At 67.8% G+C, this 113,303-nt stretch carries 104 protein-coding genes and 2 pseudogenes (1 of these 106 running past the window's edge); 42 read left to right on the top strand and 64 right to left on the bottom strand.

The genetic code is table 11. The features are described from left to right. The 5 genes from KVT39_RS16110 to KVT39_RS16090 all read left to right on the top strand — a co-directional run. On the top strand, positions 1–292 hold the 3' end of the coding sequence (locus tag KVT39_RS16110) for a PAS domain-containing protein (RefSeq protein WP_217589576.1). It extends 1,187 nt beyond the left edge of the window; 292 of the gene's 1,479 nt are visible here — the last part of the coding sequence; its start codon lies off the left edge, out of view; the stop codon is at positions 290–292. 475 nt (positions 293–767) lie between these two features. Next, positions 768–2,261, top strand: a complete 1,494-nt coding sequence (locus tag KVT39_RS16105) for a basic amino acid/polyamine antiporter (protein ID WP_051983825.1) — start codon at positions 768–770, stop codon at positions 2,259–2,261. Positions 2,262–2,398: 137 nt separating this feature from the next. Next, entirely contained in the window at positions 2,399–3,622 is a 1,224-nt protein-coding gene (locus tag KVT39_RS16100) for an arginine deiminase (protein ID WP_034184251.1), read from the top strand. Between the two features lie 52 nt (positions 3,623–3,674). Next, positions 3,675–4,676, top strand: coding sequence for an ornithine carbamoyltransferase (locus KVT39_RS16095; RefSeq protein ID WP_217589574.1), 1,002 nt, complete (start codon positions 3,675–3,677; stop codon positions 4,674–4,676). Between the two features lie 13 nt (positions 4,677–4,689). After that, positions 4,690–5,622, top strand: a complete 933-nt coding sequence (locus KVT39_RS16090) for a carbamate kinase (RefSeq protein WP_105390109.1) — start codon at positions 4,690–4,692, stop codon at positions 5,620–5,622. An 85-nt stretch (positions 5,623–5,707) separates the two neighbouring features. Here KVT39_RS16090 and KVT39_RS16085 read toward each other — a convergent pair whose 3' ends face one another. Further along, a complete protein-coding gene (locus KVT39_RS16085) occupies positions 5,708–5,848 on the bottom strand; it encodes a hypothetical protein (protein ID WP_165948144.1) in 141 nt (46 codons plus the stop codon). Between the two features lie 526 nt (positions 5,849–6,374). Here KVT39_RS16085 and KVT39_RS16080 point away from each other — a divergent pair. Then, entirely contained in the window at positions 6,375–6,686 is a 312-nt protein-coding gene (locus KVT39_RS16080; protein WP_034184301.1) for a hypothetical protein, read from the top strand. Between the two features lie 130 nt (positions 6,687–6,816). Here KVT39_RS16080 and KVT39_RS16075 read toward each other — a convergent pair whose 3' ends face one another. Beyond that, complete coding sequence (locus tag KVT39_RS16075; RefSeq protein ID WP_217589572.1) at positions 6,817–7,191, bottom strand: DUF3564 family protein; 375 nt, start codon at positions 7,189–7,191, stop codon at positions 6,817–6,819. 55 nt (positions 7,192–7,246) lie between these two features. After that, a pseudogene (locus tag KVT39_RS38025) lies at positions 7,247–7,363 on the bottom strand (cytochrome C); the annotation flags it as partial. A gap of 83 nt (positions 7,364–7,446) precedes the next feature. Between KVT39_RS38025 and KVT39_RS16070 the strand changes: the two are divergent. Beyond that, positions 7,447–7,596, top strand: coding sequence for a hypothetical protein (locus KVT39_RS16070; protein ID WP_217589570.1), 150 nt, complete (start codon positions 7,447–7,449; stop codon positions 7,594–7,596). 271 nt (positions 7,597–7,867) lie between these two features. Here KVT39_RS16070 and KVT39_RS16065 read toward each other — a convergent pair whose 3' ends face one another. The 5 genes from KVT39_RS16065 to KVT39_RS16045 all read right to left on the bottom strand — a co-directional run bounded on the left by KVT39_RS16065 (position 7,868) and on the right by KVT39_RS16045 (position 15,585). Then, a complete protein-coding gene (locus tag KVT39_RS16065; RefSeq protein ID WP_217589569.1) occupies positions 7,868–10,267 on the bottom strand; it encodes a phosphoketolase in 2,400 nt (799 codons plus the stop codon). A gap of 59 nt (positions 10,268–10,326) precedes the next feature. After that, on the bottom strand, positions 10,327–10,572 hold the full coding sequence (locus KVT39_RS16060) for a hypothetical protein (protein ID WP_217589567.1): 246 nt from the start codon (positions 10,570–10,572) through the stop codon (positions 10,327–10,329). Positions 10,573–10,638: 66 nt separating this feature from the next. Then, positions 10,639–12,360 (bottom strand): bifunctional aminoglycoside phosphotransferase/ATP-binding protein, encoded by a 1,722-nt coding sequence (locus tag KVT39_RS16055; RefSeq protein WP_254640535.1) that lies wholly within the window; start codon positions 12,358–12,360, stop codon positions 10,639–10,641. A gap of 142 nt (positions 12,361–12,502) precedes the next feature. Next, positions 12,503–13,753: a nitrate/sulfonate/bicarbonate ABC transporter ATP-binding protein gene (locus KVT39_RS16050; protein WP_254640534.1), complete on the bottom strand. Its 1,251-nt coding sequence runs from the start codon at positions 13,751–13,753 to the stop codon at positions 12,503–12,505. A 98-nt stretch (positions 13,754–13,851) separates the two neighbouring features. Next, positions 13,852–15,585, bottom strand: a complete 1,734-nt coding sequence (locus tag KVT39_RS16045; RefSeq protein WP_254640533.1) for an ABC transporter permease subunit — start codon at positions 15,583–15,585, stop codon at positions 13,852–13,854. 502 nt (positions 15,586–16,087) lie between these two features. Between KVT39_RS16045 and KVT39_RS16040 the strand changes: the two genes are divergently transcribed. The 3 genes from KVT39_RS16040 to KVT39_RS16030 all read left to right on the top strand — a co-directional run bounded on the left by KVT39_RS16040 (position 16,088) and on the right by KVT39_RS16030 (position 18,171). Next, positions 16,088–17,008, top strand: a complete 921-nt coding sequence (locus KVT39_RS16040; RefSeq protein ID WP_034184257.1) for a DnaJ C-terminal domain-containing protein — start codon at positions 16,088–16,090, stop codon at positions 17,006–17,008. A 3-nt stretch (positions 17,009–17,011) separates the two neighbouring features. Continuing rightward, a complete protein-coding gene (locus KVT39_RS16035; protein ID WP_306795585.1) occupies positions 17,012–17,365 on the top strand; it encodes a chaperone modulator CbpM in 354 nt (117 codons plus the stop codon). An 86-nt stretch (positions 17,366–17,451) separates the two neighbouring features. Further along, on the top strand, positions 17,452–18,171 hold the full coding sequence (locus tag KVT39_RS16030) for a Bax inhibitor-1/YccA family protein (protein ID WP_243564571.1): 720 nt from the start codon (positions 17,452–17,454) through the stop codon (positions 18,169–18,171). A gap of 147 nt (positions 18,172–18,318) precedes the next feature. On the opposite strand, the gene KVT39_RS16025 is transcribed toward KVT39_RS16030, so the two are convergent. The 4 genes from KVT39_RS16025 to KVT39_RS16010 all read right to left on the bottom strand — a co-directional run bounded on the left by KVT39_RS16025 (position 18,319) and on the right by KVT39_RS16010 (position 22,486). Next, a complete protein-coding gene (locus KVT39_RS16025) occupies positions 18,319–18,795 on the bottom strand; it encodes a papain-like cysteine protease family protein (RefSeq protein ID WP_105390103.1) in 477 nt (158 codons plus the stop codon). 287 nt (positions 18,796–19,082) lie between these two features. Further along, positions 19,083–20,573 carry an ISNCY family transposase gene (locus tag KVT39_RS16020; RefSeq protein WP_217589563.1) on the bottom strand — a complete coding sequence of 497 codons (1,491 nt, stop codon included), beginning with the start codon at positions 20,571–20,573 and terminating at the stop codon, positions 19,083–19,085. 337 nt (positions 20,574–20,910) lie between these two features. Next, a complete protein-coding gene (locus KVT39_RS16015) occupies positions 20,911–21,399 on the bottom strand; it encodes an aminoacyl-tRNA deacylase (protein WP_105392611.1) in 489 nt (162 codons plus the stop codon). A gap of 100 nt (positions 21,400–21,499) precedes the next feature. Next, a complete protein-coding gene (locus KVT39_RS16010) occupies positions 21,500–22,486 on the bottom strand; it encodes a cysteine synthase A (RefSeq protein ID WP_131948857.1) in 987 nt (328 codons plus the stop codon). A 142-nt stretch (positions 22,487–22,628) separates the two neighbouring features. Here KVT39_RS16010 and KVT39_RS16005 point away from each other — a divergent pair, with 142 nt between their 5' ends. Beyond that, positions 22,629–23,117: an adenosine-specific kinase gene (locus KVT39_RS16005; RefSeq protein WP_152863539.1), complete on the top strand. Its 489-nt coding sequence runs from the start codon at positions 22,629–22,631 to the stop codon at positions 23,115–23,117. Between the two features lie 265 nt (positions 23,118–23,382). Beyond that, positions 23,383–23,670, top strand: a complete 288-nt coding sequence (locus tag KVT39_RS16000; protein WP_034181375.1) for a YciI-like protein — start codon at positions 23,383–23,385, stop codon at positions 23,668–23,670. A 10-nt stretch (positions 23,671–23,680) separates the two neighbouring features. Here KVT39_RS16000 and corA read toward each other — a convergent pair whose 3' ends face one another. Then, complete coding sequence (gene corA / locus KVT39_RS15995; RefSeq protein ID WP_034181374.1) at positions 23,681–24,658, bottom strand: magnesium/cobalt transporter CorA; 978 nt, start codon at positions 24,656–24,658, stop codon at positions 23,681–23,683. 179 nt (positions 24,659–24,837) lie between these two features. Between corA and cydX the strand changes: the two genes are divergently transcribed. After that, positions 24,838–24,984, top strand: a complete 147-nt coding sequence (gene cydX / locus KVT39_RS15990; protein WP_034181373.1) for a cytochrome bd-I oxidase subunit CydX — start codon at positions 24,838–24,840, stop codon at positions 24,982–24,984. After that, positions 24,981–25,598 (top strand): ATP-binding protein, encoded by a 618-nt coding sequence (locus tag KVT39_RS15985; RefSeq protein ID WP_217589562.1) that lies wholly within the window; start codon positions 24,981–24,983, stop codon positions 25,596–25,598. Before cydX ends, KVT39_RS15985 begins: the two co-directional genes overlap by 4 nt. Positions 25,599–25,698: 100 nt before the next feature. Here the strand turns inward: KVT39_RS15985 and KVT39_RS15980 are convergent, their stop codons facing one another. Both KVT39_RS15980 and KVT39_RS15975 read right to left on the bottom strand, forming a co-directional pair. After that, entirely contained in the window at positions 25,699–26,799 is a 1,101-nt protein-coding gene (locus KVT39_RS15980) for a saccharopine dehydrogenase family protein (protein WP_034181371.1), read from the bottom strand. A gap of 465 nt (positions 26,800–27,264) precedes the next feature. Next, a complete protein-coding gene (locus KVT39_RS15975) occupies positions 27,265–27,729 on the bottom strand; it encodes an Lrp/AsnC family transcriptional regulator (protein WP_217589561.1) in 465 nt (154 codons plus the stop codon). Between the two features lie 376 nt (positions 27,730–28,105). Between KVT39_RS15975 and KVT39_RS15970 the strand changes: the two genes are divergently transcribed. Together KVT39_RS15970 and KVT39_RS15965 are read left to right on the top strand one after the other, a co-directional pair. Beyond that, positions 28,106–28,657: a Spy/CpxP family protein refolding chaperone gene (locus KVT39_RS15970; protein ID WP_217589560.1), complete on the top strand. Its 552-nt coding sequence runs from the start codon at positions 28,106–28,108 to the stop codon at positions 28,655–28,657. 129 nt (positions 28,658–28,786) lie between these two features. Then, positions 28,787–29,218, top strand: a complete 432-nt coding sequence (locus tag KVT39_RS15965; protein WP_021160921.1) for a PGDYG domain-containing protein — start codon at positions 28,787–28,789, stop codon at positions 29,216–29,218. Between the two features lie 33 nt (positions 29,219–29,251). On the opposite strand, the gene KVT39_RS15960 is transcribed toward KVT39_RS15965, so the two are convergent. The 8 genes from KVT39_RS15960 to KVT39_RS15925 all read right to left on the bottom strand — a co-directional run bounded on the left by KVT39_RS15960 (position 29,252) and on the right by KVT39_RS15925 (position 37,179). Then, positions 29,252–29,614: a DUF3022 domain-containing protein gene (locus KVT39_RS15960; RefSeq protein ID WP_034181369.1), complete on the bottom strand. Its 363-nt coding sequence runs from the start codon at positions 29,612–29,614 to the stop codon at positions 29,252–29,254. A gap of 13 nt (positions 29,615–29,627) precedes the next feature. Next, positions 29,628–30,416 carry a YhfC family intramembrane metalloprotease gene (locus KVT39_RS15955; protein ID WP_217589559.1) on the bottom strand — a complete coding sequence of 263 codons (789 nt, stop codon included), beginning with the start codon at positions 30,414–30,416 and terminating at the stop codon, positions 29,628–29,630. A gap of 54 nt (positions 30,417–30,470) precedes the next feature. After that, positions 30,471–31,514: a LacI family DNA-binding transcriptional regulator gene (locus tag KVT39_RS15950; protein WP_131948809.1), complete on the bottom strand. Its 1,044-nt coding sequence runs from the start codon at positions 31,512–31,514 to the stop codon at positions 30,471–30,473. Between the two features lie 415 nt (positions 31,515–31,929). After that, positions 31,930–32,895 carry a D-glycerate dehydrogenase gene (locus tag KVT39_RS15945; RefSeq protein WP_217589558.1) on the bottom strand — a complete coding sequence of 322 codons (966 nt, stop codon included), beginning with the start codon at positions 32,893–32,895 and terminating at the stop codon, positions 31,930–31,932. 5 nt (positions 32,896–32,900) lie between these two features. Continuing rightward, positions 32,901–34,181 (bottom strand): MFS transporter, encoded by a 1,281-nt coding sequence (locus tag KVT39_RS15940; RefSeq protein ID WP_034181366.1) that lies wholly within the window; start codon positions 34,179–34,181, stop codon positions 32,901–32,903. A gap of 158 nt (positions 34,182–34,339) precedes the next feature. Further along, entirely contained in the window at positions 34,340–35,332 is a 993-nt protein-coding gene (locus tag KVT39_RS15935; RefSeq protein WP_217589557.1) for a sugar kinase, read from the bottom strand. A 28-nt stretch (positions 35,333–35,360) separates the two neighbouring features. Continuing rightward, positions 35,361–36,125, bottom strand: coding sequence for a TIM barrel protein (locus KVT39_RS15930; RefSeq protein WP_105392580.1), 765 nt, complete (start codon positions 36,123–36,125; stop codon positions 35,361–35,363). A 160-nt stretch (positions 36,126–36,285) separates the two neighbouring features. Further along, positions 36,286–37,179, bottom strand: a complete 894-nt coding sequence (locus KVT39_RS15925) for a LysR family transcriptional regulator (RefSeq protein ID WP_034181363.1) — start codon at positions 37,177–37,179, stop codon at positions 36,286–36,288. A gap of 111 nt (positions 37,180–37,290) precedes the next feature. Here KVT39_RS15925 and KVT39_RS15920 point away from each other — a divergent pair, with 111 nt between their 5' ends. Further along, positions 37,291–38,358, top strand: a complete 1,068-nt coding sequence (locus tag KVT39_RS15920) for a YeiH family protein (protein ID WP_051983720.1) — start codon at positions 37,291–37,293, stop codon at positions 38,356–38,358. A 103-nt stretch (positions 38,359–38,461) separates the two neighbouring features. Beyond that, the gene (locus KVT39_RS15915; protein ID WP_217589841.1) at positions 38,462–40,195 is read left to right on the top strand and encodes a ClcB-like voltage-gated chloride channel protein; all 1,734 of its coding nucleotides are present in this window, start codon (positions 38,462–38,464) and stop codon (positions 40,193–40,195) included. A 90-nt stretch (positions 40,196–40,285) separates the two neighbouring features. Here KVT39_RS15915 and KVT39_RS15910 read toward each other — a convergent pair whose 3' ends face one another. Further along, the gene (locus tag KVT39_RS15910) at positions 40,286–40,906 is read right to left on the bottom strand and encodes a TetR/AcrR family transcriptional regulator (protein WP_034181360.1); all 621 of its coding nucleotides are present in this window, start codon (positions 40,904–40,906) and stop codon (positions 40,286–40,288) included. A 178-nt stretch (positions 40,907–41,084) separates the two neighbouring features. Between KVT39_RS15910 and KVT39_RS15905 the strand changes: the two genes are divergently transcribed. The 4 genes from KVT39_RS15905 to KVT39_RS15890 all read left to right on the top strand — a co-directional run bounded on the left by KVT39_RS15905 (position 41,085) and on the right by KVT39_RS15890 (position 48,076). Next, the gene (locus tag KVT39_RS15905; protein ID WP_034181359.1) at positions 41,085–42,194 is read left to right on the top strand and encodes an efflux RND transporter periplasmic adaptor subunit; all 1,110 of its coding nucleotides are present in this window, start codon (positions 41,085–41,087) and stop codon (positions 42,192–42,194) included. Beyond that, positions 42,191–45,355 (top strand): efflux RND transporter permease subunit, encoded by a 3,165-nt coding sequence (locus KVT39_RS15900; protein ID WP_217589556.1) that lies wholly within the window; start codon positions 42,191–42,193, stop codon positions 45,353–45,355. Before KVT39_RS15905 ends, KVT39_RS15900 begins: the two co-directional genes overlap by 4 nt. A gap of 2 nt (positions 45,356–45,357) precedes the next feature. Further along, the gene (locus KVT39_RS15895; protein ID WP_217589555.1) at positions 45,358–46,926 is read left to right on the top strand and encodes an efflux transporter outer membrane subunit; all 1,569 of its coding nucleotides are present in this window, start codon (positions 45,358–45,360) and stop codon (positions 46,924–46,926) included. Positions 46,927–47,047: 121 nt separating this feature from the next. After that, positions 47,048–48,076, top strand: a complete 1,029-nt coding sequence (locus KVT39_RS15890; protein ID WP_105392583.1) for a MerR family transcriptional regulator — start codon at positions 47,048–47,050, stop codon at positions 48,074–48,076. A gap of 67 nt (positions 48,077–48,143) precedes the next feature. Here KVT39_RS15890 and KVT39_RS15885 read toward each other — a convergent pair whose 3' ends face one another. The 4 genes from KVT39_RS15885 to KVT39_RS15870 all read right to left on the bottom strand — a co-directional run bounded on the left by KVT39_RS15885 (position 48,144) and on the right by KVT39_RS15870 (position 51,158). Beyond that, positions 48,144–48,767: a hypothetical protein gene (locus KVT39_RS15885; RefSeq protein WP_368858925.1), complete on the bottom strand. Its 624-nt coding sequence runs from the start codon at positions 48,765–48,767 to the stop codon at positions 48,144–48,146. 61 nt (positions 48,768–48,828) lie between these two features. Next, complete coding sequence (locus tag KVT39_RS15880; RefSeq protein ID WP_006488139.1) at positions 48,829–49,053, bottom strand: helix-turn-helix transcriptional regulator; 225 nt, start codon at positions 49,051–49,053, stop codon at positions 48,829–48,831. A gap of 8 nt (positions 49,054–49,061) precedes the next feature. Next, entirely contained in the window at positions 49,062–49,625 is a 564-nt protein-coding gene (locus KVT39_RS15875) for a DUF2975 domain-containing protein (protein ID WP_034181353.1), read from the bottom strand. A gap of 135 nt (positions 49,626–49,760) precedes the next feature. Further along, positions 49,761–51,158: a sigma-54-dependent Fis family transcriptional regulator gene (locus tag KVT39_RS15870; RefSeq protein WP_217589553.1), complete on the bottom strand. Its 1,398-nt coding sequence runs from the start codon at positions 51,156–51,158 to the stop codon at positions 49,761–49,763. A 249-nt stretch (positions 51,159–51,407) separates the two neighbouring features. On the opposite strand from KVT39_RS15870, the gene KVT39_RS15865 reads away from it, so the two are divergent. The 4 genes from KVT39_RS15865 (at position 51,408) to KVT39_RS15850 (ending at position 56,583) form a co-directional block, all read left to right on the top strand. Continuing rightward, a complete protein-coding gene (locus tag KVT39_RS15865; protein ID WP_034181350.1) occupies positions 51,408–52,292 on the top strand; it encodes an MBL fold metallo-hydrolase in 885 nt (294 codons plus the stop codon). A gap of 30 nt (positions 52,293–52,322) precedes the next feature. Continuing rightward, positions 52,323–53,993: a bifunctional protein tyrosine phosphatase family protein/NAD(P)/FAD-dependent oxidoreductase gene (locus KVT39_RS15860; protein ID WP_217589552.1), complete on the top strand. Its 1,671-nt coding sequence runs from the start codon at positions 52,323–52,325 to the stop codon at positions 53,991–53,993. 18 nt (positions 53,994–54,011) lie between these two features. Next, positions 54,012–54,818, top strand: coding sequence for a sulfite exporter TauE/SafE family protein (locus KVT39_RS15855; RefSeq protein ID WP_034181348.1), 807 nt, complete (start codon positions 54,012–54,014; stop codon positions 54,816–54,818). Between the two features lie 151 nt (positions 54,819–54,969). Further along, complete coding sequence (locus tag KVT39_RS15850) at positions 54,970–56,583, top strand: DUF3472 domain-containing protein (protein WP_217589550.1); 1,614 nt, start codon at positions 54,970–54,972, stop codon at positions 56,581–56,583. Between the two features lie 105 nt (positions 56,584–56,688). Here the strand turns inward: KVT39_RS15850 and KVT39_RS15845 are convergent, their stop codons facing one another. The 4 genes from KVT39_RS15845 to KVT39_RS15830 all read right to left on the bottom strand — a co-directional run bounded on the left by KVT39_RS15845 (position 56,689) and on the right by KVT39_RS15830 (position 60,771). After that, positions 56,689–57,510, bottom strand: coding sequence for an ABC transporter permease subunit (locus KVT39_RS15845; RefSeq protein WP_034181346.1), 822 nt, complete (start codon positions 57,508–57,510; stop codon positions 56,689–56,691). Then, on the bottom strand, positions 57,507–58,433 hold the full coding sequence (locus tag KVT39_RS15840) for an ABC transporter permease subunit (protein WP_217589548.1): 927 nt from the start codon (positions 58,431–58,433) through the stop codon (positions 57,507–57,509). Before KVT39_RS15840 ends, KVT39_RS15845 begins: the two co-directional genes overlap by 4 nt. Further along, entirely contained in the window at positions 58,430–59,590 is a 1,161-nt protein-coding gene (locus tag KVT39_RS15835) for an ABC transporter ATP-binding protein (RefSeq protein WP_034181344.1), read from the bottom strand. Before KVT39_RS15835 ends, KVT39_RS15840 begins: the two co-directional genes overlap by 4 nt. An 86-nt stretch (positions 59,591–59,676) precedes the next feature. After that, on the bottom strand, positions 59,677–60,771 hold the full coding sequence (locus KVT39_RS15830; protein WP_047900781.1) for a polyamine ABC transporter substrate-binding protein: 1,095 nt from the start codon (positions 60,769–60,771) through the stop codon (positions 59,677–59,679). 516 nt (positions 60,772–61,287) lie between these two features. On the opposite strand from KVT39_RS15830, the gene KVT39_RS15825 reads away from it, so the two are divergent. After that, positions 61,288–61,491 (top strand): DUF1289 domain-containing protein, encoded by a 204-nt coding sequence (locus tag KVT39_RS15825; protein ID WP_006493160.1) that lies wholly within the window; start codon positions 61,288–61,290, stop codon positions 61,489–61,491. 86 nt (positions 61,492–61,577) lie between these two features. Here the strand turns inward: KVT39_RS15825 and KVT39_RS15820 are convergent, their stop codons facing one another. The 3 genes from KVT39_RS15820 to KVT39_RS15810 form a co-directional block, all read right to left on the bottom strand. After that, positions 61,578–62,219, bottom strand: coding sequence for an OmpW family protein (locus tag KVT39_RS15820; protein ID WP_034181342.1), 642 nt, complete (start codon positions 62,217–62,219; stop codon positions 61,578–61,580). Positions 62,220–62,284: 65 nt separating this feature from the next. After that, positions 62,285–63,475 carry a nitronate monooxygenase family protein gene (locus tag KVT39_RS15815; protein ID WP_034181341.1) on the bottom strand — a complete coding sequence of 397 codons (1,191 nt, stop codon included), beginning with the start codon at positions 63,473–63,475 and terminating at the stop codon, positions 62,285–62,287. A gap of 122 nt (positions 63,476–63,597) precedes the next feature. After that, positions 63,598–65,034, bottom strand: a complete 1,437-nt coding sequence (locus KVT39_RS15810; protein WP_217589546.1) for an aldehyde dehydrogenase family protein — start codon at positions 65,032–65,034, stop codon at positions 63,598–63,600. 335 nt (positions 65,035–65,369) lie between these two features. On the opposite strand from KVT39_RS15810, the gene KVT39_RS15805 reads away from it, so the two are divergent. Beyond that, the gene (locus KVT39_RS15805) at positions 65,370–65,735 is read left to right on the top strand and encodes a hypothetical protein (RefSeq protein WP_034181339.1); all 366 of its coding nucleotides are present in this window, start codon (positions 65,370–65,372) and stop codon (positions 65,733–65,735) included. A 206-nt stretch (positions 65,736–65,941) separates the two neighbouring features. Further along, positions 65,942–66,520, top strand: coding sequence for a hypothetical protein (locus tag KVT39_RS15800; protein WP_217589544.1), 579 nt, complete (start codon positions 65,942–65,944; stop codon positions 66,518–66,520). A gap of 46 nt (positions 66,521–66,566) precedes the next feature. On the opposite strand, the gene KVT39_RS15795 is transcribed toward KVT39_RS15800, so the two are convergent. From KVT39_RS15795 to KVT39_RS15750, 10 genes are all read right to left on the bottom strand, one after another. Next, complete coding sequence (locus tag KVT39_RS15795; RefSeq protein ID WP_217589543.1) at positions 66,567–67,805, bottom strand: MFS transporter; 1,239 nt, start codon at positions 67,803–67,805, stop codon at positions 66,567–66,569. Further along, positions 67,786–67,983, bottom strand: a complete 198-nt coding sequence (locus tag KVT39_RS15790) for a hypothetical protein (protein WP_081938450.1) — start codon at positions 67,981–67,983, stop codon at positions 67,786–67,788. The genes KVT39_RS15795 and KVT39_RS15790 overlap by 20 nt, the downstream gene beginning before the upstream one ends. 34 nt (positions 67,984–68,017) lie before the next feature. Then, a complete protein-coding gene (locus tag KVT39_RS15785) occupies positions 68,018–68,812 on the bottom strand; it encodes a 2,3-dihydro-2,3-dihydroxybenzoate dehydrogenase (protein ID WP_105392593.1) in 795 nt (264 codons plus the stop codon). After that, a complete protein-coding gene (locus KVT39_RS15780) occupies positions 68,809–72,723 on the bottom strand; it encodes a non-ribosomal peptide synthetase (protein WP_217589542.1) in 3,915 nt (1,304 codons plus the stop codon). The genes KVT39_RS15785 and KVT39_RS15780 overlap by 4 nt, the downstream gene beginning before the upstream one ends. Positions 72,724–72,767: 44 nt before the next feature. Next, positions 72,768–73,094, bottom strand: a complete 327-nt coding sequence (locus KVT39_RS15775; protein ID WP_034181402.1) for a DUF2218 domain-containing protein — start codon at positions 73,092–73,094, stop codon at positions 72,768–72,770. After that, positions 73,091–73,966, bottom strand: a complete 876-nt coding sequence (locus KVT39_RS15770) for an isochorismatase family protein (protein WP_217589541.1) — start codon at positions 73,964–73,966, stop codon at positions 73,091–73,093. Before KVT39_RS15770 ends, KVT39_RS15775 begins: the two co-directional genes overlap by 4 nt. Before the next feature lie 48 nt (positions 73,967–74,014). Then, complete coding sequence (locus KVT39_RS15765) at positions 74,015–75,622, bottom strand: (2,3-dihydroxybenzoyl)adenylate synthase (protein ID WP_217589540.1); 1,608 nt, start codon at positions 75,620–75,622, stop codon at positions 74,015–74,017. Beyond that, positions 75,619–76,803, bottom strand: coding sequence for an isochorismate synthase (locus tag KVT39_RS15760; RefSeq protein ID WP_217589539.1), 1,185 nt, complete (start codon positions 76,801–76,803; stop codon positions 75,619–75,621). Before KVT39_RS15760 ends, KVT39_RS15765 begins: the two co-directional genes overlap by 4 nt. A gap of 49 nt (positions 76,804–76,852) precedes the next feature. Continuing rightward, a complete protein-coding gene (locus KVT39_RS15755; protein WP_217589538.1) occupies positions 76,853–79,060 on the bottom strand; it encodes a TonB-dependent receptor in 2,208 nt (735 codons plus the stop codon). Positions 79,061–79,177: 117 nt separating this feature from the next. Next, on the bottom strand, positions 79,178–80,149 hold the full coding sequence (locus KVT39_RS15750) for a helix-turn-helix transcriptional regulator (RefSeq protein WP_217589537.1): 972 nt from the start codon (positions 80,147–80,149) through the stop codon (positions 79,178–79,180). 161 nt (positions 80,150–80,310) lie between these two features. On the opposite strand from KVT39_RS15750, the gene KVT39_RS15745 reads away from it, so the two are divergent. The 5 genes from KVT39_RS15745 (at position 80,311) to KVT39_RS15725 (ending at position 84,953) form a co-directional block, all read left to right on the top strand. Continuing rightward, positions 80,311–81,432 carry an ABC transporter substrate-binding protein gene (locus tag KVT39_RS15745; protein WP_034181330.1) on the top strand — a complete coding sequence of 374 codons (1,122 nt, stop codon included), beginning with the start codon at positions 80,311–80,313 and terminating at the stop codon, positions 81,430–81,432. A gap of 22 nt (positions 81,433–81,454) precedes the next feature. After that, positions 81,455–82,375, top strand: coding sequence for an alpha/beta hydrolase (locus KVT39_RS15740; protein ID WP_254640515.1), 921 nt, complete (start codon positions 81,455–81,457; stop codon positions 82,373–82,375). Continuing rightward, positions 82,372–83,436: an iron ABC transporter permease gene (locus KVT39_RS15735; RefSeq protein WP_105392600.1), complete on the top strand. Its 1,065-nt coding sequence runs from the start codon at positions 82,372–82,374 to the stop codon at positions 83,434–83,436. Before KVT39_RS15740 ends, KVT39_RS15735 begins: the two co-directional genes overlap by 4 nt. Continuing rightward, positions 83,429–84,238 carry an ABC transporter ATP-binding protein gene (locus tag KVT39_RS15730; RefSeq protein WP_217589533.1) on the top strand — a complete coding sequence of 270 codons (810 nt, stop codon included), beginning with the start codon at positions 83,429–83,431 and terminating at the stop codon, positions 84,236–84,238. Before KVT39_RS15735 ends, KVT39_RS15730 begins: the two co-directional genes overlap by 8 nt. Before the next feature lie 139 nt (positions 84,239–84,377). Beyond that, positions 84,378–84,953 (top strand): polysaccharide deacetylase family protein, encoded by a 576-nt coding sequence (locus KVT39_RS15725; RefSeq protein WP_217589531.1) that lies wholly within the window; start codon positions 84,378–84,380, stop codon positions 84,951–84,953. 18 nt (positions 84,954–84,971) lie between these two features. On the opposite strand, the gene KVT39_RS15720 is transcribed toward KVT39_RS15725, so the two are convergent. Then, positions 84,972–85,958 carry a phosphotransferase gene (locus KVT39_RS15720; protein ID WP_217589530.1) on the bottom strand — a complete coding sequence of 329 codons (987 nt, stop codon included), beginning with the start codon at positions 85,956–85,958 and terminating at the stop codon, positions 84,972–84,974. Here KVT39_RS15720 and KVT39_RS15715 point away from each other — a divergent pair. After that, positions 85,957–86,646: a cephalosporin hydroxylase family protein gene (locus KVT39_RS15715; protein WP_217589529.1), complete on the top strand. Its 690-nt coding sequence runs from the start codon at positions 85,957–85,959 to the stop codon at positions 86,644–86,646. The two genes, KVT39_RS15720 and KVT39_RS15715, sit on opposite strands and share 2 nt — an antisense overlap. Here KVT39_RS15715 and KVT39_RS15710 read toward each other — a convergent pair. The 7 genes from KVT39_RS15710 to KVT39_RS15680 form a co-directional block, all read right to left on the bottom strand. Further along, the gene (locus KVT39_RS15710; RefSeq protein ID WP_217589528.1) at positions 86,603–87,808 is read right to left on the bottom strand and encodes a glycosyltransferase; all 1,206 of its coding nucleotides are present in this window, start codon (positions 87,806–87,808) and stop codon (positions 86,603–86,605) included. The genes KVT39_RS15715 and KVT39_RS15710 overlap by 44 nt on opposite strands. A gap of 7 nt (positions 87,809–87,815) precedes the next feature. Further along, entirely contained in the window at positions 87,816–88,883 is a 1,068-nt protein-coding gene (locus KVT39_RS15705) for an asparagine synthase-related protein (RefSeq protein WP_217589527.1), read from the bottom strand. Next, positions 88,880–89,758, bottom strand: a complete 879-nt coding sequence (locus KVT39_RS15700; RefSeq protein ID WP_034181321.1) for a 4Fe-4S cluster-binding domain-containing protein — start codon at positions 89,756–89,758, stop codon at positions 88,880–88,882. Before KVT39_RS15700 ends, KVT39_RS15705 begins: the two co-directional genes overlap by 4 nt. A 1-nt stretch (position 89,759) precedes the next feature. Continuing rightward, the gene (locus tag KVT39_RS15695) at positions 89,760–90,755 is read right to left on the bottom strand and encodes a phosphotransferase enzyme family protein (protein WP_131947563.1); all 996 of its coding nucleotides are present in this window, start codon (positions 90,753–90,755) and stop codon (positions 89,760–89,762) included. Further along, the gene (locus tag KVT39_RS15690; protein ID WP_105392609.1) at positions 90,756–91,505 is read right to left on the bottom strand and encodes an FkbM family methyltransferase; all 750 of its coding nucleotides are present in this window, start codon (positions 91,503–91,505) and stop codon (positions 90,756–90,758) included. It abuts the gene before it with no gap. A gap of 251 nt (positions 91,506–91,756) precedes the next feature. Then, positions 91,757–93,349 (bottom strand): ABC-F family ATPase, encoded by a 1,593-nt coding sequence (locus KVT39_RS15685; RefSeq protein WP_034181318.1) that lies wholly within the window; start codon positions 93,347–93,349, stop codon positions 91,757–91,759. A 132-nt stretch (positions 93,350–93,481) separates the two neighbouring features. Further along, the gene (locus KVT39_RS15680) at positions 93,482–95,785 is read right to left on the bottom strand and encodes an AsmA family protein (protein ID WP_217589526.1); all 2,304 of its coding nucleotides are present in this window, start codon (positions 95,783–95,785) and stop codon (positions 93,482–93,484) included. 153 nt (positions 95,786–95,938) lie between these two features. On the opposite strand from KVT39_RS15680, the gene KVT39_RS15675 reads away from it, so the two are divergent. Both KVT39_RS15675 and fetB read left to right on the top strand, forming a co-directional pair. Then, positions 95,939–96,640, top strand: coding sequence for an ATP-binding cassette domain-containing protein (locus KVT39_RS15675; protein ID WP_034181316.1), 702 nt, complete (start codon positions 95,939–95,941; stop codon positions 96,638–96,640). Further along, positions 96,637–97,440 carry an iron export ABC transporter permease subunit FetB gene (gene fetB / locus KVT39_RS15670; RefSeq protein ID WP_034181315.1) on the top strand — a complete coding sequence of 268 codons (804 nt, stop codon included), beginning with the start codon at positions 96,637–96,639 and terminating at the stop codon, positions 97,438–97,440. The genes KVT39_RS15675 and fetB overlap by 4 nt, the downstream gene beginning before the upstream one ends. A gap of 48 nt (positions 97,441–97,488) precedes the next feature. Here the strand turns inward: fetB and KVT39_RS15665 are convergent, their stop codons facing one another. The 3 genes from KVT39_RS15665 to KVT39_RS15655 all read right to left on the bottom strand — a co-directional run bounded on the left by KVT39_RS15665 (position 97,489) and on the right by KVT39_RS15655 (position 100,045). After that, positions 97,489–97,962: a PliI family lysozyme inhibitor of I-type lysozyme gene (locus KVT39_RS15665; protein WP_175749490.1), complete on the bottom strand. Its 474-nt coding sequence runs from the start codon at positions 97,960–97,962 to the stop codon at positions 97,489–97,491. A 250-nt stretch (positions 97,963–98,212) separates the two neighbouring features. Next, positions 98,213–98,764, bottom strand: coding sequence for a DUF6013 family protein (locus tag KVT39_RS15660; RefSeq protein ID WP_175749491.1), 552 nt, complete (start codon positions 98,762–98,764; stop codon positions 98,213–98,215). Between the two features lie 264 nt (positions 98,765–99,028). Further along, positions 99,029–100,045: a zinc-binding alcohol dehydrogenase family protein gene (locus tag KVT39_RS15655; protein ID WP_217589525.1), complete on the bottom strand. Its 1,017-nt coding sequence runs from the start codon at positions 100,043–100,045 to the stop codon at positions 99,029–99,031. A gap of 123 nt (positions 100,046–100,168) precedes the next feature. Between KVT39_RS15655 and KVT39_RS15650 the strand changes: the two genes are divergently transcribed. Next, on the top strand, positions 100,169–101,110 hold the full coding sequence (locus tag KVT39_RS15650; RefSeq protein WP_217589523.1) for a LysR family transcriptional regulator: 942 nt from the start codon (positions 100,169–100,171) through the stop codon (positions 101,108–101,110). A 202-nt stretch (positions 101,111–101,312) separates the two neighbouring features. Next, positions 101,313–102,158, top strand: a complete 846-nt coding sequence (gene serB / locus KVT39_RS15645) for a phosphoserine phosphatase SerB (protein ID WP_034181311.1) — start codon at positions 101,313–101,315, stop codon at positions 102,156–102,158. A gap of 88 nt (positions 102,159–102,246) precedes the next feature. On the opposite strand, the gene KVT39_RS15640 is transcribed toward serB, so the two are convergent. The 5 genes from KVT39_RS15640 to rimO all read right to left on the bottom strand — a co-directional run bounded on the left by KVT39_RS15640 (position 102,247) and on the right by rimO (position 107,654). Further along, positions 102,247–103,428 carry a cystathionine beta-lyase gene (locus tag KVT39_RS15640; RefSeq protein WP_034181310.1) on the bottom strand — a complete coding sequence of 394 codons (1,182 nt, stop codon included), beginning with the start codon at positions 103,426–103,428 and terminating at the stop codon, positions 102,247–102,249. 113 nt (positions 103,429–103,541) lie between these two features. Beyond that, a complete protein-coding gene (locus KVT39_RS15635) occupies positions 103,542–104,084 on the bottom strand; it encodes a hypothetical protein (protein ID WP_217589522.1) in 543 nt (180 codons plus the stop codon). 18 nt (positions 104,085–104,102) lie between these two features. After that, on the bottom strand, positions 104,103–105,293 hold the full coding sequence (gene bktB / locus KVT39_RS15630; RefSeq protein ID WP_217589521.1) for a beta-ketothiolase BktB: 1,191 nt from the start codon (positions 105,291–105,293) through the stop codon (positions 104,103–104,105). 69 nt (positions 105,294–105,362) lie between these two features. Next, on the bottom strand, positions 105,363–106,289 hold the full coding sequence (locus tag KVT39_RS15625; RefSeq protein ID WP_217589520.1) for a sugar kinase: 927 nt from the start codon (positions 106,287–106,289) through the stop codon (positions 105,363–105,365). 3 nt (positions 106,290–106,292) lie between these two features. Then, the gene (rimO, locus tag KVT39_RS15620; protein ID WP_217589519.1) at positions 106,293–107,654 is read right to left on the bottom strand and encodes a 30S ribosomal protein S12 methylthiotransferase RimO; all 1,362 of its coding nucleotides are present in this window, start codon (positions 107,652–107,654) and stop codon (positions 106,293–106,295) included. Positions 107,655–108,081: 427 nt separating this feature from the next. On the opposite strand from rimO, the gene KVT39_RS15615 reads away from it, so the two are divergent. The 3 genes from KVT39_RS15615 to KVT39_RS15605 all read left to right on the top strand — a co-directional run bounded on the left by KVT39_RS15615 (position 108,082) and on the right by KVT39_RS15605 (position 111,241). Next, a complete protein-coding gene (locus KVT39_RS15615) occupies positions 108,082–109,446 on the top strand; it encodes a pitrilysin family protein (protein WP_217589518.1) in 1,365 nt (454 codons plus the stop codon). Then, positions 109,443–110,789: a pitrilysin family protein gene (locus KVT39_RS15610; protein ID WP_034181304.1), complete on the top strand. Its 1,347-nt coding sequence runs from the start codon at positions 109,443–109,445 to the stop codon at positions 110,787–110,789. Before KVT39_RS15615 ends, KVT39_RS15610 begins: the two co-directional genes overlap by 4 nt. Before the next feature lie 197 nt (positions 110,790–110,986). Beyond that, the gene (locus KVT39_RS15605) at positions 110,987–111,241 is read left to right on the top strand and encodes a hypothetical protein (protein ID WP_034181303.1); all 255 of its coding nucleotides are present in this window, start codon (positions 110,987–110,989) and stop codon (positions 111,239–111,241) included. A gap of 284 nt (positions 111,242–111,525) precedes the next feature. Here KVT39_RS15605 and phaR read toward each other — a convergent pair whose 3' ends face one another. The 3 genes and pseudogenes from phaR to KVT39_RS15590 form a co-directional block, all read right to left on the bottom strand. Further along, positions 111,526–112,092, bottom strand: a complete 567-nt coding sequence (phaR, locus tag KVT39_RS15600; protein WP_034181302.1) for a polyhydroxyalkanoate synthesis repressor PhaR — start codon at positions 112,090–112,092, stop codon at positions 111,526–111,528. Positions 112,093–112,211: 119 nt separating this feature from the next. Further along, positions 112,212–112,952: a 3-ketoacyl-ACP reductase gene (locus KVT39_RS15595; protein ID WP_034181301.1), complete on the bottom strand. Its 741-nt coding sequence runs from the start codon at positions 112,950–112,952 to the stop codon at positions 112,212–112,214. Between the two features lie 120 nt (positions 112,953–113,072). Then, positions 113,073–113,303 (bottom strand): annotated as a pseudogene (locus KVT39_RS15590) (acetyl-CoA C-acetyltransferase); the annotation flags it as partial.

The following is a 113,303-nucleotide window of genomic DNA, read 5'->3' as shown; positions in this document are numbered from 1 at the left end:
GTTCCGGATGGTGCAGGAGGCGCTGACGAACAGTGCGCGCCATTCGGGCGCGACCGAGGTCACGATCGGCATCTCGCGAGAGGAACCGTACTGTTTCGTGACGATCGCGGACAACGGCCGCGGTGCCGCGAGCGACGTGCGCCCCGGATTGAAGTCGTATGGCTTGCTCGGCATGCGCGAGCGTGCCGAGCGGTTGGGCGGAGAAGTGCACATCGAGACTGCGCCCGGACAAGGCTTCGCAGTCAGGATCAGGATGCCGCTGACAGCGGTGGAGGCCGACGAGCCCGATTGAACGGCCCGATGGAATCGGGCGCCCGAAGTCGACTCATTCGCCAATCCGCCGCCGACCGCTGCGGGCTCCCCGCTCGTCTGCGTTGCCGCACCCTGGTTTCCCCTTGACATGAGTCAACCGACACCGGCGATTCGGTACCTACTATCGTCATTGGAATCGGTGGGCGCCACGATCCGCTCGCCGCACTCGCGAGGTCGGCGTTGCGTCTGCACCGGCATACCCCGCTTGCCTGTCGAGTGATGCCGTCGATATCCGGTTTGCTTCGATCCCGGTCGCATCGATCGATATAAGTAGGACTCCAATTCTTCCTGATTGGACCACGGTTTGTTACCGACGCGTTTCCCGTTCGTTTCGACGAAAACGCATCGGCCGGTTGCGCTGCCCGCAGCCGGGAAGAGTGCCCGTTACGGTGCGACGTCGCAGCATCCAGTCGCATGCCGTGGCCAGGCCAAGTCAACGCATTCGGAGAACTGGTATGAGCCAACCTGTAGTCGAAAAACCGCCGGTCGACGGCCAGCAGCCGTCGAAGCCGGCGGCCGGCGGCCCGGAAACGCGCAAGCTCGGCCTGCTGCTGTTGAGCGGCATCGTCGTCGGCTCGATGATCGGCGGCGGTGCCTTCAACCTTCCGCAGAACATGGCCGCGGGCGCCGGCCTGGGCGCCATTGCGATCGCATGGGCCATCACGCTCGTCGGCATGTTCTTCATGGCCAACGCGTTCCGCACGCTGGCGGACCAGCGTCCCGACCTGACTGCCGGCATCTATTCCTATGCACGAGAAGGTTTCGGCAAGTTCGCCGGCTTCGAGATGGCGTGGGGGTATTGGCTCAGTTCCGCATTCGGCAACGTCGCGTTCGCGGTGCTCATCATGCAGACGCTGGGATATTTCTTCCCGGTGCTCGACGGAAAGAACTGGCAGTCGATCGTGGGCGGGTCGCTGTTGATCTGGGTCTTGCACTTCATGGTGCTCTCCGGCGTGAAGCGGGTGGCGATCCTCAATACGATGGCGAGCATCGTCAACATCGTCACGCTGTCGATCGCGATCGTCGTGATCGCGCTGTTCTTCCAGAAAGGGCACTTCACGTTCGACGTCTGGGGGCAGCAGCAACACCTGGGCAGCACGCTCGCGCAGATCAAGAGCACGATGCTGGTCACGCTGTGGGTGTTCATCGGCATCGAGGGCGCCGTGGTCGTGTCCGATCGGGCGCGCAACCAGCACGAAGTCGGTACCGCGACGTTCATCGGGCTCGCGGTCTGCACGACGCTCTACTTCCTGCTTTCGGCGCTGCCGTTCAGCGTCATGTCCCAGCACCAGCTGGCCGGCCTGCAGAATCCGTCCTCCGCGTATGTGCTGGAACAGCTCGTCGGGCACTGGGGCGCGATCTTCATCGTCGTCGCGTTGCTGTTTTCGGTACTGAGCTGCTGGCTCGCGTGGACGGTGCTCGTCGCCGAACTGCCCTTTGCGGCTGCCAAGGACAACATTTTCCCGCGCTTCCTGTCCCGCGAGAACCGGCATCACGCGGCCGCGCCGTCGTTATGGCTGTCGAGCGCGGTGATGCAGGTGATGATGTTCGTCGTGCTGTTCGCGCATGACGCATGGATCTGGCTCATCAGTGTGGCCGGGGTCATGATCCTGCCGCCGTATCTCGCGAGCACCGGCTTTCTGTGGAAGTGCGCCACGCAAAAGGGCTTTCACGAGCGGGCGGGCGAGGGCAAGCGCGCGTCGATCTGGACCGGCGTGCTGGGAACCGTTTATGCGGCCTGGCTGCTCTATGCGGCCGGCCCGACCTATCTGCTGATGTCCACCATTTTCTTCGTCGTCGGCATCCCGGTGTTCTGGTATGCGCAGCGCGAGAAGGATCCGCAGTCGAACGTCTTCACCGCTCGCGAACGCGTCGCGGCCGTCGTGCTGCTTGCGGTCGCGGTGAGCGCGGTCGTGCTGTTCGCGAAGGGCATCGTGTCGGTCGGCTGATGCGCGCGCCCGCCGGCTTCCGGGTTTCGACAGCGTGACCCGGAATCTCGACGGCGGGCATGGACGCGACGGCCGCATGCGACTCCCGACCGCCGTCGCGATCGAACCACTACTTCAGGATCAAGGACCATCAAACCATGACATTGGGCGTTCACTCCGAAGCCGGCAAGCTGCGCACCGTGATGGTGTGCGCGCCGGGCCTCGCTCATCGGCGGCTCACGCCGGCCAACTGCGGCTCCTTGCTGTTCGACGACGTGCTGTGGGTCGACAAGGCGATCGAGGATCACCAGACCTTCGTGCGTGTGCTGCGCGAACGGGACGTGGAAGTGCTGGAATTCCAGCACCTGCTGGCCGAAGTCTGTCTCGATACCAACGCGCGAGACTGGATCCTCGATCGCCGCATCACCGAGGAGGAAGTCGGCACCGGCATGTTGCGGGAACTGAGGTTATGGCTCGAATCGATGCCGGCGCAGCGGCTTGCCGACGCACTGATCGGCGGCGTCGCCAAATCGGAGCTGCCGTTCGACGCGCGCGGCCTGTTCGGCGGTTATCTGGAGCGGTCCGACTTCGTGATTCCGCCGCTCGTGAACCTGATTTTTCAGCGCGATCCGAGCGCGTGGATCTACGGCGGCGTGACGTTGCATCCGATGTTCTGGCCGGCGCGGCGCAAGGAAACGCTGCTGCTCGCCGCGGTCTATGCGTTCCATCCGCGTTTTGCAGGCCAGGTTCGCACCTGGTGGGGCAATCCCGACGTCGATCACGGCGCCCAGACGCTCGAAGGCGGCGACGTGATGGCGATCGGTAACGGCGTGGTGCTGATCGGCATGGGCGAGCGTTCGAGCCCGCAAGCCGTGACGCAGGTGGCGCGCGCACTGTTTGCCGGCCACGGCGCGAAGCGCGTGATCGCCTGCCAGTTGCCGAAGTCGCGCGCGTCGATGCATCTGGACACGGTGTTCTCCTTCCTCGACGCGGACTTCGTCAGCATTTATCCGGACGTGGCCGACGAGATCCGCTGCACGAGCCTGTACCCCGGCGACGCGCTCGGGCAGGTGCGCTACGAGCGGCACGACGGCCGGTTCCTGGAAGTCGTCGCCAACGCGCTCGGCGTCGGCTCGCTGCGCGTGCTGACGACGGGGGGCGACCGCTACGAGAGCGAACGCGAGCAATGGGACGACGGCAACAACGTGCTCGCGCTGGATCGCCGCGTCGTGCTCGCGTACGACCGCAACACCTACACGAATCGCAAGATGCGCCAGGCAGGCGTCGAAGTCATCGAGCTGCCGGGCGGCGAACTCGGCCGCGGGCGCGGCGGCAGCCATTGCCTCAGCTGCCCGGTGGCGCGCGATCCGATCGCGCTCTGACCGCACATTCGACCGCGCATTTTGCGCCGATATCGACAGACGGAATCTCACCATGTTCAACGTACACAACCGCAGCTACCTGACGCTGATCGACTACACGCCGCGCCAGATCCGCTATCTCCTCGACCTGTCCCGCGACCTGAAGCGGGCGAAATATGCGGGAACCGAGCAGCCGCGCCTGACCGGCAAGAACATCGCGCTGATCTTCGAGAAGACCTCCACGCGCACGCGCTGCGCGTTCGAGGTTGCCGCGCACGACCAGGGCGCGCACGTCACCTATATCGACCCGACCGGCTCGCAGATCGGCCACAAGGAATCGATGAAGGATACGGCGCGCGTGCTGGGCCGCATGTACGATGCGATCGAGTATCGCGGCTTCGGCCAGGCCATCGTCGAGGAACTCGCGCAGTATGCGGGCGTGCCGGTCTACAACGGGCTGACCGACGAATTCCATCCGACCCAGATGCTGGCCGACGTGCTGACCATGCACGAACACAGCGACAAGCCGCTGCACGAGATCGCGTATTGCTACATCGGCGACGCGCACAACAATACCGGCAATTCGCTGATGATCGTCGGCGCGAAGCTCGGCATGGACGTGCGCCTGTGCGCGCCGCGGCATCTGTGGCCGCATGACGAGCTGATCGCGCAATGCCGCGAGATCGCCGCGAAAACCGGCGCGCGGCTCACGCTGACCGAGCAGCCTGGGGAGGCCGTGAAAGGCGCAGACTTCATTTACACGGACGTGTGGGTGTCGATGGGCGAGCCCGAGGAGGCCTGGGTCGAACGCATTCGCACGCTGCTGCCGTACCAGGTGAACGCCGCGCTCCTGGCGGCAGCCGGCAACCCGCGCGTGAAGTTCATGCATTGCCTGCCGGCGTTTCACGACGCTCATACGGTAGTGGGCAAGCAGCTCGCGGATCGCTTCGGCTTGACCGACGGCGTGGAGGTCACCGACGAGGTATTCGAGTCGGACGCGTCCATCGTCTTCGAGCAGGCCGAGAACCGGCTGCATACGATCAAGGCCGTGCTGGTCGCGACGCTGGCGAGCTAGGGGAGGGGAACCGATGCGTATCGTGGTCGCCCTGGGTGGCAACGCGCTGCTGCGACGCGGCGAGGCGATGACCGCCGCCGCTCAGCAGGAAAACGTGAGACTGGCCGCCGCCCAGCTCGCGGGCATCGCGCACGGCAACGAACTCGTGATCGTGCACGGCAACGGCCCGCAGGTCGGCATGCTCGCGGCATTGTCCGGGCAGGCGCCGGTTGCCGAACGTTTCCCGCTCGATGTGCTCGACGCCGAGACCGAAGGCATGATCGGCTACCTGATCGAACTCGAATTGCGCAACCGGCTGTCTGCATCGCGCCCATGCGCGACGCTGCTGACGATGGTCGAGGTCAGTGCGTCCGATGCCGCCTTCGACCGGCCCGACAAGCCGGTCGGCCCGGTGCTGACGCAGGCGGCTGCGACCGAAGCGGCACGTTCGAATGGATGGACGATCGTCGCCGACGGCAGCGGTTATCGTCGTGCCGTGCCGAGCCCTCGACCGCTGCGCTTTCTGGAGATCGAACCGGTGCGCGCGCTGCTCGCGACCCGCACTATCGTGATCTGCGCGGGTGGAGGCGGCATTCCCGTCGTGAAAGCGAACGACGGTCGGCACCGGGGAATCGAGGCGGTGATCGACAAGGACCGCAGTGCGGCGCTCCTCGCGCGCGAGCTCGACGCAGACCTGTTCGTGATCGCAACCGACGTGGCGGGCGTTTACCTCGACTGGGGCACGCCCGACGCACGCATGGTCCGGCGCACGTCGCCGGAAGCGCTCGCGGCGCTGCAGTTCGCGGCCGGATCGATGGGGCCGAAGGTCGAGGCAGTCTGCGACTTTGCGCGGACAACCGGACGACGCGCGGCAATCGGCGCGCTCTCGGATATCGCACGGCTCGTCGACGACACGGCGGGCACGTCGGTTCTGGTCAGTCAGGCAAGCATGTTCGTGGAGCGTTGAGGCCACTCGCGACGTGACGCGGATCGCCAACGTGCGGAGCCGGGCATTGCCGACGACGGAGTGACGAACCGGGGCTCCGATTCCGTCAGGCGCGCATCGTGAAGATCTGACGCCCGGAACCGACTTCGAGCCGAATCACAATCGCGGCGTGATCGTCAGCATCGCGAAGGTCGCGATCGGCGCGCTGTTCGGCACGCCGTCGGGCCAGCTGCGGGTGCGCTGCCATGTCGACAGGCTCCTGATCAACCGGCTGCCGGCCTCGCATCCGGCGCAGGCGCGCATGCCGGTGCGCGGCCTCCCGTCGAAGCCGACCCGACGTTCGTGCGGGTCCATCCCTGCGTGTCGCCGAAGATTCAGTTGTCCGCCCCGCATACCGAGCGGGCCGGCGTGCGCTCGAGCGCCCCGGCCCCGCCTGATGCCGGCGGCCCGGGGCGATAGCGACGCAGCGATCGGTGCGGGTTTCTTCGTCGCGGCTCCTGCGGCACTCCGGCCTGTCCGGTTTCACGGTGAAAGCGTGCGATCCGTTGCTTGACCACGGTCGGCGCAAGCCGCCGGTTCGTTGCGCGACCGGCGCCGGTTGTCGGGCAGCGTGCGGTGATGTCCGTCGGTTGACGCACATCAACAAGGCAGTGCCGTGGCCATGGAAGATTGACGTACGAGTACGAAATCAAGTATTGCGAGCGCACCACACTGATGAACCGGCTCTCGCCATCAATCGGCGCAATCAACAGGAGCTGAACATGGGAATCTGGATGCAAATCGCTTACTTCGGCTTCGCCGGGTCGACTCAGTTGGAAGCGGAAGCGAGCATCCAGCTGATGCGCCTCGAGCAGTTCAGTCCGCAACTGGCCGGCTGCCATCTCGCGATCGAGGCCATGGGCGCGTCGACTCGCCAGCCGAGGTATGACGTACGACTCGATCTGATCACGCGCAACGGGGAACTCCGTCCCGTTCCGCATATGACGGGCACGGATCCCATGAACGCGTTGGAGCGGGCATTCGACCTCGCCGAGCGGCAACTCGGCACGAGCGCGGCCACTGGAACCCACGAAAACTCTCGCTGACACGTCCCGCGCATCGGGCGTGCTTCGCCATGGCCCGATGCACCGGCCCGCGGCGGTTTGCGGCGACTCGCCAGGCGTGTGTTGATCCGCCGCGTCGACGGAGCCGGCGCAGTCGGCAGCCTTGGTCCGATTAACTTTCCTCGTCGCCCGTGAATACCTCGTGTTCCGGCGTCTCCGCCGTATCGTCGACCCACTGCACCCGCCATGTGCCTGTCACTGGCGCCTGCATGGCGTCGCGCAGCCAGCGCGCGCAGCCGGCCTGGCCTTCGAACGGCCCGGACGGTGCGTCGAGATCGAGATCGTCGAGCCAGCAGAGGGTGCCGGCGTTGTCGGGCCCCGTCATCAGGGTGGCGCTGCCTTCGTGGACGAGTGCCCCCCACGCGGGCAGGTCCATTCCGGCATGACCTTCGCGCGACCAGCGTCGCGTGGCCGTGTCGATCCAGAGAATGGCATAGGCCGACGGGTTGTCGCAGGCGAAAGTATCGAGATGCAGCGTGATCCGCACAATGGGCTCCGAATCGATGAAGGAGGGCGGTCGCCGTCACCGGCGGTCGCGGTTTTTACTGGCTCATGACCCGGCGAATCAGCGTATGCGCGTCCTCGGAGGACAGCGGGCCGCCGTGCTCGGCGGGCGGCGGCATCGCGGCGTCGCCCCGGTGCGCACGGCCGCCCGGTCTCGGTGTGTCATTGGAGCGGTAGTCGTCGCGCGCGTGTCCGGCAAGTAGTCCGACTCAGTCTATGCGTGGCCCCGAGCCGGCGCTTGATGCAGGTCAAATGCGGGAACGCGCTCGCCGACCGGTTCTTCGCGATCTGGCGCGCGACCGGACTGGAATCGCCCGGGATGGAAAGTCAGGCAGGGTTTGGAGAACAGCCGCCGGGGAAGAATGCCGACTGCGGCTACGGCCGGTGAAAACCCTCGCGGACGGCGCTCGGGTACGCCAGCAGCCGCAAGCGCCAACCGCCGGCTGTCCGACTCGAAAGGGGCACGCATCCCGCCCGGATAGCGCGGCCGGGTCACGACATGCGCCGGCCGCTGTGCGGCCGTCATCGCATCGATACGCGCCGATGCCGGCCGGCGGGCGATTCGTTCGTGCACGCGTCGGCGGGGTAACGACGGGGCGTGCGGCCGCGGTTCGCGATCGGCCCGAGACCGTGGCCGCCTCCCGGCGAATACGCGCGGCTCACGGCATCGGGCTCCGGCTTCCCGGCGTCGCGGGCCAGCGCCAGTCGCGGATTTCCGGCAGGTCGTCGCCGTACCGGTCCACATGGCGGCGATGCTCGACCAGCCTGTCGCGCAGGTACTGCCTGAAAAGCGCGCCCGACTGCACGTGTTCGCCCGCATGATCGAGCACGGCCTCGCACAGATGGAACCGGTCGACCCGGTTGAGGACCGTCATGTCGAACGGCGTCGTGGTCGTTCCTTCCTCGATGAAACCGTGCACGTGGAAATTCGCGTGATTCGCGCGGCGATAGGTCAGCCGGTGAATCAGGGTGGGGTAGCTGTGATGCGCGAATATCACCGGCCGGTCGGTCGTGAACATCGCGTCGAAATCTGCGTCGCTCAGCCCGTGCGGATGAACGTCGGCGGGCTCCAGCGTCATCAGGTCGACGACGTTGACGACCCGGACGCGCAACGCCGGCAGATGGGTGCGCAGCAGGTCGACGGCCGCGAGCGTCTCGAGCGTCGGCACGTCGCCCGCGCAGGCCATCACGACATCCGGCTCGCCGTCGCTGCTCGCCCATTCCCAGATGCCCGCGCCGGTGCTGCAATGCCGGATCGCGGCATCCAGATCGAGCCATTGCGGCGCCGGCTGCTTGCCGGCGACGATCACGTTGATCCGGTTCCAGGTGCGCAGCGCGTGATCCGTGACGACCAGCAGCGTGTTCGCGTCGGGCGGCAGATAGACGCGCACCGTGTCGGCCTTCTTGTTGACCGCGAAATCGATGAAGCCCGGGTCCTGGTGACTGAAGCCGTTGTGGTCCTGCCGCCAGACGTGCGATGTCAGCAGGTAGTTGAGCGACGGCAGCGGCCGCCGCCAGCGGATTTCCCGGCAGGCCTTCAGCCATTTCGCATGCTGGTTGAACATCGAATCGACGATATGAATGAACGCCTCGTAGCACGACATCAGCCCGTGTCGCCCGGTCAGCAGATAACCTTCGAGCCAACCCTGGCAGGTGTGCTCGCTGAGCATCTCCATGACCCGGCCGTCGGGCGCGAGCTGGACGTCGTCCGGATCGGTCTCGGCCATCCAGGTGCGCGCGGTGACGTCGAACAGCGCCGACAAGCGGTTAGATTCCGTTTCGTCGGGGCCGAACACGCGAAACGTCCGGTCGGCCAGATTCGCGGACATCACGTCGCGCAGGAAGCCGCCCATCACGCGCGTGGCCTGCGCATCGACCTGCCCGGGCGCGGGCACCGCCACCGCGTGGCGGGTGAAATCCGGCATCCGCAACTCGCGCGCTTCGCCGCCGCCGTTCGCCACCGGATTCGCGCTCATCCTGCGCGATCCGGCCGGCGACAGTGACCGGATCGCCTCGCACGGACGCCCGTCCGCGTCGAACAGTTCGTCGGGGCGATAGCTGCTCAGCCAGGCTTCCAGCAATTGCAGGTGTCCCGGTTGTTTCAGGTCGGCGATCGGCACCTGATGCGACCGGAAGTGCCCCTCCGTTTTCAGGCCGTCGACGCGCTTCGGGCCGGTCCAGCCCTTGGGCGTGCGCAGCACGATCATCGGCCAGCGAGGGCGGTCGAGCTCGCGTCCGCCGCGCGCCCGGTTCTGGATGCCGCGAATGTCGTCCAGCGCGTCGTCGAGCGCGGCCGCCATGCGCTGGTGCATGGCCATCGGCTCGTCGCCCGAGACGAACAGCGGCCGATAGCCATAACCGGTCAGCAGGCTCTCCAGTTCGTCCTGTCCGATGCGGCTGAGGATCGACGGACTGGCGATCTTGTAGCCGTTCAAATGCAGGATGGGCAGCACCGCGCCGTCCGATGCCGGATTGAGGAATTTGTTCGAGTGCCAGGCGGTGGCGAGCGGCCCGGTTTCCGCCTCGCCGTCGCCCACGACGCAGGCGACGATCAGCCCGGGATGATCGAACGCCGCGCCGAACGCATGCGACAGCGAGTAGCCCAGTTCGCCGCCTTCATGAATGGAGCCCGGCGTCTGCGGTGCGACGTGGCTCGGTACGCCGCCGGGGAAGCTGAACTGGCGGAACAGCGCCGCCATGCCCTCGGCGTTTTGCGGCACGTTCGGATAGGTGTCGCTGTACACCCCTTCGAGCCATGCGTTGGCAAGCACGCCGGGGCCGCCGTGGCCCGGCCCGGCGATGAACAGCATGTCCAGGTCGCGTGCGTTGATCACCCGGTTCAGGTGCGCGTAGATGAAGTTCAGCCCCGGCGTCGTGCCCCAGTGACCGAGCAGACGAGGCTTGACGTGCGCGATCTGCAGCGGCTCGCGAAGGAGCGGATTGTCGAGCAGATAGATCTGCCCGACCGACAGATAGTTGGCGGCCCGCCACCACGCGTTCATGCGATGCAGCAGTGCGTCGGAAAGCGGGGCGGGGGAGGCCAGGTCGGCTTGGGTCATGCAACGCCCCTGAAAGCGGCCGTGCCGCATGGAAGACAGTGCGATTCGCGACGAATCGATCAGCATCCACCGTACGGTGAGTCGCGGCGCGGCGCTTGATCGTCATCAAGCCGGTGCAACGGCCGGCAGGCGAATTCGTCATACGGCTTGCCGATCTTGCCGATCTTGCCGATCTTGCCGATCTTGCCGATCTTGCCGATCTTGCCGATCTTGCCGATTTGGCAGGGCCCACGCCGGACATGTCCGCCGCTGCCCGACCGCGGCCGGCGGCGGGATCGTCGGTAACGCGGATAGCGGCTCCGCAACGTGGAAAACGATGCGCGCCGCCTTCGGCGCACGTAGCACTGTTGCGCAGTTGCGCAGTTCTCGAATCAACCGGGGAAGGCCGGCACCGTCCCCGGCAACGAATCGACGCACGAGCGCTTCGTCGCGTCTGCGGCGGCGCGCACCCGTTCCGCGTGCAACGCGGCCAGCAGCGGCCGCCAGTATCCCGCTGACAGGAATCGATCGATCGGCACCTCCGTGTCGAAGGAAAGCGAGATCGCCGCTTCGTGCGGCGTCAACGGCTCGGCGTCGCGCCATTGCGCGTCCAGCACCGCCGGCCCCGCATCGGACGCGTCGCTTCCGGCCAGCCAGCGCCGCTTGACGCGTTCGGCCATGCAGGCCCGGCCGGCGCGGAAATCGAGGATGAACACCGGTACGCCAAGCGCCTCGGCAAGCGCGACGAAGCGCGCGCGGCGGGCGTGGGTCAGGAAGGTGGCGTCGACGATCGTCGGGTAGCCTGCCCGCAGCGTGGTTTCCGCGATCGCGCGCAGCCGATCGTATTGGGCGTCGATCGCGCGCGCCGCATAGGCGCTGTCGGACAATGCGCCGCGCTCGACGGGAGCGAGCGGATGCGTGCGTTTGCGTTCGCTGTCGCTCGACACGCGGACCGCGCCGATCAGATCGGCGAGTGCGCGGCTTGCGACGGATTTGCCGGAGCCGGACACGCCGTGGCATAGCAGCAGATACGGCGGCGGCCGGTCTGCGACGCGCGCGGCGAGCGCAATGTAACGTCCGGCCACGCGCAGGTCGTCGTTTTGTGCCGATGTGAGTCGCGGGCCGCCCGAACCGGCGCGCAGCACGGCCACCTGCGCGCGCACCAGCGCGCGATAGCCGACGTACAGCGGCAGCGCCGCGAGGCCGGCGAAATCGCCGGTCGCCTCCAGCCAGCGATTGAGCAGGCGACGGGCGAGATCGGCGCGGCCGTGCGCGCACAGATCCATCGCCAGGAATGCCAGGTCGTTGACGACGTCGATCCAGCGGAGTGCGTCGCTGAATTCGATGCAGTCGAACATCAGCACGTCGGTGCCCCGGCGGACCAGATTGTCGAGATGCAGGTCGCCATGGCAGGCGCGCACGAAGCCGTCCGCGCGGCGCGCATCGAGATGACGGGCGAGTGCCGTGCAGCTGTGTCGATAGCTGTCCCGCAGCGCGGCAGGCAGGGCCATCGGCCCGACCGCGAACGACGCGAGCACGGCGTCGAGTTGCGCGTGCAGCAAGGCCGCGCTGCCGAACGCGGCGGACGGCACGTCCTTGCTGGCGCGCGCATGAAAGCTCGCGAGCCGGGCCGCGACGCGGTCGATATCAGCGTTCGTGAGCGCTCCCGCCGCAAGCAGGCGGGAAAACAGCGCTGCCTGGTCGAAACGGCGCATCTTCACCAGATAGTCGATGGCCGCCACCGCACGCGTATCGCAGCCGGCAAGCCGGCAACCGCGCCGCGTGCGTTCGAGCGGCATGACGGCCAGATAGAGTTCGCGCGCCAGCGGCCGGTTCAGGACCAGCTCGGCGGCGCAGCTGCGGCGCCGGGCGGCGAGGGGTCTGAAGTCGGCAAAGCCCAGGTCGAGCGGCTTGAGCCGCTTGTAGGCGAAACGTCCGGCCAGGTAGACCACCGACAGATGTGTCTCGATTCGTTCGATCCGGCCGGCAGGGTGCGGGTAGAAGGACGCGCGCCGCAGCGCCGCGTCGAGCCGCCGCGCGTGACGGCGGGCGGCCCGCAACCGGTTCTGCTTTCGCAGCGGGCCCAAACGGCGAGGGAGCACGGCAAGCGACATGATTTCCGTGGGATTCGACAATGAATCGCGCATGAAGGGCGTCCGGCCGCCGGATGCGGCTGCCGCCCCGGTCCGGGCTCGCCGCCGTGTCCGCACGAGTCCGCGGACGGGCGCGCCGGCGCGGTTCCGGCGGGTTTCGCGCCTAGTCATCGCCGGCTCCGAACATGCGGGTCGCGTCGTCGTAGGTGTAGAGCCCCGACGCGCGGCCCCAGTCGATGACGGTTCGCAGCGTATCCGTGGCGTCCTGCCGGTTCAGGTGATCTTCCAGTTCGAGCTCGAAACGCTCGCGCGGCGCCCGGTGACCGTCTCGCTCGTCGAGGATTGCCCGGATGTGGCTGGCAAGCGGGACGAAATGCTCGAGATGCTCGCGCAACAGCCGCTTGCGGTCGGCCGCATGTCCCTGCGCATAGACCCGGCCGGCGGCGGTCAGCCGTATCGCTCCGTCGTGCAGTTCCGCGAACGCCAGCAGATGCAGCGCGGCGGCGGCGGGCAGCAGTTCGTTCACCTTGAGCAGCGGCCCGGCGATCTTCGACAGTTCGGTGTAGCCGTTGGTCGAGCCGGCGGCGAGCGTCTCGATGAAGCCGTCGATGCGGTGGCTCGACACCATCGGCAGCCGCTGCGTGAAATCGGGCAGTCCCTTGCGCTGCGCATCGAGCGATTCGACGAGCCGCGCGGTCAGGATCGCATAGATTTCGTTGGCGAGCGCCTGGAACTGGCTGTCGAGACGCTGGCGCGGATGCGGCAGCGGAATCTCGAGCTCGGCGACGATCTGGCCGGGATGCGCGCCCAGCACGAGCACGCGGTCGCACATCTGCACCGCTTCCTCGATGTTGTGCGTGACGAGCAATACCGCCTTGGTCGGCAACTGCCGCGCGGCCCAGAGATCCAGGAAATCCAGGCGCAGCGTGTCGGCGGTCAGCACGTCGAGCGCCGAAAACGGCTCGTCCATCAACAGCAGCGCCGGTTCGCCGACAAGCGCGCGCGCAAACCCGACGCGTTGCCGCATGCCGCCCGAGAGTTCGCGTGGAAATGCGGATTCGAAGCCGTCGAGACCGATCAGCTCGATGACCGACAACGCGCGCCGGCGAACGACGTCGCGCGGCAAGCCGCTCGCGTCCAGTCCCAGCTCGACGTTGTCCAGCACGGTCAGCCACGGGTAGAGCGCGAACGTCTGGAACACGACCCCGATCCCTTCCGCGGGGCCCGCGAGCGGCGCGCCGCGATAACGGACCTGGCCGGACGAGGGCTTGATGAGGCCGCCCGCGATGCGCAGCAGCGTGGATTTGCCGGACCCCGACCGCCCCAGCAAGCCAAGAATCTCGCCTTCGCGCAGCGTCAGGTCGACGCCGGCCAGTACCGGCAGCGGTGCGCCCGAGGGTTTGGCGAACGACATGCAGATATCGTGCAGTTCGATCACGGGCGGCGCTTCGCGAATTGCCGGCGCGGCGTCGGGCTGGATGGAAGCAGGCGTAAGCTCGGACATGGGCGGACTCAATCCAGTCGGGCGCGGCGTTCCGCATACACATAGAGCGGACGCCACAGCAGGCGGTTGGTGGCGATCACCAGGATCGACATCATCGTGATGCCGAGTGCGATGCGCAGGTAATCGCCCGCAACGGTCATGTGTGCGATGTAGGCGCCGAGCCCGCCTCCGTCGAGCGCGGTCGGCCCCCAGCTGACCGCTTCGGACACGATGCTGGCGTTCCACGCGCCACCCGATGCCGTGATCACACCCGTGACGTAATACGGAAAAATGCCGGGGAGCACCACCTTGCGCCACCACGCATGCGGCCGCAGGCGCAGGCTCGCGGCGGCTTCCCGCAGATCGTTCGGCAGCGCGGTCGTGCCCGCGATCACGTTGAACAGGATGTACCACTGCGTGCCCAGGATCATGAGCGGGCTCAACCAGATCTTCGGCGCGAGGCCGAAGCGTACGATCAGGAACACCGCCATCGGAAACAGCAGGTTGGCGGGAAATGCCGCGAGAAACTGCGCAATCGGCTGCACGCGCTCCGTCAACCTTGGCCGCAGTCCGATCAGCACCCCGAGCGGCACCCAGACGATCGACGCGATCGCGATCAGCACGACGACCCGCGCCAAGGTCAGCATGCCGTCGTGCGCGACGACGGCGACATCGCTCCACATCAGGCGCGGCACGGCGACGCGCAGCAGGACCGAGACCAGCCAAGCGAGGCCGGCGGCGCACGAGGCCAGCCAGATCGCGTCGCCCGCGCGCCGGGACAAGGGCAGACGCGGCGTGAGCGCATGCCGCGGCAACGCGAGGCGCGCGTGCGCGGCCCGCTGCAGGATCGAGCCGAGCGGCGCGCTGGCCTGCCGAATCAGGCTGGAGCGCCGCAGCAGATCGAGCACCCAGCTGTGCGGCGCGCTTCGGCTGGCCGTCTGCTCGAAGCGGAACTTGTCGGCCCAGGCGACCATCGGCCGAAACAGCAACTGGTCGTAGAGCCCGATGGCGACGGTCATCGCGAGAATCGCATAGCCGACCGCGTGGAGATCGCGCTGCTCGATCGCCCGCGCGACATACGAACCGACGCCCGGCAGCGCGATCTGCAGGTTGCCGACCGAAATCGCTTCGGAGGCAACCACGAAGAACCATCCGCCCGACATCGACATCATCGTGTTCCAGATCAGGCCGGGCATCGCGAACGGCACCTCGAGCCGCCAGAATCGTTGCCATGCCGACAGCCGCAGGCTGCGGCTCGCTTCGTCCAGATCGTGCGGCACCATCCGCAGCGACTGGTAGAAACTGAAAGCCATGTTCCATGCCTGGCTCGTGAAGATCGCGAAAATCGCCGCCAGTTCGGCGCCGAGCAGATTGCCGGGAAACAGCGACACGAAAAACACCACCGTAAACGACAGGTAACCGAGAATCGGCACCGATTGCAGGACGTCGAGCAGCGGAATCAGCACCATTTCCGCGCGGCGGCTCTTCGCCGCGAGCGTCGCGTAGGTGAAGGTGAAACACAGCGACGCGAACAGCGCGGCCAGCATGCGCATCACCGTGCGCAGCGTGTATCCCGGCAATGCGTCGGGCGCGAGCGTGACGCTCGCGTGCTGCGCGATCGCGAGAGGGCCGACCATCTGCCGCGCGCCGGCGCCGACGAGCACCACCAGGCCGAGCACCAGCAGCACGGCAAGCGGGTCGCGCCAGTCGGGCGCGCGCGGGTGCCAGTGTCTGCCGTGCAGGATGTCCGCATGGTGCTCCAAAGTGGGTCCCCCGTTCGGTTTCGTCACATCGTCGGCCACGCTGGCCGGCGGGCCGTTGACATGGGTCAAGCATGGCCTGAGCCGCTCGGGACGGCCGATGGCGCGGGGGGCCGGATCGGGTTCATGCGAGTGGGTCAGGTATCGCCCGGGCGGGCGCGATCCGGCCGGTTGCACGCGCAGGCGCCCGGGCCATGCGCCGCTGCGGCGAATCCGCCCGGTCCGGGGCCAGGTGCACTCGACACTCGGCGCCCGGCGCCCGGGAAGCTTCGTCCACGCGCGCCGCGGGACCGTCGCGACATCGGCGTGCGCGTTGAGATGGATCAATCCCCGTTGCAGGATCGCTGAATACGCTGCGAAGGAGGGTGCGTGAACGCGCGTGGACGATACGTTCGCACCGCCGTGCCGCGCCATGCCGGAATTCGCGGCACGGAGCGCCGTCTCGGCCAGGCTGCAGCGACGCATGCGCCGACCGGTCCATCGCTCTTACCGCCAGATCTTTCTCATGGAATACAAAGACTATTACGAAGTGCTGGGCCTGGCGCGCGACGCGACTCAGGACGACATCAAGCGGGCGTATCGCAAGCTCGCGCGCAAATATCACCCCGACGTCAGCAAGCATCAGGATGCCGAAGCGAATTTCAAGGAAGTCGGGCAGGCCTACGAGGTGTTGAAGGACCCCGAGAAGCGGGCTGCCTACGACAGACTCGGCTCCGGATGGCATGGCGGCGACGCATTTCACCCGCAGCCGAACTGGGACGAAGGGTTCGAATTCAGCGGAACCGGTGCGCCGCCCGACTTCGACGACTATCTGGCGTCGATCTTCGCCGCCGGGCGGGCCAGGCAGGATCGGCCGCTCAACGCCGGGCGCGATCACCATGCGAAGCTCGTCGTCGATCTGGAAGACGCGTATCGCGGCGCGCAGCGCGTCATTTCGCTGAGCGTGCCGGTCGTCGACCCACAGGGTCACGTGCGGCTGCAACCGCGGACGCTGAACGTCGCCATCCCGAAAGGCATCCGGGCCGGACAGTTCATCCGGTTGGCGGGACAGGGCGGTGCAGCGCATGGCGGCGGCGCGCCCGGCGACCTGTATCTCGAGATCGTGTTTCGCGACCATCCGCGGTTTCAGGTGGACGACCGGGATGTGACGGTCGATCTCCCGGTCGCGCCGTGGGAAGCGGCACTCGGCGCAACGGTCACGACGCCGACGCCCGACGGCGAGGTCGCGGTGACCGTGCCCGGGAATTCGCCATCCGGAAGACGGCTGCGATTGAAAGGCAAGGGGATTCCCGGCGATCCGCCCGGCAACCTGTACGTGAAGCTGAATATCGTGCTGCCGCCCGCCGACAGCGAGCGGAGCAAGGCCGCCTACGACACCATGCGCCAGTCGTTCGATTTCGACCCGCGCGCGCATTTTTACGGGTGATGCATGATGAAAGAATCCGAAACCGCCTGTCTGCAAGGACAGGTCATCGACGAGTGCGTCGAACTGACGTTTGTCGAGCTGTGCCGGATGAGCGGCGCGTCCGAGGAAGAAGTGACGCTGTGGGTCGCGGAGGGCGCGCTCGATCCGATCGGCGCCGGTCCGCGAGAGTGGCGTTTCAGCGGCGCGGTGCTGCGCCGCGTCGCGATCGCGCAGCGCCTGTCCCGGGACCTGATGATCAACCCGCCAGGCATCGCGCTCGCGCTCGATCTGCTCGACGAGATCGATGCGCTGCGCGCTCGCACCCGGGCCACCGCGGCCACGCATCGGGAATCGGGGCCGCCCGCGGGCTCCGCCTGATTCAACTGCCCGACGGGCGAGATTGATCACGGGGGCGGCCGTGACGAAGCGCGGCCGCCACGATTGCGATCCGAGGAGACTTGATCATGGGAAACGACTTTCGCAAGGCAGCACGAGCGGAAGAATCGCAGCGCGTATGGGAGGGCGACGACGTCGGCCTTCGACAGTATGTGCGGCGCGTCTACAACTATATGGCCGGAGGCCTGGCGCTGACGGGCGCCATTGCCTACATCGGCGCGTCGACGGGGTTTTACCGCTCGATCGTCGGAACGCCCCTGTTCTGGGTCGTGCTGCTCGCACCGCTGGCGCTGGTCATGTTCCTGAGCTTCCGCATCGAGCACATCAGTTTCGGCGCGGCGCAGATCAGTTTCTGGGCCTACGCAGCGCTGGTCGGGCTCTCCCTTTCCGGCATCTTCCTCGTGTATACGGGCGAGAGCATTGCACGCGTATTCTTCATCAGCGCGGCCACCTTCGGCGCAACGAGCCTCTATGGCTACTCGACACGGGCCGATCTCTCACGCTTCGGCTCCTTTCTGTTCATGGGGCTGATCGGCATCATCATCGCGGGGGTCGTGAATCTCTTCCTGGCTTCCTCGGCGCTGCAGTTCGTCGTTTCAGTGATCGGCGTGCTCGTGTTCACGGGGCTCACCGCATACGACACGCAACGCATCAAGCGCCTCTACATAGCGGGCGAAGAGGGCGAGATCGTCGGCAAGAAGGCGATCCTGGGGGCGCTTGCGCTCTATCTCGACTTTCTCAACCTTTTCCTGATGCTGATGCGGCTCCTCGGCAACCGCCGCAGCTAGGCGAACAACGGTTTCGGATCGGGACCGGAAGCGCCGCGGAAAGCCGGCGGGATCACCTCCGGTGCAAGCAGGGGCAGATTCCTGTCCAACCCGCGCGCTTGTGACAGGAATTTACGTCGACCTTGTTCGCCCCCGACAAACGCAACCTCAATAGCGGCTCGGATCTTTCACCAGCAGCCCGTCGGGCTTCCATCTTCCGGAGTCAAGCGTCCCCAAAAGCATCGTGCGTGCGGGAGGCCCCTCCGGATCGTTGTAGTGAACGACGCTATGCTGGATGCCGGTAATGACGATCACATGACCCGGTTCATCCAGAAAATGACCCGCAGCCCAGATCGGACCGGAGTCCGTCAGTACCGCGGCGAGCCACTCCGGGGTGATCTTGTCGGGCTGATCAAGCGGCACGAGTCCTTCAGCGGCGCATAACTCAAGGATCCTTGCCTCGGGGAGCCCCCGGTCCGCCTGCCATAGCTTCGGAATGCCCCGGCGCGGTCCAGGGCGGAAGTAGTACGAAACCATGCACGCCGCGGCATACCAGCACGCGTTTTTCACCTCTTTGGAACCTGACTTGGTCATCTTCACGCCGCTCTGATCGACCAGTCCAACGTTTAGTCTGACGTCTACCATTTCGGGTCTCGAAGCATGATGAATCTATAAGAGTAGGAAGAGTCGGGCTCGGGGACAACCATCCCAGCAGATCATGGCGATCCGTTCCATTGCAGCCATCGAAGCCTCCGGCGCTGGGTTGCCGGCGCGGGCTTGGATATGGCGCGATGTGGGCCGTGCAACGACTTTAGGGGTCAGATATCGTTCGGCGATTTGTCGTACCCGGATTCAGATGTCCACCTGCCAGCTATTTAAAAATGTCCGGTTTTAAGGTTGGTTTTGCAGCGTCTCTTTCTTCGCTTTAACCGTTACGCAGTGTCGAAGGTCGGCGCCTGAACGGGCAGGGCGCTTACGCTCGCTTCCTCAGCTTTTGCAGACCGACGGCCAGGTTTGTCCGCTGGCTTGGCGGTTTGACGACGTTGCGCCAGATCGACGATCACATGCTCGACGTCGGCCTGTGTGATCTTGCGTTGCTTCTTCTTACCCGGCTCGGCCTCGTTTCGGTTAGTCCGCGTCGAGTCGCCACGATGCGTTCGAGACGGCGCTTTACCGATTCGGCGGTTATCGCGTTGCGCCTGAAGCGCTTGCGCGACCTGCAACACATGGCTCAAACGCTTGTGCTCGACGACGGCACCCTGATCGATTTCAGCCAAACGATCGTACTGCCGGCAGCGCAGCACGCGATCGTCAGCACGGAGCTCGATCCGTCCATCCGGGTACTCCCACACCTCGATCTGCCGGTCGATCAGCTTCCTGTTCTCCGGCGTGTCGTCCAGTAAGTACATCACCCGGTCATACTGTACCGTCAGCGACTTCGTTACTTTCCGCGGCTCACGCCATGTCAGCACCACGTCCAGACTCTCGTCGGGCCGCAGCGACCGGTGTGCATTGAAGTCGCTCTTCGGCGGCTTCGCGAAGCGTGTGTTGTAGGCGGCCATGAAGGAGGGCGCGTATGCGTTGGCGTCGGCCACCGTGTTAATTTCGCGCAATCGCATCTCCTTGACCAAGCGGTCCTGCAACGTCAGATGCGCGCGCTCGACGCGCCCCTTGGCCGAGCTGCTGTTCGCGCAGAACGTGTCGATGTTCAGCTCGTACATCGCGCGGCCGAACGGCGTCACACGGTTACCGGTCTTTCCTGGCTTCACGTTGCGGAATACGCTGGCCTTGTCGCTGTAGAACGCCCCAGGTTTGCCGTGCCGTTCGATGTATGCCCGTGTTGCCTCGAAGTAGCTGAACGTCGATTCGGTCTGCGTGAAGTGCAGCATCATCAGCCGGCTCGTTGCGTCGTCCACATACACCAGCAGCGTGCAGGCCGGCGCCCGTTCCTCGAACCACCGATGATCGCTGCCGTCGATCTGAATCAATTCACCGAGGCACGCCCGGCGCGCACGCGGCTGATAAATCTTCGGCGGTCGTTGCCGACGCGGAATCCATAACCCAGCCTCCGTCATTAGCTTCCTGACCGTCTCCTTGGCCAGCCGAATGCCGTGACACTCCCAGAGCTTCTCGCAGGCCAGCGTCGGCCCGAAATCAGCGTAGCGATCACGGATGATCGACAGCGCCCGGTCAGCGGCTCCTGGATCCAGGCGGCGGTTGCCGGGCTTCGACCGGTGTCCCGACACCAATCCCACCGGGCCGTGCTCACGTAACCGGGCGACCAGTCGGCGGACCTGCCGGCTCGTCAATTCCAGCCGTTCCGCTGCACGCCATGGTTTGAGCTTGCCGTCGGCTACGTCCTGAATGACCTTGAATCGGTCCAGCTCTCGCATCGTCATCGTGATCCGCTCCGTTGCAGCCATCGCAGCCTCCGGCGCCGGATACCCGGCGACCGGTCAGCTTACGCGGCCCGAAAGCGGACATTTCTATGTAGCCAAAAGCGGACATTTCAATCTAGCCACTACGCGATTTAATTTCGATAATTATGATTATGTCAAATATGATATTCACCCGAAAACCCAACTGAAATCACCGCCAGACAACGCCGCAATCGCGCCTCTCCGGTCGCCCGCCGCCGTTCTTTTTCCCGACCGAACGCCGAACCTCCAACTCGACATCAAGGACACACGGCAACTCGCGACGACCCTCGAAGCCGTCGTCGTCCCAACCAGCCACAACAACCGCCCGCAACCACCAGCATCAGGACGACATCATCCCCTGCATCTTGTGCGAGAAATGCGCGCGCTCGGCCGTCTCCATCAGCGCCAGGAATTCGTCCTGCGTCATGTGGATCAGCGCTTCGTGGTCGCCGGCCTCGAAATAGACTTCCGGCTGCTGCGCGAGGCGCTCCTCGAGGAACGTCTTCATCCCGTACGCCATGCAGACCGGCGGCAGCGCGCCCATGTCGCAATCCTTGAACAGTTCGCGCAATTCGACCTCCCGGGCGAGCACGAGATGGCGGCCCGTCTTCACCCAGAGATCCGACAGGCGCACGGCGTGCGTCGTCGGCAACACGGCGGCGACGTAGCCCTCGTCGTCCTCGAGGAGCACGGTTTTCGCGAGGCGATCGCCGGGAATATGCGCGGCGGCGGCCGTCTCCATGCTCGTATGGCTATAAGGGTGGTACACGACTTCGTACCGCGATGACTTCTGGCGCAGGCAATCCTGCAGGGTGGCTGACACGGACATGGCACACCTCGTCTGACGAATCGAGCGAACGGCGTTCGCACCGGATTCGTTCAGCATAGTTCGCATTCGGGCCGATGGAAATCGCCGCCTCGCCCCTTCGTCATTCGGGCTCCAACCCAGGTTCCAACCCCTTTTCGCGCAGCCATTCGCGGTTGAAAAGCCGCGCGCGATAGATGTCGCCGCGATCGCACAGCAAGGTCACGATCGTGTGTCCCGGGCCCATCCGGCGGGCCAGCCAGACCGCCGCCGCGACGTTGATGCCGCTCGATCCGCCAACGTACAGCCCTTCTTCGCGCAGCAGCCGGTAGACCATCTTCACGCACTGCGTATCGTCGATCCGCACGGCGTCATCGATCGGCGCGCCGGCGAGATTCGCGGTGACGCGCGTCGAGCCGATGCCTTCGGTGATCGAGTTGCCTTCGGCGCCGAGATCGCCCGTTTTCACGTAACCGTAGAGCCCGCTGCCGTGGGGATCGGCAAGCACGATCCGGACCTCCGGATTCTGCTCCTTCAGGTAGCGGCTCACGCCCGCCAGCGTGCCGCCCGTGCCGGTCGCGCAGACGAATGCATCGACCGTGCCCGCCGTGTCGCGCCAGATTTCCGGCCCGGTCGTCTCGTAGTGAGCCTGCCGGTTGACGACGTTGTCGAACTGGTTGGCCCATACCGCGTTGTCGAGTTCGTCCGCGAGCCGCCCGGCAATCTTCTGATAGTTGTTCGGGTCGCGGTACGGCGCCGCCGGCACCGGGCGCACGTCGGCGCCGAGTGTGCGCAGGATCGCCATCTTGTCCGGCGACTGCGTGTCGGGAATCACGATCACGCAGCGATAACCGCGCGCCGCGCAGATATGCGCAAGACCGATGCCCGTGTTGCCCGCGGTGCCCTCGACGACGGTGCCGCCCGGCTTCAGCGCGCCGCGCTGCTCGGCGTCGCGGATGATGTAGAGCGCCGCGCGATCCTTCACCGAGCCGCCCGGATTCATGAATTCCGCCTTGCCGAGGATCTCGCAGCCCGTTTCCGCGCTGAGCTTCGCCAGCCGGATCAACGGTGTGCGACCCACGCAGTCGACGAAGCCTTGTCGCACGTCCATTTCGCCCTCCTTTGCATTCGCGCTCGCGCGCCATACACAACGAAGGATAGGACGCGCCCGCCGCTTTCGGCGCCGGCCGCCGCGTACTAAGCTTGGAGAGCCCATTGCGGCGCGCGCGCCGCATCGCCAGACGAGGTCCGCCATGCCGCAATTGCACACCGTCGCCGTCGACAAGCCCGAGGCCATGAATTTCATCCTCGGCCAGTCGCATTTCATCAAGTCCGTCGAGGACATCCACGAGACGCTGGTCGGCACCGTGCCCGGCATCCGTTTCGGGCTCGCGTTCTGCGAGGCATCGGGCAAGCGGCTCGTGCGCCGTTCCGGCACCGATGCGGAGCTCGTCGAACTCGCGTGCCGCAACGCCCTCGCAATCGGCGCCGGTCACGCTTTCATCGTGTTCCTCGGCGACGGTTTCTATCCGGTCAACGTGCTCAATGCGATCAAGGCCGTGCCGGAGGTCTGCCGGATCTACTGCGCGACCGCGAACCCGACCGACGTGATCGTCGCGGAAACCGCGCAAGGACGCGGGATCGTCGGTGTCGTCGACGGCTTTCCGCCGCTCGGCGTCGAGAACGACGACGACGTGCGCTGGCGCAAGGATCTGCTGCGCACGATCGGATACAAGGCGTAGCGTGGGCCGCCGGGGCGGACGGATCATGATCGCGCCTTCCCTGCCGGGGCCCGCCCTGCAGACTCCGCTGCATCAAAGGCGCGGTCGCGGTCGGGATTTCGGGGCGTAGGAAAACCGGACCGTTAGTTGCATTTCTGAAGGCGAAGGTACGCTTCCGCTTGCGTCGCGCCACTGCCGCCCGGCTGTCCTATACTGGCCGCAGCAGACCGACCGACGGCCGCGCCGACACACCGGCCACGGCCGCCGATTCTTCCCGGAGCAACGCATGCATTACCAGCTGATTTACGAACTCGTCGACGATTACCTGTCCCGTCGCGAGCCGTTCCGCGCCCAGCATCTCGCGCTCGCGCAGGCCGCGACCGAGCGAGGCGAACTCGTGCTCGCCGGCGCGCTGTCGGACCCGGCCGATCAGGCCGTGCTCGTGTTCGAAGGCGATTCGCCGGAAGCGGCCGAGTCGTTCGCGCGCGCCGATCCGTACGTGCAGAACGGCCTCGTGAAATCCTGGCGCGTGCGCCCGTGGCGCGTCGTGGTCGGCAAGCACGCGCCGCGCTAGACGCGCGAGGCTACAGCCACCCTGCCCGCTTGAAGCGCCACCACAGCGCGAGATCGGCCGCGACCATCACCGCAATGCAGCCGTAGAAGCCGTATTTCAGGTGCAGCTCGGGCATGTTCGCGAAATTCATCCCGTAGATGCCGGCGATCATCGTCGGAATCGCGAACAACGCCGCGAACGAGCCGAGCCGCTTGGTCACCTCGTTCTCGGCGAGCGAGATCATTCCGAGGTTGACCTGGATCGCCGTCACGACCATCTCGCGCCGCCCTTCGATCGTCTTCACGATCCGCTGCAGATGGTCGTACACGTCGCGGAAGTAATGCTCCATCCCGCTGCATATCTGTGGGATGCGTCCGCCCGTGAGCTTCGCGAGCGGCTCGATCAGCGGCGCCGTGTGCTGATGCAGCATCACGAGGCGGCGCTTCAGCGAATAGAGATCCTCGATGATCGCGCGCGACGACGCGGGCGTGGCCTTCGTGAAGATGCGGTCCTCGAGTTCCTCGAGCTCGGCGCCGAGCGTTTCGAGGATCGGGAAATAGCGGTCGACGACCTGGTCCATCAGCGCGTAGAACACGAACGCCGAGCCTTCCTGCAGCAGATGCGGCTCGCGCTCGCAGCGCTTGCGCACATCGCGGAAGTCCTGCTCGGTGTGGTTGCGGATCGACAGCACATAGTTCGGGCCGACGAACACGTTCAGCTCGCCGACCTTGAGTTCGCCGTCGCCGTCGAGCTCGACCATATGCAGCACCGCGAACAGCGAATCGCCGTACTCCTCGATCTTCGGCCGCTGATGCCCCTTGCGGGCATCCTCGAGCGCGAGTTCGTGCAGCCCGAACTCCTCGCCCATCAGGTCGATTTCGTCGGGCGTCGGATCCTTCAGCGCGACCCATACGAAGCATTCGGGCTTCGACACGTAGTCGCTGATGGCGTCGATATCGATGTCGGCCAGCTTGCGGCCGTCCTGGTATGCAGCACAGTTGATCAGCATGTTGTCGGTGATGTTGCGGTTTACGCATCAGTTTACCGGTTTGCTGCACGGTCGGCCCGGCTTGCGCGGCACGCCGATATTGGTCATGATCGTGCTGCGTGCACCGCAGCACGCGCACCAACGCACTTCGGCACGTACGCCGCACGGCCGTGCGGCCCAACCGTCAAGGAGACAGACCCATGTGGTATTTCTCGTGGATACTCGGCATCGGCGTGGCACTCGGCTTCGGCATCATCAACGCGATGTGGCTGGAAGCGGAAGTGTTCTCGCGCGGCGACAAGCGCAGCGACACGTCGAGCCAGGGGTCGGGGAGCAAATATTCGTGACGCACCTGGTGTTCTTCTGCGGTCACGCCGGCACCGGCAAGACCACGCTCGCGAAGCGGCTCATCGGGCCGCTGATGCGCGCGACCGGCGAAGCTTTCTGCCTGCTCGACAAGGACACGCTGTACGGCCGCTACAGCTCGGCCGCGATGGGCGCGCTCACCGACGATCCGAACGACCGCGACAGCCCGCTCTACCTGAAGCATCTGCGCGATCCCGAATACCACGGCCTGCTCGACACGGCCCGTGAAAATCTTGCGCTCGGCATCAGCGCGATCGTCGTCGGCCCGCTGTCGCGCGAAGTGCGCGACCGGCGCATCCTCGACCGCGCGTGGCTCGGCATCGCGCCCGACGTCACGCTGACGGTCGTCTGGGTCCACACGTCGGAAGACGTCGCGCACGCGCGGATCGTCGCGCGTGGCAACCCGAACGACGCGTACAAGCTCGCGCACTGGGACGAATACCGGCAGCGCCGCTTCGTACCGACCGGCCACGAATGCGACGGCATCGTGATGTTCGACAACACCGCACCGTCCGACGCGGACGTCGACGCATTGCTGTACCGCGTCGTGCCGCCCGCGCCCGCCGCGACGATCGTCCCGCCGCTGCCGGCCTGACCGGCACCGGCGCCCTTCTCTCTCCCCACAAAAAACAACGCCGGAAGCGCTGCTGCGCTCCCGGCGTCGTACGGCCCTCGTGCCTGAGACTGGCGGGTGGTCAGGCCACCGCGTGCACGCGCTCCATCGTGCCGCCTTCGTACAGCTTGCCGAAGCGGTTCGACAGGAACGCCTTCAGCGACACCTTTTCCTGCGGGATGAAACCGCTCTGCGGCAGCTTCTTCTCGCGGAACAGATCCAGCACCGCGCACATCGCGCCGGCCGTCGTGATCTGGATCGCGCTCATGTGCATCCCGCACACGTCCTTCGCGAAGATCTTGCGCGTGAACACGTCCTGCACGAGCTGGCCGTCCTTCACGCCCGTCACCGTGACGAACACGAGCACGACGTCCTGCTTCGTCGACGGCACCGCGCGGCGCATGATCGACTTCAGCGTGTCGCGGTCGGTCGACAGGCGCAGGTCCTCGAGCAGGAACTGGACGAGCTCGCGGTGGCCCGGGTAGCGCACCGACTTGTAGTCGAGCGTCTCGACCTTGCCCGACAGCGTCTCGCACAGCGTGCCCAGGCCGCCCGACGTGTTGAACGCTTCGTATTCGGTGCCGTCGAGCGAGAAGTGCTCGAGGCCTTCGAGCGGCTGCACCCACTGCTTGCGGCCATCGCGGATCGCTTCGCACGGCTGGCAGTATTCGTTGATCAGGCCGTCGACGCTCCACGTCAGGTTGTACTTCAACGCGTTGGTCGGATACTCGGGCAGCGCGCCGACGCGCATCTTCACGTCGCGCACTTCGCTGAAGCCGTTCACGAGTTCATGCGCGGCGATGCCGATGAAGCCCGGCGCGAGGCCGCATTGCGGCATGAACGCACGGTCCGAACCGTCGGCCAGTTCGCGGATCGCGTGGGTCGCACGCACGTCTTCGGTCAGGTCGAAGTAATGGACGCCCGCAGCCTTCGCGGCGGCGGCGACGTTGACCGCGAGGTAATAAGGCAGCGCGTTGACGAGCGCATCGAAGCCCTTCACTGCTTCGCGAATCGCGTTCGCGTCGGCCGAGTCGACCCGTTGCGTCGCAATGCCTTCGCGCGACAGCTTTGCGAGCGCATCGGCATCGCGGTCGAACGCGACGACTTCGTAGTCGCCCGTTTCACGCAGCATGTGAGCAATGGTGTGGCCGATCAGACCTGCGCCGACGATGGCGATTTTCATGCGCTTATCTCCTGATGATGGGTTGCTGTTGTGGACGGCGTTGAGCCATGAACACAGTTTAGGGACGCGCAAAATCAGTTCCAAGACGAAGAATGATGCGAAACGACCAATAATTTCGACGAAATGACGATTCATTTCGTCCAAACGACCAAATCATCTAAAAATCGCGTATAGCTCGTGCCGCAAGCGGACCGTTACGGCCTGCGTTCTCGAACGCGGAAAGAAGGAGGAACGACGCGCACTCGTCATGTGCGGAAATGCGCAAGAGAATGCGGCATGGATGCGTCGAACGACGCGTGGAAACGGCCGTCTGGGCCGTCTGCGCCCCTGCGGAACATCGGGCACGGCGGTGTCGAATACGAGGAGGCTCATGCACTCGGCGCGCACGAATGTGCTCGCGGATCACGCAGATACCTGTGCGAAATACTCGACTGCGACATCAAATGCGATGCCGCGAGGTGCGCATCAGCCGCCGATCGTCCCGCGATCGATCTTGCGCGAAAGAATGATCGACGTCGTCGTGCGTTCGACGCCTTCGAGCGTGCCGATCTGGTCGAGCAGGTCGTTGAGCCGTTCGGGCGAATCGGCGCGCAGCCACGCGACGTAGTCGTACTCGCCGCTCACCGCGCACAGCAACTGCACTTCGGGCATCCGGTCGAGCTTGCGCAACACGTCCTTGCCGAACTTCGGCGTGAGGATGATGCCGACATACGCGTAAATGCTCGCGTCGAGCACGTCCTGCCCGAGCCGGAGGCTGTAGCCGGCGATCACGTTGGTGCGTTCGAGCCGCGCGATGCGTGCGACGACCGTCGTGCGCGCGACGTCGAGCTGGCGCGCGAGATCCGCGACGCTTGCACGCGCATCGGCTTGCAGCAGCGCGACGAGCTGCCGGTCGAGATCGTCGAGTTGGTCGAGGCGGGGTGGACGCATGAGGCCGGGCCGGCACGCGCCGGCTAAGTGGAAGGTGACGCGATGATAGCGCCGAACGCCGGTACGCCCAAACGGCATCGCACGCCGTCATGCGACCTCGCTGCCTTGCCCGTGCGCAACGACCGCATCCGGATCGCGCTTGCCGTTCACTTGCCGTTCACTTGCCGAGCCCGTCGCCGGTACGTGCCGGACCATCGCCAGCACCGCGCCAATCCGCTATGTCCCTTTCAATTTCGATTCGTATCGGATGTAAGCAAGTGTCGCATTCACTACCGCGCTGCACGCAACGTGCTACTAATAATGTGCGACGCGAGATGCGTGCTTGCGGCAATTGCCGCCGCGCCCGCTCGCAAGACACCACCCCGGAGAGCCAACCATGAAGAAAATCTCGCTCACCCTCGCTACGCTCGCCGTTGCAGCCAGCGCGTTCGCGCAAACCCCGGCGCAGCCGCAAGCGCCCGCTCCGGCCACGACGGCTGCGGCCGCAGCATCGGCCCCGAGCGCCGAGCAGCGCGCGGCACGCCACGAAGCGCGCGTCGAGCAGCGCATCAAGTACCTGCACGACCAGTTGAAGATCACGTCGGCGCAGGAACCGCAATGGAAGACGTTCGCCGACACGATGCGCGACAACGGCGAAACGATGGGCCGCCTCTATCGCGACCGGATGGCCAAGCACGACGTCTCCGCGCTCGACGACATGAAGCAGTATGCGGAACTGTCGCAGGCGAACGCCGACGGCGCGAAAAAGCTCTCCGACGCATTCGCGCCGCTCTACGCGAGCTTCCCGGCCGAGCAGAAGGCGCTGGCCGACACGACGTTCCGCAGCTGGCTGAACCATGGCGGCGAGCACCGCGGCAAGGGCAAGACGAAGGCCAAGGAAGGCAAGGCGGCAGCCGCGCCGGCCGCAAGCGCACCCGCGCAACCCTGACGCCCTCCCCGCCGGCGCCGAGCTGCCCGTTACGGGCCGAACGGCGCCGCGCGTCCTGCCGGCGATCGGCGCGTCACACGGCGCGCCGAATTCGGGATAAGCTCCCGGCTTTTCCCGCACTTCCTCGCCATGCTCGAACTCAAGCACATCGATCTGCGTACCGACCCGCAGGCCCGTCGCGTCGTCAAGGACGAAACCGTCGCCGTTTCATTCGCGGACGCAGACGGCGAACTGATGAGCCTCGAAGGCCCGAACCGCTATGTCGCGGGCGACGCGCTGATCACGGGCTCGACCGGCGACCGCTGGGTCGTGTCGCGCGCGCGCTTCGACGCCAAATACCTGCCCGCCGATCCGGCACTTGCGCACGGCGCACCGGGCGCCTATCGGAACCGGCCGGCCGTCGTGCTCGCACGCCGGATGGACGAGCCGTTTACGATCGCCCGCTCGGAAAACGGCGACACGCTGCGCGGTGTCGCCGGCGACTGGGTAATGCAGTACGCACCCGGCGATTACGGCGTCGTGCAGGCGCAGCGCTTCGCGCAGGTCTACCGCGACGCGTAATCCGCCGCGCCGGCATGAAGCCGGCGCGCATGCTCACGCAAAGTCTTCGTCGAGTTCGAGTTCCGCGCTGCGCTCGACGGCCTCGCCGGCCGCGTGGCGCTCCTCGAGCGACCCGAGCATCGCTTCCGTATACGCATGCAGCACCGCATGGCTGCGCGCGCGCTGCATCGGCTTGAGCGCGAGATAACGCGCGAGCGCGGCCGGCACGATGCGGATATCGAGCGTCATCCGCTTCGGCGTCGCGCCGAAACGCATCGCGAGCCAGTGCACGGACAGGAACCGCCCGCGCTCGTCGCTGCTTTCGGCGAAGCGCGTCTGCTCCGGAAAGAGATCGCAGATCACGCGCGCGAGCGCGTCGAATTCGGCGCTCCGGCATTCGATCAGATAGTCGTCCATCCCGTCTCTCCCGTCAGGCAGCCGTACGCGGCGGCCGGCACGTCTTCACCATCACGACGACCAGGATCGCGGCCAGCACGAAATACGCGGCCTCGACCCATGCGGCCGGCAGCACGCGCACCTGGTACAGCAGCGCCGGCGCCGCGGCGAGCGCATGCAGCACGATCGCGAGCGGCAGCACGCCCGCACGGCCGGCGCGCACACCGCGCCACATCAGCACCGACAGCGCAAGCTGCAGCACGAACGCCGCGCAGCGTTCGAGCAGCAACAGCAGGATCGACTGTGCCGACAGCGTCGCGAGCATCACGTGCAGCCTAACGACGGTATCGCCCGGCAGGTCGGAAAGCTGCGTCTCGAGCTGGCCGCGGCTTGCCAGCCACGCGAGATACGACCACTGGCCCCATACGAGCACGCCGACGAACCACGCTTCGGCGCCGCCGTGGCCGATCCCGTAGCCGATCGCGCGACCGTCGCCGGCCGACGCGCCGTAGCGCCGGTTCAGGAAACGCATCCCGAGATAACGGCCGACTTCCTCGAATACGGCGGTCGCGAGCGCGCTGTATGCGACGAACGCGAGCGGCTGCGTCAGCCAGCCATCCGCCGGCGTCTGGCTCAGCACGAGCCCGTGGAACGCGCGTTCGACGATCATCGCAAACAGCGTGAAGACGGCGACGCCGACGATCGTGTCGCGGCGGTTGAGCGCGAGCGGCTTGCGCAGGATACGGAAGAGGACAAGCGGCAGCAGCGCGATGATCAGCGTGGCGGCGATCAGCACCGCCAGCGTGACGGGAGCGACAGTCATGTATTTCCTTGTTCGGGGCAGCGCACCTGACGCGCTGCGTGCCCCGCATGATACTCAGCTTGCGGTCGACGCGCGCGCGATCAGCTCGCCCGGCAGCATCGCGACGCGCACGTCGCCCGCTGCGCCGTCGATCCGCTCGTGCACGAATTCGACGGCCTTGTAGCCGATTTCGTAGGTCGGCTGACGGATCGTCGTGATGCCGATCAGCTCGGCCCATTCCGGATCGTCGATCGACAGCAGCGCGGCCTTCTGCTGCCACGCGGCGCCGAAACGCGCGCGCAGGTGGCGCGCGATCGCGAGCGCGACCGGCGCGTTCGCGGCGAACAGCGCCGCGCGCACGCCGCGCCGCGTCGCATCGTCGATGCGCGTATCGAGGTCGGCGAGTGCCGCCGCGGCCGCGTCCGGCTCGTTCAGGTCGAGCACGACCGTCGCCGGCACCGGCAGCCCGCGCGCGCCCAGCGCCGCGCGGAACGCGGCCTCGCGCAAGCGCCGCGAGCTGACGTGCTCAAACGGCTGCACGACGAAATGGATCGCGTCGAAGCCGTGCTCGATCAGGTGCGCGACCGCCGTCTCGATCGCATCGGCATTGTCGAGGCCGATCAGGTCGGCCTCGAAGCCCTCGACCGTCCGGTCGACGAGCACGGCCGGGATGCCGGCGCCGCGCAGCGGGCGCAGCACGTCCTCTTCGGCGCCGAGCGCGTTGACGATCAGCCCTTCGACACGGTAGGTCGTGAGCAGCTGCAGGAAGCGGCGCTCCATCTCGACCTCGTTCGCCGCGTGACAGATGAGCGGCATGTAGCCGAGCGCGTGGCACGCGGCCTCGACGCCCTGCAGCACTTCGACGGTGTAAGGATTGGTCAGGTCGGCCGCGAGCATGCCGAGCAGCCGGTTGCGGCCGCGCTTGAGCCCGCGCGCCATCTGGTTCGGCCGGTAGTTGAGGCGCGCGATCGCCGCCTCGATCCGCTGGCGCAGATCGACGGACAGCACATGCGTTTCGCCGTTCAGGTAGCGCGAAACGCTGGTCTTGCCCGTGCCTGCCTCGCGTGCGACATCGCTGATCGTCGCCGGACGCGGCGTGGAAGGATGCGAATCGGTCACTGTCGTGCCTCGCGACGTACGATCCGTGCCGCTTCGTGAGCGGACGGACCTTTGTTGTTGGAAACGTAAGCCACCCGGCGGACTCCTCTGTCGACCAGCGTTAGCGCTTTAGCGCTTACGCTGGTCCCATGCTTCGCGGTCGATCAGCGTCAGCCCTTCAGCGCTTACGCTGATCCCATGCGTCGCGGTCGATCGGCGCCGGCGCATCGGCGCCCGCTCCAGTCACGTGCAAAAGCAGTCGGCCGCACCGGACCTGGCGCGGATGCCCGTCGCCGGACGCCGCCGGCAGCATTGCCGGGCCGTCGATGCGACAAGCGGGCGATCATAACGCAGCCAGCCCTCCGGCACCAAGACCATCGCCTCTAACGGCGCCGGCGCCCCGCCGGCCGGCTGTCTTCCCGTTACCCGACGCGGCTCAGGCCCGCGCGAGCGCGTCCGGATTGACGAGATTCGTGCGCAGCGTGCCGGCCAGCGCGCCGACCAGGTTTTCCGCGGCGCAGCGCGCCATCGCGTGGCGCGTCTCGTGCGTCGCCGAGCCGATATGCGGCAGCGCGACGACATTCTTCATCTGCAGCAGCGGCGAATCCGCCGGCAGCGGCTCCTTCTCGAACACGTCGAGCCCCGCACCGCGGATCGTGCCCGCGCGCAGCGCGTCGACCAGCGCGGCTTCGTCGACGACGGGCCCGCGCGACGCATTGATCAGGATTGCACCGCGCTTCATCTTCGCGAATTCGGCCGCGCCGATCAGGTGGTGCGTTTCCGGCGACAGCGGCACCTGCACGCACACGAAATCCGACTGCGCGAGCAGTTCGTCGAGCGTCACGCGCCGCGCGCCGTACTGCGTCTCGGCTTCGGCATGCGCGGACCGGTTCGCGTACAGCACCTGCATCCGGAAGCCGAGCGCCGCGCGGCGCGCAACCGCGCCGCCGATCCGCCCGAGCCCGACGATGCCGAGCGTCTTGCCCTGCACGTCGGTGCCGTACAGGTCCGGGCCGATGCTGCGATGCCAGTGGCCGGCCTTCACCCACTCGGCCAGCTCGACCACGCGTCGCGCGGACGCCAGGATCAGCGAAAACACCGTATCGGCGGTCGACTCGGTCAGCACGTCCGGCGTATGCGCGAGCACGATCCCGCGCCGCGTGAGATCCGCGACGTCGAAGTTGTCGTAGCCGACCGAGATCGTCGACCAGGCCTTCAGCCGCGGTGCGCGGTCGAGTATCTGCGGCGTGACCTTCAGGCTCGCGCCGATCGCGCCGTCCGCGTTGCCGAGCGCATCGGCGAGCGCGTCGGCGCCGTCGGCCTGCTCGACGTCCGCATGCTCGCGCAGGTACGCGAGAACGTCATCGGGCAGCGGCTTGTACGCGACGATACGAGGCTTCATCAGTTTCATTTTCCTTGCAGCGGCGCGGCGAGCGGATGCGCATCGCGCGCCTGGGGTTTGACGGACAGCGTGAGGATCACCGCGGCGACGAGCGCGGCGCTCATGAACGCGTACGAAGCGACGGGCGACCCGGTCGCGCCGTTCAGGTAGCCGACGAAGTACGAGCCGACGAACGAACCGAGCGCGCCCATGCTGTTGATCAACGCCATCGCGCCGCCGGCGACGTTCTTCGGCAGCAGCTCCGGCACGATCGCAAAGAACGGGCCGTACGGCGCGTACATCGCCGCGCCCGCGACGACCAGCAGCGCATACGAGATCCAGAAATGCGACGAGCCGAGCGCGTACGACGCGGCGAACGCAGCCGCGCCGATCAGCAGGAACGGCCATACGAAGCCGCGGCGCGAGCCGACCTTGTCGGACGCCCACGAGGCGGCGAGCATCGCGATCGTCGCCGCGAGATACGGCAGCGCGGACAGCCAGCCGGTCGCGACCATCCCGAGGTCGGAGCCGTTCTTGACGATCGACGGCAGCCACAGCACGAAGCCGTACACGCCGATGCTCCAGCAGAAATACTGCGCGCACAGCTTGATCACGGCCGGCGAGCGGAACGCCTCGCCATAGTTGCGCACGGGTTTGATCGCCGCCTGCTCGGCCGCGAGCGCGGCGTCGAGGTCGCGCTTTTCCTGCGCGGTGAGCCACGGCGAATCGGCCGGCTTGTCCTGCACGAGGAACCACCAGCACACGGCCCAGAGGATGGCCGGCACGCCTTCGGCGATGAACATGTGGCGCCAGCCGAATTCATGCACGAGATAGCCCGACACGATCGACATCCACAGCACGGTGACCGGGTTGCCGAGGATCAGGAACGTGTTCGCGCGCGAGCGCTCGCTCTTCGTGAACCAGTTGCTGATGTAGATCAGCATCGCCGGCATCACGGCCGCCTCGACGACGCCGAGCACGAAGCGGATCGCCATCAGCGACGGGATGTTGCTGACCACGCCGGTGAGCGCCGCGCAAGCGCCCCACAGCACGAGGCTGACGAACACGAGCTTCTTCACGCTGCGGCGTTCCGCATAGATCGCGCCGGGAATCTGGAAGAAGAAATAACCGAGGAAGAACAGCGCGCCGATCAGCGACGACAGGCCCTTGCCGATCCCGAGATCCTGGTTGATGCCGGCCGCAGCCGCGAACCCGTAGTTCGCGCGGTCGAGGTAAGCGAGGCTGTACGTGATGAACACGATCGGCATGATCGTCCACCAGCGTCGGGCTGCGAGATTGGTTGCCATCAGAATGTCTCCTTTGTTGACCGGGCTGGCGCTTCAGCGCTTGGCGGCCGAAACCGGTGCGTCAGCACCGCTCCGGTCGCCTGCTTTGCCGTCCGGTCTCACGCAAAGCGGTGCTTGATGCACGAAATGAATCCGCGGATTGTGCCGTGTTCGGCCTCTCATTGCGCGGTGACGGTTTCCTCTAAGCGATCGGCGCGATTGCTGACATTTTCGAGCCGGTCGAGTGCTTCGCGCGTCGGCAAGCCTTCCGAATCGCCGATCACCTGGATCGCAAGCGCGCCGATCCGGTTGCCGCGCGCGACGGCCTGTTCGACGCTGCGGCCTTCCAGCAGCGCGCTGACCACGCCGACCGCGAAGCCGTCGCCGGCGCCGACCGTGTCGACGACGCGTTCGACACGCTCGCCCGCGACCGTGCCCTCGCGGCCGTCGGCCGTCCGGAAGTACGCGCCTTGCTCGCCGAGCTTGATCACGACGCCGCGCGCGCCTTGCGCGAGATAGAAGCCCGCGATGTCGGCCGGCGTGTCATGCCCGGTCAGTTGCCGCCCTTCGGCGAGGCCCGGCAGCACCCAGTCGGCGAGCGCCGCGAGCGCGTTCAGCGTCTTCGCCATCACGTCGGCGGACGGCCACAGCGTCGGGCGCAGGTTCGGGTCGAACGAGATCGTCTTGCCGGCCGCGCGCATCTCGCGCGCAAGCTGGAACGCGAGTTCGCACGACGTCGCGGAGATCGCCGGCGCGACACCCGTCAGGTGCAGGTGGCGCGCGCCGAGCACGTAGTCGGCCACGTAGTCGTCGCACGACAGGTGGCTTGCGGCCGAGCCCTTGCGGAAATATTCGACGGTCGGATCGCTGCCGTCGTCGGTGCGCGACTTCAGCTGGAAACCGGTCGGGTAACGCGGATCGACGGTCACGCACGACGCGTCGATGCCTTCGCGTGCGAGCGTGTCGAGCACGTAGCCGCCGAACGAATCGCGGCCGACGCGGCTCATCCAGCCGACCCTGTAGCCGAGCCGCGACAGGCCGATCGCGACGTTCAGGTCGGCGCCCGCGATCCGCTTCGTGAATTGCGCCGCATGCGCGAGATGGCCGGGCTCGGTCGCGACGAACATCGCCATCGCCTCGCCGTAGGTCACGACATCGAGTGCTGCTTTCATGAGTGAACTCCTCAGGATCCTTCTGCCGTCACGCCGTTGCAAGCCACGCGACGCGCCGGCATGCATCGCCCGCCAGGTCGGCCGCGTCGAACGGAAACTCGATGCCGCGCGGCGCATGCAGCGGCAGCGCCGCGAGCACGCCCGTCACGAGCGGGTCGTTCGGCGCCGGCGCGGCCGCGAAACGGCGCGCGCCCTCGCCTGCGACCGCCTTGCAATGAATGTATTCCACATGCGGCGCGAGCATCTGCGCGCAGTCGAGCGGGGCTTCGCCCGGCCACTGCCAGTTGCCGATGTCGAACGTCATCCCGAGCGCATCGGGCATGCCCGCCGCGGCCAGTGCGTCGAACAGCCCGCGGAATTGCGCGAGCGCGCCGCCGACCGGAAGCTGGCCGTTCTCGACCACCACGCGGGCACGCGCGCCGCGCGACAGCGCGACGATGTCGGCAGCGTGCGCGTCGCCTGCAAAACCGCCGAGCTGGAATTTCACGAAACGCGCGCCGAGCGCGTCGGCTTCCGCGAGCGCGTCGCGCAATGCGTCGGCGTCGAGCGCGCCCGTTTCCGTGTACAGCGTGGCCGGCGTCGAATAGACCGACCACAGCCCGTGGCCGGCCAGTTGCGCGCCGAGCGCGGCCAGCGCACCGGGCGTCGTGTCGTCGTCCGACGCGAACAGCTCGCGCCTCACCTCGAAACCGGTCGCACCGGATGCCGCCGCGGTCGCGACGAATGCGCTGTGGCCCTCCTGACGCACGCGGTCCATCCCGAATGCGCTCGCCACGATCACGATGTCTGCCATTTTGCCCTTTTTTACCGGAATGGAACCGGTTCCATTTGCTTGAGACGGATGGTGCGCTTCGCTTCGAACGCACGCCATAGAGGAAATCCCTAGGGCCGGGCGCCACGCGAACGCGCGTCCGCCGGCGTGCATCGCACGTTTCCGGGCGGACTTCGGCCGCTCAGGCGAGGTCCTGCGCGAGACTCATTTCAAGGAACTGCGCGGCAACCCGCGACGGCGCGCCGCCATGCGGCACGAGGATGGAGAAATGACGCGTGAGCGGCGCGGGCGCCAGCGAGCGCAGCACGAGCGCCGCATCCTGGTGACGCAGCGACATCGCGGACACGAACCCGACGCCCATCCCGGCACGCACGGCCTCCTTCACGGCCTCGACGCCCGCGATCTCGAACGCCACGCGCATCGGCGCGCCGCCATGCGCGAACGCCCGCTCGACGAGCTGCCGCACGCCGGAGCCCTCCTCGCGCAGCACGAGCGGATGGGCGGCGAGCGCGGCCAGCGTCACGCCCGCATCGTAGTCGGGCGCGGCCAGCGGATGGTCGGCCGGCACGATCGCGACGATCTCGTCCTCGTGCCACGCATGCACGGCCGTGCCGGGCGGCAGCGCCTCGCCGGGCGGCCCTTCGATCATCGCGATGTCGAGCGACGGCAGCGCGGCGACCACGTCGGCCGTATTGCCGCTCATCGTCTGGATCGCCACGCGCGGCGCGCGCGGCTGGAACGCCGCGATCAGGTACGGCAGCAGATAACTCGCCGGCGTCGTGCTCGCGCCGATCCGCAGCGTGCCGGCCTCGAGGCCGCGCACCGCGTCGCGAAACGCCCGCGCCTGCGCAAACGTGTCGCGCTGCGCCTTCGCGTACTGCGCGAGCTGTTCGCCGACCGGCGTCAGCCGGATGCCGCGGCCGTCGCGCTGGTACAGCGGCTCGCCGAATTCGTCCTGCAGCAGCCGCAACTGGCCCGACACGGCCGGCTGCGACAGATGCAGCGCCACGGCGGCACGGCTGATGTTCAGGTGTTCGGCGACGGCCGCGAACGTTATCAGTTGATCCGGGGTCATGGGGATGAATTATCGGCTTTCCGGATAGTTTACGTCACAAATCACAATTTTTCATATCGATATAACAAAATTAGGATTACAGCATCGCAACACGCTCAACTACGGTGCTCCATGTCCACTGCCCCGACTCCCCATCTCAGCCACGCCGCGCCGTCGATGCGCGGCCAGTTGAACGGCGTGCTGTTCGTCGCGCTGTTCGCCGCCGCCGTCACGAGCCTGTCCGAGCTCCCCGCGATCGCCGGGCTCGGCCTGTCGCCGCTGATCGTCGGCATCGTCGCCGGTGCGCTGTACGGCAATGCGCTGCGCGACGGCATGCCGGCCAGTTGGGCAGCCGGCGTCAATTTCTCCGCGCGCAAGCTGCTGCGCATTGCGGTCGCGTTCTTCGGGTTGCGCGTGAGCCTGCAGGAAATCGCGCAGGTCGGCCTGCCGGGCCTGACGGTCTCGGTGCTGGTCGTCGTCAGCACGCTCGTGATCGGCACCTGGGCCGGCATGAAGCTGATGAAGCTCGACCGCGACGCGGCGCTGCTGACCGCCGCCGGCAGCGCGATCTGCGGCGCGGCCGCCGTGCTCGCGTTCGAGTCGACGCTGCAGTCGAAGCCGCACCAGAGCGCGATGGCCGTGGGTAGCGTCGTGCTGTTCGGCACGCTGTCGATGTTCCTGTACCCGATCGCGTATCACGCCGGGCTGCTGAACCTCGATCCGGCCGGCCTCGGCCTGTTCTTCGGCGGCACGATCCACGAGGTCGCGCAGGTGGTCGGCGCAGCCAGCGACATCAGCCCGCAGGTCGCGCACATCGCGACGATCGTCAAGATGACGCGCGTGATGCTGCTGGTCCCGGTGCTGCTGGTGCTCGGCTGGTGGCTCGCCCGCTCGGCCCGCGCGACGGCCGGCGGTGCGCAAGGCAAGCGCAAGGTGGCGGTGCCCTGGTTCGCGCTCGGCTTCCTCGGCTTCGTGATCGTCAATTCGCTGAACGTGCTGCCCACCGACGTCACGCATACGCTGAACGTGCTCGACACCTTCGCGCTGACGATGGCGATGACCGCGCTCGGCATCGAGACGCGCGTGTCGCAGATCCGCGCAGCCGGCCCCCGCGCACTGGTGACCGGCCTGATCCTGTACGTGTGGCTGATCGCCGGCGGCTACGGGATCACCTGGGCCGTGCAGCACTGGCTTGGCTGAGCCGCCTGTCCGCAGCACTTCGCGCGCCGCGCCCGACGGGATGGTCCCGCGGGCGCGGCGCGGTGCTATGCTTCGCGTCGTTTTCCATCGCCCCCTTTCAGCCGTGCTCTCGTTCCTGCTGAAGCTGCGCACTCGCGCCGAAACGCTGTTCCGCCTGTCGGACGCCCATACGATGCTGATCTGGTCGGCCATCGTCGGCGTCGGCGGCGCCTTCGCCACCATGGCGTTCCGCGAAGGCATCGACCTGATGCAGCGCCTGATCTCCGGGCACAGCGGCAGTTTCGTCCAGATGGCGAAGAGCCTGCCGTGGTACGTGCGGTTCTGGATGCCGGCCGCGGGCGGCTTCCTCGCCGGCTGCGTGCTGCTGCTCGCGACACGCGGCGACAAGCCGTCCGGCAAGACCGACTACATGGAATCCGTCGCGCTCGGCAACGGCATCGTGCCCGTGCGGCAGAGCCTGTGGCGCAGCGTGTCGTCGCTGCTGACGATCGGCAGCGGCGGCTCGATCGGCCGCGAAGGCCCGATGGTGCAGCTCGCGGCGCTCGCCGCGTCGCTCGTCGGCCGCTTCGTGCACTTCGACCCGCCGCGCCTGCGCCTGCTGGTCGCGTGCGGGGCAGCTGCCGGCATCACGTCCGCGTACAACGCGCCGATCGCCGGCGCGTTCTTCGTGTCGGAGATCGTGCTCGGCACGATCGCGATGGAGAGCTTCGGGCCGATGGTCGTCGCGTCGGTCGTCGCGAACATCGTGATGCGCGAATTCGCCGGCTACCGGCCGCCGTACGAAATGCCGGTGTTTCCGGCCGTCACCGGCCCCGAGGTGCTGCTGTTCGTCGTGCTCGGCGCGCTGTGCGGCGTGCTCGCGCCGCAGTTCCTGCACCTGCTCGACGCGTCGAAGAACCAGTTCAAGCGGCTGCCCGTGCCGCTGCCCGTGCGGCTCGCGCTCGGCGGCCTCGTCGTCGGCGTGATCTCGGTGTGGATTCCGGACGTGTGGGGCAACGGCTACAGCGTCGTGAACCACATCCTTCATTCGCCGTGGACCTGGCAGGCGCTCGTCGCGGTACTCGTGTTCAAGGTGATCGCGACCGCCGCAACCGCCGGCTCGGGCGCGATCGGCGGCGTCTTCACGCCGACGCTGTTCGTCGGCGCGGTGTTCGGTTCGCTGTTCGGGCTCGCGATGGAAGCGCTGTGGCCCGGCCATACGTCGGCGTATTTCGCGTATGCGATCGTCGGGATGGGCGCGTTCATGGCGGGCGCCACGCAGGCGCCGCTGATGGCGATCCTGATGATCTTCGAGATGACGCTGAGCTATCAGGTCGTGCTGCCGCTGCTGGTGTCGTGCGTGTTCGCGTATTTCGTCGCACGCGCGACGGGCACGACGTCGATGTACGAGATCACGCTGCACCACTACCAGGACGCGCAGGAACGGCTGCGGCTGCGCACCACGCAGATGCGCGAGCTGATCCAGCCCGCGCAGACGGTCGTGCCGCTCACCGCGAGCGTCGCCGACATGACGCGCGTGTTTCTCGAATATCCGGTGAAGTACCTGTACGTGACCGACGACGCCGGGCGCTTCCGCGGCGCGGTCGCGCTGAAGGACATCACGTCCGACCTGCTCGACAAGCGCGACACGTCCGACAAGACCGCCGCGCACTACGCGCATACGCCGTTTCCGCTCCTCACGCCCGACATGCCGCTCGCGACGGCGCTCGAACGCTTCATGGCGTTCCAGGGCGAACGGCTGCCGGTGATCGAAAGCGAAGCCGAGCCGACGCTCGCGGGCGTCGTCTACAAGACGTCGCTGCTCGACGCGTACCGGCGGATGATCGGCGAGCGCTGACGCGCACGGTGCGGCTCGCGTCGCACCGCACCGCTTCTCGCATGCAGCCTGCCGCGGGCGAACACGATGCCCGCGAACCCGCTTCCCCGCTCAGTCCGGCGCGCGCCCCAGCACGACCCGTGCGAAGAACCCCGCGAGCACCGATTCGGCCACGTCGGCCGGCACGTGCTGCGGATCGGCCGTGTAGTACGACTGCACGCCATCGCACAGGCACATCAGCCCGAACGCGAGTGTCTCGGCCGGCAGCAGCAGCGGCGTGCCCGAGCGCTCGGCGAAGCGCTGGATGAATTCGGCCATCTGCAGCCGCTTGCCGTGCAGGAACTGGTTGAAGCGCACGCGGAATTTCGCGTCGCGCGCGGCCTGCAGCTTCGCCTCGCCCCACAGCAGCGAGAATTCGTCGTCGCGGAACAGCGTCCGGTAATGCGCGAGCGTCATCGACTCCATCTGTTCGCGCGTCCCGCCCTCGTCGAAGATCGCCTCGAAATCGGCCCGCACCGCCTCATGGTTGCGCTCCAGCAACTCCAGCAGCAGGTCCGACTTGCTGCGGAAATTCGAGTAGAACGCGCCGCGCGTATAGCCGGCCGCGGCCGCGATGTCCTCGACGCTCGCAGCCACATAGCCTTTCTTCAGAAAAATTCGATGCGCAGCTTTCAGCAGACGTTCGCGCGTCTGGTCCCTGCTCTGCTCGCGAGTTAAGCGCTGTGGTTTCATGGCGCGCAGTCTAGCACCATTACCCCTTCGGATTCACCTTTGCATTCAGATACAGGTGTGTATTAGAATCCGCCACAGTTTCTGAAATTGTTGTCCGCGCGCCGCTACCGGCGCCGCTTGGGGCAAGCGCCCGTCGCGCTTGCCGGCTTCGTTCCGCTCCATCTCCCCTGGGGGTTTCGTGAATCGCTCCGGTTCCCGCGCCGCGCTGCTGATCGGCGTCGCGCTCTTCGTCGCCGCCTGTCATCCGAAAGAATCCGCGCCGCCCGCGCCGCGCCCCGTCGTCGCGCTGCCAGCGCATGCCGATGGCGCCGCGGTCGCGCGCACGCTGCCCGGCGAAATCCAGCCGCGCTACGCGACGCCGCTGTCGTTCCGCATCGCCGGCAAGATCGTCGAGCGCAAGGTGCGGCTCGGCGACACGGTCAAGGTCGGCCAGGTCGTCGCGCTGCTCGATCCGTCCGACGTCGAAAAAAACGCCGCGAGCGCGCAGGCGCAGCTCGATGCCGCGACGCACACCCTCGCGTTCGCGAAGCAGCAGCTCGACCGCGACCGCGCGCAGGCGCATGAAAACCTGATCGCGACCGCACAGCTCGAGCAGACCCAGAACAGCTACACGTCGGCGCTCGCGCAGCGCGACCAGGCACAGCAACAGCTCGCGCTCGCGAAGAACCAGCTCCGCTATGCGACGCTCGTCGCCGATCATGCGGGCTACATCACCGCAGAACAGGCCGACACCGGCCAGAACGTGTCGGCCGGCCAGGCCGTCTACCAGCTCGCGTGGTCCGGCGACGTCGACGTCGTCAGCGACGTGCCCGAGGCCGCGCTCGCGTCGCTCGCGCCCGGCCATGCAGCGACCGTCATGCTGCCGTCGCTGCCGGGCCGCCAGTTCGCCGCGAAGGTGCGCGAAGTCGCGCCGGCCGCCGATCCGCAAAGCCGCACCTATCGCGTGAAGCTCACGCTCGCCGCGCCCGATCCGGCGATCCGCCTCGGCATGACCGCGAACGTCGCATTCGACGGCGCGCCGGCCGCCGGCGACGCGCAGCCGATCACGCTGCCCGCGACCGCGCTGTTCCACGACGGCGCGCAGCCGGCCGTGTGGGTCGTGCGCACCAAGGACGACACGCTCGAATTGCGCCGCGTCGACGTCGCGCGCTTCAACGAGCGCACCGTCACCGTGTCGCACGGGCTGCAGCCGGGCGAGCGCGTCGTGCTGCAGGGCGTGCATACGGTCAGCGCGGGCGAGAAGGTGCGCCCGATCGCGCCGCTGCATCCGGAGGACTTCGCATCGTGAGCACCCCCCGCGAAGAAGGCCGGTTCAACCTGTCGGCATGGGCGCTGCGCCACCAGGCGCTCGTCGTCTACCTGATCGCGCTCGCGACGCTCGCGGGCATCCTCGCGTACACGCGGCTCGCGCAGTCCGAAGACCCGCCGTTCACGTTCCGCGTGATGGTGATCCGCACGTTCTGGCCCGGCGCGACCGCGCGGCAGGTGCAGGAACAGGTGACCGACCGGATCGGCCGCAAGCTGCAGGAAACGCCGGCCATCGACTTCCTGCGCAGCTATTCGCGCCCCGGCGAATCGCTGATCTTCTTCACGATGAAGGATTCGGCGCCCGTGAAGGACGTGCCCGAGACCTGGTACCAGATCCGCAAGAAGGTCGGCGACATCGGCTATACGCTGCCGCCCGGCGTGCAGGGCCCGTTCTTCAACGACGAATTCGGCGACGTCTACACCAACATCTGGACGCTCGAAGGCGACGGCTTCACGCCCGCGCAGCTGCACGACTACGCGGACCAGTTGCGCACCGTGCTGCTGCGCGTGCCGGGCGTCGGCAAGGTCGACTATTTCGGCGACCCCGACCAGCGGATCTTCATCGAGGTGAACAACGCGCAGCTCACGCGCCTCGGCATCTCGCCGCAGCAGCTCGGGCAGGCGATCAACGCGCAGAACGACATCTCGTCGGCCGGCGTGCTGACGACCGCCGACGATCGCGTGTTCGTGCGGCCGAGCGGCCAGTTCGACAATGTCAATGCGATCGCCGATACGCTGATCCGCATCAACGGCCGCACGTTCCGGCTCGGCGATCTCGCGACGGTCAAGCGCGGCTACGACGATCCGGTCGTCACGCAGATGCGCGCGGCCGGCTCAGGTGCGGCCGGCAAGGCCGTGCTCGGCATCGGCGTGACGATGCAGCCTGGCGGCGACGTGATCCGGCTCGGCAAGGCGCTCGACGCCGAATCGAAGGACCTGCAGGCGCGGTTGCCGGCCGGCCTCAAGCTGGTCGAGGTATCGAGCATGCCGCATGCGGTCGCGCATTCGGTCGACGATTTCCTCGAGGCGGTCGCCGAAGCCATCGCGATCGTGCTGGTCGTGAGCCTCGTATCGCTCGGCCTGCGCACCGGGATGGTCGTCGTGATCTCGATTCCGGTCGTGCTCGCGGTCACGGCCCTGTTCATGTACCTGTTCGACATCGGGCTGCACAAGGTGTCGCTCGGCACGCTCGTGCTCGCGCTCGGGCTGCTCGTCGACGACGCGATCATCGCGGTCGAGATGATGGCCGTGAAGCTCGAACAGGGCTACAGCCGCGCGCGCGCCGCCGCGTTCGCGTACACCAGCACCGCGTTCCCGATGCTGACGGGCACGCTCGTCACGGTGTCGGGCTTCCTGCCGATCGCGCTCGCGAAATCGAGCACCGGCGAATACACGCGCTCGATCTTCGAGGTGTCGGCGATCGCGCTGATCGCGTCGTGGTTCGCGGCCGTCGTGCTGATCCCGCTGCTCGGCTACCACATGCTGCCCGAGCGCAAGCGGCAGGCGCACGAAGCGCACCTGCCCGACGACCACGAGCACGACATCTACGACACGCGCTTCTACCGGCGGCTGCGCGGCTGGGTCGACTGGTGCATCGAGCGGCGCTTCGTCGTGCTGCTGATCACGGGCGCCCTGTTCGTCGTGTCGCTGATGGGCTTCTCGCTGGTGCCGCAGCAGTTCTTCCCGAGCTCCGACCGGCCCGAGCTGCTGGTCGACCTGCGGCTGCCCGAGGGCGCGTCGTTCGCGGCGACGCTGCGCGAAACCGAACGCCTCGAGAAGGCGATCGACAAGCGCCCCGAGATCGATCATTCGGTGAACTTCGTCGGCAGCGGCGCGCCGCGCTTCTACCTGCCGCTCGACCAGCAGCTGCAACTGCCGAACTTCGCGCAGTTCGTGATCACCGCGAAATCGGTCAAGGATCGCGAGAAGCTCGCGACCTGGCTCGAAACCACGCTGCGCGACAAGTTCCCGGCCGTGCGCTGGCGGCTGTCGCGGCTCGAGAACGGCCCGCCGGTCGGCTATCCGGTGCAGTTCCGCGTGAGCGGCGACAGCATCGCGACGGTCCGCTCGATCGCCGAGAAGGTCGCGGCGACGATGCGCGGCGATGCGCGCACGGTCAACGTGCAGTTCGACTGGGACGAGCCGGCCGAGCGCTCGGTGCGCTTCGAGATCGACCAGAAGAAGGCGCGCGAGCTGAACGTGACGTCGCAGGACGTGTCGAGCTTCCTCGCGATGACGCTGTCCGGCGCGACCGTCACGCAGTACCGCGAGCGCGACAAGCTGATCGCGGTCGACCTGCGCGCGCCGCAGGCCGACCGCGTCGATCCGGCGAAGCTCGCGGGCCTCGCGCTGCCGACGCCGAACGGCCCGGTGCCGCTCGGCTCGCTCGGCCGCTTCGAGCCGACGCTCGAATACGGCGTCGTGTGGGAACGCGACCGCCAGCCGACCATCACCGTGCAGTCGGACGTGCGCGCCGGCGCACAGGGCATCGACGTCACGCACGCGGTCGACGCGAAGCTGAACGCGCTGCGCGCGCAGCTGCCGGTCGGCTATCAGATCAACATCGGCGGCTCGGTCGAGGAAAGCGCGAAGGCGCAGAACTCGATCAACGCGCAGATGCCGCTGATGGCGATCGCCGTGTTCACGCTGCTGATGATCCAGCTGCAGAGCTTCTCGCGCGTGCTGATGGTCGTGCTGACCGCGCCGCTCGGGCTGATCGGCGTGGTCGCCACGCTGCTGCTGTTCGGGCAGCCGTTCGGCTTCGTCGCGATGCTCGGCGTGATCGCGATGTTCGGGATCATCATGCGCAACTCGGTGATCCTGGTCGACCAGATCGAGCAGGACATCGCGGTCGGCCACGGCCGCGTCGACGCGATCATCGGCGCGACGGTGCGGCGCTTCCGCCCGATCACGCTGACGGCCGCGGCCGCCGTGCTCGCGCTGATCCCGCTGCTGCGCTCGAACTTCTTCGGGCCGATGGCGACCGCGCTGATGGGCGGCATCACGAGCGCGACCGTGCTGACGCTGTTCTACCTGCCCGCGCTGTACGCGACGTGGTTCCGCGTGAAGCGCGACGAACGCGACCCGCAGGACGGCCCGCCGCATGACGGCAGCACGCCGGCCGCGCCGTCGGGAGCATGACCATGGATGTGTCGATGAACCTGAAAACCCAAGCCGTGCGCGCGCTCGCCGCCGCGAGCCTCGCCGGCCCCCTGGCCGGCTGCGCGTGGTTCGCGCCGAGCGGCGAGCCGCCCGCGATGCCGTCTCCCGCGCATTACGGCGCGGTGCCGCAAGTCCAGCAGACCGTGTCCGCGCAAGGCGTCGCGCAGCAGTTCGAAGTCGGCGCGCAACCGGTGCCCGACTGGTGGAAGCAGTACCGTTCCGATGCGCTGAACGCGCTCGTCGACGAAGGGCTGCGCAACAGCCCGACGCTCAGTGCGGCGTCGCATTCGCTGGATGCCGCGCGCGAGCAGTTGCGCGGGCAGATCGGCAGCTCGATGCTGCCGTCGATCGACGCGGTCGGCCAGGCCACGCGCCAGCGTGCGCTCGGCGTGCCGATTCCGGCGCTCGGCGCACCGACGCTGCTGTACGACACGTTCGTCGGGCAACTGCAGGCGAGCTACACGGTCGACCTGTTCGGCGCCTCCCGCTTCGCGAACCGCGCGCTCGCGAAACGCGTCGACGTCAGTGCGTTCCAGCTCGAATCGGCGCGGCGCGCGCTGGCCGCGAACATCGTCACCGCGTCGATCACGGTGTCGGTGCTCAACGCGCAGATCGACACGACCGAGCGGCTCGTCGCGCTCGCGAACGACCAGGCGCACGACGCCGAACGCCGTTACGCGCTCGGCTCGGCGTCGCGCAGCGACGCGCTGAACGCGCGGCAAAGCGCCGACACGTTCGCCGCAAGCCTGCCCGCGCTGCGCCAGCAGCGCGACTCGGCGCGCCATGCGCTCGCGGTGCTGGTCGGCCGCACGCCCGACCGGCCGCCGGCCGATCTCACGCTCGCCGATCTGCACCTGCCCGAGCAGGTGCCCGTCGTCGTGCCGTCGGACCTGCTGCAAAGCCGCCCGGACATCCAGGCGGCCGACGCGGGGCTGAAGGCGGCCGCTGCCGAAGTGGGCGTCGCGACCGCGCAGTTGTTCCCGCAACTGTCGCTGTCGGCGGCGATGGGCAAAGGCGGCTTCAGCTGGCCGGCCATGCTGTCGGGCGCCGGCGCGATCTGGAACGTCGGCGCGTCGCTGAGCCAGCCGATCTTCCACGGCGGCGCGCTGCTCGCGCAGCGCCGCGCGGCGAAGGCCGCCTACGAAGCCGCGGTCGACCAGTACAAGCAGGCCGTGCTCGGCGCGTTCCAGAACGTCGCCGATTCGCTCGCGGCGCTCGAACACGATGCGGAGGCACTCGACGCATCGTCCCGCGCCGCGTTGTCCGCACGCGGCGCATACGACGACGCGGCCGCCCGCGTGCGGCTCGGCGCGCTGCCGCCGTCGGCCGCGCGCGCCAGCGAGCTGCAGTACCGCAACGCACGGCTCGACGAGATCCGCGCGACCGGCGCGCGGTTCGCGGATACCGCGCGGCTCTATCAGGCGATGGGCACGCCGCCGGCCGACAAGGCCGATCAGTCCGGCAAAACCGGCAACGCGGCCGGCGACACCGCACCCGGCCAGGAAGCGCGCGCCGCCACGCCCCCCAACACCGCGCCTTCGCCGCAATAAGCCGGCCCTTCGATCGGGCGCGCGCGGTCAACCCGTCGCGCGCCCGATTTTCGATCTTCCGCTTGACCCTCACGTAGCGTAACGTTCGAGACTCCAGTGTGCGTACCGAACGGAGGAACGAATGCAGCTGAAAGTGGGAGAACTGGCGAAACGCAGCGGGCTGACCGTCCGCACGCTTCATCACTATCACGCGATCGGCCTGCTGACGCCTTCGGCACGTGCCGACAACGGCTACCGGCTGTACGACCGCCACGACATCGCCCGGCTCCACCAGATCCAGGCGCTGCGTCGCTTCGGACTGTCGCTCACCGAAATCGGCGACTACCTGAACCAGCCCGGCACCCCGCTCGTCGATCTCGTCGCGAAGCAGATCGCGCTGCTCGACCGCCAGCTCGCGCAAACCGCGCAGCTGCGCGAGCGGCTCGTGAGCCTGCACGCGCAGCTGGCCGCGGGCACGGAGCCGGAGCTGGCCGATTGGCTCACCACACTGGAGTTGATGACCGTGTACGACAAATATTTTTCCGAGGAAGAACTCGCGCGCATGCCGATGTACCGAAAGAGCCAGGCGGGCGACGCGGAATGGATCGCGCTCGTCGGCGAGGTCCGTGCGCTGCACGACGCGGGCGTGCCGCCCGAGGACGAGCGCGTGCGCGCGCTCGCCGGCCGCTGGATGGCACTGCTCGTGCGCGACACGAACAACGACCCGCGTCTGCTGGCGAAGCTGAACCTGATGCACGAGCGTGAACCGGCGATGCAGTCGAAGATCGGCATTTCGACCGCGTTGCGCGACTACGTGCTGCGCGCGACCGCCGAAACGAAGATGCGGATCTTCGAGAAATATCTCGCGCCGGACGAAATCCGCTTCATGCGGGCGCACTACGGCAAACGCGCGATGGAATGGCCGCAACTGATGGGCGACGTGCGCGACGCGATCGACGCGGGCGCGAAGCCCGATTCGCCGGAAGGCCGCGCGCTCGCGCAGCGCTGGCTCGACCTGTTCTGCAGCTATGCGGGCCACGATCCGGCCACGCACGCGAAATTCCGTCACGCGATGATGAACGAGCCGGCGCTGACGAAGGACGCGTGGGTCGACGATACGCTGCTCGGTTTCATCCGCGAGGCGATGGCGCAGTTGGTGCCGGCGCGCTGATCAGCGACGTGGCGGCGGTACGCAGGTCACCTGCGCGCCGCCAGGCCCGTGAGGCAGGCCGCCCGCGTCACCACTTGCAGCCGGTATCGCGAACCGCATCCAGTGCGAGCATCGGCAACGCAAGGAGGCCGGCGCCCGAGTACGCGCTCCGGCAGTCGACGCGGTGCGCGCGTGACATCCCCCCGGCCAACCTGGCGTCGACGGTATCGCGACTCGGCGCCGCGTGACCGGACGATGCACCCAATGCGTCGATCGCCGCGTCGGCAGTGCTGCGCCCTGAAGCGCGCCGCGCGCCGATCGACGCCAGATCGCGCCCCCAGTCGACATCGGGCATCGACGCGTTAGCCGGCCGGTTGTCGCGTCCATCCGGCGCGACACCGGCAGGCGCGTCCGTTCGTGCATGCAGCGTCCCGAATGCATCCGGAAGCGAACGCGCCGGCATGCGCGCGTTCGCGGCGGCGCCGGAACGTTCCGTCGCTCGACCATTGCCGCCCACCTTCCCGTTCCGTCCGGTGCGTCCGGCCATGCCGGTTGCCGGCGGTTGGACCGGCCGCGCCGGAATCAACACGACGCTCAGCGCGGGCCGGGCCGGCGCCCCGACCTCGGGCCTCGCCGCACCGACCGTCGGCGACGCCCAGCGCAGCACGAACCATCCGAGCACGTGGATCGACGCCGCGATTGCGAATGCCACCGCGACGACGCCCAGCCGCCGCCGTCGCGCCGCCGCGTCGGCCGTACGCCACGGCGATGCGTCAGTCGGGCTCGCCGCCGCCGTCATCGCTGAACGCGAGCAGGTCGCCGGGTTGGCAATCGAGATAGCGGCAGATGGCTTCGAGCGTAGCGAAACGGATGCCCTTGACCTTCCCCTGCTTGAGCAACGACAGGTTCTGTTCGGTGATGCCGACCGCCGCCGCGAGATCCTTCGAGCGGACCTTGCGGGTCGCGAGCATCACGTCGAGCTTGACCACGATCGTCATGGCGGGCCTCAGACGAACTGCCGATGTTCGGCGTCGAGCTCGCTCGCCTGCCGGAGAATATGCGCGATCACCGCAATACAGGCTGCCGTAAACAGCGCGACAACGTAAGGCATGCTGAAGCCGATGCTGACCACGCGATGGCCGACCGGCTCGCGCATCGTCGCCCACACGCTCAGGAGCGGTTCGCACAACAGGCTCAGCAGCACCCACAGGCCGATCGCACGGCCCGTCTTGCCGAGATGGCCTGCCGCCTGCGCGGAGAAATAGTCACGGCGCGCGTAAGTCCGGAACAGCGCGCGCAGATGGCGCAGGCCGTTCGCGAGCGCGACGAGCGGCACGCTCGACAGCAGGATGCCGACCGCCTTTTGCCACCACGGGAAAGCAGCGACATCCACGTGCAGGTTCGACATTACCGAGTCCGTGAGGCCGAATACGAAACCGGGCCCGGAGTCGGCCGCGCTCAGCGACGGAAACGCCCAGCAAGCGGCGTTGAGCACCAGCATGGCGACGATGAACCACAACGTGACGGCAGCCATGCGCTGGCTGATGCGGGCAATACGATCGGAATGCATGCGACATCCTCTTCGATGGTGGTGAACACGCATCGATTGTACGTCGACACTTATCGTAAAACGATAATTATTTTTCGCATGACATGAATTTATGATTGCCGGGCATGTTCGTCACCGACACGCCGGAACACCCGCTCACCCGCCGCGCGTGCCCAGCCCGAGCGCCTTCAACCGCCGGTACAGCGTGCGCTCGCTCATCCCCGTGCGCTCGGCCAGCGCCTTGCGTGTGCCGGTGAATTCGCCGGCGATCCGCACCAGTTCGGCATCCGTCAGCGCGCCCGCCGCGCCCGCGCCATCCTGCTGCGCCGCCGATGCCGCCACGAGTTCGGCCGGCAGGTGCTCGACGCGGATCGTCCCGTCGTCCGCGAACAGGCATGCGCGTTCGAGCACGTTGCGCAACTCGCGAATGTTGCCGGGCCACGCATACGCGTCGAGGCACGCACGCGCGCGCTCGGTCAGCACGAACGGCCGGGCCGCGAACGGCCGCGCGCCCGCGTCGCCCGCATTCGCGCGCGCGTTCGCGATCCGCCGCAGGATCGATTCGGCCAGCAGCGCGACGTCGCCCTGCCGTTCGCGCAGCGCCGGCAGCGGAATCGGGAACGCGTTGATCCGGTAGTAGAGGTCCTGCCGAAACCGGCCGTCGTCGATCATCTCGCGCAGCGGCTTGTGCGTGGCCGCAACGAGCCGGAAATCGGCGCGCAGCGCCTCGACGCCGCCGACGCGCCGGAACGTGCCCGACTCGATCAGCCGCAGCAGCTTCACCTGCATCGGCAGCGGCACGTCGCCGATCTCGTCGAGAAACAGCGTGCCGCCCTGCGCGGTCTCGACGAGGCCCGGCTTGCGCTGGTTCGCGCCCGTGAACGCGCCCTTCTCATAGCCGAACAGTTCGCTCTCGAACAGCGTCTCGGCGATCCCCGAGCAATCGACGACGACGAACGGCCCCATCGCGCGATCGCTTGCCTCGTGCAGCGCGCGCGCGAACAGCTCCTTGCCGGTACCCGACTCGCCGAGCAGCAGCACCGGCAACATCGACGGCGCGACGCGCTGCAGTGCGCCGAGCGCCGCGTTGAACGCGTCGGCGCCGCCGACGAGCCCTTCCGCGCTCGGCTGCGCGGACGCGCTGCGCACCGTCGTCAGCCGCTCGACATACGCGATCACGTTGCCGTCCGCATCGAAGATCGGCCGCAGCTCGACGTCGACGTGCTCGGGGCCGCGCGGCGTGTGGTGGATGTGCAGCACGCGGTTCAGCCCGCGCGATTCGAGCGCCTGCTTCATCGGGCAATGCTCGCCGGCCTGGTCGCACGGCACGTCGTAGTGATGCGAGACCTGGAAGCAGTGGCGGCCCACGTGCTCGACGCCCGCCACGCCGAACTGGCGCCGGTACGCATCGTTCGCCGCGAGGATGCGGTAGTCGGGATCGACGACGATCATCGGCTGCGGGTCCTGCTCCAGATAGGCGACGAGCGCGCGGACGTCGGGCGTGACATCGCGGCGCGGCGCGGGAACGATCGGGATGGTGTCGTGCGGATTCATGCGGACGCTCGGTGACGGTTCTGCCGGACGGACTGCCAGGCTGACTGCCAATTCTGCCACGACACTGCCAGATATGGCAGTCAACATGTTCCACCGGCTGGCGCCAACGCCCGCGCAGCGCCTCGGCCGTGCCGAAAACCCGAACCAAATCAAGTCTCTGGCCTATCGGCCGGCACCGCTGTGCCGCTTGGCATGCTTCTTGAGTCAGAGATCCCGATTGCAAATGCAGAACCCGATCGAGGACACCCCGTGAGCAACGCCCCCACGCTGTCGGTCGAAGGCTTTTTCGACCCGGCGACCCACACCGTCAGCTATCTCCTGCTCGATACGGCGAGCCGCGCGTGCGCGCTGATCGACAGCGTGCTCGACTACGATCCGAAATCCGGCCGCACGCGTACCGCCAGCGCCGACCGGCTGATCGCCCGCGTCGCCGAACTCGGCGCGACCGTGCACTGGCTGCTGGAGACGCACGTGCATGCCGACCACCTGTCGGCCGCGCCGTACCTGAAGGCACGGGTCGGCGGCCGGATCGCGATCGGTTCGCACGTGCGCCGCGTGCAGCACGTCTTCGGCACGCTGTTCAATGCAGGCCCCGGCTTCGCGGAAGACGGCCGCCAGTTCGACCGGCTCGTCGACGACGGCGACACGCTCGCGCTCGGCACGCTGACGATCCGCGCGCTGCACACGCCGGGCCACACGCCCGCGTGCATGACCTACTGCGTCGACGACGCGACGCAGCGCGCGGCGTTCGTCGGCGACACGCTGTTCATGCCCGACTACGGCACGGCCCGCTGCGACTTCCCCGGCGGCGACGCGCGCACGCTGTACCGCTCGATCTCCCGCGTGCTCGCGCTGCCGCCCGACACGCGCCTGTACCTGTGCCACGACTACCAGCCGGGCGGCCGCGACGTGCAGTTCGTGACGACCGTCGCCGAGCAGCGCCGCGCGAACGTGCACGTGAAGGACGGCGTGACCGAGGACGATTTCGTCGCGATGCGCACCGCGCGCGATGCGACGCTCGACATGCCGGTGCTGATGCTGCCGTCCGTGCAGGTCAACATGCGCGCCGGCCACCTGCCCGAGCCCGAAAACAATGGCGTGCGCTACCTGAAGATCCCGCTCGACGCGATCTGAGCGCCGCCGCCCCCAACCGAGAACCCCGACATGACCACCATCCGCAAGCTGACCGACGCGCTGTCGGTCTCGCCGCAGATCGCGGCGGCCGACCTGCCCGCGCTGCACGCGGCGGGCATCCGCGCGATCGTCTGCAACCGGCCCGACGGCGAATGCCCCGACCAGCCGACCGTCACCGAGATCCGCGCGGCCGCCGCGCCGCTCGGCATCGACGTGCATTACCTGCCGGTCGATACGGGCAAGGTGACCGACGACCAGGCCGCGCAGTTCGGCGCGCTCGTCGCGTCGCTCGACGGCCCGGTGCTCGCATACTGCCGCAGCGGCATGCGCTCGGCCACGCTGTGGGCGCTGTCGCAAGCGGGCCTGCGCCCGCTGGACGACATCGTCGCGACGGCCGATGCAGCCGGTTACGACCTGCGCGCGCTCGCGTCGCGCGTCATGCAAGGCGGCCGCCAGGCGGCGCCGACTGTCGATGCACGGCACGACATCGTGATCGTCGGCGCGGGCGCGGCCGGCATCGCGGTCGCATCGAGCCTGCTCGCGCGCGACGCGTCGCTCGACATCGCAGTGATCGATCCGGCCGACGTCCACTACTACCAGCCGGGCTGGACGATGGTCGGCGCGGGCGTGTTCCGGTCCGAGACCACCGCGCGCCAGATGACCGACTTGCTGCCGCGCGGCGTGCACCGGATCCAGGCTGCCGTCGCCGGCTTCGAGCCCGACACGCACACGGTCGTGCTCGACGGCTGCCGGCGCATCGGCTACCGCAAGCTCGTCGTGTGCCCGGGGCTCAAGCTCGACTGGCACGCGATCGAAGGCCTCGCCGACACGCTCGGCCGCAACGGCGTCACGTCGAACTACCGCTACGATCTCGCGCCGTACACGTGGGAGCTCGTCCGTACGTTCCGCGGCGGCAACGCACTCTTCACGCAGCCGCCGATGCCGATCAAGTGCGCGGGCGCGCCGCAGAAGGCGATGTACCTGTCGTGCGACCACTGGCGGCGCGCGGGGCGCCTCGAGGCCGCGAACGTCGAGTTCCTGAATGCGGGCGGCGCGCTGTTCGGCGTGGCCGACTACGTGCCCGCGCTGATGGAGTACGTGGAAAGCTATGACATCGCGCTGTCGTTCGGCCATAACCTCGTCGCGATCGACGGGCCCGCGCGCCGCGCGACGTTCGCGCGTGCGCTTCCGGACGGCGGCAAGGAAACCGTCGTGCGTTCGTTCGACATGATCCACGTCGTGCCGCCGCAGAAGGCGCCCGACTTCGTACGTTCGAGCCCGCTCGCCGACGCGGCCGGCTGGATCGACGTCGATCCGGCGACGCTGCGGCACAAGCACTTTCCGGACATCTACGCGCTCGGCGACGCCACCAACACGACCAATGCGAAGACGGCCGCGGCCGCCCGCAAGCAGGCGCCCGTCGTCGCACACAACCTGCTCGCATCGCTCGGCCGCGCGCACGGCGACGCCGCGTACGACGGCTACGGCTCGTGCCCGCTCACCGTCGAGCGCGGCAAGATCGTGCTCGCCGAATTCCTGTACGGCGGCAAGGTCGCGCCGACCTTCCCCGCATGGCTGATCGACGGCAAGCGCCCGTCGCGGCTCGCATGGCTGCTCAAGGAACGCGTGCTGCCGCCGCTCTACTGGAAGGCGATGCTCAAGGGCCGCGAATGGCTCGCGAAGCCCGCGATCGCACGTTGACCGGAGCCCGATGACGTCATGCTGATTTCCCTCGTACTCGGCGGCTTCGTCGGCGCCGTGCTCGGCCTGACCGGCGCCGGCGGCGGCATTCTCGCGGTGCCCGCGCTCGTCGTCGGCATGAGCTGGCCGATGCAGCAGGCCACGCCCGTCGCGCTCGTCGCGGTGGCCGGCAGTGCCGCGCTCGGCGCGCTCGAAGGCTTCCGCCGCGGGCTCGTGCGCTATCGCGCCGCGCTGCTGATGGCCGTGGCCGGCGTGCCGCTGACCACGCTCGGCGTGCGGCTCGCGCACGTGCTGCCGCAGCGCCTGCTGCTCGCGCTGTTCGCGCTGACGATGCTGATCGTCGCCGGCCGCCTGCTGCGGCAGGCGCTGCGACACGCACCCGTCGACGCGGACGCGTCGCCGCTGTGCGTCGGCCGCGTGAATCCCGATACGGGCCGTCTCGTGTGGTCCTGGCCGGTCGGCTTCGCGCTCGCGTCGACCGGCGCGATGACGGGCCTGATGACGGGGCTGCTCGGCGTCGGCGGCGGCTTCGTGATCGTGCCGATGCTGCGCAAGTTCACGAACGTGTCGATGCACGGCATCGTCGCGACGTCGCTGATGGTGATCGCGCTGGTCGGCGCCGGCGGCGTGTTCGCGACGCTCGTATCGGGCACGCGCGCGCCGCTCGACGTGACGCTGTGGTTCACCGTCGCGACCGCGCTCGGCATGGCCGCCGGCCGCGGCGCATCGCGGCACCTTGCCGCGCGACACGTGCAGGCCGGCTTCGCGGCCGTGCTCGTGTGCGTCGCGCTCGGAATGCTGGCGAAGGCGGTGTTCGGCGCATAAGCCGGCTCAGCATCCGGGTGCGGAACCGATCCCGCGCCCGGCTCGCGACGCGCCCCATCCGTCGCGAATTTGTCAGAACCGCATGCTAGACTCGCCGCCGCGCGCCCGTCCGTCGCGCGTCGAAAACGAATAACTATTCAGGAGTCCGGCCATGCTCGTCCCGTCCGTCAGCCGCGCGGCAATCGCTGCGCTGATGCTCGCTCCGCTCACTGCGCTCGCCGCGCCCGCCTACACGGCGACATTGACGCTCGCCAGCCTGTCGCCGTCCGTCGGCGGCACCGACAAGGCGACGCTGAAACTCGCCAACACCGGCACCGAACCGGCTGCCGCCGGCCTCTCCATCGGCATGCCCGCCGGTTTCACCGCGAACGGTTTCACGAGCGCGTGCGGCGGTACGCTGGCCAGCGACGGCACCACGCAGCTCGCGCTGACCGGCGCGACGGTGCCGGCAGGCGGCGCATGCACGTTCACCTTCACGCTCGGCGTACCGCCCGTCGCGTCCCTGCCGCCACCGGGCGCGCGCAGTTTCAGCATCGCGGCCAACACGGCGCCTGGCCTCGCGACACTGTCGGCCAGCACCGCACCGACGCTCAACGGCTTCCTCGGCGCGACGCCGGGGCTTTACAGCAACACGTGGTTTCCGTCGACGCTGCGCAGCGTCGCGATCCTCGACCTGTTCATCACGCCGCGGACCGACCCGGGCCCGAACTCCAACGTGTTCTGGTCGAACCAGGTCAACTCGCTGCACGGCTACACGGGTTTGCAGTCGACCGAACTGGTGTCTGCCAGCGAAGGCACGGGCAAGCAATTCCTGTTCAGCCTGTGGGGCGCCACCGCCGCGAAACCCGGCACACCCGCGAGCGCAGGCATCGGCGCCGGCAGCTACTGCACGGTCAGCGGCTCGGCGACGGATGGCAGCGCCGGCGCGCAATGCCGCTATCGCTACGAGTGGCAGGCCGGCCACACGTACCGCTTCCGCATCACGCCGGACACGAGCCAGGGGCCCGGCTGGTTCAAGAGCAACGTGACCGACGTGACGGGCGGCGCGACCGGCGACAGCTTCGACATCGGCAGCATCTACGTCGGCACGACGCAAACGCAGGTTCCAGTCTCGTCGATCAGCCAGTGGGTCGAGTACTTCGACTGGAATTCGAGTCGCACGAGCTGCGCGTCGGTTGCATATACGAACGCGCAATTCAGCGTGGCTGCTTACGACGTGCTCGGCAATCCGGTGACGGTGCCTGTCCCGTCGGTCACGGTCAACAAGACGTGTCCCACCGCCTACGCAAATGCATCCGAATCGAACGGCGTCGCGACGCTGATCGGCGGCCCGCAGCAGTCGGCCGCAGGCCTCGTCAAGGCGAATGGCGCTTGCCTGACCGCATCGGGCGGCCTGCGCGACGGCAATGCCGCGGTGCTCGGCGCCTGCCCGACGCTCGCGTCGGTGCGCGCCTCCGGCGGCACGCACTTCAATCCGCAATTGTGGGTCGCCGCGGGCGACGGCACGCTGCAGACCAAGTACAGCTACTGCCTCACCGCGCAGGCACCGAGCGCGGGCAACGGCACGCTGCTGCGCACCTGCGTCGCCGGCGAGGCCGATCAGCAATGGCTCGTCAAGGCCGGCACGGCGCCCGGTTCGGCACAGCTCGTGTCGCAGCCGACGGGCCGCTGCCTCGCGCCCGCCGCCGGCGGCACGCTGAGCCTCCAACCGTGCTCGGCCGCCACTGCGGTCTGGACGACGCCCGGCAAGAGCTTCGCGTACTGACCGGCGACGACCTGCGCCGAGCGGCACGCAGGCCGCCCAAACAAAACGCCCGGCCCGACTCGTCGTCGGCACCGGGCGTTTTTCGTTGCGGAAGCAACCTGCGCGTCAGGTCGCGAACCCCGCCATCCGCTTGCGCTCTTGCCGCAGCATCACGAAGTTCGCGATCACGACGCCGGCCGTCACCGCGACGATGAACAGCGTCGCGAGCGCGTTCATCTCCGGATTCAGCCCGAGGCGCACGCGCGAGAACACGACGAGCGGCAGCGTCGTCGAGCCGGGGCCCGACAGGAACGCCGACAGCACGAGGTCGTCGATCGACAGCGTGAACGACAGCAGCCAGCCCGCGATCAGCGCCTGCGAGATCAGCGGCAGCGTGATCGTGAAGAACACCTTCAACGGCGTCGCGCCGAGATCGAGCGCGGCTTCTTCCAGCGACGGATTCAGCTCGCGCACACGCGACTGCACGATGATCGCGACATACGAGATACACAGCATCACGTGGCCGAGCCAGATCGTGAAGATGCCGCGCTCGGCCGGCCAGCCGATCCACTTCGCGAGCTCGATGAACAGCAGCAGCAGCGAGATCCCCTGGATCACCTCGGGAATCACGAGCGGCGCGTTGATCATCCCGCTGAACAGCGCGAAGCCGCGAAAGCGCCCCATCCGCGCGAGCACGAAGCCGGCCCACGTGCCGATGAACACCGACGCGAACGCGGTCAGCACGCCGATCTTCAGCGACAGCCACGCGGCCGTCAGCAGTTCGTCGTCCTCGACGAGCGCCGAGTACCAGCGGAACGAAAAGCCCGACCACACGGTGACGAGCTTCGACTCGTTGAACGAATAGACGATCAGGCTGATGATCGGGATGTACAGGAACGCGAAGCCGGCAAACAGCGCCGCGAACTGCAGGTAACGATTCGGCTTCATCGGCGGCCCCCCTGCTCCTTCGCCTGGAAGTGCTGGAACATCGCCATCGGCACGAGCAGCAGCAGCACCATCGCGCAGGTCACCGCCGACGCCATCGGCCAGTCTGCGTTGTTGAAGAACTCATTCCACATCACGCGACCGATCATCAGCGTGTTCGCCCCGCCGAGCAGTTCCGGAATCACGTACTCGCCGACCGCCGGGATGAACACCAGCAGGCAGCCCGCGATGATCCCGTTCTTCGACAGCGGCAGCGTGATCTGCACGAACGCCTTCCACGGTTTCGCGCCGAGATCGTATGCGGCTTCGAGCAGGCGCAGGTCCATCTTCACGAGGTGCGCGTAGAGCGGCATCACGAGGAACGGCAGGTACGAATACACCATCCCGATGTACACCGCGTAGTTCGTGCGGTACAGCTCGATCGGCGTATGGGTCAGGCCGATCCACATCAGGAAGTTGTTCAGCAGCCCGTTGTTCTTCAGGATGCCGATCCATGCATACACGCGGATCAGGAACGACGTCCAGAACGGCAGCATCACGCCCATCATCAGCAGGTTGCGGGTCGCCGGGTTCGAGCGCGCGATGTAGTACGCCATCGGATAGCCGATCAGCAGACACAGCAGCGTCGTGACCGCGGCCACCCACACCGAGTTCACGTAGGTCGCGAAATACAGGCTGTCGGTGAACAGGAACGCGTAGTGCGACAGGTTCAGCGCGACGTGCACGACGCCGTCCGCGTACGACGCGAGCTCGGTGTACGGCGGGATGCCGAGCTGCAGCTCCGCGAAGCTGATCTTGACGACCAGCACGAACGGCACGAGGAAGAACAGCACGAGCCACGTGAACGGCCCGCCGACGACCGCCGAGGCGCCCGTCAGGTTGAAGCGCCGCACCGGCCACTCGAGCAGGGACTTGAACGCGCTCATGACGTCAGCACCACGCCTGCGGTCGCGCTCCAGCGCACGTAGATCTCGTCGCCGAGCGACGGCGTATCGAGCTCCGAAATCGCGAGGCTCGACACGTTCGCGATCACCGTCTTGCCCGCGTCGAGCTTCACGTGATACAGCGAATAACCGCCCATGTACGCGACGTTGCTGATCCTGCCGCGCGCCCAGTTGAACGCGCCTTCGGGCGGCTTGCGCGTGAGCGCGATCCGCTCGGGGCGCACCGATACCGTGACCGGCATCCCGAGCGGGCCCGAGATCCCGTGGCTCACGTACAGCCGGCTCGGCAGCTCCGGCGATTCGATGTACACGTGGTCGGGTTCGTCCTCGACGGTCACGCCGTCGAACAGGTTCGTCGAGCCGATGAACTCGGCCGAGAAGCGGCTGTTCGGATATTCGTAGACCTCGTTCGGCGAGCCGATCTGTACGATCTGCCCTTCGCTCATCACCGCGAGGCGGTTCGCCATCGTCATCGCTTCTTCCTGGTCGTGCGTGACCATGATGCAGGTGACGCCGACCTTGTTCAGGATGTTGACGAGCTCGATCTGCGTGCGCTGGCGGATCTGCTTGTCGAGCGCGGACATCGGCTCGTCGAGCAGCAGCAGCTTCGGGCGCTTGACCAGCGAACGCGCGAGCGCGACGCGCTGCTGCTGGCCGCCGGAGAGCTGATGCGGCTTGCGCTTCGCGTACTTGCTCATCTGCACGAGTTCGAGCGCCGCATGCACGCGCTCCTTCAGCTCGGCCTTCGGCACGCCTTCCTGCTTCAGGCCGAACGCGACGTTCGACTCGACCGACATGTGCGGGAACAGCGCATACGACTGGAACATCATGTTCACGGGCCGCTTGTACGGCGGCATCTGCGCAAGGTCCTCGCCGTCGATCAGGATCTTGCCCGACGTGACCGTCTCGAGGCCCGCGAGCATCCGCAGCAACGTCGACTTGCCGCAGCCCGAGCTGCCGAGCAGCGCGAACAGCTCGCCCTGTCGCACGGTCAGGTTGACGCTGCGCACGGCTTCGGTGTCGCCGAATTTCTTCACGACGTCGACGATCTGGACAAAGTTCTCGGCGCGCGCATTGGCGCCGGAGGAGGAAACGGAGGACGGTGCGCCCGCGACCGGCGCACCCGACTGGCTATTCATGATGTGCTGCTTCTCTCCTGCGTTTAACGAACAAAGCCCCCGGGGGCACCAGGGGCTTCATGACTGCTGGGGAACGCCGGCTCGCGTCAGCGGCCCGACTTCAGCTCGGTCCACAGACGCGTCTGCAGGCGCTGGATTTCAGGCGGCAGCGGCTTGAGCAGGAACAGCGTCTTCACGACGTCGGCCGGCGGGTAGACGGCCGGATCGTTCGCGACGTCGGGCCGCACGTACTTGCGTGCCTCGGCATTGGCGCTCGGGTAGTACACCGCGTTCGTGATCGCCGCGTGCACCTTCGGATCCTCGATGTAGTTGATCCACTGCAGCGCGGCATCCTTGTTCTTCGCGTCCTTCGGGATCGCCATCACGTCGAACCACACCGGCGCGCCGCCCTTCGGAATGTAGTACTCGACCTTGTACGGTTTCTTCGCCTCGATCGCGCGATGCTTCGCGATCACGACGTCGCCCGACCAGCCGAACGCGAAGCAGATGTCGCCGCCGACCAGGTCGTTGATGTAGCCCGACGAGTTGAATTGCGTGATGTACGGGCGGATCTTCTTCAGCACTTCCATCGCGGCCTTGTAGTCGGCCGGGTTCGTGCTCATCGGATCCTTGCCGATGTAGTGCAGCGTCGCCGCGAACATCTGGTCGGGCGCGTCGAGCACCGACACGCCGCAGGTCTTCAGCTTCGAGATGTTTTCCGGCTTGAACAGGATGTCCCAGTTGTCGAGCGGCACCTTGCCGAGCGCCTGCTGCGCCTTGGTCAGGTTGTACGCGAGACCGGTCGTGCCGTACGCCCAGGGCACCGAGTACTTGTTGCCCGGATCCGCGCCCGCGACGAGCGCCATCAGTTGCGGATCGAGGTACTTGAGGTTCGGCAGCTTCGACTTGTCGAGCGGCGCGAAGATGCCGGCGGCGATCTGCTTGCCCGCGTAGTTGCTGGTCGGCACGACGATGTCGTAGCCCGAGCTGCCCGTCAGCAGCTTCGCCTGCAGCGTGTCGTCGCTGTCGTAGTTGTCGTAGCGGACCTTGACGCCCGCCTGCTTCTCGAAGTTCGGGATCGTGTCCTTCGCAATGTAGTCCGACCAGTTATAGACATTGAGCTGCGTATCCTTCGCCGCTGCCGCCGATGCACCCACGCACAGCGCGAGCGCTGCGAACCGGCCCACTACTTTTGCTTTCATCCCGTTCTCCCTCCGGCCGAACCGTTTGTCCGGCTGCCGTCTGCCTCGTCACGGCGGCGCATTCTGGTGCTCCGCCCCTCGAAAACCCCGAAAACTACCACCATTCGCGCTCCGTCACAAAAAAATCATGCCGGTGTCGCGCAAACGGAACAGATTACCGCCGCCGACCAGTCAGGCCGCCCGTGCGGTCGGGCATTCCGAGGGGAATTCTATCGGGTAATCCGCGGCTGTCCACCGGGAAAAACGGGCAGCAGCGCAACCGTGTTCGCCGGCTGCTCGGGTCGCGCGCCCGACGGCCGGGCACGCCGGCGTTTCACCGGTGAAATCGCGGCGCGCTTCGCGCACCGACGCGTGGCTGGCCGCCCCGTGGGCCAGGCGTTGCCGTGCGGCTGCGCCGGACCGGCCAACCGCACGTTACGACGATGCGCTGGTACCGCATGCCGGCCGCACCCGCCGGGCCGATCAGCCACGATGCATTAAAATGGCGGTTGACGATTCAACTGCGCGAACCCTCCGATGGCCTCCAATCTCCACGACCTGCCCGACAGCCCCTGCATCGGCGTGTGCTCGACCCTCTTCGACGAAGTCTGCAAGGGCTGCGGCCGCACGGCCGCCGAAGTGTCGAACTGGGTGTTCCTGAGCGACGACGAAAAGCGCGCGGTGTGGGAGCGCATCACGCGCGAAGGCACTGCGATGCGCTTCCAGTACGACAAGCTGTAAATCCATCGCGCATAAAAAAAGCGGCATGACGACCGCCATGCCGCGAACCCCAACTCTGTTCTAACTCTGTTCTTTTCCCGCCGCGTCTAGAACTTCATCCCGACGCCCACGCCGACGATCAACGGATCGATGTGCAGCGTGCCGATACCCTTGTCGCCGAGCGTCGCATCGGTGCTCATCCAGATCTTCTTCACGTCGACGTTCATGAACACCTTCTTCGTCAACTGCACGTCGACGCCGAACTGCAGCGCCGGCCCGAAGCTGCTCTTGTTGATCGACACGCCTTCCCCGCCGACGTTGAGCCCGTTGTTGTAGAAGTACGTGTAGTTCAACCCGGCGCCGACGTACGGACGCACCTTGCCGGCATGGTTGAAGTGATACTGCAGCAGCAGCGTCGGCGGCAGCACGCCCACGCCGCCGAGGTTGCCGAGGCTCGACGTCACCTGGTGCCGCGACGTGCCGAGGATCAGCTCGACACCGAGGTAGTCGCGGATCATGTACGTGAAGTCGAGCTCGGGCACGATCGCGTTGTTCACGCCGACGTTGAGCGCGCCGAGCGTGTCGCTCGCGCGCTCGTTCGGCTGAATGCTGATCGCGCGCAGCCGGACCAGGACGTCACCCTGGTTGATGCCGTCGCCCGGCGACGCCGCGTGCGACACCGACGGCATCGCGACGAAGCTTGCCGCGACGGCGGCAGCGGTGACAAAAGTTCGAATCGTTTTATGCATGGTACGGACCCCCAAAGAATGGTTTCCATTCTCCCCGTAGGGTCTTTTCCTTATCTTGATATTCGTCAAGCCAGCGTAAACGTGGGGCGGTTTGCCGCAGGCTCGGTCGCACGGCCCGTCAGCAGCAGGTCGAGCAAATCGCGCACGCTGCGGATCGCGCGGCCGAACGGCAGCGCTTCGCGGCCGCGGAAGAACAAGCCGTTCGCGACGTCGCCGCGCAGCGCGGCCGCCAGCCGCGTGTCGATGCAGAAATGGCCGAACTTCTCGATGCCGTCGCGCAAGCCGCATACGCTCAGGCATTCGAGCGCGGTCGGACAGCGCTGCTTGAATGCGCCTAGCTTGTTGCGAATACGCGTCTCGTTGCGCAGGTAACGATCGAGCCATGGCGTCTTCACCGCGCGCGCGGGCAGCCCCGTCACGCTGACGAATTCGACGATGTCGTCGGGCGTCGCATCGGCGAGCACGCGCTTGAAGTCCGGATGCGCGTCACCCTCTTCCGTCACCGCGAACGGCGTCCCGACCTGCACGCCGTTCGCACCGGCCGCCAGCGCCTCACGCACCATGTCGTGACTGTTGATCCCGCCCGCAACGATCAGCGGGATCGTGTCGCGCGCGAGGCCGAGCGACGCCATCACCTGCGCGGTCTCGTCGAGCACGCGCGCGAAATCGAAGCGCGCGTCGTGCATGTCGTCGATTTGCGTGACGCCGAGATGGCCGCCCGCGTGCGCCGGATGCTCGATCACGATCGCATCGGGCAGGCGCCCCTTCTTCATCCACTTCTTCAGCACGAGCGCGATCCCGCGGCTGTCCGACAGGATCGGGATCAGCGCGATGTCGTGTCCTTGCGTGAGATCGGGCAGGTCGAGCGGCAGGCCCGCGCCCATCACGATCGCACCGGCGCCCTCGTCGCACGCGACTCGCACGTAGTCCGCATGCGCGCTCACCGCCTTCATCACGTTGACCGCAATCATCCCGCGCCCTTCGCCGTAGGTCTTCGCGAGACGGATCTCGCGCGCCAGTGCGTCGAGGTTCGCGGCCTCTAGCGTCGCGCGATCGGGTTGCGCACGGCAACGCGCGAGCAGGTCCGCATGATGGTGGCGCAGGTCGATGCTCGCGATCGTGCCGACCGCGCCTTCGCGCGCGACGCTGCCCGCCAGCCGGTGCGCGGAGATGCCGACGCCCATGCCACCCTGCACGACAGGCAGCAAGGTACGGCCGCGTATCGTCAGCGGCGGAAAGGAAGTGCGTACGGTCATCGGATACCTCGTCGGAACATCGGAACCGCGATGATCGGCGATTCACTGCAGCGCACCTTGACGGCCGTCAATAAAAAACGGCACGCGAGCGTGCCGTTTCCGGTTCATGCAGTGCGAAACGCTCAGGCCGGCTTCGCTGGCTTCAACTGCATCGACTTGTACTCGAGATACTCTTCGAGCCCGTACACGCCGTTCTCGCGGCCGTGCCCCGACTGCTTGTAGCCGCCGAACGGCGCGGCGCCGTTCCACGTGCCGCCGTTGATGTCGACCTGCCCCGTGCGGATGCGCCGCGCGATGCCCATCGCACGTTCGTCGCTACCGGCCCATACCGCGCCGCCGAGCCCGTACGGCGAATCGTTCGCGATCCGCACGGCGTCGTCTTCGTCGCGATACGTGATGATCGACAGCACCGGCCCGAAGATCTCTTCCTGCGCGATCGTCGATTTCGGATCGACCCGGCCGAACACGGTCGGCTTCACGAAGAAACCTTTCGCGAGCCCTTCCGGCAGGCCCGTGCCGCCCGTCACGAGTTCCGCGCCTTCATCGATCCCGCGCTGGATGTACGCCTGCACCCGCTGCTGCTGCACGGCCGACGCGAGCGCACCGAGGCGCGTCGCGTCCTGCCGCGGATCGCCCGCCACGTATGTTTCGGCCACGGCCTTCGCAATCTCGCGCGCCTCTTCGTAGCGCGCTTCCGGCACCAGCATCCGCGTGTGCGCCGAGCAGGTCTGCCCCGCGTTCAGGTAGCACGCGTTGACCGTGCCCTTCACCGCCGTCGCGAAATCGGCATCGTCGAGGATCACCGACGCCGACTTGCCGCCCAGTTCGAGCGCGACGCGCTTGACGCCTGCGGCCGCCAGCTCGGCCACGCGCTTGCCGGCGCGCGTCGAGCCCGTGAACGACACCATGTCGACGTCCGGGTCGGTAGCCAGCACCTCGCCGACGACCGGGCCGTAGCCGCACACGAGGTTGAACACGCCGGCCGGCAGGCCGGCTTCGTGAATCGCTTCGGCGAGCATGAATGCATTGAGCGGCGCGACTTCGGACGGCTTCAGGACCACCGTGCAACCGGCCGCGAGCGCCGGCGCGACCTTCAGCGTGACCTGGTTGAGCGGGTAGTTCCACGGTGTGATCGCCGCGACCACGCCGACCGGCTCGCGCACCACGAGCGAGTTGCCGACCTGTGCCTCGAATTCGAACGACTCGGCGAGCTTCGCGTACGCCTTCCAGTTGTAGATCGGGCCGCCGACCTGGATCGCGCGCGACAGCTTGATCGGCATCCCGACTTCGCCGGTGATCGACTGCGCGAGTTCCTCGCTGCGCGCCTGCAGACGCTCGACGATCTTGCGCAGATAGCCCGCGCGCGTCGCGGCCGGCGTGGCCGCCCACGCGTCGAAGGCCGCGCGCGCCGCGCGGATCGCGTCCTGCGCGTCGGAGGCGATGCCCTCCGGAATCCGGCCGATCACGGCCTCGGTGCCCGAGTCGATCACGTCGATCGTGCCCGTTCCGGCCGGTTTGCGCCATGCGCCGTCGATATAGAACTGGTCGTAGATTTTCATCGTGTTCCGTCTCCTGTCGGGCAGAGTTGGCGCTTTAGCGCTTATGGCGGCTGGAGCAGGTACCCCAGCTCGATGCTTTGCGGGAAAGCCGACATTCTAGCGAGCGTTGCGGTCGACTGGTGTGACGATTGACAGCCATTCGAAAGGACCCCGGCCTCTGCCGCACCCTCGCTGCGCCGTCGGCGTGAACGCCGGCCCGACGTCCGCGATACCGCCGTCATGTCCGCATCCGCCCGGGTGCGCGGCCGGGCCCGCATCGTGCTATGTTTTTATTATCGGCACCGGCCCATTGCGACCGGCGCCGCCCGGAATCGACGCATTTCGTGAGCGCTGCCATGTCCGACGCATCCCATACCCTCGGCTCGCAAGACCGCCTGGAGCTGCTTTGCTGGCTCACCTGCGGCAATCTCGGCGCGTTTTACCTCAACGAATCGTGGCCGGACGCCACGTTCCAGGTCCAGGCCGCGCACCGCTGGCTCGATCGCCATCACCGTCAGGCCGACTGGCTCGCGATCGCCAAGCTCGCGGCGCTCGCGCAGGACATCGCGAAGCGGCACGCCGGGTTCGTGGACGCGCCGTGGGCACGCGACGCGGTCGAGGAAATCGTCGATACCGACGATCTCGACTATCGGGCAAAACTCGTGCAATGGGTGTACGACGATTGCTGCAAGGCGCTCGCGGACAAGCGGCTGGCCGATTGAGCTGCGTTTCGAGCCGCACGCGTGCGGGCCGCGGCACCGCTCTGCGCGACGGTCTTTTCGTCGATGCGGAAGTAACGGCCTGACTGACAGCGTAGGTACGCCAGCACCGCCCCCTGCGCGGACACACGCGAAGCGTCATGGAATCGTCGTCGCCTGTCGTTCGGACCATCCGGCCCAATCCCACCTCGAACCCGAAGGATGCTCGCGTGGCGCTCGCCTATCGATTTCTGCTGATCGCCGGCGCATCGGCCGCGCTGATTGCCGGTTCCGGAACTGCCCATGCGGCGCCCGCGCCCGCGGCTGCGGCGCCCGCGCCCGCGGCAACGGCTGCCGCGGCATGCCCGTCGCCGTCGTTCGACCGCTATCCGGCACCCGCCGCAAGCGCACCGCGCAAGCCGGCGGCGTCGCCCAGGCTGACCACCAGGGAAGCGCGCCTGTACCGCACCGTCATTCGCGACGCATTCACGCAACCGGCCAATTTTGCCGGCCACTATCGCGTCGCGACCTGGGGTTGCGGAACGGATTGCCGGAATTTCGCGATCGTCGACAAGTACACGGGCAAGACGTACACGATGCCCGGCGTGAAGGCCGTCGCGGGCGTGATGGGCAACGACGACGAACGCGTCGATTTCCGCGCCGGCAGCAGGCTGCTGATCGTCGCGGGCTGCTTCAACGACGATTGCGGCGACGACAACGCGAAGGCGGCCCGGTTCTTCTACGAATGGACCGGCACGCGGCTGCGGCAGGTCGGCACTTGTCCGCTGGTCGTTGCGCCAGTCGAATAACAGTCAAATAACCGGCAACCGATTCGCGCAGCACTCACGAAAACCGTCACGCCGCCGGCGCGCGTGCCCCGTCGCCGCATGCCGCGACGAACACGACCGCGAGCACCACGCCGATCGACACGAACGGCGCCGCCGGATGCAGTTCGTACAGCATCGTACCGGCCAGCGGCGCGACGACCATGCTGAGCCCTTGCGCCATCGACATCGCGCCCGCGCACGCAGCCTGCTCGTGCGCTTCGACGCGCGTGCTCGCGAGCGCCGCGACTGCGGGAAACGCGGCGCCCAACCCGCACGCCGCCACGAAGTAGCTCGCGCACAGCAGCAGCGGGTACGCGGCCTCCGCGGCCAGCGCCGACACGAACCCCGCGCCCCCCGCCAGCGCGCCCCGGCGCAGGCACTGGAGCGGCGCGACCGCACGCAGGCGGCCGACCAGCGACTGCGTCGCGATCAGCCCGATGCCGGCGCTGCCGAGCGCGTAGCCGACCACCATCGACGCGTCGCCCGTCCGCACGTGCAGCCGGTCGATCGCGTAAAAGCCGAGCACGCTGTTCGCGATCATCACCGCGCTGTACAGCGCGAACGCGCTGCACCACGGCAGGCGCAGGCGCGGATCGGTCGGCTTCAGCCGGGGCGGCGCCTGCCGCGCCGCATGCGCGCCGTCGTCGCGCAGCCGTCGCAGCCCCGCCAGTCCGGCGAGCGGCAGCAGCGCGAAAACGGCGAGCGCGAGCGTCATGTCGATCCCGGCCAGCCAGCCCGCGAGCGGCGGCGCGAGCACCATTCCGATCGCGCCCGCCGCGCCGAATCGTGCGACCGCGGCCGCGCGCCCCGTGGCCAGGGTCCGGTCCGCGATCCACGCCATGGCCGCGACTGGCAGCCCCGCATAGCAGCCGCCCATCGCCGCGCGCGTAACGAGTAGCGCGACAAAGCCCGCCCATACCGGCGGCACGGCGCTGCCGCCATCGCGCAGCGCCCAGCCGACGTAGCCGGCCAGCAGCAGCGAGCTCGCGACGAAGCCGCCGATCGCCGCGCGCATCGCCGGCAGCCGCCCGCGGGTGTCCGCCGCGCGCCCCCAGCGCGGCGCGGCGATCATCCACACGAGCCCGACGATGCCGATGATCGCGCCGACATGTAGCGGCTCGAGATGCATGCGCCGCGCCATCGGCCCGGCGATCGTGACGAATGCGTAGGTGCCGGCCACCATCGCGAAATTCACGAACAGCAGCGGCAGGAAAGATACGCCGGCATCGGCCGGCGTGGGCACGGAGTCAGCGGAAGTCGTCGACATAAGGTGTTCCGATGAAAGAAGGCAAGCGTCGTGCGTCAGCACGAATGGACGCCGGCATCGCGTGACGCAGCGCATCGGGCACGGGCAGCCGCGCGCCGACGCGCAGCCGTTCCTCGTAACACAGCAACGCGAACGCGCCTGCCGCGCCTCGTTCGACACAGGCCGGAATGTGTTTCATGACGATGCGCCGGAAACGGACGGCGGCCGAGCCGTCATACACCGAGCGTCGCGCCGCCGTCGACGCACAGCGTGTGCAGCGTCACGTGGCGCGCGGCATCGGACAGCAGGAACAGCACGGTGCCGGCGACGTCGTCCGGCGTGGCGATGCGGCCGAGCGGGATGCCCGTGCGATAGGTTTCGAGCGAACCCGCGATGATGCCGGCCGGGCCTTCCGGGCCGCGCCACAGTTGGCGCTGCATCGGCGTGTCGGTCGAACCCGGCGCGACGATGTTGCAGCGAATGCCGTGGCCGGCCAGTTCCAGGCCGAGGCAGCGCGTGAACTGATGCGCGGCGGCCTTGGACGCGGCGTAGGCGGCCATCTGCGTGCGCGGCACGAGCGCCGCGTTCGACCCGACGGTCACGATGCTGCCCGCGCGTCGCTCGATCATGCGCTGTGCGACCGCGCGCGACAGGTGGAACACGCCGTGCGCGTTCACCGCGAAGCAATGCGCCCAGTCGTCGTCGCTCAGCGACGTCGCGGTCGCGAGCCGCAGCACGCCGGCGACGTTCGCGAGCATGCCGATCGGGCCGACCGCCGCCTCCACGTGCTCGATTGCCGCGCGCACGGCGTGCGCGTCGGCCACGTCGACCGTGAACGGATGGACGCGGCCCGGCGCCGGCGGCCGATCCCCGGTCGCGCGCGCCAGCGCGTCGCCGTCGGCGTCGAACGCGGCGACGTCGACTCCGCGCGCGGCGAGCGCGCGAACCACGGCGGCGCCGATCCCGCGCGCCGCGCCGGTCACGACGGCCACGCCCGCCGGAAATGTCATTTCGGGTTCCCTGCTCATCGCTTCAAGTTCCTCGTATCGGTTTCCATGTCGGCCCATGCGGCGAGCCGTTCGGTCAGTGCGGCGCCGATCGCCGCCATCGGTTCGGGATCGGACATCCCGTCGTGCGAGCAGTCGAGCGCCACGCAGGTCGGCAACGCCGCCGGCCGGTGCACGGCCCAGCTGTCGGGCGCCGGTGTACCGGGCCGCTTGCGGGTCGCGTTGAACAGCAGCAGTTCGCCGCCGTAATGCGGGGTCGGCGCCGCACGGAACTGACGCATCTGCCGCAGCGTCGCGTCGACCAGCGCGTCGAGCCCTGCGCCGCCGAGCGCTGCGAACGGGCTGTTCGCGCGCAGCAGGCGCTGCCGCAGCAGCGCGTCGGACAACGCCGCCGTGTCGAAATCGCCGTTCACCGTCAGCAGGATCCGCAGCGCGTCGCCCGTCTCAGGCTGCGGCTGTGCCGTCCACGCGGACGACGGATAGCTGTCCATCAGCGCGAGCACGCCGACCGGTGCGCCTGCGCGTTCGAGGGCCGCCGCGACCGCGTACGCGAGCGCGCCGCCCAGCGACCAGCCGAGCAGGTGGTATGGACCGTTCGGCTGCAGCGCACGCACGCGCTGCACATAGGTGTCGACGAGCGCGTCGAAATCGGCCGCGCCGTTCGTGTCATCGACCGACAGCTGCAGCCCGTCGATCGTCGTGTCGGGCAGGTACGCGGCGAGCCGCAGGTAGCTCCACGCGAGGCCATCGGCCGGATGGATGCAGATCAGCCGCTGCGCGGGCCCGCCCGCCGTCTGGATCGCGAGATGCGGCGCGAACGCGTCGCGCGCCGCCCGCGGCCGGTATGGCAGCGGCGTGCGCAGCGCAGCCGTCAGCGCCGCGACCGTCGCATGGCGGAACAGCATCGACACCGGCACGTCGCGGCCGAGCGCGGTCGCCAGCCGCGCGCTCGCCTGGATCGCCTGCAACGACTTGCCGCCAATGTCGAAGAAATTCGAATCCGGCGTCAGCGCGACGCCGCCGAGCACGCTGCGCCACGCGTGCATCACCTGCCGTTCGAGCGCGTCGGCGCGCGGATCGTCGTCCACGCCGATGCGACCCGCCATCGCGAGCTGATGCAACGCGTTGCGATCGGTCTTGCCGTTGACGTTGCGCGGCAGCCGTTCGAGCACGTGCCACGCGTCGGGAATCGCCGCGGCCGGCAGCGCGTCGGCGAGCTGCGCGCGCAGTGCGGCCGTGTCGTCGACCCCGGCGACGAACGCCGCGAGCGTCGTCACGTCGGCGTCGCCGCGCAGCGCGACGACCGCTGCCTCGCGCACGTCCGGCGTGCGCAGCAGCCAGTCCTCGATCTCGCGCGGATCGATCCGCACGCCGCTGATCTTCACCTCGTGGTCGATCCGGCCGTCGAACACCAGCCGGCCATCGCGCACGGTGGCGAGATCGCCGGTCCGGTAGGCACGCGCGCCGCTCCCCGGCAGCATGACGAAGCGCGCGGACGTCAGCGCCGCATTGCCCGGATAGCCGAGCGCCAGCGCGTCGCCGCACAGCACCAGTTCGCCCGTGCGGCCCTCGGCCACCGGATACAGCCGCTCGTCGACGACCTGCGCGTCGACGCCCGCGCGCGGCGTGCCGATCGGCACCGGCTCGCCGTCGCGCCAGACCGCGCCGGGGCCGCTCACGCACGCGGCCGTCGCGATGATCGTGGTTTCGGTCGGCCCGTAGGTGTTCAGCAGCACCTGGTTCGGCAGGTGCGCATGCCAGCGCCGGATCCGCTCCGGCAACGCGGCCTCGCCGCCGATGATCGTCAGGCGCACGTCGGCGAGGCGTTGCGCATGGCGTACGTCCAGTGCGTGGGCGAGCACGTGCCAGTACGCGGTCGGCAGGTCGAGCACCGTGATGCGGCGGCGCTCGACCTCGGCCGTGAACGCGTCGACCGAGTCGAGCATCGCGTCGTCGCGCAGCACGAGCGTCGCGCCATTGCAAAGCGTCGCGAAGATCTCCTCGAAGCTCGCATCGAAATGCGGCGGCGCGAACTGCAGCACCCGGTCGCCCGGACCGATGCGATACAGGTCGCGCGTGCTCGCGACGAAATGCGCGAGCGCGCCGCGCCCGACCAGCACGCCGTTAGGCTGGCCGGTCGATCCCGACGTGTACAGCAGGTACGCGGGCTGTGCCGCGTCGGGCGTCACGCACGCCACGTCGTGCGGCGACGGCACACGCGCCGCGTCCAGATCGAGCACCGGCCGGCCGCCTGTGCATTCGCGATACGCGTCGCGCGTGATCACCAGCGCAGGCGCTGCATCCGCCAGCATCGCCGCGACGCGCTGCGGCGGCCCGTCCGGATCGATCGGCATGATCGTCGCGCCGACCTTCAGCACGGCCAGCATCGCCGCGATCACGTCGGGCGCGCGCGGTGCCGCGATCGCGACGCGTGCGTCGCGCGCCACCCCCCGTCGTCCGAGTTCCGCCGCAAGCGCATCGGCATCGGCGAGCAGCGCGCGATAGTCGATGCGCCGGTCGCCGGCCTCGATCGCCGGTTGCGTCGGCATGTCGAGCGCGATGCGTTCGATCCGCGCGAGCACGTCGTCGCACGGTCCGGCGAGCGGCGCGCCGCGCACGATCGACGGCGCGGGCATCCCGTCGAGCAACGCACCGACGGGTTCGTCCGGCGCCTGTCCGGCGAACGCGTCGAGCCACGCGGAAAGATCGTGCGCCTGCGCGGCGAGCACGGCCTCGTCGTATGCGTTCGGGTTTGCTTCCAGCGCCAGATGCCACGCGCCGCCGCGCACGGCGAGCGTCACGTTCAGATCCTTCACCGGGCCGCCGCTTACCGCGCGCGTATCGCTCGCGAGCCCGCGGAACGCGACCTGCCGTTCGAACGGCATCACGTTGACGGCCTGGTTGAACAGGAACGCGTTGCGTTCCAGCAACCCGAGATCGCCGCGAATCCAGCCATACCGGTAATACAGGTGCGGCCGGATCGCGCGCAGGCGCTCCGCACATTCGCGCGCGAGCGCACGCGGCGAGCGCCCTGCGCCGACATGCATGCGCAGCGGCACGATGTTCATCGCCATGCACGGCACGCCGAGTGCCGGCGTGCCGAGCCGGTTCATCACCGGCAGCCCGAGCGTCAGGTCGCACTGGCCGCCCTGCTTCGCGAGCCAGATGCCGACCGCGCACAGCAGCCACGCATTCCAGTCGACGTCGACGCGCTCGGCGGCCGCGCGGAGCGCGTGCACGCGCTCCGCGTCGAGCACGTGCGTCGCGCGCAGCGCGTACGGGGCAATGTCCTGCTTCGGCGCGAGCACGAGCGGCGCGGGCACGTCGCGCAGATGTTCGCGCCAGAACGCGCGATCGGCATCGAAGCCGCCGGCGCCGCGATAACGCGCCTCGGCCTCCACCACGCGATCGATCCGCCAGTCGGGCAGCGCCGGCAGCGGCCCGCCGCCGACACGCGCGTTGTAGCGTGCGGCCACGGCCTGCTGCAGCAGCCCGTAGCCGAAGCCGTCGAGCGCAATGTGATGCACCTGCAGATGCCACCAGTGCCGGGTCGGCGACAGCCGCAGCAGCGCGGTGCGGTATAGCGGATCGGCCGTCACGTCGCAGCAGATCGCGAGCGACGCCTTCATCCATGCGTGCGCCGCCTGCACGGGATCGGCTTGCGCCGACAGGTCGACGAGCGGCAGCCGCGTGCGCGGCGTCCGGCGCGCCTGCCACAGCGCATCGTCTTGCCACGCGAACCGCATGTGCAGCGCGTCGGCGTGATCGAGCACGGACTCGACGCTGTCGGTCAGCGCGGCGACGTCGAGCGCGCCGTCGAGCTCGACGGTCTCGGCCGTCAGATAGCCTGGATCGTCGGGGTCGACCTGTTGCGCGACCCAGATTCCGTATTGCGCGGACGTCGCGCGGATCGGCAAGGATTCGTTTTTCATGAGCGGGCTTGCTCCGAGGTTCGTTGAGCCGGAGACGGGCCGCATCACGCGCCCCGCTCCCATGCGACCACCAGCGCCCGGTTGCGCGCCATCAGCCCCAGGTGCTCGTCCATCACGTACTGGATCTGCTCGAGCTGCTCCGAGGAATCGGCTTCGCAGCGAAGCTGCAGCACGTCGTCGGTGCGCAGCATCCGGCAAACGCCGTACGGGAAATCGACGGTCGCGCGATGTTCGTCGAACACGACGGGCACCTTGATCGCGTAGTGCTTGCACAGCTTGAACAGCACGCGGTCGGCCTGCGGCACCGACACCTCCGCCGTGCTGACGAACGGCGCCGGACGGGCATCGGACATCGCCGGACGCGCCGTCATGCGCTCACCTGCGCCGCGCGCTGCAGCACCCGCGTCCATGCGCCAAGCGTCGGCTGCTCTGCGAGCTGGACGAACGTGACGTCGTAGCCTTGCGCGCGCCACTGCTCGACGAGCGTCATCATCCGGATCGAATCGAGCCCGCAATCGACCAGGTTGTCGTGCTCGCGCAGGTCGGCGGCAGGCATCCGCAGGCTGCGGGCGACCTGCGCCGCGATCGCGGCGAGCGTCGGTGCTGCGTCGTCCGCTGACGCGACGCCGACGAGCGCGTTCGTGGTCACCGCCATCCCGCAGCGGCCGGCCACGTAGTCGATCGCCATGCGGTGCTCGCGCTCGGAGAAATCCGCGAGCGCGTCGGCGACGAAGAACGGCTGCACGTCGCGCATGAACGCGTCGCAGGCGGTCATCAGACAGCCGATGTGCGCATAGATCCCGCAGATCGCGAGCTGGTCGCGTCCCAGCTCGCGCAGGCGCGTCTCGAGCGGCGAGCGCCGGAACGCGCTGTAGCGCCACTTGTCGAGCACCGTGTCGCCAGGCGCCGGCGCGAGTGCGTCGCAGATCGCCGCACGCGACGGCTGCGCGGTGAGGCCCGGCCCCCACATGTCGGTCAGGAGCGCCCGGTCGGCCGCGGCCTGCGTCGCCGGCTGCGCGGTGTAGTAGACCGGCATCCCGGCCGCATGCGCAAAATCGATCAGGCGGCGCACATGCAAGACGAGCGTCGGCACGGGCGCGGCCGCACGGTCGTAGAAGTCGAGGAAGTAGTCCTGCATGTCGTGCACGAGCAGCGCCGCGCGGTGCGGGTCGAACCGCCAGTTCACTCTGTTCGCCGGCAGCTCGGCCGGCATCGAATAGGAAGCGATTTTCGGAATGGCCATGATGGATTGCATTGGAATGGAGGAATCGACGGGGCGCCGCCGCGCCCGTCAAGCGGCGGCGGCGAGCCGATCCGCGATGTGCTGCCGAAGCGCGCGCTTGTCGATCTTGCCGACCGGCGTTTTCGGGAATGCATCGACGAATTCGATCCGGTCGGGCACCTTGTACGCGGCCACGCCCTGTCCGCGCACGAATCGGACGAGGTCCGCCGCGGCCGGCGCGGGCGCGCCGCGAATCACGTATGCGCAACTGCGTTCGCCGAGATACGGGTCAGGCATCGCGACCAGCGCCGCGTCGACGACGCCCGGATGCGCGAGCAGCAGGTGTTCGATCTCCTCGGCCGGGATCTTCTCGCCGCCGCGGTTGATCTGGTCTTTCGCGCGCCCCTCGACGACGAGCTGGCCGCCCGCCGTCAGGCGGACGCGATCGCCGGTGCGATAGAAGCCGTCCGCCGTGAACGCGCGCGCGTTGTGCGCGGCCGCGTCGTAGTAGCCGCGGATCGTGTACGGGCCGCGCGTCAGCAGATGGCCGACCTCACCGGGTTCGACCGGGCAGTCGTCGTCGTCGACGATGCGGATCTCGTCGTCCGGCGAGATCGGGCGCCCCTGCGTGGCGATCACCACGTCGCGCGGGTCGTCGAGCCGCGTGTAGTTGACGAGCCCTTCGGCCATCCCGAACACCTGCTGCAATTGCGCGCCGAAGCCGTCGGCCGCGAGCGCCGGATCGAAGCGCGCGCCGCCGACCTGCACGAGTTCGAGGCTCGCGAGCGCGCCGCGCCGCTGCCCGGCCGCGGCCAGCCACACTGGCACGAGCGGCGGCACCAGCGCCGCCACCGTCACGCGCTCGCGCTCGATCAGCGGGAACGTGACGTCGGGGCTCGCGCTGTCGCTCAGCACCACGGTGCCGCCGGCATCGAAGACGCCGAGCGAGCCCGGCGAACTCAGCGCATAGTTGTGCGCGGCCGGCAGCGCCGCGAGATAGACGCTGCGCTCCGTCAGCCCGCAGATGCGCGCGCTCTCGCGCACGCTGTACAGGTAGTCGTCATGCGTGCGCGGGATCAGCTTCGGCGTACCCGTGCTGCCGCCCGACAATTGCAGGAACGCGATCTCGTGCGCGCCGGGCCCCGGCGGGAGCGTGATGTCGGGCGTCGCCTCCGGCAGCGCGACGCGCATATTGCCGGGCGCCGTGAACAGCACGTGACGCAGTGTCGGCGCATCGGCGCGAATCTCGCTCGCGAGCGCCCGGTAGTCGAACCCGTCGTGCTGTTCCGCCGCGACATAGGCGAGCGCGCCCGCGTGCCGGCAGAAGTAGCCGATCTCGCGCCGGCGATGTGCGGGCAGCGCGAACACCGGCAGCGCGCCGATCCGGAACAGTGCGAACGTCACCGCGAAAAATGCGACGCAGTTCGGCAGTTGCACGACGACGCGGTCGCCCGGCACGATTCCGCACGCGGTCAGCGCGCGGGCCGTGCGTTCGGCTTCCGCCGCGAACGTCCGGTACGACCAGCGCAGGTCGCCCTGTACGAGCGCGATGCGTTCGCCGTGCCGCGCGACGCGTTCGTCTAACCACTGAGCGAACGACTGGCCGAGCCAGTACCCCTTCTGCCGGTACGCGCTGGCGAACGCGTCCGGCCAAGGCGTGCAGTTCGCAGACGTCATGCAGCCTCCCGCGCGGCGCCCGATGCGGCATCTCGATCGATATCGAGCGCATCCAGCATGGTCCGGAACTTGGCGGCGGTTTCCGCGCGTTCGCCATCGGGCGTCGATTCGGCGACCACACCCGCGCCCGCATAGAGCCGCAGCGTACGGTCGAACGCTTCGGCGCACCGAATCGTGACGACCCACTCGCCGTCGCCGTGCGCGTCGACCCACCCGAGCATCCCCGCATAGAAGCCGCGATCGAACGGCTCGGCATCGCGAATGCAGTCGCGCGCCGCCGTGCGCGGCGCGCCGCAGACGGCGGGCGTCGGATGCAGCGCGAGTGCGAGTGTCAGCGCATCCGCGTCGGTTTCGCCGCACACCTCGGTCGACAGATGCCACATCGTTTCCGTATGGACGAGCGACGGGCGCGCCGGCACGTCGAGCCGCCGGCACAGCGGCGCGAGGCTGTCGCGCACGGCTTCGACGACGACCCGGTGTTCGTCGAGATCCTTCGCTGACGCCAGCAGCGCCTGCGCGCGACGCCGGTCCTCGACCGGATCGCGGCTGCGCGGCGCGGAGCCTGCCAGCGGATTCGCGCGCACGATGCCGCCGAAGCGGTTCACGAGCAGTTCCGGGCTCGCGCCCAGCAGCGTGCGGCCCCCGCCGAGATCCACGGAGAACGTATAGCCGTGCGGATTGCACGACGCGAGTCGCGTAACGAGCGCCGCAACGTCGACCGGCGCGTCGCCGGTCGCCTCCAGCGTGCGCGCCAGCACGACCTTGTCGAGCTCGCCCGAGCGAATCCTGGCGACCGCCTGCGCGACCGCGTCCGCATAGGCATCCGCCGACGGCACCTCGCGCGTCGCGTAGCGCGTGCCGGCCGGGCGGGCTGCCCGCAGCGCGCCGAGCGGCCGCGCGCGCAGCATCGTGCGTGCGACCCGCAGCGCGGCCGGCGCGCCGACGTCGAACGGCACCGCGCCGACCACCGCCGCACCCATGTGGCCGTCGGCCCGCTCGCGGCGCAACGCGTCGTTCACGCGCGCCGCGAGCGGCGCGTCCGCATGCGGGATCGCCGCCGCAACATCGCAGGCCAGCAGCGTATGCGCCGGCGTTGCGAGAAACAGCGGGGCATCCGCCCGATACACATCCCATACGTTACGGGGTACTAATAGTTTGTCAGGCCGGGAAATCGCATTCATGACATTGCCTCCAGATTGAACGAGCCGGCGCGGCGCGCCGGCCATGCCGTCACATTTCGGCGGTCAGACTGACCGCGATGCGGCGCCCCTGGTCGACGAGCCAGTTGCCGCTCAACCCGGTCGTGCGCGTGCGATCGTCGATCGGCACCATCTTGTTGGTCAGATTCAGCACCGCGAAATTGACGGAGAAACGCTTGTCGATCCGGTAGCGCCCGCCGAGATCGAAGGTCGTCGTCGACGGCCGCTCGCGCACGCCCTGCGCGCCGTTGCGGAACGCGGCCCAGTATTCGCTGCCGATATAGTTCGCCGTCGCGTAGAGATCGAGCTTGGCTGTCGGCGTCCAGTCGACCTGCACGTTGAATTTGTGCTTCGGCGTCTTGTCGAGCGGATAGCCGTCGAGCAAACTGCCGTTGAACGCCTTCTCGCCGCTGCCTTCGCGGCGCGATTCGGTCAGCGTGTATGCGCCCGACACCTTCAGCGTGCGCGACAGGCGCGTGCCCGCGCCGATCTCGAGCCCGTACAGCTTGACCCGGTCGATGTTGTCGTACACGTAGATGTTGCGGCCCGGCGAGCGCGGATCGGGCTTGCCCGTGTCGTAGCTCGCCACCTTGTTCTTGAACAGGTTGTTGAACAGCGTCAGGCCCGCGTACGTGTCGCCCAGGTCGTAGCGCACGCCGAGCTCCTCGGTCAGGCTCGTCTCCGGCTTGAGATCCGGATTGCCGCACAGCGTACCGGGCGTCGCGCCCGCCGCGCCGCCCGACGTCATGCAGTAGCCGGCCGTGCTCTGGCGCAGCGACGGCGGCCGGAAACCGGTCGATACGCCGCCGCGCACCGTCCACGCCCGGCTGAGCTGGTACACGCCGTAGATGCGCGGGCTCACGTGGCTGCCGTAGCGGTCGTCGTGATCGAGTCGCACGCCGGTCGTCAGCGTGAAGCGGTCGTTGAAGAAGTAGTCGTTCTCGCCGAACAGCGCCCACGCGTTGCGTGCGACGCGATCCGCATTGGCCCCGTGCCCTTTCGGCACCGCGTCCTGCACGCTGACGCCCGACAGCCGCGACCAGATGTGCTGGCCGCCCACGGTCAGGATGTTGCGCTCGCCCCACCACGGGATCGCGGCCTTGGCTTCGAGGATCGTGTCGGTCAGCGCGGGCTTCACCGGCGAACGCCCGGCCGGCGTCCACTGGTCCTGCACGCCGCGCTCGCCGTACAGCGATACCGTCGTGTCGCCGAAGCCCCAGCGGCCGTCGTGCGTGATGCCCCAGTAATCGCGGATATGACGCGTCTCCGTGAGTGCGGTGGCCGCCGTGCGCGGCGTAAGCGGCGCGGCGCTCTTGCCCGGCGTGCTGAGATAGGTAAGCTGCTCGCGCCCGATATTGACGCTCACGTCCTGGTTGCTCGCGGGTTTCGCGGACAGTTTCATATCGAAGCTGCCGATTCGCTGCCCGTTCGCCCCGCTCGTTCCGCTGTTCGGGTAGTAGATGTCGTCTTCGCCGCGATGCAGGAGACGCCCCGACGCCTGCAGCCCGAGCACGTCGGATTTCAGCGGACCGCCAAGCCAGAAGTCGACGCTCTGCGTGTCGCCCTGGTTCGATTCGAGCTGCCACACGCTGCCGGCCGTGATCGTGCCGCCCCAGCGCTTCGGCACCTTGCGCGTGATCACGTTGATCACGCCGCCCATCGCGTCGGCGCCGTACAACGACGACATCGGCCCGCGCACGACCTCGATCCGCTCGATCGCCGACAGCGGCGGCATCAGGTTCGACTGCACGCCGGCCGTGCCGCGGTTCATCGTTTCGCGCGTGTTCTGGCGGCGGCCGTCGACGAGGATCAGCGTGTACTCGCCCGGCATCCCGCGAATCGAGATGTCCTGGTCGTTCGGCGAAGCACCGACGACGCTCACACCCTCGACGTTGGCGACGATCTCGGCGACGGACGTGTACGGCTTCGCGTCGATGTCTTCCCGGCTGATCACCGAAATGCTCGCGGGCGCCTCGCGGATCGCCTGCTCGCGGCGGCTCGCCGTGACGACGATCTCCTTCAGCGCGGCCGGATCGGCGGCTGCCTCCGGCGGCGCGGATCCGGCCGGCTTGGCCCGGTCGTCCGGTCCGGCGGCGGCGGATCGGGCGGCGACAGACGACGCCGCGGCGGGTTCCGCCGTTGGGTCAGGCGTCTGCGCCCACGCGCACGACGCGCCCATCAGATACAGGCCGGCAACGACGACCGGCTTGAATGCAAAGCTTGCAGCTTGATTCGACATGGTGGCGCTTTCGATGTTTCATGATGTGATTGATTCTCATTCTCATTATGAAACATGTAATCAACCGAAATCTTTGCGTAAGCATCGAAGTCGTTTGAGCGCCGTCGCCGGCCGTCGTCAGCGCCGGTCGCTGCGTCGCGCCAGCGTCGGCGTGACGCCGAAGCGGCGCTTGTAGGCCGTCGCGAAGTTCGCGGCGCTCGTGTAGCCGGCCAGCGCCGCAGCCTGCTTGACGCTCACCGCATCGCGCTCGAGCGCGAGCCGCGCGCGCTGCAGATGATGTTCGCGGACGAAGTCGAACACGGTCGTGCCATAGGCCGCGCGGAACCGGCGCTGCATCGCGTTCGCGCTCATCCCGGCGTGCCGCGCGATGTCGTCGAGCGACAGTTCCTGCGCCGCGTCGCTCGCGAGGAACGCGCGCAACTCGGCCATCCGCCGATAGTCGCGTGAGCCGAGCGACGCGTCCGCCGTCTGCGCCGCACCGGTCTCGAGCGGCGTGAAGGCCTCGGCGAGCAGTTCGAGCACGCGACTCTCCAGATAGATCGCCTGCAGCATCGGCTGATAGGCGGGCGGCCGCACGATCTGTTCGGCGAGCGCCGTCGCACGCGGCGTCGGCTGCCAGAAGCGGATCGAGAGATGCGCGGACAGCATCGCGTCGAGCCGTTCCGGCAGGACGCCGCGGCTGGCCGCCTGCAGATGGCCGAGCCATTCGCCCGACATCGCGAGGCTCAGCCGCCGCGCGTAACCGCCCTTGCTGAGCCGCCTGCGGAACGTGTCCGGCTCGACCGCGTTGAGCAGGAACGACTGCATCCGCACCGCAGGCCGCGCGGCGTCGCGGTCCGTGCGGCCGGTGCGCCGCCCGTCCGTCGTCAACACCACGCGCCGATCGCCGTACGACACGTCGAGCGCACCCTCGAGCAGCAGCACGAGATGCAGGCCCGGCGAACACTGCCCCGACATCACGGCGTCGAATTCGTCGGTTGCGTCGTCCGAATGGATCCGCAACCCGGGCCGCACCTCGCGGATCCGCGCGACGTGCGCGTCGTGTCGATAGCGATCGGAATGGGAAGCGGCTGGCGTCAGCGCTGTCATGTCGTCATACCCCCGCGCACAGGCCTCTTGCGCCCGCGCAAACTATTTTGGTGTTCGATCAAATGGCCGATGCCCCTGTCACGGCCTCGGCTCAGCTACAATCAAATGAGAATTGTTCTCATTTATATCGTATCGGGAGTCGCGTGAAAAAAACAAGCGGAATGTGGGCCATGTTGGGTGTATGGCTGTGCGGCTGGCTCGTGATGCATGCCGCGCAGGCGGACACGACGACCGTCACCGACCTGGCCGGGCGGCAAGTCCGGATTCCTGCGCGCGTCGAGCGCGTGCTGCTCGGCGAGGGTCGCCTGCTGCCGGCGCTGGCGGTGGTCGACGGCGACGATCCGACGCGCCGCCTCGTCGGCATGATGGGTGATTTCGAGCAGCTCGATCCCGCGAGCTACGCGCAATGGCTCGCGCGCTTCCCGCGCCTGAAGGACGTGCCGCGCATCGGACGCTCGCAGTCCGGCAGCTTCAGCGACGAGCGCGCGCTCGCGCTGCGTCCGCAGGTCGCGATCTTCGGGCTCGGCGGCGGCCACGGCCCCGGCGAGCGCGATCGCGAAACGCTCGCGCGGCTCGAGGCGGCCGGCGTCGCGATCGTGTTCGTCGACTTCCGGCACGACCCGCTCGCCAACACGCCGCGCAGCATCGCGCTGCTCGGCCAGGTGCTCGGCTCGCCGCAGCGCGCGACGGAATTCAACGCGTACTGGCAGCAGCAGCTCGATCTCGTCCGCACGCGGCTCGCGACCGCGCGCCCGGCCGCGCCGAGCGTGTTCCTCGAAAGCCGCGTCGGCCTGTCGGGCGACTGCTGCGACACGATGACCGGCATGATGGGCCACCTGCTCGACGCCGCCGGCGGCAACAACGTCGCGAAAGGCCGCGTACCCGGCGAGCACGGCACGCTGAACCCCGAATACCTGCTGAGCCGCCAGCCCGATTTCTACATCGGCACCGCGATCGGCTCGCTCCAGACGCTGCAAAGCGCGCCGCAACGCATCGCGCTCGGTGCCGGTGTGCCGCACGACGCCGCCGTCCGTTCGCTCGACCGGTCGCTGAAGCGGCCGCAGATCGCGCCACTGCGCGCGGTCCGCGAGCGGCGCGCGTATGCGATCTGGCATCACTTCTACAATTCGCCGTTCAACGTCGTCGCCGTGCAGGCGATGGCCAAGTGGCTGCATCCGGCGTTGTTCGCCGATCTCGATCCGCGCACCACGTTCGACACGATGGTGCGACGCTTCCAGCCCGTTCCGCTGCAAGGCGAATACTGGGCGCAGGAAGGGTCCTGACATGCGGATGCCCGCCTCCTCCATGCGCCGCTCCCTGCTCGTCGCCGGATTGGCCGGCCCGCTCGGCGGCCGGCTCGCGCCCGCGCGCGCCGCCGATGCGCCTGCGTGGCCCGGCCTCGACGCCGCACTGCCGGTCGTCGTGCCGAACAGCCGCCAGTTCGACGTGACGATCGCCGGCCGCACGCGGCGTCTGTTCGTCTCGCTACCGGCCGAGCGTTCAGGCTCGGCGCCCCATCCGGTGCTCACCGTGCTCGACGGCAATGCGCTGTTCCCGCTCGCGGCGCAGTTCGTCCGCAATCTCCGCGCGCGGCCCGACGGCGCGCGCGACGCCGAGGCCGTCGTGATCGGCATCGGCTATCCGGTCGACGGGCCCTACGACATGGCCGCACGCGCGGACGACTACACGCTTGCGCCGTTGCCGAACGGCCGCGGCGTCGTCGCGGACCGCTTTCTCGACTTCATCGAGCACGACGTGCAGCCGTGGCTCGCCCGCCAGTTGCCGGTCGATCCCGAGCGGCAGACGCTGTTCGGCCACTCGTACGGCGGCCTGCTGACGCTGTACGCGATGCTCACGCGCGCGCACCTGTTTCGGCGCTACGTGGCCGCGAGCCCGTCGATCTGGTGGGGCGAGCGCGCGCTGCTGCCCTATGCCGACCGGTTCGCCGCGCAAATCGCCCCGCTCGCACCACCGCTGCGCGTCCTCGTGACCGCAGGCAGCCTCGAGGAAGGCGCTCCAAACCCCGACGCCGAACGGATGCGCCGCCAGCAGGCACGCAAGCAGGTCAGTTCCGCCCGCGACTTCGTCGCGCGCGTGGGTGGCCGCCCAGGGCTCGACGCCGCGTTCCGGCTGATCGACGGCGAGGATCACGGCGGCGTCGTGCTGCCGAGCCTCGTGCTTGCGTCACGCGTGGTTGTCGAGCCCGCGTCCGGAGCGGCCGCATGAGCACGACGACACCCGTTTCGCCTCCGTCGCTGCGACTCCGCTACCGCGCGGTCGCCGCGCGGCGTATCGGTGCGCTGGCCGCACTCGCATGCGTGCTCGTCGCGCTGCTCGTCGTCGACGTCTCGACCGGCCCGTCGTCGTTTCCGGTCGCCGACCTGGTCGGCGGCCTGTTCCGGCCCGACGGGCTGCCGCTCGAACAGCGCGTGATCCTGTGGGACGTGCGCCTGCCGTATGCGCTGATGGCCGTGCTCGTCGGTGCGTCGCTCGGGTTCGCCGGCGCCGAAATGCAGACCGTGCTGAACAACCCGCTCGCGAGCCCGTTCACGCTCGGCATGTCGGCCGCCGCGAGCGTCGGCGCGTCGCTCGTCGTGATTTCCGGCTGGCACCTCGTGCTGTGGAACGAGAACGTCGCGCTGTCGCTCGGCGCGTTCGCGTGTGCGAGCGTCGCAACGCTGCTGATCGTCTGGCTCGCGTGGCGCCACGGCGCGTCGACCGAAACCGTCGTGCTGTTCGGCATCGGCCTGATGTTCAGCTTCGAGGCCCTGCTGTGGCTGCTGCAGTTCATCGCCGACGCGAATGCGCTGCAGCAGATCGTGTTCTGGAGCATGGGCAGCCTGGCCCGCGCGACGTGGGGCAAGATCGCATTGCTGACCTGCGTGTTCGCCGCCTGCGCGCTATGGGCGAGCGTCGACGTTGCGTCGTTGACGGCGCTGCGCGCCGGCGACGAGCAGGCGCGCAGCATGGGCATCGCGGTCGAGCGGCTGCGGCTCGTCGCGCTCGCGCGCATCAGCCTGCTGTCCGCGACGGCGCTGTCGTTCGTCGGCACGATCGGCTTCGTCGGACTCGTCGGGCCGCACGTCGCGCGGCTGCTGGTCGGCGACGAGCATCGCTACTACCTGCCGGGCGCGGCGCTCGCCGGCGCGATCATGCTGGCCGGCGCGTCCGTGCTCAGCAAGACGCTGATCCCCGGCGTGACACTGCCGATCGGCATCATCACCGCGCTGGTCGGCGTGCCGTTGTTCATGTTGCTCGTCAGCCGGCGCAGGAGGCTCGATGGCTGAGTCGATGCTGCATCTCGACGCGCTGTGCGTCCGCTACGGCTCCCGGGTCGTGCTCGACGGGCTGTCGCTCGCGCCGGTCGAGCCGGGCACGACGATCGGGCTGCTCGGGCCGAACGGGGTCGGCAAGTCGACGCTGCTGCGCGCGCTGGCGCGGCTCGCGTCCGCGACCGGTCGCGCGGCATTCGGCAGCCTCGACCTGCTGTGCGGGCCGAGCCGCGAACACACACGGCAGGTCGGCTATCTGCCGCAGACCTTGCCGCAACCGTCGTCGCTGCTCGTGTACGAAGCCGTGCGCAGCGCGTTGCGCGCCACCTGCGGCGGCCTGTCCGACGCGACGCGCGACCGGCGTTTGCAACAGGTGTTCACGCGGCTGCGGCTGCACCCGCTGGCGATGTCGTCGCTCGACCGGTTGTCGGGCGGCCAGCGGCAGATGGTCGGGCTCGCGCAGGTGCTCGTGCGCGACACGCCGCTGCTGCTGCTCGACGAACCGACCAGCGCGCTCGACCTGCGCTGGCAATTGCTCGCGCTGGAGGCGGTCGGCGAGGCGGCCCGCCGGCGCGGCGCGATCGTGCTGGTCGCGATGCACGACCTGAATCTCGCATCGCGTTTCTGCGACCGGCTCGTGCTGCTGAGCGCCGACGGACTCGTCGCGGACGGCGCACCGGCCGACGTGCTGACGCCGCCGAACCTGCGGCGCGCGTACCGCGTCGATGCAAGGGTCGAGCGCACGGCGTCGGGCGATTATGTCGCGCTGGCGGAGCGAGCGATTCCGGACGAGCCGGCGCTTGCTTGCGACGATTGAGCGATTCAACGCTTGAGCACGGGCGGTATCGCCCGGCCGTGTTGCACCCGCACGCTTGCGCTCGCTGACGACGCACGACCGGTCAGCCGCCGGATTGCGCTATCGTTCCGGTTCCACTTACGCGCGCGCCCTCCCCGCGATGTCCATTCACCTCAGTTTCGACGACGGCCCCGGCCCGTCGACGCCAGCCTTGCTCGACGTCCTGCGCAACGCCTCGTGCGCAGCGACATTCTTCCTGCTCGGCAAGAACCTCGCGGGTGCGCTCGACGTCGCGGCGAGAATGGCGCGGGAAGGCCATCGGCTCGGCAACCACACCCATTCGCATGCGAGACCGGGCGCGCTGGCGGACGACGAGCTGATCGCCGAAATCGATGCGACCGACGCGCTGATTCGCGACGCGTATCACCGGGCCGGTATGCCCGCACCGGATACGATCCCGCTGCGCCTGCCTTACGGGCTGATGCCGCAGGACAATCGCGCCGGCGTACTTGCACGCCTTCAACGCGAACACACAGGCTGGACCGCAATCCTCGACGATTGGCAGCGCCCGGCGCCGTCGCCCGAGGCACTGTTCGACGCAATGCGCGCGCATGTCGCCGACAGCGCGGCACGGCATCGCGACGTGCTGTTCTGCATGCACGACGGATCGCGGCATGGCGAAGCGCGCCCCAACACGGTCGAAGCCGTGCGCCTGTTCCTGAATCGACAAAACTGACGCGGCGGCCGGCCAGCTTCAGGGCGCCGCGCCGTCCAGCAACTGCCGCCAGCCGCCGAGAAACCCGATGCCGGGCCCCGGCATCCACAGGCCGCGTTGCGCGGCTTCCAGATGGATCAGCGTCTGGTCCACGCAGAACAGCGACATCAACGCAGCGCGGTTCGCGCGCATCCAGTCCGGCGCAGCATCGGCCCGCGTCGCCGCGTAGGCTTGCAGGCCGGCGTCCCATCGCTGCGCATCGAAAACGAAGCGATCGTCCCTTCCCGCATCGCGCGACAGCGCGAACAGCGCAAAGGCCGCCTCGAGCCATTGCGCACCCTGCCCGACATCGTCGAAATCGAGTACGCCGCTCACCGCACGCCCCACGTACAGCAGGTTGCCCGCGTGATAGTCGCCGTGCAGCCAATGCACCGGCCCCGTCAACCAGCGTGCCGCGGCGTCGAGATGCATGCCGATCCGCCGGATCATCGTGCCGTAATCGCCGCTCAACTCGCCCGGCAACGACGGCATTGCGCGCGCCGACACGCGTGCATGGCGCGCCGACAGCCACCCCAGCGGTGCCGATTCGGTCGCCGATATCGCCGCCAGCGCCGCATGCAGATGCGCGAGCGCGCGCATCGCATCGATCGCACCCGCTTGCGCATCGTCGGGCAGGCCGGGGTTGCCGTCGATATGCTCGAACAGATGCAGCCAGCTTCCATCGGACACCTGCACACCGGGCTGCGCATCCACGGTCGGCCGCAGTCGCGGCAGCGCGGGCAGCATCGGCGCCGTGCGCGAACGGCCGAGATCGCCGAGTATCGACGCCTCGCGATGCACCTGTTCGACCGGCTTGCCGGACCACGACACGCGCAGCACCACGCGCTCCGAATCGCACTCGACGAGGTACGTTTTGTTAGTATGGCCCGACGACAGCGCCTGCAGGCGCGCCGGCCCGAGGTTCCAGTGCCGGCGAAGCCAGGGTTCCAGCGTTTTCACGTCACTCCTACTCGTTGCATTGACCATGTCAGAGCGTCCTTCGGCCCGCATGCGGGACATCAACATCGAATGGCTGACGCGCGCTGCCGAATTCGACCATCTGTTCCAGACGCGCTGGCTCGGCGAGCGCTTCTTCCATCTGCCCGGCGACATGCTCGCGCTCCAGGAACTGATCTGGCGCGAACGCCCCGACTGCATCGTGCAGACCGGCATCGCGGCCGGCGGCGGCGTCGTGTTCTCCGCGTCGATGCTGGAATTGAACGGCGATCGCGGCCGCGTCGTCGCGATCGAGCCGCGCCTGCGCGACGAGGTCAGGCAGCGCCTGCAATCGCACCGGCTCGCCCATCGCATGGTGCTGATCGAAGGCGAATCGTGCGCGGCCGACACGCTCGCGTCGGTACGCGCCCAGATCGGCGACGGCGCGCGCGTGATGGCGATCCTCGATCTCACGCATACGCACGCGCACGTGCTGCGCGAACTCGAATGTTATGCATCGTTCGTGACGCCCGGCAGCTACGCGATCGTGATGGACACCATCATGGAATATCTGCCGGCATCGATGTTCGACGGCAAGCCGTACGGCAAAGGCAACAACCCGGCGACGGCCGTGCGCGAATTTCTCGCCCGCGACGACCGGTTCGAAGTCGACGCGGACATCGAGGACCGCGTGCTCATGACGCTGTCGCCAGGCGGCTTCCTGAAGCGAGTTCGCTGATCAGGCGGGCGGCCTGCGCCGAGCCGTCGCGCGCGTAGCTCGCACGGATCCGCGCCGCGTGCTCGCGCAGCGGCCCGGGACGTAACAGGCGCTCGAGCGCATCGGTAATGTCCGCGACGCCAGCCTGCTGCAGATCCAGCACGCATCCGGCGCCGGCCCGTTCGACGAAGTGCGCCGAATGAAACTGGTCGTTGCAGAACGGCGACAGCAGCATCGGCACGCCGCATGCGAGCGACTCCATCACCGAGTTCGCGCCGCCGTGGCTGACGAACGCGTGCGTGCGCCGCAGCAGCGCGAGTTGCGGCACATAACGCACCGCGACGACACGCTCGTCACCGGCCGGCAGCAGATCCGAATCGACCAGTTCGCCCACCGACAGCACCAGTTGCGCCGACGTCGCGCGCGTCGCGTCGATGACCTTCGCGAATACGTCCGGGTGGTAATAAAGCTGGCTGCCGAGCGACATGTAGACGAGCGGGCGATCCGCGTCGAGGCGTTCCCACGGGAACGGCGTCTCGTCGCCGCGCGGGCCGGACGGCAACGCGGGGCCGACCAGTTCGATACCCGGCGGCGGCGCGCCGACCAGCGCATCGGTCGTGAACGCGAGCGTCAGATGCGGCGACAGGATGTCGCAACCGCGAAAGCGCGCGTCGAGACCGTAGCGCGCGAACAGGCGCGTGCGTTCCGGCGCGAGCCAGCGCACCGTGCGCAGCAGTTCCGAATCGAGATCGTCCGGCAGCACCGGATTCAGCGAATTCGACATCGAGACCCACGGCAGCCCTTCCAGCTCGGCGGCAATCGCCGCCGCATAGAGCAGCGGATCGATCACGACCACGTCGGGCCGCCATTCGCGCAGCACCGCGCGGATGCCGTCCACCTGCGCGGGCGCAAGGTCGATCAGCAGCGTGCGGATCCAGTGCCGCAGCCAGTCGGCATCGCGAATGTTCGCGGCGAAGCTCGCGCCGCGCGACAGGTCGTGGCGTTCGGGCGTCTCGCGAGGGCCGACGAACGCGAAGCCGCCCGCGCCGTCGAGCTGCGCGCTGATGTCGGCCGGCGCGTAGAACGCGACGTCGCAGCCGGCGGCACGCAGATACTGGGCCGGGCCGATGCACGGATTGACGTGCCCTTTTTCGGGCACCACGCAGAACAGGATGCGTTTCATGAGCGGCTCAGGTCGGGCGATGCGCGGCATCGAAGTGGATGTGGTCGAGATGATCGAGGATCAGCGTCAGCGTCGCCCACAGCACGCGTTCGGTATCCGCCTGCAATGTGGGCACGGCAAGACCGAGCGTGTCGGCCAGTGCATGCGTGCGGTCGCGATCGAGTAGTGCCGTGAGGTCCATCGCCGGCGCGAGCCGCCCGCGCTTGGGGCCGTGCACGAGCCGGTCCGGCAGGTTCAGGCGCGCACCGAGATCGCGCAGGCACTGCTTGTTCGGGTCGGGTTCGATGCTCGTCAGATGCGCGACGACGGCGGCGTCGACAAACGGCGGATGCAGGTCGACCGACGCCGCATCGAACAACGCATGGCACAGCGGCAGATAGTTGGCCGACCGGTCGCGGCGCAGCACCTGGTCCGCACCGTCGCCGGTGATGGCCACCTCGATGCCGTCCGCGGCCATTGCCTCGGCCAGCAGCAGCTTCGCGACCGGATGCAGGTTGAACATCGGCTCCTCGACCGCATGGGTCGTTCTCGGCAGCGCGGCCACGAATTCGGCCTCGTTCGCGCGCACGATCTTCACCGTCGCCTGCATCTGCGCGGCCAGTTCGAGTGCGGCATCGCGTTCGCAATAGTCCGGCATGTCGGTCGCGAGGATGTAGGACGTCACGTGCCGCTGCGCGCCTAGTTCGCGCAGCAACGCGAGCAGCAGCGCCGAATCGAGCCCGCCGCTCAGCGCCAGCGCGACGCGCTTGCCGCTGTCGAGCGCGCGTTGCAGCGATGCGCGCAGCACGGTTTCCAGATCGCAACGCTGCGGCCGCTCGGGCGCCGGCTGCACCGTCAGCCCTTGCGGCGAACGGATCAGCGCATGGCCGGGCGGCACTGCCAGCACGTCGCGCAGCACGGTGCGGCCGATGGGACGCTCGCCGCTCAGATAGCCGGCGATGGCGGCCGTGTCCGGCGCGCCGGCCGGTTGCCCCGACGCATGCAGGACGGCCCGGATTCCGGATGCCGACACGCCGCTGCGCGGATGGTAGTGCAGACGATCGAAACCGAACAGGTCGCGCGTGCCGACGATCATGGATAACGAGCCTTCAAGGTGTCCACTTCAATGCGTTTGAGGATGCGATGCGGCGCCACCGGCGCGCTGCCGCCCTGGCAATGCAGGCACGCTTCCAGCGGCGCCTCGCGTTGCAGATAGGCGAGCATCGCGTCGAGCATGCCTGCGTCGTCGCGCAGCGGCAGGCCGTCGGATTGAAAATCCTTCTCGCCCTTGTACAGCGTATGAAAATGCGCGGGACGCGTACACGTGTAGAACATGCCATCGCGAATCATATGGCAGCGTTCGCGGATCCAGCAATCGCGATAGAGGCGCTGTGCGTCGTCGCGGTCCGTGCCGGGCTGTGCGCGATTCATCGTCGTGAACACGTCCTGCACCTTCCAGTTCAGGCGCACGTCGAAACGCGCCGCCTGGTGCTCGACATGCGCGATCAGGTCGGGCGAAAGCGACGGCTTCGGGTAACGCGAGATCGTCAGCGCATCCACCGCCTGCCAGAACGCGTCCGGCATCTCGCCGAGCTTCAGGCCGTTCGTCGTGACCGAGATCACGGGCGCGATGCCCGTGGCGCGCACGCGTTCGACGAGCTCGACGAGCGCCGGGTGCAGCAGCGGTTCGCCGCCGACCAGCTTGAACATGCGCGGGCTCAAGACCTTCGCGGCCATGCGCAGATCGGCTTCGAGCGAATCGGGGCTCGCATGCCACTCGGGCAGGAGCGGCGACAGCGAGCAGCATTCCGCGCAGGTCAGGTTGCAGTGATCGACGATATGCGCTTCCAGCGAGCGCGTCCGGACGCGCCCGTCTTCGACGCGGTAATCGCGATCCAGCGGCGGCGGGAAGACATGTTGCCGTTCGCCGGATGGCAGCGGGTTCGTGGTCCGGTTCGGATTCGCGTTCACTTCAGCTTCCTGCTTCCACGCATTGGGAAAAGAAATCGACGAGTCGGCCGCGCGCGTCCACCATCGCGGACGCCATCGTCACCGCCCCGCTCAGGTGCGCGGCGAAACGCGCCGGATCGTCGAGCCAGCCTTGCACGACCCACAGCTTGAGCGCGTGCTGCACACACGCGGCATCGACGGCCCACGCGATGCGCGCGGGATCCACCGGCCGGACCCGCCGGTACGCGCGCACGAAGGCTTCCGCCAGGTGCGGCGCTTCCAGCGGCAGATGATTCAGGCAACGCACCAGCTCGTATTCGCGCGGCGCGCCGATCGACGCTTCCCAGTCGAGGATGAGCGGCGGCGTGCCCGCGTCCGCGAACAGATAGTTGAACTGGTTGTAGTCGTTATGGATCGGGTGCTGCGGATCGTCGGCGGGAAACGCTTCGACGCTGCCCGGATAGAAGCGGTCGATCATGCGCAGCGCGAGTTCGACATAGCGCCGCAGGTTCGCGGCGCCGTCGTTCGAGCGCGCGCGATCCAGCGCGTCCAGCAGGCTGCGGCGCACCGCGTCCGCGTCGATCGCGGTCAGCCGCGCGCGGATCGTGTCGAGCGACGGCAGATGAAGCCGTTCGAGGCTCAAATGCAACGCCGCCAGACTCGCGCCGAGCGCATCCCATTCGGCAGGCGAAAACGTATCGTAGGTTCTGAACTGCCCCGCTTCCCAACGCGTCACCATTGCGTGCGCGCCGGTGCCCGTCCACATCGGTTCGCCGGCCGTCGTGCGTTTCAGCGTCTGCACACGGAAGCGCGCATCGCCATGCGTCTCGAAATGCGCGAGGACGGCGGCTTCCTTGGCCGCGCGCGCATGATGCTCCGGCGCATAGAGCTTGACCGCCACGCCGCCGTCGTCGGTCGGCAGGTGCCATACGCGTTCGCCGACCTGTCGCGGCGGCCCGCTCTGGCCGAACGCGTAGGCGTCGCGGATTTCGTCGAAGGTGACGGCGTGCTGGTCCATTCAGATGTGCTCTGCCGGCCCGTGCCGATACGGATGCCCGCTCAGGAACGTGTTGTGCCCGACGTAGCGCAGCTTGTACATCGCCGGCCGGAACAGCACCGAAGGAGCGTTGTTCGCGATGCCGAGCAGCGGGTACAGGTCCTGCCGCACGAAGAATGCGTTGTTGCCCATGTCGTCGCAGCAGACGAGCTCATAGCCCTTCTGCCTGCCGAGATGAACGAGCGATTCGAGGCTCGCGCCGTAATAGGTCGAGCCGTCCCATTCGTGGTCCGGATTGAAGCACATGACCCAGCGTTCGGGCGGCGTGTAGTACGGGTTGTATTCGATCACGACGATGCGCGGCTGAAATGCTTGCAGGCCGCGCCACACCCAGTAGTCGTTGCCGTCGATATCGATCGACAGCAGGTCGAAGTCGGCCGGCACGTTCGCATCGGCGAGCAACTGGTCGATCGTGTCAGGCTGGACGCGGCCGTGATGCAGACGCACGCGCTCCGCGCCCGCGTAGTGAGCGGCAAGCTTGCCGAACCGGTACGCGCTGCCTTCCACCAACACGCCCGCCCAATCCTGTTCGCGCAGCAGCCGCGCAGTGTTGCTGTTGCGCAGGCCGTCGCTCGCGCCGATATCGACGCAGAAGCGATTCGTAGGCGCGATCCGCTCCATCAGCCGCGCCAGAATGCTTTCCTCGGTGCCCTGCGCGTACAGGCTTGGCGCAAGGCCGGACAAGTCGAGCGGCAGAGGATGGTCCTGCATCGAGGGGCGGCTCCGGGTCGGGATGGGGAATAGGGATCAGGGATTGGTGTTCGGAGGGTAATTTACCCGAAGTCGATTGATCGGAGGAAACTGGAATGCGCTACGCAGTATGGCTTTGCCGGCGGCGGAAATGAAAAAGCCCGCATCGACAATACTGTCGATGCGGGCCTGATGCGTTTTTGGCGGTTTCCCTCCACGCGCCGCGCTTCCTGTTGTCTAGCCGCGGCACATGAACGGAAGCCTCAGGACAATTACTCCTGCCCCTGGCTCGTCAGGAATTCCTCATAGTTACCACCGAAGTCGAACAGCGTACCGTCCGTACGCACTTCGATGATCCGGTTCGCCAGCCCGCTCACGAACTCACGGTCGTGCGACACGAAGATCAGCGTGCCTTCGAACTGCTCGAGCGCGATCTGCAGCGACTCGATCGATTCCATGTCCATGTGGTTGGTCGGCTCGTCCATCAGCAGCACGTTGTGGCGGCCGAGCATCAGCTTGCCCCAGATCATGCGGCCCTTCTCGCCGCCCGACAGCACCTTCACCGACTTCTTGATGTCGTCCGACGAGAACAGCAGGCGGCCCAGCGTGCCGCGCACCATCGTTTCGTCGTCGCCGTCCTTGCGGTACTGGTCGATCCAGTCCATCAGCGTGATGTCGTTCGGGAACTCCTCGTACGTGTCCTGCGGCATGTAGCCGACATTCGCGTTCTCGGACCACTTCACCGTGCCGTGCTCGAGCTCGAGCGCGCCGAGCAGCGAACGCAGCAGCGTCGTCTTGCCCGCGCCGTTCTCGCCGATGATCGCGATCCGCTCGCCCGGCTGCACCGACAGGTTGAAGTTCTGGAAGATCGTGCGCTCGTACTTCTTCGTGATCTCTTCGGCAACCACCGCGACGTTGTGCAGCTTCTTCTCGAACTCGAAGCGGATGAACGGGTTCTGGCGCGACGACGGCTTGAATTCCTCGATCTTGATCTTGTCGATCTGCTTCGCGCGGCTCGTCGCCTGGCGGGCCTTCGACTTGTTCGCCGAGAAGCGGCGCACGAAGTCCTGCAGTTCGGCCACGCGCTCCTTCGCACGCGCGTTCGCCGCGGCCTGGCGCTCGCGCGCCTGTGCCGATGCGAGCATGTAGTCGTCGTAGTTGCCCGGCCAGACCTTCAGCGTGCCGTAGTCCATGTCGGCCATGTGCGTGCACACCGAGTTCAGGAAGTGACGATCGTGCGAGATGATGATCATCGTCGAGTTGTACTCGTTGAGCGTATGCTCGAGCCAACGGATCGAGTTGATGTCGAGGTTGTTGGTCGGCTCGTCGAGCAGCAGCACGTCGGGCTTCGAGAACAGCGCCTGCGCGAGCAGCACGCGCAGCTTCCAGCCCGGCGCGACGTCGCTCATCGTGCCGTTGTGGAACTTCTCCTCGATGCCGATGCCGAGCAGCAGCGCGCCCGCGCGCGCCTCGGCGTCGTAGCCGCCGTATTCGGCGAATTTGCCCTCGAGCTCGGCCGCGTGCATGTAGTCGTCGTCGGTGGCTTCCGGGTTCGCGTAGATCGCGTCACGCTCGGTCATCGCGGCCCACATCTCGGTGTGGCCCATCATCACGACGTCGAGCACGCGCACGTCTTCGTACGCGAACTGGTCTTGGCGCAGCTTGCCGAGACGCACGTTCGGCTCCAGCGCGACGTTGCCGGCGCTCGGCTCGAGGTCGCTGCCGAGGATCTTCATGAAGGTCGACTTGCCACAGCCGTTCGCGCCGATCAGACCATAGCGGTTGCCCTCGCCGAATTTGACCGAGATATTCTCGAACAAGGGCTTCGGCCCGAATTGCATCGTGATGTTGGCAGTAGAAAGCACGGCAGGTCCCGTTAAAGGATAAATCGACGGAAAACCGTGTATTTTAGCAGGTGTCGGAGAAACTGCCGACCATGCCGTTCCGGCCCCGCCAATCCGCCCTCCGCGCCGGGCACCCGCCGGTGCCCGCCCGCCTCACTTGCCGGCCTTCGCCGCCGCCTTCTGCGCTGCCTTCTCCTTCATCTGCCCGAACAGCTGCGAGCACGGCACGTCCTTGTTGTTGCTCGGCGCGATCAGCGGAATCAGCGCCGCGAACGGGTTGATCAGGCCAAGCCCGATCATCGCGCCGGCACGCAGCGCGAGCGCACCCGCGTCGACGCCGACGTCCGGGTTCTTGAACGTGCCCTTCGCGTACAACGGCGAGCGCAGCGAGAAGATCCGGAAGCCCTTCGTGTGCGGATGGATCTTCAGGTCGAGCGTTTCGTCGCGCAGGCTGATCGGGCCGTCGACGTTGATCAGCGCGTCGTCGGTATCGAGCGCGAACACCTTCGGGTCGAGGATCCCGTTGGTCGCGACGAAGTCGATCGCCGCGCAATTGATGTTCACGTCGCGATTGCCGAACAGCTTCTCGTAGACGACGTTCGCGACGTTCAGCCCCGCGGCTTCCATCAGCAGGCGGCTGATGCGGCCGTCGGTGACGAGCGCCTTCACTTCTCCGGTCGACGTCGCCGCGAGCGCGGCCGGCGAGTTGCCGGTCGCCGACAGCGACGCGTCGCCGTTGATCTCGCCGAGCGCCGATTGCATCACCTTCTGCGCCGGGAACAGCTGCTTGAGCTTCAGGTGCCGCGCGGCCACCGTGAAGCGGCCCTTCAGCGGCGCGCCGCTGCCGTCGAGATGCGCGGTCGTCGCGAGCGTGCCGCCCGCGACGCCGAACTGCAGCGGTTCGAGCGACAGCACGCCGTCCTGCATCACGATGTGCGTGTACAGATTGGTGATCGGCAGGTTCGCGCTCTTGATCAGCTTGCGGCCGGTGAACTTCACGTCCGCGTCGAGCGCGCGCCAGCGGTCGGTACGGAACGTCTCGACCGGCAGCACGCGGCCCGGCGGCTGGCGTGTGGTGTCGCCGCGCTTGGCCTTGCTTGCGGCCGTGTCCGCGCCGATCACCGGCGCGAGATCGGAGAACTGCAGCAGGTTCGACACGAGTTCGCCCGACAGCTTCGGCCGCGGCTCGCGCTGCTCGTACACCAGCGTGCCGCCGAGATCGCTGCCGCCGACGCGGCCGTTGAAGTTCTCGTAACGGAACGTGCTCGCGCGCCGCTTGAAGTTGCCGATCAGCCGCCCTTCGGTCGCATAAGGCGGCGTGTCGGGCAGCGTGATGCCGGTGAGCTGGTAGAGGTGCGACATCGACGTGCCCTGCAGCCACAGGCGCAGGTCGAGCGCCGCGAGATTCCGCGGGTCGGTCAGCGTGCCGACGATCGCGAGTCGCGTGTCGCCGGCCTTCACGTCGGCCTGCAGCGGGAACGGCCGCGACGTGTCCTCGACCGCGAGCACGCCGCCGAGCTTGCCGGTGCCGCTGATCGGCACGTTCTTGTAGCGGCCGTCGACCTTCAGCCCGAACGCATAGGTCGGGCCGGACGGCTTCGCGGGTGCCGCGGTGCCGCTTGCACCGGATGCGGCGGACGCACCCGACGCGCTGGATGCACCTGATGCGGCGGCCGACGCCGACGACGCAGGCGCAACCGCAGACGCTGCCGCAACCGCCATGGACGACGACGACGCCCCCGCAGCCTGCGCCGCCGATGCGCTCGACGCGGCTTCCGCATTCGCCTTCGCGCTCAGTTGCGCGGCGCCGCGCTTGCCGACACGCTGCGCGGACGCCGCACGCGACGTCTGTTCCTGTTCCTTCAGCACGTCGCCGAGCGGAATCGGCTGCCCGAGCGTATCGATCGCGACGGTCAGGTCGGCCTTCGTGATCGCGTCGCGATACGTGACGGTGCCCTTCGCGAAGCCGAAGCTGTCGAGCCGCACCTTCCACGGCGACGGCTGCGACGATTGCTTGAACTGGAAGGTCCACGTGTTGCGGCCGTCGGCGAGCCGCTCGAGGTCGACGGCGGGATTCACGACGTCGATCGACGGAATGACGATTTCATGCGCGAGCAACGGCAGGATCGCGAGATCGAAGTGCGCGGCATCGAGCGTGACGAATTTGGGCGCCTTCGCCCAGTCGGGGTTGCCGATCTCGAGCTGCGTGGCCGAAAAGCTCGGCCAGGGCACCCAGGCGCGCCAGCCGGTCTCGCCGTCGGGGCGACGCCAGCCGACCTTCAGGTCGCCGGTGATCGCGAACGGGCGGCCGAGCGCCGCACTCACCTGTTCGTTGACCCACGGCTTCGCGCGGTTCCAATCGAATGTGAAGAGAAAGACGCCGGCCGCCGCGATGAGCACCGCGACGATACCGACGATCCATGCAGCCGATTTGCCGATGGCTCGGGTTAGCGTCATGGCGGTTCCGTTGTTGTTCTGAAATGTTGCCGCACCATGCCGGGCCGCTTGCGTGGACGAACGGCGCACGACACCCGCGGCTTTTCAAATCGGTATTATGACGCACGGCATGGCGACCTTTCGGCGCCATTAACGCTTTTTTTCATTTGTGACATGACAGCCCCCACCGGCCTCATCGACGCGCAGCGCATCACGCGACGCGACGCCAGCAGCGGCAAGACGCTGCTCGCCCCGACCGATTTCAGTCTCGCCGCGGGATCGCGCATTGCTATCACGGGACCATCCGGGTCGGGCAAGAGCGTGCTGCTGCGCGCGCTCGCGCTGCTCGATCCACTCGACGGCGGCCACATCCTGTGGCGCGGCCGCCGGATCCGGCGCAGCGCGATCCCGCGCTACCGGCGCAGCGTCGCGTACGTGCGCCAGCGTCCCGCGCAGATGGACGGCACCGTCGAATCGCAACTGCGCTATCCGTATTCGCTCGCAATCTATCGCGACGTCGCGTTCGATCGCGCGCGCGCCGAAACGCTCGCCGCACGTGCCGGCCGCGGCCCCGACTTTCTCGACAAGCGCGCGAGCGAACTGTCGGGCGGCGAAGCGCAGATCGCCGCGCTGCTGCGTGTGCTGCAGCTCGACCCCGACGTGCTGCTGCTCGACGAGCCGACCTCCGCGCTCGATCCCGAATCGGCGCGCGCGATCGAAGCGCTCGTCGGTGCGTGGTTCGACGCGGCGCCCGACGCTCGCGCGTACATGTGGATCTCGCACGATCCGGCCCAGGCCGCGCGGATCGGCACGACGCGACTCGTGATGCAGGCCGGCGTGCTGCACGCTGCAAACCAGATGGAGGCTGCGCGATGAGCCCGGCACTGCAGGACCTGAGCCTCGTCGACGTCGGCATCGCCGCCGCGCTCGTCGCAATCAACGGCGCGATCTCGGCGGCGCTGTCGCTCGGCCTCGGCCGCAAGCTCGCGCTCGCGGCCGTGCGCACCGTCGTGCAGTTGCTCGCGATCGGCTATGTGCTCGGCTGGGTGTTCGGCCATCCGCACTGGTATGTCGTGCTGCCGCTCACCGCGCTGATGACGTTGATCGCCGGGTTCGCCGGCGCGGGACGCGGCAAGCGCACGTACCGCGGCCAGCGCATCGACAGCATCGCGTCGATCTGGTTCAGCAGCTGGTTCGTCGCGGCGGTCGGCCTGTTCGTCGTGATCCGCATCCATCCGTGGTACGCGCCGCAATACGCGATTCCGATCCTCGGGATGATTCTCGGCAATACGCTGACGGGCGTGTCGCTCGGCGTCGAGCGGATGATGGAAGAGCTCACCGCACGCCGCGACCGCGTCGAGACCGCGCTCGCGCTCGGCGCGACGCGCTGGGAAGCCGCGCAGGACGCCGCGCGCCAGGCCGTGCGCGCGGGCATGCTGCCGACGCTGAACCAGATGGCCGTCGTCGGCGTCGTGAGCCTGCCGGGGATGATGACGGGCCAGGTGCTGGCCGGCCAGTCGCCGCTGCAGGCCGTGCGCTACCAGATCGTGATCATGTTCCTGATCGCCGCGGCGTCCGCGCTCGGCACCGTCGGCGCGGTGCTGATGACCTACCGCCGGCTGTTCTCGGCCGATCACCGCTTTCTCGCAGCGCGGCTTGAGGAGCGCGCGCATTGACACGCGGTGGCGCCGCGCAATGCGTTCGCGCGGTGCGCGATCAGCGCGTCAGCGCGCGACGCGGCGCTTGCCGATCGCCTGCCGCAACGCGGCCGCGATGTCCGCGTCGGGCGCGAGCCCGTCGACCGACGCGACGAGCCGAACCGCACGCGGTGTCGTCACATAGGCCTGCGCACCGACATAACCGCCGCTGCCGGCCGAGCGCGTCGTCACGACGAGCGCCTGCGGCGCGCGTGCGCCGAGGTCGGCAGTGAACGCGTCGGTGACCGTGCCATCGCGCGCATGCAGCGCACCCGTCACGTAGTCGTCCGTATCGAAGCCGGGTGCGGCATGCGCGGTCGAATACACGCGCACCGCGTAGCTGCCGGTCGAGCACGGTTCGAGTGCGCCGCTCGACACGACCGCCACCTGCTGCCGCGACGGCAGCTCGATCTTCTTCACGAAACTGCAATCGTCGGCCGCCTGCGCGTGCGCGGAGACGAACGCTGCGGCCGACAGCAGCATGCACATTCGGAATTTCATCGGGATATCGTTACAGGAAGGTGATGACATGGCGGAGCATAACGTGACATCCGCATGACGTCACGCAGGTTGGCACGTTGCGCCGACGCGCGGCGAACGGTTGCCATGCCGTCGCCGCGGCAACATAGCGCGAAGCAGGTCGCGGGAAAGCATCGTGACGGCGACACGAAACGCTCACGTGCCGCCCTGCTCGTCCCGCCAGTCGAATCCGTTGCGCGCGCACCGGACGAAACGCCGGCCCGCGCGCTGCTCACCGCTTGATCGACACCGTCACCTTCGTGCCGTCGCTCATCGTCACGGACTTCGAACCGCCGTTGGTCGGAATCGACACCCACTTCACCTGGCTCACCGACACGACGTCCGGGCACTGCAGCGACTTGCCGCCGGCCGTCACGGTGCGCATGCCCTTCGGCGCGGACGCCTGGAAGCTCATCTGCACGTTCGCGATCCCCTTTGCGTCGATCGACGGCGCGAGCCGCACCTGGGTCTGGCGCACCATCGCGCCGTTCGCGTCGCGCGGCAGGTTGTCCGCGTTCGGGCAGCCGTCCGGCAACGCGACCGCGCCGCTCGGCGGCACCGACTTCCAGTTGAAGTCGTCCGTCTCGCCCGAGCGGATCTTGCGGGTCTCCTGCATATTGCCGAAGGTCTTCGAGTCGACCTTGACGGTGTATTCGAGCTGTCCCGTACCGCCGCCCTTCAGGCTGCCCTTGACCGGCGGCGCCGCGAATACGCTCGCGCTGACGCACGCTGCCGCGAACACGGCCGACCACGATGCGGCGACTGACAAGCTGCGTTGGCTCATGCTGACCTCCTTGTAATGCGGCGGCACGCGCGTGCCGCGCGGTTTTCGATGCATGATGCGTTGCCAGTCTACCGCCAAGCGGCATGCAATGCGCCGCAAACGCATCGGGTGTTACCCCGCTTGCGTTCGCGGCGTTGCAACCTTACGCGCGATGCCGGCTCTCGAGAAAACGCCGGGCCACCGCAGGTTTTCAGCCTCGCAGAAAGCCTCGTTGGGGGGTGCCTCGTCGAAGAGCCTGGCACGAAGCGACGAGTTCGTGCGCGCTCAGAAGCCGCTCAGCACGAGCTTGCCGATCGTGCGCCCGGCTTCGAGCAACTGGTGCGCGCGCCGCACGTTCGCGGCATTGATCGCGCCGAGCTGTTCACCGAGCGTCGTGCGCAGCGTGCCGCCGTCGACGAGCCGCGCGACTTCGCCGAGGATCCGGTGCTGCTCGATCATGTCCGGCGTCTCGAACATCGCCCGCGTGAACATGAACTCCCAGTGAAACGCGGCGCTCTTCGCCTTCAGCAGTTCGACCGGCACCGGCTTCCCGTTCTCGACGATCGTGCAAATGCCGCCCTGCGGCCGGATTACTTCCGCCGCGGCGGGGAAATGGCGGTCCGTGTCGTTGAAGATCAGCACGTAGTCGACGTTCGGATGCCCTGCTTCGCGCAGCTGCGCAGGCAGGTCGCCGAAATGGTCGACCACCGCGTCCGCGCCGAGCGAGCGCACCCATTCGGCCGACGCCGGCCGCGACGCGGTCGCGATTACGTGCAGCTTGCCGAGTGCCTTCGCGAGCTGGATCGCGATCGAGCCCACGCCGCCCGCGCCGCCGATGATCAGCACCGACTTGCCGGCGTCCGCGCCCTGCGGCGACACGCGCAGCCGGTCGAACAGCGCTTCCCACGCGGTCAGCGCGGTGAGCGGCAACGCGGCCGCGGCGGCGAAGTCGAGCGTGCGAGGCTTCAGCGCGGCGATCCGCTCGTCGACCGCATGGAATTCGCTGTTCGCGCCGGGCCGCGTGATGCTGCCCGCGTAGAACACTTCGTCGCCGGGCCGGAACAGCGTGACGTCGGCGCCGACCGCGACGACCGTGCCGGCAGCATCCCAACCGAGCACGCGCGGCGTGTCCTCGACCTGCGGCTTCGGCGCACGCACCTTGGTGTCCACCGGGTTCACGGAAATCGACTCGACCTTCACGAGCAGGTCGCGCGGGCTCGGCACGGGCTGCGGCAGCTCCACGTCGAGCAAGGCCTGCGGGTCGTCGATCGGCAGATAGCGGGTCAGTCCAACGGCTTTCATCACGAAACTCCTTTCAGGGAAACGGGCGGGCCGCGGCGCAGCCCGATGAACATCATCGTAGGCAACCCGATCCTTCGAGAAAACCGCTATATTTCCTGAAACATTTTCAGGAATTTCAGAATAATGGCGTCCGATCCGATTCCGGCACCCGACAAGCCGCTCGACCTGCTCGACGTCGCGCTGTTCGTGCGCGCGGCGCTGCTCGCGAACGTCACCGCGGCCGGGCGCGAATTCGGCGTGTCGGTCGCGGTCGCGAGCGCGCGCATCGCGCAGCTCGAGCGCCAGCTCGGCGCGCGGCTGCTGCACCGCACCACGCGCCGCATCAGCCTCACGCAGGACGGCGAGGTCTTCATGGCGCGCGCCGACGCGCTGCTGTCGGCCGCCGACGCCGCGCGCGCGTCGGTCGGCCGTGGCCGCAGCGAGCCGTACGGGCGGCTGAAGGTGTCGATGTCGTCGTCGTTCGGCCGCCAGCATGTCGCGCCGGTGATTCCCGCGTTCCTGCGCCGCTATCCGTCGGTATCGCTCGACCTGCGGCTGTCCGACGAGATCGTCGATCTCGTCGACGACGGCTACGACGTCGCGATCCGCCTCGGCGCGCTGAAGGATTCGACGCTCGTCGCGCGCAAGCTCGCGGTGAACCGCCGCGTGCTGTGCTGCTCGCCCGCGTATCTCGCCGAACGCGGCACACCGCGCCATCCGGCCGACCTCGCGCAGCACGAGTGCGTGATCCTCGGCGACCAGCGCGACTGGTCGTTCGCGACGCCGCAAGGCCCGCTGACCGTGCGGGTCGGCGGCCGGCTCGTCGCGAGCAACGGTGAGGCGATCCGCGAAGCGCTGGTCGACGGCTTCGGGATCGCGATCAAGTCGACCTGGGACGTCGGCCCGCTGCTCGCGAGCGGCGCGCTCGTCACGGTGCTCGACGACTATCCGTTCGCGGACGATGTCGCGATCTGGGCCGTCTATCCGAGCCGCGCGCACGTGCCGCTGAAGACGCTCGCGTTCATCTCCTTTCTGGCCGAACATTTCGGCGATCCGCCGTACTGGGATCGCGTGGACGGGCAATAAGCGTCGACGTTCGGCCCGCGCGGCGGGCGTGCCGTTGCGAGTCCGGCCTCAGGATTCGTGCCTGCCGCGATCGCCCGGCCCGGCCAACCGGCTACAATGGCGCGTTCGCGACGCCATGGCCCGCAGCCGAACGGGGCCCGCGTCCGCAGGCGGCCGTCCGTTGGCCGCACATGCATTTCATTCGCCTCGCAACCATCCCGCCATGACCCACAACCTCGTCATCCAGAGTCTTGCGCCGCTGTCGGACGCCCATCACAAACCGCTGCTCGCGCTGTCGCGCGGCACCCGCATCGTGCAGACCGACGATCACGCGCTGCGCATCGAAAACGCGAACCCGGCGCAGCGTCTCGACATCGACGCGTACTGCGGCACGCACGCGCTCGACTTCGCATTCGTCGAGGCCGGCCGCACGCTCGGCGATTTCGGGCTCGTCGTGATGGACATGGATTCGACGCTGATCACGATCGAGTGCATCGACGAGATCGCCGATTTCTGCGGGCTCAAGACGCAGGTCGCCGAGATCACCGAAGCGTCGATGCGCGGCGAGATCCGCGACTTCAACGAAAGCCTCACGCGCCGCGTCGCGCTGCTGGCCGGGCTCGATGCGCAGGCGCTCGAGCGCGTGTACGAGGAACGGCTGCAACTGTCGCCGGGCGCCGAGACGATGCTTGCCGGCGTGAAGGCCGCCGGCATGAAAACGCTGCTCGTGTCGGGCGGCTTCACGTTCTTCACCGAGCGGCTGAAGGCACGCCTCGGCCTCGACTACGCGCATGCGAACACGCTCGAGATCGTCGACGGCAAGCTGACCGGCAAGGTGCTGGGCGAGATCGTCAACGCCGACGTGAAGGCGCGCCTGCTGCGCGACACGTGCGCATCGCTCGGTCTCGAGCCGAACCGCGCGATCGCGATGGGCGACGGGTCGAACGACCTGAAGATGATGGCCGAAGCCGGGCTGTCGGTCGCGTTTCACGCGAAGCCCGTCGTGCGCGACGCGGCGACGGTCGCGTTCGATCACGTCGGCCTCGACGGGCTGCTGCGGCTGTTCTGATCCCGCACGACCTCGAACGAAAAACGCCGGCGCGATGTTGCATCGCGCCGGCGTTTCGTTTTTCCCGCGGGACGTTTTCGGCCTGCGATCAGCCGAGTACGGCCTGCATCGCGCGCTCGATATCCGCGCGCAGGTCGGTTTCGTCCTCGAGACCGACGTAGAAACGCACCAGCGTGCCGCGATGCGGCCAGTCCGGACGCATCGACGCGACGTCATAAGGCATCGCGAGGCTGCACGCGCCGCCCCAGCTCCAGCCGATCGCGAACAGCTCGAGCGACTCGACGAAGCGGTCGATCTGCTCCGCGCTGTAGCGCGCGTCGAACACCACCGAGAACAACCCGCCCGCGCCCGTGAAGTCGCGCATGAACGACGCATGCCCGGGGCAGTCGGCGATCTGCGGATGCAGCACCGAAGCGATCTCCGGCCGAGCCTTCAGCCATTGCGCGAGCGCGAGCGCGCTCCTGCTGTGCGCGTCGAAGCGCACCTGCATGCTCGGCAGGCTGCGCAGCACGAGCGAACAATCGTCGACCGACACACCGATCCCGCAGCGCATCCGCGCGAGCTTCAGCTTCGCGTGCAGTTCCGCGTCCGCGGTGATCGTCGCGCCCATCAGCACATCGCTGCCGCCCGACTGATACTTGGTCAGCGCCTGCACCGAGATGTCGACGCCGTGCTCGAACGGCTTGAATGCGAGCCCGGCCGAATAGGTGTTGTCGATCGCGGTGACGATGCCGCGCGCCTTCGCGGCCGCCGTGATCGCCTGTACGTCGGGCACTTCCATCGTCACCGAGCCGGGTGCCTCGATCCAGATCAGCCGCGTGTTCGGCTGGATCAGCTCGGCGATGCCGGCGCCGACGAGCGGATCGTAGAAGCGCACGGCGATGCCGAAATCCTTCGCGAGCCAGTTGCCGAAATCGGCGTTCGGGCCGTACACGTTGTGCGGAATCAGCACGTCGTCGCCCGCCTTCACGATCCCGAAGTAGACGTTCATGATCGCCGCGAGGCCCGACGGCTGCAGCAGCGCGTGCGTGCCGCCCTCGATCTCGGCGAGCCGCTGCGCGAGCGCGAGCGACGTCGGCGTCGCATGCAGCCCGTAGCGCCACTGGTTGTCGTTGTGCCAGACGAGCGCGCGCATCGTCGCGAGATCGGGGAACACGACCGTCGATGCGCGCGCGACCGGCGGCACGAACGAGCGGAAGCCTTCCGGAATGACGTCGTCGGGTTGAACGATGCGGGTTTGCAGCGCGCGCTTGGGAGTGGATGCAGTCATGACAGGAAGCCGGGCACAAGGCCGTTCGGTTGCGGAATATGTCGCTAGATTAGCCAAAATCGGCGCATTTGGCCCGGTACAATGCGCGCCGCGCACGCCGAGCCAGCGCGGGCTCAGTCGTCGGTGCGCAGATTGACGACGCCGCCCACCGTCTCGATTTCCTGCACGCGGCCGTCGCGCACCTGCAGCGCCGCGCGCTTGCCCGGCGCCAGGCGCAGCACGACGGGCTGCGGGTCCGACTCGTCCGAGTTCATCCGGTCGGCCTTCAGGTCGCCCGTCGTGTCGAAGCGGCCGATCCATACGCCGGAGATGTTCGTGCCGTCGTTCGATTCCTCGATCTCGAGCGTATCGCCATCGCGATCGCCCGCGAGCAGGACCACCTCGCCCGTATCGGCGAACTGGTATTCGCCGTGCACGCCTTCCTCGTCCGTCTTCGGGCCGAGATGCACGACGATCGGCCGGTCGCCGAGCGTGCCTTCGTAGCGCGGCAGCCGCGCGAATTCGGAATTCGGCCGCAGCGGCCGCGCGGGTGCCGCTTCATCCTGTTGCGCGCCCGGCGCGACGGCCTGCGCCGCGACCGCGCCCGGCAGCGCGATGCCCGCCGCCAGCGCGCATGCGACGACAAGCGCCCGTTGCCATTCCGAATATCGACCCACCTTGCGTTGCTCCTTGCTTCAGATTCGCTCGAAAATCGCGGCGATGCCCTGCCCGCCGCCGATGCACATCGTCACGAGCGCGTATCGGCCGCCGATGCGCTGCAGCTCGTACAGCGCCTTGACGGTGATCAGCGCACCCGTCGCGCCGATCGGGTGGCCGAGCGAAATGCCGGACCCGTTCGGATTCACCTTTGCCGGGTCGAGACCCAGCTCCTTCGTCACCGCGCATGCCTGCGCGGCGAATGCCTCGTTCGCCTCGATCACGTCGAGATCGGCAACCGTCAGCCCCGCGCGCTCGAGCACCTTTTGCGTGGCCGGTACGGGACCGATCCCCATGTAGGCCGGATCGACACCCGCATGCGCATAGGCAACGAGGCGCGCGAGCGGCTCGGCGCCGCGCTTCTCGGCGACGCTGCGCTCCATCAGCAGCACCGCTGCCGCCGCATCGTTGATGCCCGACGCGTTGCCGGCCGTCACCGTGCCGTTCTCCTTCACGAACACGGGCCGCAGCTTCGAGAAGTCGTCCAGGCTCGCGTCGTGGCGCACGTGCTCGTCGCGATCGAACACGACCGGCGTGCCCTTCTTCGAGCCGATCAGCTCGACCGGCAGGATCTGCTCCTTGAAGTAGCCGGCCTTCGCCGCATGCGACGCGCGACGGTGCGATTCGAGCGCGAGCGCGTCCTGCGCGTCGCGCGAAATACCGTACTTCGCGGCGACGTTCTCGGCCGTCACGCCCATGTGGATCGTCTGGAACGGATCGTTCAGCGCGCCGACCATCATGTCGACCGCGCGCATGTCGCCCATGCGCTGCCCGAAGCGCGCGGCCGGAATCGAATACGGCGCGCGGCTCATGTTCTCCGCGCCGCCCGCGATCGCGATGTCCGTATCGCCGAGCAACACGCCCTGCGCGGCCGACACGATCGCCTGCAGCCCGGAGCCGCACAGCCGGTTGACCGTGAGCGCCGGCGCATGCTGCGCGACGCCGCCGTTGATCGCGGCAACGCGCGCGAGATACATGTCCTTCGGTTCGGTGTGCACGACATTGCCGAACACCACGTGGCCGACCTCGTCGCCCGACACCTGCGCTCGCTGCAACACTTCGCGCACGACTTGTGCGCCGAGCTCGGTCGGCGCGATGTTCTTCAGGCTGCCGCCGAATTCGCCGATCGCGGTACGCACGCCGCTCACCACCACCACTTCGCGTTGCATGTTGCCTCCTCATCCTTCTGTTCGAATGAATGGATCGTGCGGGGCCGTGGCCGGCGTGCGCATGCCGCGTCAGCCTTGCATCAGGCGCTCCACCGCATCGCGGTGCGGAATCGGCGCGACCGCGCCGTAGCCCGTCGTCGACAGCGCCGCCGCCGCGTTCGCATAGCGCGCCGCCGCGAACGGATCGTCGCCCGCGACGATCCGCGCGACGAAGGCGCCGCCGAAGCAGTCGCCCGCGCCCGTCGCGTCGACGGCCTCGACCGCGAAGCCCGGCACGACGCGCCGCTCGTTCGGCGTCGCGACATATGCGCCGTCCTTGCCGAGCTTCAGCGCGACGACCTGCGGCCCGTGTTCGAGCATCGCGTCGACGATCGCGTCGCGATCGTTCGCGCCCGTCAGCGCCGTGACGTCGTCCCAGCTCGGCAGGCAGATGTCAGTCTGGCGCAGCGCCTCGCGCATCACCGCGCGGGCGCGCGGCAGCGGCCACAGCTTCAGGCGCAGGTTCGTGTCGAAGCTGGCCTTCACACCGTTGCGGCGCGCATGGTCGATCGCCGCGAACGCGGCATCGCACGCGGCCGTGCTGATCGCGAGGCTGATGCCCGACAGGTGCACGGCCTTCGCCGCCGCCAGCGCGTCGAGCGGCAGGTCGCCCGCCGTGTAGCGGCTCGCCGCGGAGCCCGCGCGCAGATAGTCGAACTGGTGGCCGTCGGCGCCGTGCGTGACGAAATACACGCCGGTCGGCGCCGTGCGATCGATCCGCACGTACGTCGTATCGACATGCTCGGCGCGCCACATGTCGGCCAGCAGGCGGCCGAACGGATCGTCGCCGATCGCCGACACGAAGCCCGTCGACGCGCCCTGGCGCGCCGCCGCGATGCAGAAGTTCGACATGTCGCCGCCGAAGCCCTGCAGGAATTCCGGACGGCCCGGCTGCGACTGGTTGAATTCGATCATCGCCTCGCCGAGCGCGAGGATCTCCGGAAATGCGGCGCTCATCGCTTACACCTCGCCCCACAGATCGTGGCCGTCGGCGCCCGTGATCTTCACGGACACGAAATCGCCGACCTTGTAGCGCTTCGACGCCTTCGTCGCCGGCTCGACATACACGACGCCGTCGATCTCCGGCGCATCGGCTGCCGTGCGGCCGATCCCGCCTTCTTCGCCGACTTCGTCGATCAGCACCTTGAGGGTCTTGCCGACCTTGCGCTGGATGCGGTTCGCCGACACTTCCTCGGCGACTTCCATGAAGCGCGCGCGGCGTTCTTCACGGACCTCGTCCGGCAGCGCACCGTCGAGTTCGTTCGCGGTCGCGCCTTCGACCGGCGAGTACGCGAAGCAGCCGACGCGGTCGAGCTCCGCTTCGCGGATGAAGTCGAGCAGCGTTTCGAACTGCTCTTCCGTCTCGCCGGGGAAGCCCGCGATGAACGTGCTGCGGATCGTCAGGTCCGGGCAGATCTCGCGCCACTTCTGCACGCGCTCGAGCACCTTCTCGGCGTTCGCCGGACGCTTCATGCGCTTCAGCACGTCGGGGTGCGCGTGCTGGAACGGCACGTCGAGATACGGCAGCACGTGGCCCTTGAACGGACCTTCGGCCATCAGCGGGATCACTTCGTCGACGCTCGGATACGGATACACGTAGTGCAGGCGCACCCATGCGCCGTACTGCGCGGCGAGTTCGCCGAGCGCGGCGACCAGGTCGGTCATGCGCGTCTTGATCGGCTTGCCGTTCCAGAAGCCCGTGCGGTACTTCACGTCGACGCCGTAAGCGCTCGTGTCCTGCGAGATCACGAGCAGTTCCTTCACGCCCGACTTGAACAGGTTCTCGGCCTCGAGCATCACTTCGGCGACCGGACGCGACACGAGATCGCCGCGCATCGACGGGATGATGCAGAACGTGCAGCGGTGATTGCAGCCTTCGGAGATCTTCAGGTATGCGTAGTGGCGCGGCGTGAGCTTGATGCCGGCCGCGGGCACGAGGTCGACGAACGGGTCGTGCGGCTTCGGCAGGTGCGAATGCACGGCCTGCATCACTTCGCCCACCGCGTGCGGGCCGGTGACGGCGAGCACCTTCGGGTGCACTTCCTCGATCAGGTTCGAGCCGCTGGCGCTCGCCTTCGCGCCGAGGCAGCCGGTGACGATCACCTTGCCGTTCTCGGTCAGCGCTTCGCCGATCGCATCGAGGCTTTCCTGCACGGCTTCGTCGATGAAGCCGCAGGTGTTGACGACGACGAGGTCGGCGCCGTCGTAGGTGCCGGAGATTACATAACCTTCGGCGCGCAACTGGGTGATGATTTGTTCGGAATCGACGAGGGCTTTCGGGCACCCGAGGGATACGAACCCTACTTTGGGGGATTGGGACATCTGGAATGTGGGGGCGTGGCGGCAAAAGCGTGAGTTTACAGCTATTTATGGGTCGGCGAGCCAAAATGAACGGCTGGCGGCAACATGGACGCCAGTTCGAATACGCCGCACGACGGGCGGCGGGTCATGAATCAGAGTTTGATGCAACCCTTTCACTTCGGGGCGAGCGACCGCCGCAGAGGTACGACGCCCCCCCTGGATCGCCCGAGACAGTTCCTGCCCCGGCTGCGACGACACCTGCCCCTCGCGCCCGTGCTTTCTTCCTTTTGCCACGAAAAATTCGAACCCGTCTCATTCCACGATGAACCCGATGCCACGTAGCATCGAGCGTCGTGCGCAGCGCCGCGAAAATACGCCTGGCCCCTCGCTGGCCGCACTGGCCAGCCCCTAACCCTTCACGTTCATCGTGTCCACGAGAAAAAGTCCCATGTCATTGCCGCGTTCAATACGGACAGGGCTCTCGCTGTGCCTGCTGATCGCAGGCACGGCGATGGCCCAATCCAGCCAGATACCGGGCTTTACCCATGTGCGCTCCCTGGCCGGTATCGACGAATACCGCCTCGACGCCAACGGCCTCACCGTGCTTGCCCTGCCCGACCCTGCCGCGCCAGTGGTCAGTTTCCAGGTGTTGTACCGGGTCGGCTCGCGTAACGAGGCCGCCGGCACCACCGGCAACACCCACCTGCTGGAACACCTGATGTTCAAGGGCAGCCGGCACTACTCGAAGGACCAGGGCAACTCGGTGAACGACTATCTGGAGCGGGCGGGCGCCAGCTTCAACGCCACCACGTCGATGGACCGCACCAACTATTTCGGCACGCTGGAACGCCACGCGCTGGAAGGTTATATCGCGATCGAGGCCGACCGCATGCGCAACCTGCTGCTGCGCCCGGAGGACCTGGCCAGCGAGATGACGGTGGTGCGCAACGAGTACGAGCGCGGCGAGAACCGTCCTTTCCATGCGTTGTTCCAGCAGGTGCTGGCCACCGCTTATCAGGCGCATCCCTACCACCATCCCACCATCGGCTGGCGCAGCGACATCGAGCATGCCAGCGTCGACAAGCTGCGCAGCTTCTACGACACCTTCTACTGGCCGGACAATGCGGTGGTCATCCTGGTCGGCGATTTCCAGCCGGCGCAGGCGCTGGGCTGGATCAGGCAGTACTACGGCGGCATTCCGCGCGCGCCCCATGCGATCCCGGCGATGACCACCGAGGAACCACCGCAACAGGGGCCGCGGCGGCTGGTGCTCAAGCGGGCCGGCGAAACCGGCGGCCTGATCATGGCCTTCAAGGCACCCAACGCGCTGCATCCCGATGCGGCCGCGCTGAGCGTGCTCGGCCTGGTATTGAGCGAGGGCAAGGCCAGCCCGCTGTATCGCACGCTGGTGGACACCGAAATCGCCACGCACGCCGGCGCCGGCTTCCAGGCGCGACGCGATCCCGGCCCGTTCGTGATCACGATCAACCTGTCGCCCAACGCCCAGCAAGATCAGGCCGAGAAAATCGCGTGGGCCGAACTGGAACGCATCAAGACCCAGGGCGTGACGCGCGAGGATATCCAGCGCGTGCTGGGCCCTTACCGGGCCGAGCAGATCTACCAGCGCGACGGCGTCAGCAAGACTTCCGCACTGCTCGGCGAAGCGGTCGCGCAAGGCGATTGGACCTTGTTCGTCACCGAGCTGGGACAACTCGAAAAAGTCACGCCGGCCGACGTGCAGCGTGTGGCCCGCCAATACCTCGTTGAAGACCAGAGCACCACCGGCTGGTTCGTTCCGGAGAAGTCGAGATGATGCGTGTTCGTTTCAATCGCTTGCTGTCATGGGTGGCAACGCTGGCCATGCTGTGGCTGCCTGTCGCGGCTCAGGCGGGCATCGCCGATCGCGTGGTGCGCGCCCAGGCCGGCAGCATCGACCTGTTGGTCTATCCGATGGCGCCGCGCGAAATGGTGTCCGTTGCCGCGGTGATGCCGCTGGGCGATGCGGACACGGCCAGCAAGGCGGCCAATCCCGCCGTGCCCTTGCTGACCGGCATGCTGCTGGAGGCGGGCACCACCCGTCGCGACAAGGTGGCGATCTCCACGCTGCTGGATAGCCTGGGCGCCCAGCTGTCGTTCCAGACGGCGGCGGGCTACGTCGGCATATACGGCAAGAGCCTGACCCGGGATTTGCCTACCCTGATCGACCTGATGGCCGAGCAGTTGCGCGCGCCTGCCTTCAAGGCCGACGAACTGGCCCGGGCCAAGACCCGGCTGGAGGCCGGCGTCCGCCAAAGCGGGGAAGTCCCGGGCATACGGGCACGCGATGCATTGTCGCTGGCCATCTACCCCGAGGCCCATGTCAACGCTCCGGTGCCGCGCGAGCGGATGCTCGAGGCCATTGCCGCCGCCACGCTGGACGACATCAAGGCGTTTCATCGCACATACTACGGCCCGGCACACATGACCGTAGTCGTGGTCGGCGGTGCGGACCCTCGCGGCCTGCAGGCCAAGGTGACCGAGGCCTTCGCGGGCTGGAGCGGCGGCAAGGCGCTCGTACGGCAGGGGCCGGCACGCCTGGCCAGTCGGGCCGACACGCAGCGCATCGCGATGAAGGACAAGGCGTCCATCAGCGTGGCGATGGGGCAAGCCATCGACCTGCGCGCCAGCGACGCCGACTACCTGCCCCTGAGCGCGGGCATCGCCATCCTGGGCAGCGGCTTCACCGGCCGCCTGATGGCGACCGTGCGCGACCGGGAAGGCCTGACCTACGGCATCGGCGCCGGCCTGTCCGGCCTCTCGTTGATGGAAGGCGGCTTCGTCGTCAACACCAACTTCGCCCCGCCTCTGCTGGACAAGGGCATCGCCAGCACCCGTCGGGTACTGGACGCCTGGTGGAAACAGGGCATCACCCAGACGGAACTGGATGCACGCAAGGACGGCATGATCGGCCGCCAGCAGGTCGCGATGGAAACCACCGGGCAGATGGCCGCCATGCTCGCCCAGACGGTGCTTCAGGACCAACCGCTAAGCGACCTGGACACCTACCCCGAGCGCGTCCGCGCGCTGACCGTGGAACAGGTCAACACCGCCATCCGCAAATACCTGGACCCCGGCCAAATGACGTTGGTGCAAGCAGGGACGTTTGCGGAGAGGTAGCGGTAGCGGTAGCGGTCGCTCCGCTTCGTCCCGCCCTCCCGACCCGGCTTCGGCCGGGTCGTTGCTATCGCATGTGCGTAGACCAGCGGGCAAGCACGAGCGGCAATCGCGGTCGCGCAACAATCGCCGCGGAAGCGCACCGCCGCTATGCGAAAATCGAAGCCTTCGCTCTCTTCCATCCACCCAACGGGGCTCGCATGACCACCCACATCACGATCGAATTCACCCAGCACGCGGCAGAAGCCATCGGTGAGCAAACCAGCACGAGCTTTTCCTACGACCAGGGTGCCCACGTGCCGCAACCCGGCGACTTCGTCGAGATCGAGAATTCGCGGCAGACGTTTCTCGTGATCGGCCGCGTGTTTTCGCTGAAGGCCAACTACAGCGCGGTCAAGCTCGTTCTCGACCTTCCGCCGCCGGACGATCACCAGGATTTCAGTTCGGCGCTGTGAGCGAAGGCGGGCGAACACACCGAGCCGGGTGTCTGTCCGGCCGTCCTGACGGAGCCTTCCGCCTGCACTAAGCCAGCATTTCGGAAACGGCCTCACCCAAGACCCGGCATCCCGGGCACGGGCATGCGGTGCCGACGATCATGAACGACCGTCGGCGGCGCCTTCCGGCAGGCGGCAGCCGCACATCGTCGTGCCCGAGCACACGATCGGCCGCAGCGCACCACGCTTCACGGCATCGGCCCTTCGACGGCTCGCGCCGCCGCGGCCGGCCTGCCGCAAAATCGCTACTTCTTCTCCGGCTCCGTGGAACCCGGCTGCTTGAACGGGAACGTGCTGAACATCGACTTCGCCTGGTTCTGCATCTGTTCCTGCATCTGCACGAACATGTTCTTCGACTGCTCGATGTAGCTCGTCATCATCCCTTGCATCATCGGCGCCTGCATGTTCATGAACTGCGACCAGACTTCCGGATTCATCGCATTGGTGTCGTACATGTTCTTCGACTGATCCGCGAGCTTGTTCTGGATGTCGATGAACGCCTGGATGTTCTTTTCCAGGTACGTGCCCATCATGCCCTGCATCGCGTGACCGTAGAAACGGATGATCTGCGACAGCATCGACGACGAGAACATCGGCACGCCGCCGCTTTCCTCTTCGAGGATGATCTGCAGGAGGATGCTGCGCGTCAGGTCTTCGTTGGATTTCGCATCGACGACCTTGAAGTCCTCCTGCTCCAGTACGAGCTGCTTCACGTCGGTGAGCGTAATGTACGTGCTTGTCTCGGTATCGTAGAGCCGGCGGTTCGGGTACTTCTTGATGAGCCGTTCGGCCGTCTTCTTTGTAGTAGTCATGTAACGCCTTTCAGTGCAGCGTAGCGCAAGTGACGAATCCCCGCCGCCCGAACCCGGGAGGCGGGGGCCTTCGGAACACACCCGGCTGCACGGCCACCCGGCCCGCGCAGCCCGGGCGTTCAGCCCATGTGCAGGCCGCCGTTCAGCGAGAAGTCGGCGCCCGTCGCGAAGCCGGAATCGTTCGACGCGAGCCACGCGACGATCGAGCCGATTTCCTCCGGCCCGCCGAGACGCCGCACCGGGATCGTCGCGACGATCTTCTCCAGCACGTCGGGGCGGATCGCCTTCACCATGTCGGTGCCGATGTAGCCCGGCGACACGGTGTTGACCGTCACGCCCTTCGTCGCGACTTCCTGCGCGAGCGACATCGTGAAGCCGTGGATGCCGGCCTTCGCGGTCGAGTAGTTGGTCTGACCGAATTGCCCCTTCTGGCCGTTCACCGACGAAATGTTGATGATCCGGCCCCAGCCACGCTCGACCATCCCGTCGATCACCTGCTTCGTCACGTTGAACAGGCTCGTCAGGTTGGTGTCGATCACGGCGGTCCAGTCTTCGTGCGTCATCTTGCGGAACACGACGTCGCGCGTGATGCCCGCGTTGTTGACCAGCACGTCGATCTCGCCGACTTCGGCCTTGACCTTGTCGAACGCTTCCTTGGTCGAGTCCCAGTCGCCGACGTTGCCTTCCGACGCGATGAAATCGTACCCGAGCGCCTTCTGGTCCTCGAGCCATTTCACGCGGCGCGGCGAGTTCGGGCCGCAGCCCGCGACGACCTTGAAGCCGTCCTTAAACAGACGCTGGCAAATACTGGTGCCGATGCCGCCCATCCCGCCCGTTACGTACGCAATTCGCTGAGACATAAATCTCACTCCATTTTTTGGTTTCGAGAGCTACCGAGGCCCCCTCTGACTTCACGTAGCGCCGGCCGAAGCCGCAATCGGCCGGCGCCCGGATTCGGTTCGCCGGTTACGGATGACCGGTTACGGACGCTCGACCGCGAGCGCGACACCCATCCCGCCGCCGATGCACAGCGACGCCAGCCCGCGCTTCGCATCGCGCTTGGCCATCTCGTGCAGCAGCGTCACCAGGATCCGGCAGCCCGACGCGCCGATCGGGTGGCCGATCGCGATCGCCCCGCCGTTCACGTTCACCTTCGACGTGTCCCAGCCCATCTGCTTGTGCACCGCCAGCGCCTGCGCCGCGAACGCCTC

It is taken from the genome of Burkholderia sp. GbtcB21 (assembly GCF_019091065.1).
Lineage (GTDB): Bacteria > Pseudomonadota > Gammaproteobacteria > Burkholderiales > Burkholderiaceae > Burkholderia > Burkholderia pyrrocinia_C.
This window is presented reverse-complemented; position numbering and strand designations above follow the sequence as displayed.

What these genes read in the sequence shown, in the direction of transcription:
- KVT39_RS15895 (WP_217589555.1), top strand. Translation starts at nt 45,358, where the DNA reads ATGGATGTGTCGATGAACCTGAAAACCCAAGCCGTGCGCGCGCTCGCC.
- KVT39_RS16030 (WP_243564571.1), top strand. Translation starts at nt 17,452, where the DNA reads ATGGGAAACGACTTTCGCAAGGCAGCACGAGCGGAAGAATCGCAGCGC.
- KVT39_RS15840 (WP_217589548.1), bottom strand. Translation starts at nt 58,433, where the DNA reads ATGAGCGCGTTCAAGTCCCTGCTCGAGTGGCCGGTGCGGCGCTTCAAC.
- KVT39_RS15615 (WP_217589518.1), top strand. Translation starts at nt 108,082, where the DNA reads ATGTCATTGCCGCGTTCAATACGGACAGGGCTCTCGCTGTGCCTGCTG.
- KVT39_RS16010 (WP_131948857.1), bottom strand. Translation starts at nt 22,486, where the DNA reads ATGGACGTGCGACAAGGCTTCGTCGACTGCGTGGGTCGCACACCGTTG.
- rimO (WP_217589519.1), bottom strand. Translation starts at nt 107,654, where the DNA reads ATGTCCCAATCCCCCAAAGTAGGGTTCGTATCCCTCGGGTGCCCGAAA.
- phaR (WP_034181302.1), bottom strand. Translation starts at nt 112,092, where the DNA reads ATGACTACTACAAAGAAGACGGCCGAACGGCTCATCAAGAAGTACCCG.
- KVT39_RS15640 (WP_034181310.1), bottom strand. Translation starts at nt 103,428, where the DNA reads ATGACTGCATCCACTCCCAAGCGCGCGCTGCAAACCCGCATCGTTCAA.
- KVT39_RS15625 (WP_217589520.1), bottom strand. Translation starts at nt 106,289, where the DNA reads ATGAGCGCCGCATTTCCGGAGATCCTCGCGCTCGGCGAGGCGATGATC.
- KVT39_RS15760 (WP_217589539.1), bottom strand. Translation starts at nt 76,803, where the DNA reads ATGAATGCGATTTCCCGGCCTGACAAACTATTAGTACCCCGTAACGTA.
- KVT39_RS16055 (WP_254640535.1), bottom strand. Translation starts at nt 12,360, where the DNA reads ATGTCGCTTGCCGTGCTCCCTCGCCGTTTGGGCCCGCTGCGAAAGCAG.
- KVT39_RS15720 (WP_217589530.1), bottom strand. Translation starts at nt 85,958, where the DNA reads ATGGTCAATGCAACGAGTAGGAGTGACGTGAAAACGCTGGAACCCTGG.
- KVT39_RS15730 (WP_217589533.1), top strand. Translation starts at nt 83,429, where the DNA reads ATGGCTGAGTCGATGCTGCATCTCGACGCGCTGTGCGTCCGCTACGGC.
- KVT39_RS15855 (WP_034181348.1), top strand. Translation starts at nt 54,012, where the DNA reads ATGCTGATTTCCCTCGTACTCGGCGGCTTCGTCGGCGCCGTGCTCGGC.
- KVT39_RS15725 (WP_217589531.1), top strand. Translation starts at nt 84,378, where the DNA reads ATGTCCATTCACCTCAGTTTCGACGACGGCCCCGGCCCGTCGACGCCA.
- KVT39_RS15955 (WP_217589559.1), bottom strand. Translation starts at nt 30,416, where the DNA reads ATGACTGTCGCTCCCGTCACGCTGGCGGTGCTGATCGCCGCCACGCTG.
- KVT39_RS15975 (WP_217589561.1), bottom strand. Translation starts at nt 27,729, where the DNA reads ATGCGTCCACCCCGCCTCGACCAACTCGACGATCTCGACCGGCAGCTC.
- KVT39_RS16015 (WP_105392611.1), bottom strand. Translation starts at nt 21,399, where the DNA reads ATGTCCGTGTCAGCCACCCTGCAGGATTGCCTGCGCCAGAAGTCATCG.
- KVT39_RS15605 (WP_034181303.1), top strand. Translation starts at nt 110,987, where the DNA reads ATGACCACCCACATCACGATCGAATTCACCCAGCACGCGGCAGAAGCC.
- KVT39_RS16050 (WP_254640534.1), bottom strand. Translation starts at nt 13,753, where the DNA reads ATGTCGTTCGCCAAACCCTCGGGCGCACCGCTGCCGGTACTGGCCGGC.
- KVT39_RS15690 (WP_105392609.1), bottom strand. Translation starts at nt 91,505, where the DNA reads ATGCAGGACCATCCTCTGCCGCTCGACTTGTCCGGCCTTGCGCCAAGC.
- KVT39_RS15805 (WP_034181339.1), top strand. Translation starts at nt 65,370, where the DNA reads ATGTCCGACGCATCCCATACCCTCGGCTCGCAAGACCGCCTGGAGCTG.
- KVT39_RS15775 (WP_034181402.1), bottom strand. Translation starts at nt 73,094, where the DNA reads ATGACGGCGCGTCCGGCGATGTCCGATGCCCGTCCGGCGCCGTTCGTC.
- KVT39_RS15880 (WP_006488139.1), bottom strand. Translation starts at nt 49,053, where the DNA reads ATGACGATCGTGGTCAAGCTCGACGTGATGCTCGCGACCCGCAAGGTC.
- KVT39_RS15675 (WP_034181316.1), top strand. Translation starts at nt 95,939, where the DNA reads ATGACAGCCCCCACCGGCCTCATCGACGCGCAGCGCATCACGCGACGC.
- KVT39_RS15870 (WP_217589553.1), bottom strand. Translation starts at nt 51,158, where the DNA reads ATGAATCCGCACGACACCATCCCGATCGTTCCCGCGCCGCGCCGCGAT.
- KVT39_RS16100 (WP_034184251.1), top strand. Translation starts at nt 2,399, where the DNA reads ATGACATTGGGCGTTCACTCCGAAGCCGGCAAGCTGCGCACCGTGATG.
- KVT39_RS15820 (WP_034181342.1), bottom strand. Translation starts at nt 62,219, where the DNA reads ATGCATAAAACGATTCGAACTTTTGTCACCGCTGCCGCCGTCGCGGCA.
- KVT39_RS16090 (WP_105390109.1), top strand. Translation starts at nt 4,690, where the DNA reads ATGCGTATCGTGGTCGCCCTGGGTGGCAACGCGCTGCTGCGACGCGGC.
- KVT39_RS15825 (WP_006493160.1), top strand. Translation starts at nt 61,288, where the DNA reads ATGGCCTCCAATCTCCACGACCTGCCCGACAGCCCCTGCATCGGCGTG.
- KVT39_RS15925 (WP_034181363.1), bottom strand. Translation starts at nt 37,179, where the DNA reads ATGACCCCGGATCAACTGATAACGTTCGCGGCCGTCGCCGAACACCTG.
- KVT39_RS15940 (WP_034181366.1), bottom strand. Translation starts at nt 34,181, where the DNA reads ATGGCAACCAATCTCGCAGCCCGACGCTGGTGGACGATCATGCCGATC.
- KVT39_RS15715 (WP_217589529.1), top strand. Translation starts at nt 85,957, where the DNA reads ATGTCAGAGCGTCCTTCGGCCCGCATGCGGGACATCAACATCGAATGG.
- KVT39_RS15965 (WP_021160921.1), top strand. Translation starts at nt 28,787, where the DNA reads ATGCTCGAACTCAAGCACATCGATCTGCGTACCGACCCGCAGGCCCGT.
- KVT39_RS15595 (WP_034181301.1), bottom strand. Translation starts at nt 112,952, where the DNA reads ATGTCTCAGCGAATTGCGTACGTAACGGGCGGGATGGGCGGCATCGGC.
- KVT39_RS16020 (WP_217589563.1), bottom strand. Translation starts at nt 20,573, where the DNA reads ATGGCTGCAACGGAGCGGATCACGATGACGATGCGAGAGCTGGACCGA.
- KVT39_RS16025 (WP_105390103.1), bottom strand. Translation starts at nt 18,795, where the DNA reads ATGGTAGACGTCAGACTAAACGTTGGACTGGTCGATCAGAGCGGCGTG.
- bktB (WP_217589521.1), bottom strand. Translation starts at nt 105,293, where the DNA reads ATGCAACGCGAAGTGGTGGTGGTGAGCGGCGTGCGTACCGCGATCGGC.
- KVT39_RS15790 (WP_081938450.1), bottom strand. Translation starts at nt 67,983, where the DNA reads ATGAAACACATTCCGGCCTGTGTCGAACGAGGCGCGGCAGGCGCGTTC.
- KVT39_RS15960 (WP_034181369.1), bottom strand. Translation starts at nt 29,614, where the DNA reads ATGGACGACTATCTGATCGAATGCCGGAGCGCCGAATTCGACGCGCTC.
- KVT39_RS15745 (WP_034181330.1), top strand. Translation starts at nt 80,311, where the DNA reads ATGTGGGCCATGTTGGGTGTATGGCTGTGCGGCTGGCTCGTGATGCAT.
- KVT39_RS15650 (WP_217589523.1), top strand. Translation starts at nt 100,169, where the DNA reads ATGGCGTCCGATCCGATTCCGGCACCCGACAAGCCGCTCGACCTGCTC.
- KVT39_RS16080 (WP_034184301.1), top strand. Translation starts at nt 6,375, where the DNA reads ATGCAAATCGCTTACTTCGGCTTCGCCGGGTCGACTCAGTTGGAAGCG.
- KVT39_RS16000 (WP_034181375.1), top strand. Translation starts at nt 23,383, where the DNA reads ATGCATTACCAGCTGATTTACGAACTCGTCGACGATTACCTGTCCCGT.
- KVT39_RS15665 (WP_175749490.1), bottom strand. Translation starts at nt 97,962, where the DNA reads ATGAAATTCCGAATGTGCATGCTGCTGTCGGCCGCAGCGTTCGTCTCC.
- KVT39_RS15735 (WP_105392600.1), top strand. Translation starts at nt 82,372, where the DNA reads ATGAGCACGACGACACCCGTTTCGCCTCCGTCGCTGCGACTCCGCTAC.
- KVT39_RS15610 (WP_034181304.1), top strand. Translation starts at nt 109,443, where the DNA reads ATGATGCGTGTTCGTTTCAATCGCTTGCTGTCATGGGTGGCAACGCTG.
- KVT39_RS16095 (WP_217589574.1), top strand. Translation starts at nt 3,675, where the DNA reads ATGTTCAACGTACACAACCGCAGCTACCTGACGCTGATCGACTACACG.
- KVT39_RS15945 (WP_217589558.1), bottom strand. Translation starts at nt 32,895, where the DNA reads ATGAAGCCTCGTATCGTCGCGTACAAGCCGCTGCCCGATGACGTTCTC.
- KVT39_RS15815 (WP_034181341.1), bottom strand. Translation starts at nt 63,475, where the DNA reads ATGACCGTACGCACTTCCTTTCCGCCGCTGACGATACGCGGCCGTACC.
- KVT39_RS15765 (WP_217589540.1), bottom strand. Translation starts at nt 75,622, where the DNA reads ATGACGTCTGCGAACTGCACGCCTTGGCCGGACGCGTTCGCCAGCGCG.
- KVT39_RS15830 (WP_047900781.1), bottom strand. Translation starts at nt 60,771, where the DNA reads ATGAAAGCAAAAGTAGTGGGCCGGTTCGCAGCGCTCGCGCTGTGCGTG.
- serB (WP_034181311.1), top strand. Translation starts at nt 101,313, where the DNA reads ATGACCCACAACCTCGTCATCCAGAGTCTTGCGCCGCTGTCGGACGCC.
- KVT39_RS15755 (WP_217589538.1), bottom strand. Translation starts at nt 79,060, where the DNA reads ATGTCGAATCAAGCTGCAAGCTTTGCATTCAAGCCGGTCGTCGTTGCC.
- KVT39_RS15695 (WP_131947563.1), bottom strand. Translation starts at nt 90,755, where the DNA reads ATGGACCAGCACGCCGTCACCTTCGACGAAATCCGCGACGCCTACGCG.
- KVT39_RS15920 (WP_051983720.1), top strand. Translation starts at nt 37,291, where the DNA reads ATGTCCACTGCCCCGACTCCCCATCTCAGCCACGCCGCGCCGTCGATG.
- KVT39_RS15835 (WP_034181344.1), bottom strand. Translation starts at nt 59,590, where the DNA reads ATGAATAGCCAGTCGGGTGCGCCGGTCGCGGGCGCACCGTCCTCCGTT.
- KVT39_RS15810 (WP_217589546.1), bottom strand. Translation starts at nt 65,034, where the DNA reads ATGAAAATCTACGACCAGTTCTATATCGACGGCGCATGGCGCAAACCG.
- KVT39_RS15705 (WP_217589527.1), bottom strand. Translation starts at nt 88,883, where the DNA reads ATGATCGTCGGCACGCGCGACCTGTTCGGTTTCGATCGTCTGCACTAC.
- corA (WP_034181374.1), bottom strand. Translation starts at nt 24,658, where the DNA reads ATGCTGATCAACTGTGCTGCATACCAGGACGGCCGCAAGCTGGCCGAC.
- KVT39_RS15935 (WP_217589557.1), bottom strand. Translation starts at nt 35,332, where the DNA reads ATGAAAGCAGCACTCGATGTCGTGACCTACGGCGAGGCGATGGCGATG.
- KVT39_RS15710 (WP_217589528.1), bottom strand. Translation starts at nt 87,808, where the DNA reads ATGAAACGCATCCTGTTCTGCGTGGTGCCCGAAAAAGGGCACGTCAAT.
- KVT39_RS16005 (WP_152863539.1), top strand. Translation starts at nt 22,629, where the DNA reads ATGCCGCAATTGCACACCGTCGCCGTCGACAAGCCCGAGGCCATGAAT.
- KVT39_RS15780 (WP_217589542.1), bottom strand. Translation starts at nt 72,723, where the DNA reads ATGAAAAACGAATCCTTGCCGATCCGCGCGACGTCCGCGCAATACGGA.
- KVT39_RS15740 (WP_254640515.1), top strand. Translation starts at nt 81,455, where the DNA reads ATGCGCCGCTCCCTGCTCGTCGCCGGATTGGCCGGCCCGCTCGGCGGC.
- cydX (WP_034181373.1), top strand. Translation starts at nt 24,838, where the DNA reads ATGTGGTATTTCTCGTGGATACTCGGCATCGGCGTGGCACTCGGCTTC.
- fetB (WP_034181315.1), top strand. Translation starts at nt 96,637, where the DNA reads ATGAGCCCGGCACTGCAGGACCTGAGCCTCGTCGACGTCGGCATCGCC.
- KVT39_RS15785 (WP_105392593.1), bottom strand. Translation starts at nt 68,812, where the DNA reads ATGAGCAGGGAACCCGAAATGACATTTCCGGCGGGCGTGGCCGTCGTG.
- KVT39_RS15655 (WP_217589525.1), bottom strand. Translation starts at nt 100,045, where the DNA reads ATGAAAGCCGTTGGACTGACCCGCTATCTGCCGATCGACGACCCGCAG.
- KVT39_RS15980 (WP_034181371.1), bottom strand. Translation starts at nt 26,799, where the DNA reads ATGAAAATCGCCATCGTCGGCGCAGGTCTGATCGGCCACACCATTGCT.
- KVT39_RS15680 (WP_217589526.1), bottom strand. Translation starts at nt 95,785, where the DNA reads ATGACGCTAACCCGAGCCATCGGCAAATCGGCTGCATGGATCGTCGGT.
- KVT39_RS15770 (WP_217589541.1), bottom strand. Translation starts at nt 73,966, where the DNA reads ATGGCCATTCCGAAAATCGCTTCCTATTCGATGCCGGCCGAGCTGCCG.
- KVT39_RS16065 (WP_217589569.1), bottom strand. Translation starts at nt 10,267, where the DNA reads ATGACCCAAGCCGACCTGGCCTCCCCCGCCCCGCTTTCCGACGCACTG.
- KVT39_RS16040 (WP_034184257.1), top strand. Translation starts at nt 16,088, where the DNA reads ATGGAATACAAAGACTATTACGAAGTGCTGGGCCTGGCGCGCGACGCG.
- KVT39_RS15890 (WP_105392583.1), top strand. Translation starts at nt 47,048, where the DNA reads ATGCAGCTGAAAGTGGGAGAACTGGCGAAACGCAGCGGGCTGACCGTC.
- KVT39_RS15845 (WP_034181346.1), bottom strand. Translation starts at nt 57,510, where the DNA reads ATGAAGCCGAATCGTTACCTGCAGTTCGCGGCGCTGTTTGCCGGCTTC.
- KVT39_RS15750 (WP_217589537.1), bottom strand. Translation starts at nt 80,149, where the DNA reads ATGACAGCGCTGACGCCAGCCGCTTCCCATTCCGATCGCTATCGACAC.
- KVT39_RS15850 (WP_217589550.1), top strand. Translation starts at nt 54,970, where the DNA reads ATGCTCGTCCCGTCCGTCAGCCGCGCGGCAATCGCTGCGCTGATGCTC.
- KVT39_RS16085 (WP_165948144.1), bottom strand. Translation starts at nt 5,848, where the DNA reads ATGGCAGCGCACCCGCAGCTGGCCCGACGGCGTGCCGAACAGCGCGCC.
- KVT39_RS15930 (WP_105392580.1), bottom strand. Translation starts at nt 36,125, where the DNA reads ATGGCAGACATCGTGATCGTGGCGAGCGCATTCGGGATGGACCGCGTG.
- KVT39_RS16035 (WP_306795585.1), top strand. Translation starts at nt 17,012, where the DNA reads ATGATGAAAGAATCCGAAACCGCCTGTCTGCAAGGACAGGTCATCGAC.
- KVT39_RS15910 (WP_034181360.1), bottom strand. Translation starts at nt 40,906, where the DNA reads ATGAAACCACAGCGCTTAACTCGCGAGCAGAGCAGGGACCAGACGCGC.
- KVT39_RS15860 (WP_217589552.1), top strand. Translation starts at nt 52,323, where the DNA reads ATGACCACCATCCGCAAGCTGACCGACGCGCTGTCGGTCTCGCCGCAG.
- KVT39_RS15660 (WP_175749491.1), bottom strand. Translation starts at nt 98,764, where the DNA reads ATGAGCCAACGCAGCTTGTCAGTCGCCGCATCGTGGTCGGCCGTGTTC.
- KVT39_RS15970 (WP_217589560.1), top strand. Translation starts at nt 28,106, where the DNA reads ATGAAGAAAATCTCGCTCACCCTCGCTACGCTCGCCGTTGCAGCCAGC.
- KVT39_RS15795 (WP_217589543.1), bottom strand. Translation starts at nt 67,805, where the DNA reads ATGTCGACGACTTCCGCTGACTCCGTGCCCACGCCGGCCGATGCCGGC.
- KVT39_RS15875 (WP_034181353.1), bottom strand. Translation starts at nt 49,625, where the DNA reads ATGCATTCCGATCGTATTGCCCGCATCAGCCAGCGCATGGCTGCCGTC.
- KVT39_RS16105 (WP_051983825.1), top strand. Translation starts at nt 768, where the DNA reads ATGAGCCAACCTGTAGTCGAAAAACCGCCGGTCGACGGCCAGCAGCCG.